The sequence below is a fragment of the Nonomuraea sp. NPDC059194 genome, from assembly GCF_042754765.1.
Taxonomy (GTDB): Bacteria; Actinomycetota; Actinomycetes; order Streptosporangiales; family Streptosporangiaceae; genus Nonomuraea.
The window spans coordinates 56,549-171,078 of the sequence record NZ_JBHZBH010000015.1 but is presented as its reverse complement, the minus strand read 5'-3'; the positions used below and the strand labels follow the sequence as shown (position 1 = coordinate 171,078).

The window sequence follows — 114,530 nt, the reverse complement described above, 5'->3', positions numbered from 1 at the left end:
CGGGGGAATCTTCGTCCTGATCGGTGGCGCGTTCGTGGTGGGGTCGCTCGGCTACGAGCTGGGCACCCCATTGCGGATGGGCCCCGGCGCCTTCCCGCTGCTGGTGGGCGCGATCGTGGCGGCTCTGGGCCTGGCTATCGTCATCAAGGGACTCGTCGCCGGCGAGGTGGTCTCGTTCGGGCCGATCCCCTGGCGTGCGGTCGTCTTCATCGTGCTCGCGCTCCTGTTCTTCGGATTCACCGTCCGGGGCCTCGGATTCGTACCGACGTCGGCGGTGACCGCCCTGCTCACCACACTGGCCAGCTCGCGCGTACGGCCGCTCGCGGCCGTGGCCGTGGCCGCCGGGCTGACCGCGGCCAGCACGCTCATCTTCGTCGTCGGACTTCAACTGCGGATCCCACTCTGGGGCCCGTGGCTGGGGTTCTGACATGGACCTTCTCGACAACCTCGCGCTGGGCTTCTCGACGGCCTTCCTCGTCCAGAACGTCCTCTACTGCTTCGTGGGAGTGCTGCTCGGGACGGCGGTCGGCGTGCTGCCCGGCATCGGGCCGACGGCGACGGTGGCGATGCTGCTGCCGATCACGTTCAACTTCGAGCCGGTGACGGCGCTGATCATGCTGGCCGGCATCTATTACGGCGCGCAGTACGGCGGCTCCACGACCGCCATCCTGATCAACCTGCCCGGTGAGTCGTCGGCGGCGGTCACCGCGCTGGACGGGCACGAGATGGCCCGGCAGGGCCGGGCCGGCGCGGCGCTGGCAGTCGCCGCGGTCGGGTCCTTCATCGGGGGTACGGTGGCCACCGTCGCACTGGCCGTCGCGGCTCCACCGCTGGCCCGCATCGCGTTGAAGTTCGGCCCGGCCGAATACTTCTCGCTGGTACTGCTCGGCCTGATCGTGTCGATCGCGCTGGCGCGTGGCTCGGCGCTCAAGGCGCTGGCGATGATCGCGCTCGGCGTTCTGCTCGGCACGGTCGGCCAGGACATCTACACCGGCACGCCCCGGTTCGTGTTCGACCAGCGCGAGCTGTACGGCGGCTTCGACTTCGTGTCGGTCGCCGTCGGCATGTTCGGGGTGGCCGAGATCCTGCGCAACCTGGAGAACGAGCAGACCCGCACGGCGGTCGTCAGCAAGGTGAAGAACCTCTGGCCGACTCGCGAGGACCGGCGCCGGATCGTCGGCCCGATCCTGCGGGGTACCGGTCTCGGCGCGGCGCTCGGCGTCCTGCCCGGCGGTGGCCACGTGCTGGCCGCGTTCACCTCGTACGCCGTCGAGAAGCGGACCTCGAAGCGGCCGCAGGAGTTCGGGCGCGGCGCGATCGAGGGCGTCGCGGGCCCCGAGTCGGCGAACAACGCCGCCGCACAGACGTCGTTCATCCCGCTGCTCACCCTGGGACTGCCCGCCCACCCGGTCATGGCACTGATGGTCGGCGCGTTCATCGTCCACGGCATAACCCCTGGCCCGAACGTCATCACCGACGAACCGGCGCTGTTCTGGGGCCTGATCGCGTCGATGTGGATCGGCAACGTGCTGCTCGTGCTGTTGAACCTGCCGCTGATCGGCGTCTGGGTGCGCATGCTGCGCATCCCGTACCAGGTGCTGTTCCCGATGATCATCCTGTTCGCCGCGATCGGCACCTACTCCCTGGGGTTCAACGCGTACGACGTCTACGCGATCGTCTTCTTCGGGATCCTGGGCTACATCCTGATCAAGTGCGGCTGCGAGCCGGCGCCGCTGCTGCTCGGTTTCGTCCTCGGGCCTTTGCTTGAGGAGAACCTGCGGCGGGCGCTCATCATCTCCCGCGGCGACGCTTCGGTCTTCCTGACCCGGCCGATCTCCGCGGTGCTCCTGACCCTGGCCGTGGCAGCGCTCGTCGTCGCTGCACTCCCCACGATCCGCAAGCGGCGCGAGATCGTGTTCACGGAGGAGGAGTAGAGATACTCCAACCATGGATACGAGTGCGAGGACGGACCGGATGCGACCGGGCCAGGCGGCGCCGGGCGTCGAGTCAGGCCGTCCCATGGAATGGGCGCTGCGTTCCGCAGAGCCGGCGGATGTCGAGGCGATCGCCGAGCTGCGAGCAACGGTGTTGCGTCCGGATCTGGAGCGGTTGGGACGGTTCGACGAGCATCGGGTCCGGCAGCGGCTGCGGGATTCCTTCTCCCCGCAGCACACATCGGTCATCGTGGCCGATGGCGCCTTCGCGGGCTGCGTCACAGTACGGCCGGCCGAGGACGGGCGGTGGCTGGAGCATTTCTACCTCGCTCCGGGCCTCCAGGGCCGGGGGATCGGATCGGCTGTCCTACGGACACTGCTGAAGCGGATCGATGCCGACGGCGAGCTCGTCCGCCTGAACGTCCTGCAGGGCAGCGCCGCCCGGCGGCTGTACGAGCGTCACGGGTTCACCGTGGAGGCTCAGGATCCGATCGACGTCTACATGGTGCGACGGCCGAGTGCGGGCACCCTCGGAACGTGAAGAAACTGCGGGTGTTCATGGCTCTAGCACCCGGTAGCCGGTTGGGGCGGTGAGCGGGACGCCGTCGAGCGCGCGCCGCCCTCAGCGGGCAGCGCGTCACTCGCACCGCGCCCAGCGTGTCACTCCCCGGCGGGCCCGCCCAATTCCAGGAGTCGGCCTCCGGACAGCTCCAGCCAGCGGTTCACCTTGATCTCCGCGAGGAACCGTTCGTCGTGGCTGACCACCACGAACGCCCCCTCGTACGCGCCGAGCGCGCTCTCCAACTGTCCCACGCTCACCAGGTCGAGGTTGTTCGTGGGCTCGTCGAGCAGCAGGAGCTGGGGTGCGGGTTCCGCGCACAGCACGCAGGCCAGCGTGGCGCGCAGCCGTTCGCCGCCCGAGAGCACCCCGACCGGCAGGTGGGCGCGGGCGCCCCGGAACAGGAAGCGGGCCAGCAGGTTCATCCGCTCCGCCTCCGGCATGGCGGGGGCGAACGCGGCCAGGTTCTCGGCCACGGTGCGCTCGACGTCGAGCAGGTCCAGCCGCTGCGACAGGTAGGCGATCCGCCCGTCGGCCCGCCTGGCGATGCCGCCAGCCCGCCCGGTATCGCCATCGCCCCGCCCGGTATCGCCATCGCCCCGCCCGGTGCCACCGTCTCCCCGCCCGGCACTACCGTCGTCGCCCCGCCCAGAGCCGCCATCGCCGCCGTCGGGTTCCAGGTCGCCGCTGATCAGGCGTAGCAGGGTGGATTTGCCCACGCCGTTGGGCCCGGTCAGCGCGATGCGCTCGGGCCCGCGGATGGTCAGGTCGATGCCCGGCTCGGCGAACAGGCCGCGGGCCTGCAGGTGTTCGCCGTGGAAGACCGTGCGTCCGGCGGGGACGTTGGTGCCCGGCAGGTGCAGCGTGATCTTCTGGTCGTCACGCAGGGCGCGTCCGGCCTCGTCGAGCCGGGCCTTGGCGTCGTTGACGCGCGCGGCGTGCGTCTGGCCCGCCCGTCCGGCCGCCTCCTGCGCGCCGCGCTTCATGTTCCCCGCGAAGATCCGCGGCAGGCCGGCGTTCTTGAGGTTGCGGGCGGCGTTGCTCGCCCGGCGCTCGGCCCGCTCGCGGGCCTGCTGCATCTCCCGCTTCTCGCGCTTGAGCTCCTGCTCGGCGCTGCGCACGGTGCGTTCGGCGGCCTCCTGCTCGGTGCGTACGGCTTCCTCATAGGCGGTGAAGTCGCCGCCGTAGTAGCGGACCTCGCCCCGGTCGAGCTCGGCGATGCGGTCCATGCGGTCGAGCAGGGCCCGGTCGTGGCTGACCACGAGCAGGCTGCCGTTCCAGTCGCCGAGCACGGTGTTGAGCCTGCGGCGGGCGTCGAGATCGAGGTTGTTGGTCGGCTCGTCGAGCAGCAGGACGTCGGGCCGTTTGAGCAGCTGCGCGGCCAGGCCGAGCGACACGATCTGGCCGCCGCTGAGCGTGCGCAGCGTGCGCGCGAACTCGAGGTCGCCGAGCCCGAGCCGGTCGAGCTGGGCGCGAGTACGTTCCTCGATGTCCCAGTCGTTGCCGATCGTGGTGAAGTGTTCCTCGCTCGCGTCGCCTGACTCGATGGCGTCGAGCGCGGCGATCACGGGGGCGATGCCAAGGACCTCGGCCACGGTCAGGTCGCCGGCGAGCGGCAGGCTCTGCGGGAGGTAGCCGAGCACGCCGTTGACGGACACGCTGCCGCCGCCGGGCCGGTACTCGCCGGCGATCAGCTTGAGCAGTGTGCTCTTGCCCGCGCCGTTCGGGGCGACGAGGCCGGTACGGCCGCCGCCCACGGTGAAGGAGAGGTCGCTGAAGACGGGGGTGTCGTCAGGCCAGGAAAAGGACAGGTTGGAGCAGATGATGAACGCATCGGACATGCGAGAGACCTCGTACGTGATGCCGGACAGCGCCGAAGCCGCCCGGCGATGGGACAGGTATCGGGGAACGACGACAACGGCCTCGTCGGCGGCGGTCATGTGCGCCTGCCGGGGCCGATCGACCTCCGGTATCACCCGGAGATGTCGTCGTCACCTGCCACGTCTGGTCTCCTAGCTCCGAATACAAACGTTTACACGCTACCAGCCGACTGCGCTTCCTTCTTACGCGCCCGGTAGGCCGCCGCCTTGATCTTGTTGCCGCAGGACTCCATGCCGCACCATTCCCTGCGCCCGCCACGCGACCGGTCGATGAAGACCTTGGTGCACTCGGGATTGGCGCACTCCTTCATCAGCGGCACCTCGGGCCCGCTGAGCAGTTCGACGGCGTGCCTGGCCACGGTGGACAGCGCCTGCGCCGGGGACGCCTCGACCCACCGCCCCTCGGCCGCGAGCTGGGGCGCCACGGGGGGCTTGCGTGCCGTCTCGTTCACCAGGGCGAGCGCCTCGTCGTCGTATCGGGCACCGGCCAGTCGGGCGGTGACCAGCGCGTAGATGGCCTCCCGTACGGCCACCGCCTCCACCAGATCCGCCTCCTGGCAGGGAGAGACGGCGTCGACGATGCCGGACTCCAGGTACCAGGCGTCGAGCCGGTCGGGGACGTCGAGCGTCTCGAAACGCTCCGTACGGCGGGCACGGAGCGTGCAGGCGAGGTCGAGCGCGGGGTTTCCGCACAGAAACACATGCTTCACATCACCAGCTTGACAGGTGACGCCACGCCGGGCAATCGTCGTCACCATTCAAGGAACACCAAACGTCCGCCCACAGTTCTTCGTCCAGGTGGCGATCGCGCCATCGCTCCGGCGGGTCGGCCAGCCAGTCGTGGCCGAAGATCGTGTACGGCTGGTCCGCGCGGACACGCGCCACCTCGTGCTGCCCCAGGTACTCCATCCACGGCCGCCAGAACGGCCCGTTCGCGACCACCAGGTACGAGGCCGCCAGCCCCGGTTCGTGCAGCCAGCCCCGCATCATCCGCGCCTGGAACACGTCCGTGACGGGCGACGGTTCGGCCTCGGCGGCGGGCCAGACCAGATGCCGCGCGATCGCGACGTGCGCGTCGGGAGGCAGCGCCGTCCGCAGGCGTACGTCGTCCCAGATGTCCTCGACGACAGGGTCCTCCCGCTCCGGCTCGCGCAGGGTCAGCCAGCTCATGAAGGCACGCAGGCGCCCGGTGTTGCGGCACCTGAGCAGGGAGAACGCTCCCGGCTGACGGTCCAGCCAGAACCGGACGGACGCGGCGTCGCCCTGGTGCTCGCGCGCCATGGCGATCAGTTCGTCGTGGTCGGCGGGAGTCGCCACCGACGCCCGCATGTCCCCCTCACCCAAGATCGAGACGTACCGCTGCGCGAGCCCGCCCCGCCTGCGCAGATGGCTGATCGTCCGCATGACCGCCACGGTTGCCTGCGGTGCGCGGGCGTCGCGCAGCAGGTCGCCCATGACGTAACGGCGGATCCGCCGGTGCATCCGTTCGTAGCCGACGGGGTCCCGCCACCGCAGGTGGAGGTCGAGGGCTTCGCGCAGCACTCCGTTGATCTCCAGGCCGTGGGCGGCCGTTTCGACGCAGGAGTGTGCCTGGAGCCAGTCGAACAGCTCCGCGGCCTGGCCGTCCGGCAGCACCACCCTGAGGAGGTCTTCGGTGGTGTGGCGGGCGTGCGCGCACACGTGCAGGGCCCACCGGTGCAAGGGTGTCGGCGCGCTGCCCGCCAGCCGGGCGAGCACGGCGTCGACCACATGCCGTACGGCGTCGCGCCGCGACGGCTGTCCCGTGGCCGACCTGCTCCTGGCGACCTCGGCGGCGAGCGACAGGGCGAAGGGGTGCCCGGCGGCGAAGTCCAGAATGGACGGCTGGAGGTCGGGGTCGACGCCGCGGGCGTCGAGCAGCGCGGCGGACTCCGCGGTGGTGAGGGCGTCGAGGTGCCTGATCACGATCGTCCCCGACCAGGCCGGGTCGGTGAGCCAGGCGGCGCTCGGCCCGTTCCGGCCCGCCACCACGACGACCATGTCGCCGGGCAACCGCCGCAGATACTCCTCGCGCAGCCACGTTTCGAGCTCGCCCGCCTCCTCGAAGGAGTCGACGAGCAGTACCGCGCCGGAGGAGAACTCGTCGGCGCATTCCTCGAAGCGCGCCCGCGCCGCCGAGCCATGGAGCTGCCATACCCGCCGGCCCGCTGCTGCGGCGTCGGCGGCGAACGTGCGCAGCAGCGTCGACTTTCCGATGCCCGCGGACCCGCGGACGAACAGAAGGCTGTCGCCACCGCCGTTCAGCAGGTCGTGGAAGGCGGCGCGCTCCGCGCCCCTGCCGACGAACTGCCGATCGGGACGCCGCTCCGGCTCCTCGGCGGGGAGCTCGTCCAGGTCGGCCCGCAGGATCTTCTCGTGGATCGCCCGCAGCCGGGGTCCCGGGCTGACTCCCAGCTCCTTGCCCAGCAGGTCGTAGACCGTCCGGTAGACCTCGAGCGCCTCGGCCCGCCTGCCACTGCGGTACAGGGCCAGGAGGTAGATCTCGTAGAGCGGCTCTTCGAGCCGGTTCTGCTGGATGAGCAGCGGGACCTCGGCCACCACCTCGGCGTGCTGCCCCAGCTCCAGGCGCAGCCGCAGCAACTCCTGGTGGGCGATCAGCCTCAGTCGTTCCAGCCGGAACCGCTCCCGCTCGGCGGCCTCACCAGGAACGCCGGCCAGCGCCGTGCCCGTCCAGAGGCCGAGCGCCTCCTCCAGCCGCTTGGCGGCCGCGGCGAGCTGACCATTCCTGCGCTCCTGCCGGGCGGCTTCCACCAGCTCGTCGAACTCGACTGCGTCCAGCGCGAACAGCGAGGGGTCGAGCATGTAGCCGCCGGACCGGGATCTGATCGCCGAGCCCAGTCCGTGCCGCGACAGCAGCCGCCGGATGCGGGAGATGTAGGTCCTGATGACGGCTTCACCGGTCGCCGGCGCCTGCTCACCCCACAGGCCGTCGATCAGCTCCCCGGTCCGCACGAAGCTGCCGCTGTTGGCCAGCAGCAGCATCAGGACGGCCTGCTGCTGCGGCGCGCCGAGGTCAAGCCTGGTGTCACCGCCACCCAGGCCGGGCGGCCCGAGCACGGTGAACCTGACCTGTCCGATCACGCCTGAAAGGTAGGTTCGCGCGGGCCGCCCTCGCGAGCGTCACGTGACGCTGTGGGTGTACGTCATGGACGGCCGGCGCCTCACCGGTCTGAGCCGCTCGGCGGGGCGAGGATCCCCGCGAGCTCGGCCCGGGAGCTCACCCCCAGCTTGGGGAAGATCCGGTGCAGGTGGGTGCCGACGGTCCGGTGCGACAGGTACAGCCGCTGCCCGATCTCCCTGTTCGTCAGCCCCTCGGCGGCCAGCAGCGCGATGCCGAGCTCGTGCGGGGTCAGCTTCTCCCGCGCGTCCGGCCCCCGGTTCGGGCTCGACTCCCCCGCGCCGCGCAACTCCCGCCGTGCCCGCTCGCCCCACGCGGCCATGCCGAGCGCGTCGAACGTCTCCCTGGCCGTGCGCAGGTGCGTGCGGGACTCCACCGCCCTGCGATGCCGCCGCAGCCACTCGCCGAACGCCAGATGGACGCGCCCGCGTTCCGCGGGCCACCCGGTCAGATCCGCCTGCAGCGCGGCCGTGAACAGCTTCTCCGCCTCCTCTTTCGGCGCGAGTACGGCACGCGCGTAACGCAACCCGATGTGCAACGCCGGCGACGGTGTCGAGGCGGCCAACGGCTCCAGGTCGCGCAGGACGTCCCGCATCGCGTCGGCCTGCCCGGCGCGCACCGCGGCCTCGGTGAGCTCGGCGAGGAAGTAGGCGCGCAGGGCCAGCTGGTAGGCGGGGTCCGCGGGATCGAGCACCCTGCTCAGGGCGCCGAACGCGTCGTCGAAACGCCCCTCGCTCAGCGCCGTGAGCCCGCGCGTGAGCTGGACGGTGGCCAGGACCGGCCGGGCACCCGCGGCGAGCCCGACCCGTTCGGCCTCGTCGGCGAGTGTTTCGGCGGCCTCGTGGTCGCCTCTCAGCGCGGCGATCTCCGCCTGTACGGCCACGGCCAGCCCGTGGACGAACGGCTGGCCGGTCTCCAGGGCGAACGCGGCGGCCTCGGCCGCGACCGGCACGGCCGCGGCCAGGTCGCCGAGCCGGGTCAGGCTCCATGCCTGAACGGCCAGCGCCCTGGGCAGCAGCCCGAGCCTGCCCTGGGCACGCAGTCCTGGCGCGGCCGCCGCGGAGAGGCGGGCGGCCAGGTCGAACGCCCCGACCTGCAGCGCGGCGCTGCCCAGATAACGATCGACCTCCGGGTCGGCTCCCGCGCTGCCGACCAGGCCGCGCAGCCCGTCGATCACGACGGTCCCGCGCTCGAACGGCGCGACATAGGCGGCGACCGCGACCCTGTGCGGATCGTCGTCCCGAAGAGGCAGCCGGTCGGCCACGCCCAGCAGCGAACGGCGGGCGTCCTGGCCGGGTTCGGACCAGAAGCAGCGCATGGCCGCGCCCCACACGATGCGGACGGCCTGCTCCACGTGCCCGTCGGCGGCGACCGACGCGGCCAGCTCGGCCAGCTCCGCGACGCGAGAGACGTCCTCGCGCACGCCGTCCTCGAAGCCGCTGAGCAACCAGCCGGCGGTGGCGCGCCGGCGCGGCGAGAGGTCGAGGGCCCGCGCGTCGCGCACCAGCCGCTCGGCCGTGTCGCGGCGGCCTGATTCGACCGCAAGCTCGGCCGCTCGCAGCAGCCTGACCGCCTTCCGGTCCTGCCCGTCGCTCAGCCGGGCCGCCTGCTCCAGCGCCGCGACCGCGGCGGCGACCCCGCCCCGGCGCAGGGCCCGCTCCGCCGCGCGATCCAGTTCGGCCGCCACGTCCTCGTCGGCCCCGACCGTCGCGGCGGCCCGATGCCAGGCCCGCCGTTCCGGCTGGTCGGGCAGCGTCTCGACGAGAGCCAGGTGGGCCTGCCGGCGTTCGGCGAGCGTCGAGGCCCCCGGGATGGCCGAGCGCATCAGGGGGTGGCGGAAGGTCACCGCGTCGATGGCGAGCTCGATCAGCCGGGCCTCGACGGCCGGTTCGAGGATCTCCGGCTCGGCCGTCGATCCCAGGACCAGGCCGGTGGCCGCGAGCGTTTCGGCGAGCGCGTCGCTCTGGTTGAGCGCCGCGACCAGCAGCGCCGTGCGGGCCTGCGCCGGCAGCGCGGCCACCCGGGCCGTGAACGCGCGCTCAAGGCGATCGCTCATCGGCAGTTCACCCGGATCGAGGTCGCCCATGGCGGTCGGCAGCTCGGTCAGCGCCAGCGGGTTGCCCGCCGCCTGCTGGAGCAGCCGCGCCCGGACCTGCGGGGTGAGATGGGGTGCGATCGAGTCCAGGAGCTCGGCGGCGACCTCGTCGGAGAGCCGATCGACGGGCAACGGGGACAGCCCGGCGTCCTGCACGGGCGAGCACTCGCCCTCCCTGAGGGTCGCGATCACGACGATGGGCTCGGACTCGATCCGGCGCGCCACGAAGGCCAGGACGTCCGCGCTGGCGCGGTCGAGCCAGTGCACGTCCTCGGCGACGACCAGCAGCGGCCGGGCGGCGGCCTCCGCTGCCAGCTCGGCCAGCAGGGTCAGTACGGCCAGGCCAACGAGGTAGGCGCTGGGCTCGGTCGCGTCGGCGAGGCCCAGCGCGCTCCGCAGGGCCGCTCGCTGCGGTGCCGGCAGCGCGTCCACCCCTGCCCTGACCGGGTACAGCAGCTGGTGCAGCCCGGCGTAGGCGAGGTTCCGCTCGGCCTCCACGCCCGTCGTCGTCAGCACGCGCAGGCCCGCGGCCGACGCCGCGCTGACGGCCTCCGCCACGAGCGCGGACTTCCCGATGCCGATCTCGCCGTGGATGAGAACGCCGCCGCGCTCCCCCGGTCCGTCGACGAGCTCGGCCAGGGCCTTCAGCTCGGCTTCCCGTCCGACAAGCGGCATGATGCGGCACTCCTCCCTCCGTGCGGGCCTGACCGACCGGTGTATACCGGGCCGTCAATGCTTTGTCCATCAGATGAATGCGCGCCGGAGCTAGGTTTTTCGCGATCTGGAGGGCGGACTTCGCGCCACGGCGGCGCGCCATGCCTTCGCGCCCGCATCCCCCGCGCGAAGAGGACCCCTCACGAGCTCAACGGGGCTCGAATGCGGAAAATAACCAAGAGGACATCGATGAGACGCATTGCCATGCTGATAGCGGCGGCGGCCGTACCGCTCGCCGCGCTGATCCCACAGGCGGCGACCGCCGCGGTCGGCGCCGACAAGCCCACGTGTGCGTCGATACCCGTCGCCGCTCCGGCGGGCGCGACGATCGAGTCGGTGAAGGCCGAGCATCACGCGGGCGGAACCGTGACCTTCCCGCCCACGCCGTTCTCGGCTCCGGCTCCCATCACCGACGTGCCACCGTACTGCGAGATCACCGTCACCCTCACCCACGTCGGCGCGAACGACCGCGTCAAGGTGGCGGTGGCGCTGCCGGAGACCGGGTGGACGGGCCGGCTGCAGGCCGTCGGCGGGAGCGCCTACACCGCCGGTGACTTCGGCGCGCCGCTGGTCCAGGCCGTCAAGGACGGCTACAGCGGCGTGACGACCGACGCCGGGGTGCCGCTGACCTTCCTCGACACCAGTTGGGCGCTGACCGCCGACGGCACGGTCGACAAGCCGCTGGTGACCAACTTCGCGACCCGTTCCGTGCACGAGGCGGCGCTGATCGGCAAGGAGGTGACCAGGAAGTTCTACGACCGGGCGGTCTCGTACGCGTACTGGAACGGCTGCTCGACCGGAGGGCGCCAGGGCTACGCCGAGGCCCAGAACCACCCCGGCGACTTCGACGGCATCCTGGCCAACGCCCCGGCCGTCCAGTGGGCGCAGTTCGCGGTCGCGACCCTCTGGCCGCAGATCGTGATGAACCAGGAGCGCGACTTCCCCAGCGCCTGCGTCTTCAACGCCTTCCGGCAGGCCGCGATCAAGGCCTGCGACCCGCACGACGGCGTCACCAACGGCATCGTCGACCGCCCCGACAGGTGCGGCTACGACCCGCGCACCCTCGTGGGCAAGAAGGTGGTCTGCGACGGCGAGGAGATCACCGTGACCGCCGCGAACGCCAAGGTCATGCGCAAGATCTGGGCCGGTCCGACCGATGAGCGCGGCCGGAGGCTGTGGGCGGGCCTGCCGAAGGGGGCCGATCCCGGGTGGCTGGCCGGAACGAAGGCCGACGAGAACGGCGAGTTGTCCGCGCCCGGCTTCCCGGTGGCCGTGGGCTGGGTGCAGACGTTCCTGAAGAAGCAGCCGGGGTTCGACACCTCGACGATCACCTACAGCGAGTTCGCCGAGCTGTTCCGCCAGTCGGTGAAGGAGTACGACGACGTCATCGGCACGTCGGACCCTGACCTCTCGGAGTTCCGGCGCTCCGGCGGGAAGCTGCTCACCTATGTGGGCACCGACGACCAGCTGATCCCGCCGGGCGGCACGCTGTCCTACCGCCAGCGGGTGGAACGCGAGATGGGCGGCGCGAAGCGGGTCGACGACTTCTACCGCCTGTTCCTCGCCCCCGGCGTGGAGCACTGCGGCGGCGGCTCGGGCCCGGCTCCGAAGGACCCGCTGGGCGCGCTGGTCGACTGGGTCGAGCGCGGCAAGGCCCCGGCCACCCTCGCGGCCACGGCGACCGACGCCTCCGGCAGGACCCTGACGCGCGACCTGTGCCCGTACCCGCAGGTCTCGCGGTACCGGGGACACGGTGACCCCTCGGTGGCCGCGAGCTACCGCTGCGCACACCGCTAGACATATATGCCCGGTATAGGCAGCTGCCGATCGTTCGTAGACACGGCCCCTTTCCGCCGCTCCTACGCTCCCGGGCATGTCCGACACTGAGGCCGTGGCCGTCACCGAGACCCGCCTCATCCACGAGTTCCACCGCCGTGCCACGACCTTGCTGTGCGAGGCCGTGGCACGGCCGTCCGTGCTCGCCGTCCTGTCCGGCGCCACGGAGGGCCGAGCGGTGACACTCCGACTCGCAGTGCCCTTCGTCGATCCCGCCGCGCTGCTGGCGTAGGCGCGGCGCGCGGATGCCGGGCCGTACGGCAGGATCGGCGAGCCGGACCGGATCGTGTACGACAACCCCGAGCCCATGGTCATGCTCGCCGCGATGGCGGCGCTTCCCCCGGGGAACGCGGCGGCGCTGCTGCGCTACTACGCGTTCGCGCCCGAGCTCGCCGCGCAGGCCCTTGCAGGGGATGGCGACCACGGCCACGCGGATCAGGGAGGCCGTCGCCGCGTATCGGGAGATCGGCGCGAACGAGGTGATGCTCAGCTGCTGGTCCCGATGACATCGAGCAGGTCGACCGGCTGGCGGACCTGCTGGCGTGACCGTCTCCGTCGTGGGGCGCCCTGGCCGGAACGCGGCCAGGGCACCCGCCGTCCTCAGTCGAGCGCCTTGAGGGTTCGCGTGACCTCGTCGAGGGTGTCAGCGAGCTCGACCGGCCGGGACAGGAAGGGGGAATGGCCGCCGGGAAGGTGCCGGACCTCGTCGGCTATCGACAGCTGCCGCTTCACGAACAGCTCGGGCAGGCTTCTGTCGTCGTCGCAGACGATCAGGGCCGAAGGGATGGTCCGCCACGACGCCCGTGTCTGCTCGTCGGTGAAGGCCCGAGCGCTCTGTGGCCTGATCTGCGCGACGGCCTGGTCGGCCCACTCCGCGGGAACATCGTGGTAGAAGGCCTCCCGCACCGGTTCCGGGGGCGGCACGATGGTCGTTTCCGGCTGGAACCACGGGCCTCCGAGGGGCGTGATCACCGCCTCGCCGACCTCCAGCATGTGCGCCGCGAGGTAGACGAGCCGCTTGACGTTCGGAAGGGTCTCGGCGACCTCGGTGACCGGGACACCACCGTAGGAGTGCGCGAGCACCGTGACGGGGCTGTCGATGGTCTCGAGATGCTCCCGCACCGCCCGCGCGTCGTCGTACATCCCCATGTCCGGATCGCCCGACGTGCTCGGCAGGTCGACCGTCGACGTGGTCCAACCGCGGCTCTCCAGCTCGGGTACGAGCCGGTCCCAGCACCAGGGCCCGTGCCAGGCACCGTGCACGAGCACCAGCGTCGTGGTGTCTTTCTTCTCCATACCTGGTCAGGTTGCCAGGGTGACCTATACGAACCGCAGACAGGGTTAATATGGACTGACAGGTCCAATTGAAGGGGTTGTCATGCGGTCGCTGACGCGCAAGGGAGCCGCGACGCGGCAGCGCATTCTCGAGGGCGCGGCCACCCACATTCGCGAGTACGGCGTGGCCGCCACGACCCTCGACGACATCCTGGCCAGGACGGCGACGAGCAAGAGCCAGCTGTTCCACTACTTTCCCGGCGGGCGGGAGGAACTGCTGCTGGCCGTGGCCCGCCACGAGGCCGACCGGGTGCTGGAGGACCAGCAACCCCAGCTCGGCGACCTCACCTCCTGGCCCGCCTGGCGGCTGTGGCGCGACACGGTCGTCGACCGCTATCGCCGCCAGGGCCGCCTGTGCCCGCTCAACTCCGTCATGTCACAGCTGGGCGGCAGCACCCCCGCCGCCCAGGCCGTGGTCACCGAGCTGATGCGCCGCTGGCAGGCCGAGATCGCCGCCGGCGTACGGCACATGCAGGACGCCGGCGAGATCGACCCAGGCCTCGACGCAGACCGCGCGGCGGCGGCCCTGCTCGCCGGCATCCAGGGCGGCGTGGTGATCCAGATGTCCACCGGACAGACCACGCATCTGGAGGCCGCCCTGGACCTGGGTATCGCCCACCTGCGCGACAGCGCTGTTCAGACTCATAACACCTGACCGAAGCAGGCGAGAGCGACGGCCAGCACGAGGACGGCCACCGACAACGCCCTCAGCAGATTCGAGATGTGCGACACGTCGGCGGGATCTCAGGCGGCGACGGTCGCCCGGATGGTGACCGGGATGTTGCCGCGGGTGGCCTTGGAGTAGGGGCAGATCTGGTGGGCGGCCGCGCCGAGCTCCTCGGCGGTCTGCTCGTCGACGCCGCCCAGCTCGAGGTTGAGGACGGCGCCGAGGCCGAACTCGCCGTCGTCGCCGTGGTTCAGGGTCACCTCGGCCGTGATGCTCGTGCTCTTCAGCGTCACCTTGCGCTGCGCCGCCGCCCTCCTGACCGCGCCGAGGAAGCAGGCGGCCCAACCGGCGGCGAACAGCTGCTCGGGGTTCGTGGCTCCACCGGCTCCGCCCAGCTCCTTGGGAATGGCGAGGGCGGTGTCGAGGAGACCGTCGTCGGCCGCGACGCGGCCTCCGTTGCGGCCCTCTCCTGTCACGGTGACGACGGCGGTGTAGCTGGCAGCCATGGCGGTTCCTTCCTGATGGGCTCGAACGGGCGTCACCCGTCTAACTGGTGACGATATTTGCCCATCAATCGTCACCTGTCAAGGTGGTGACTTTGGACTTGACAGTCCATTTTTGGCCACGCAAGGTGAAGGGACCGCATGACGAACGGAGTGACACCCTCATGTCTCTTGACCACTACTACCTGCTCGGACGTTCCGGCCTGCGCGTCAGCCGACTTGCCCTGGGCACGATGAACTTCGGAACCGGCGGCTTCCACGCCGCGTACGGCAAGACCGAGGACGAGGCTCGGCCCATCTTCCGTCGCTACCTCGAAGCCGGCGGGAACTTCATCGACACCGCCGACTTCTACACCGCCGGCGAGAGCGAGACCATCCTCGGCAACCTCATCGCGGAAGCCAAGGTGCGCGACAGGGTGGTGCTCACCACCAAGTTCACCAACAGCGTCGACCCCGGAGACCCGAACGCGGGCGGCAACGGCCGCAAGCACATGATCCGAGCGGTCGAGGCATCACTGCGCCGCCTGCGCACCGACTACATCGACCTGTTCCTGCTGCACACCTGGGACCGGATCACTCCCGTCGAGGAGGTCATGCGAACCTTCGACGACCTCACCAGGGCCGGGAAGATCCGCTACGCGGGCCTGTCCGACGTGCCCAGCTGGTACGCGGCGCGAGCCCAGACCTACGCCGAGGCGCACTCCCTCGAACCGGTGGTCAGCCTGCAACTGCCGTACTCCCTCATCGACCGGACGATCGAACTGGAGCACGTCGCGATGGGGCAGACGCTGGGGCTCGGCATCACCGCGTGGAGCCCGCTCGGCGGCGGCTTCCTGACCGGCAAGTACCGGTCTGCCGACCAGGGCCTGGCAGGGGACGGCAGGCTCAGCGGCGCGGGCTCGCCCGGACGCTCATGGACGGAGCGGGAGTGGCGGCTGCTGGCGACCCTCGAGAGCGTCGCCGACCAGCTCGGAGTGACGATGGCGCAGGTAGCGGTCAACTGGGTCGCCACCCAGCCCGGGGTCGCCTCGGCGATCATCGGGGCGAGCAGCACCGACCAGCTCGACGCCAACCTGTCCGCACTCGACGTCGAACTGCCGGCCGACCTACGCGCCCGGCTCGACGAGGCGAGCGCCGTGCCGCCCCAGTCGGTCTACCAGATGTTCACGCCCGCCTATCAGAGCTGGCTGGTCAGTCCTGGCGTCAAGGTCGGCGACAAGCCGATCGAGTACGCCCCGGCCGTGCAGAACTGGACACCTGAGCAAATCTGACGGAAGTCTTACGGCCACCCGTCTCCGCTCGCTGATCTCGAATCATGGTGTGCCTGATTTATGAGAAAGCGGCCCGCCCATCGCGCGACGGGTGTGGCGGGCCTGGCCGCCGCGCCGTACGCGCGGGACGGCTGGGAGAAGGCCCTCGGGGTCGCGGGTCGTCGGCGACGTGCATGACGTGACGTGGCGATCGGGGTCGTGGTGCTGAGCCGGTTCACCCGGTGCCGGTCCACCGCATGAGGTTCTGCAGCAGCTCGGCCTGCTCGATGGCGTCGTCCAGGGCATTGTGCGTGTGGGGTTTGGCGGACAGCAGGTGGCTCGGCATGTTGCGCTTCGTCGAACGGGTGATGGGGGTGGACGCCCTGGCCGCGTACAGGGTCTTCATGTCCAGACACCGCGAGTGGCCGAACGGCGAGCCCTTGTCCGCGAACCGCATGAAATACCAGTACATCCACATCCAGTCGTAACCCAATGGGTAGGCCACGAACACCGGTGTCGCGTTGGCTTCGGCGGCGAGGCCGGTGATCCAGGCGGCGGCGGCGTTCATCGCGTCCGCCGGGTCCTGTCCGTGGCGGGTCAGCGAGGCCCGGTCCAGGCCGCTGACGGCCAGCGCCTCCGGATCGAAGGTCTCGCTGATCGGCTGAAGTTCGGCGTAGAAGGTGTCCTTGGTCGGGTCCGCGGCCTCGAAGGCGGTGCCGTCGAAGGCGCCGGCGACGGCCAGCCCGAAGCTCAGCATCGAATACGGGCCGGGGATCGGCCCGTCGGCTTCGACGTCAGCGGAGAAGTACAGGTCAGGCTTGGCCATGGTCTCGTTTCGTGGTCGGGGCGGGGTGTGCGCATCACCCCCGCACACACCTAATTTTCACGATCTTGACACCTTTGTCACGCCGATGCCTAACATGTATGTATAGAGGCGATCGACCCCCGTCGCAGTGGAGGCACCCCCATGCCGCCGTGGTACGCACGCGAGCCGTCCCCCGAGTGGCCGGGTCCGCAGATCGACGTCGAAGTCGACCGCGCTCGGCTGAAGGCGATCGGCGCCGCGATGCAGGCGGAACCGGACGCGGAGGCCCAGCAGTATCTGGAGCTCGGCGGCGAGGGCGGGCTCGGCGGGCTTCCGGCCCGCTTCGGCTGGCTCCTGCTGGACGACTTCACCGAATGGTCGTGGTGGGCGTCGCTGCAGGCCGTACGGACGGCGCTCATCACGATCGACGGAGCGCTCAAGCGGGGCGCCATGGACATCCGCCACAGTTACAGTGACCTCGGCGGCCTGCTGTTCGCCACCGGAGTGAACTACGACAGGGCCGTCGAACTGCTCGACGTGAACAGCGCGCTGCTGGACCGGTCGGTCAACGGCATGGGGCTGCGCCACACGATCGTCGAGACCAAGCAGCCGTGGCAGGACGAGGACGTCTCCGGATACGACGTGTCGTACGTCAAGCAGTGCCTCGAATCCGTCGATCCGATGCGGCTCGCCGCCCAGGGAACGCTCTGCGCCGACCTCGCGGCATGGTTCACCGAGTTCCAGGGAACCGTCGAGGGCCAGGCCCGCGAGCTGGCGAGTGCCTGGACGGGACAGACCTCCGAGCACGCCCTCGAAGGCATGCGCAAGGTCCACGCCGCCGGTGGAGCCCTGGCCCACGCGAGCGGGCAGACCGGCGAGACGATCACCTGGCTCGCCGGGATGCTCCAGCAGTACCAGCTGGATTTCGAGAGCGCCGTCGGGCTCGGCGACTGGGAGTTCGACGACGTGCTGCTGCCCTCGGGGGGCGTGCACGACCGGGCCCGCGACTTCCTGCGGGAGCTGAACGGCCGGCTCGCCACCGCGCACAGCATGCTGCCCTCGGAGATCGAGACCCTGCTGCCCGGCATCGTCGGCGGCTCGGGGGCGCTGGGCCGGCACGGGGAGGACGGGCTCGGCGACGACAGCGCCTACTGGGGGTTCCTGGAGCTCGACTTCGAGCAGCAGCGCGCGGAGGCCGCGCACGACGGCGAGCGGGCGGCCACCGGGGGTTTCGGCTACTTCATGCCGCCGGTCGGCATGCCCATGGGCGCGCCTACGGCCGGCGGTGCGGCGGCGTCCTCCCCCGGGGGTCGCCGGGCGAGCCCGCCCAGCCGCCCGGCGGGCCCGTTCACGATCGAGGCGACGTACGGCCATCAGCCGGGCCGGGATCGTGATCGGCCACTTCCGCCCCGAGAGCCACGAGAGCCACGCGAACACGGCGAGGGCTATCGGCGCGGCCACCACGATGACCTCATCGCCCGCGTGCCGGGGAGCCGAGGCGGGCCGGAAGACAACCGCGAGCCGGAAGGCGAGCGCAAGCCGGGGCGCTCGGATGCCGGAGAAGCGGGCCCGGACCTCACGCCTGGGCAGCCCGATGCAGCGGAGACGCCGACCGAACAGGTCGCGGACGCGGGGAACGCACAGCAGGCCCCACCGGCCACCGGACCAACGGAGCCCCAGGACGCGTACGCGGGGAACGCGCAGGAGATCCCACCGGCCACCGGACCAACGGAGCCCCAGGGCACGGACGCGGGGAACGCGCAGGAGATCCCACCGGCCACCGGGTCCGGGGAGCCCCAGGGCACGGACGCGGGGAACGCGCAGGAGATCCCACCGGCCACCGGACCAACGGAGCCCCAGGGCACGGACGCGGGGAACGCGCAGGAGATCCCACCGGCCGCCGGGTCCGGGGAGCCCCAGGGCGCAGGCCGTGTGCCGGGTCAGGGGGTGGCCGGTGACCAGGACGCGGGAGCCGCCCCCGGTGCCCAGGACGCGGGGGTCGCCCCTGGTGGCGAAGACGCCGGGGCCGCCCATCGTTCCTGAGCCGGGGATGATGTCTGAAACCCGCCAGACGGCCTGACATCCAGCCTGGTTGACTCTCCCCATGACGACACTTCATGACAAGGCGCTGTTGTTCCGTTCGCTACACGTCCCCGGCAGCCCGCTGCTGCTCGCCAACGCGTGGGACGCGGCCAGCGCGCGCATCGTCGAGGCCGCGGGCGCGCCCGCCGTCGCCACCACCAGCGCCGGGGTGGCCTGGAGCCTGGGCGCCGCCGACGGGGACCGGCTGGGAGCCGACCTCGCCCTCGGCCTGATCGCCCGGGTGGCGGCGGCCGTGGACGTTCCGGTCACCGCCGACATCGAGAGCGGCTTCGCCGACGATCCCGAGGGCGTCGGGCGGACGGTGCGCGGCGTGCTGGAGGCGGGCGCCGTGGGGGTCAACCTGGAGGACGCCCACCACGGCGGCCCCTCTCCGCTGCGGCCGGTCGAGGACCAGGTGGTACGGCTGGCGGCCGCCCGCGCGGCGGCGGACGAGGCGGGGATCCCGCTGTTCGTCAACGCCCGCGTCGACACCTACCTGGGCGGCTCGGCCGACCTGGGCGAGACGCTGGAGCGCGTCGCCGCGTACGTCGAGGCGGGGGCCGACGGCGTCTTCGTGCCGGGGCTGCTCGACCTGCGAGCGATCACGACGGTGGTGGAGAAGGCGGGCGTGCCGGTGAACGTGCTCGTGGGTCCCGGCGCACCCGACGTGGCGGCGCTGGCCGGGTGCGGGGTGGCCAGGATCAGCCTGGGTTCCGCCGTCGCCCAGGCGGCCTATGCCGTGGCCAGGCGGGCGGCGGTCGAGCTGTACAGCACGGGCACCTATGCGGCGGTGGCCGACGAGCTGGCCTATTCCGAGGTGAACGCCCTGCTGAGCGGCCGCCCATAGGGAGCGAACCCGGGGGCCGGGCGCATCACGGGTGGGCGGTGAAGCGGCCGAAGCCGCCCTGGTGGTACAGCAGCGGCCGCCCCGGATGGTGGACCTCGGCCTCCGCCACCAGGCCCACGACCAGGACGTGGTCGCCCACGTCCACCCTCTCGTACGGCAGGCAGATCAGGTGCGCGGAGACGTCCGACAGCAACGGCGCCCCCAGCTCTCCCGGCCGCCACCTGGTCGGTTCGGCGAACTTGTCGATGCCCTTGCGGGCGAACCGTACCGCGAGCTCCGACTGGTCGCTGGTCAGCACGTTGACCGCGAAGTGGTCGGCCGTCGCCAGCCACGGCCAGGTGGTGGAGGCCCTGTCCACGTAGAACGACACGAGCGGCGGGTCGAGGCTCACCGACGTGAACGAGGTGGCCGTCAGCCCGACCGGCACTCCCCCGTTCTGCGCGGTGATCACCACGACGCCCGAGGCGTGGACGGCCAGCGCCCGCCTGAACCGGTCGCCGTCCACGGAGCGGTCGGGCAGGGAGCGGTCGGGCAGGGAGCGGTCGGGCACCGAGCGGTCGGGCAGGGTGGCGGTCACGAGGCCACCACCGAGGCGGCGGTGCCGTACGACAAAACGTTGGTCATGGGTTGTGTCCTCACGAAAGCTGGAACGATCGGCTTCGTGATCAGCGACACTGCGCGCTGGCGACGTGTCCGTGGTCCACGTGCGGGCGCCTGGTCAGGTGGTGGCCCTGCCTCATACCCGCGAACCTACGCGATGACGCGCCACAAGTAAATACCCATTGACCTTGTAGGCATTTAGGGGAAGTCTGGGGCGGCCAGCTGGTGGCCGCCCCAGACATCACGTCACGCGGCCTCGACCCACACCGGACGCCAGTCGGGCAGCTCGTGGTAGCGGCGCAGCTCCGCCAGCCCCGACAGCCAGCCGCCCCAGCCCGCGTGCGGCGGGCGAGCCTCGTCGAAGCCCGACTGGACGAACGTGAGCGTGGTCTTGCCGTCCGACTCGGCCAGCTCCCAGCTGGCGATCCCGATCCCGCCCCAGTCGACCGTCATCGCGCGGCCCTCGACCAGGTCGACGACCTTGGCGGGCTCGGGGTTGTTGTCGAAGCCGCCCATGGCCCAGCGGCCGCCGACGAAGGGCTCGATCTCGATGAGGTAGCCGAACCAGCGGGTGGCCTCCTCGCCGTTGATCAGCGAGCGGTAGACGTCGGACATGGGGGCGTCGATGACGATCTCCTCCCGCATCGTGGCGGAGGTGTAGTCGACCTTGGACGTGAGCTCGCGGCCCTCGACGTGGTCGACGAGGTTGGCCAGCGACAGGCACCAGTACGTCTGCAGGACGCCCCTGATGCTGGCCCCGGTGATGACGTCCTGGAAGTCGAAGTGGCTCTGCTTCAGGGTGACGATCGTTGAGTCGGCGCTCTCCTCCTCGACGGAGAGCTCGGTGGTGGTGGCCTCGCCGTCGAGCGTCCACTCCAGACGCAGGCTGTGGTCGTCGGCGTGCAGCACGCGCTGGTGCGGCGCGTCGCCCTCGGGGGTGTAGCGGCCCCAGAACTCGAAGCGGTGCGGCAGATCGACCTCGGCGCGCTCGGCCAGCCACGTGCGCAGCGACTCGGGGTCGGTCAGCGCGTGCCACACGCGCTTGGCGGGGGCGGCGACGCGGACACGGAGGATCATCGGCTCAGTCATCGGTCTCTCCCTTGGGGTAGCAGGCCACGGCCAGTTTGAAGGCGTCGCCCTCGGCGCCGCCGTATCGGGTGAAGAGCTCCTGCAATGCGTCACGCAGGTCGTTCATGAACTCCTGGCGCTGCTCGGGCGGCACCCTGATCTCGCCGGAGACGCCGACGGAGGGCAGCTCGGGCCGGTTGCGGCCCAGCGCGGCGATGTCCGCCTGGACCGTCTCCATCAGGTCGAGCAGGTAGCCGAGCGACAGCTCGTCCTGCGTCTTCCTCAGGCCGATCCGCCCGACGAGGCGGGGTGAGAGCCAGTAAGAGCGGGCAGTGGCCTGATAGATGCCTTCGCTGATGCCGCGCACCTTGCGCTCGGACACCTGCTCGACCAGGCCCGCCTCCACCAGCTTCTTGACGTGGTAGTAGACGCGTTGCGGGGTCTGGGAGAGCTGGGCGGCGACCTCGGTGCAGGTGCGCGGCTCGGCCAGGTGCCGCAGCACCTCGATGCGCTGCGGCTTGAGCAGGGCCTCGGCCTGCTCGATCTGTTCCAGGTACAGGACGTCTCTCATCGCAAAAACAGTATTGTACGTAAAAACTGAGTTTGTCAATGGCCGCGCTGGCAGACTCCCTGGCATGGACACCGTGGTACTGACAGGAGCGGCGGGACTGGTGGGCGCGGCGGTGCGCGGGGCGCTGCGGGAGGTGGCGGCCAGGCTGGTGCTGGTCGACCGGAGGCCGCTGACCCCGCAGGCGCCCGGCGAGGAGGTACGGCAGGCCGACCTGGACAGCCCCGAGACGGTGATCGACATCGCCAGGGGCGCCGACGCGATCGTCCACCTGGCGGGCGTGCCCGACGAGGCGCCGCTGCCCGACCTGCTGGAAGGCAACGTGCTGGGCACGCACCACGTACTCGAGGCCGCCAGACGCTCGGGCGTGCCACGGGTCGTGCTGGCCAGCAGCAACCGGCTGACCGGCTGCTATCCCTCCAGCGTGACCGTCTCCCCCGAACTGCCGCCCCGCCCCGACGGCCTGTACGGCGTGAGCAAGGTCGCCGTCGAGGCCCTCGGCAGGCTGTACGCCGACAAGTTCGGCCTGGAGGTGGTGTGCCTGCGCATCGGCAGCCTCGAACCCGAGCCCGCCGACGAGCGCCAGCTGTCGACCTGGCTCAGCCCCCGAGACTGCGCGGGCTTCTTCGTCGACGCGCTGACCAGGAAGGACGTCGGCTTCCGCACGCTCTACGCGGTCTCGGCCAACACCCGCCGCTTCTGGGAGCTGAGCGACGGCTACCAGCCGCAGGACGACGCCGAGGCGTACGCGGGCCGTCTGCCTGACGAGGGCGGCCCCGCCCTCCAGGGCGGCGCCTACGCCGACCCCGCATACACCCTCCGCCACCTGGCCTGAGTACGCAAACCCGCGTATTTCCCCTGCTGTCGCGGCCCGCAATACTTCGGCAGGTGGCAAAACTCGGGAGGAACTTCAACACGCTGTGGGCGGCCGCCACCGTCTCCAACATCGGCGACGGCATCGCGGCCGCCGCCGCGCCGCTGCTCGTGGCCTCGATCACCGACGATCCCGTCCTGGTCGGGATGGCGGTCTTCGTCCAGCAGTTGCCGTGGCTGTTCTTCTCGCTGATCAGCGGCGTCTTCGTGGACCGCCTCGACCGCAGGCGGCTGACCGTCGTCGTCAACGTCGTGCGCTGCCTGGTCGTCGGCCTGCTGGCCCTCGCCGTGGCGCAGGACCTGGCGACGATCCCCGTCGTCTACGCCGCCGGATTCCTGCTCGGCACCTGCGAGACCCTTGGCGACAACGCGTTCGGCGCGCTCGTCCCGACGGTCGTGGCGCCCGACGACCTCCCCCGCGCCAACGCCCGCATGGGGACCGTCTTCTTCGCCGTCAACCGCTTCGCCGCGCCACCCGTGGGCGCGGCCCTGTTCGTGGCCGCCGCGGCGCTGCCGTTCGGCGTCAACGCCGTCACCTTCGCGCTGGCCGCCGTCCTGCTGTCCACGATGCGAGGCGTACGGCACGCCGCTCCCGCGGTCCGCCGCAGCGTGCGCGCCGACATCGCCGAAGGCGTGCGCTGGCTCTGGCGCAACGGCGCGATCAGGATGCTCGCCATCGCGCTGTGCCTGATGAACATCACGCTCATGGCCGGCTTCTCGATCCTCGTGCTCTACAGCCGCGACAGGCTCGGGCTCGACGAGTACGGCTACGGCGCCCTCATCACGGCCTCGGCGGTCGGTTCGCTCGCGGGCGCCGCCCTCGCCCCTCGCCTCCAGTCGCGACTGTCCGACTCCCTCCTGCTCCGCGTGGGCCTGGTCATCGAGACGCTGACGCACGTCGGGCTGGCGCTGGCCACGACGGTGTGGGTGGCCGGGCCCGTCCTGGTGGCCTTCGGCGTCCACGGTTCGGTGCTCGGCGCGGTCATCACGACGCTGCGCCAGCGGACCGTGCCCGACGAACTGCGCGGCAGGGTCCAGAGCGTGTACCTGATGTTCGCCATCGGCGGCTCGGCGGTCGGCTCGCTGGTGGGCGGGCCTGTCGCCCGATGGCTCGGCATCACCGGACCCTTCTGGCTGTCGGCGGTGGCGATGACCGTCCTCACCGCCGTGGCATGGCGACCCTTCGGCCGCCGTCTCGTGGGGCGCGAGCCCGTGACTCAGCTCCTCGCGGGGGATTCCCGGTAAATTCTTTGCGTGTTCGCGACGTAACGCTCTGTAGCCATTAGGGTCGGGGGCATGCTTGCCCTCATCGCCGCAGTGGCGGCTGCCGTCGCCGTGGTCGCGCTCGCCGCGTTCCTGTTCAGGAAGCTCGGCACCGAGGACCGCGACCCCGGCGGCCCGTCCTCCGGTCATGCGGGCGCGATGCTGTCGGCGCTGTTCCTCCTGGTGTTCGCGATCGCCATCATCGTGCCGTGGACGACGGCCGACGCCGCCCGCCAGAACACCTTCGCCGAGGGCCAGGCCGCGGTCGAGACCTACTGGGCCGCAGGCGACCTGCCCGAAACCGACAAGGTGTGGGTACGGCAGAGCCTGCGCGACTACGTCCGGTTCGTCGTGCGCGACGAATGGCCGCTGATGGCGGAGGGCCGGATGTCGCCCGAGGGCGGGGCCCGGCTCGACGCGCTGCGGACCAGGGTCGACGCCGCCAAGCTCGACGACGACACCAAGGCTCTCGTGCAGGACAAGGTCGAGGAGCTGTCGGCGGCGCGCAGCCGCAGGGCCGCCGACGCGGGCACCACGCCCCCGGCCGGGCTGCTCCAACTGACCGTGCTGACGGGCGTCGTCGTCATCGTCTTCCCGTTCCTTGCGGGGGCCAGGCCCCGCGGGCTGACGCTGGTGCCGCTGATGACGATGGCGGCGATGCTCGGCGTCGGCATCTACCTGACCTGGGACATCTCACACGCCTTCGCGGGGGCGCTGGCGGTGGGGCCTGACGCGTTGCAGGCCGTGCTGCAGGAGTTCCAGCGGATCGCGGGGAGCGCGTGAGGGCGGCGGCGCTGCTGGCGGGAGCGGTCCTCTGCCTCGGCGCGGCCCTTCCCGCCGACCCCGGGCCGGGGCATTCCGAGGTGGAGGTGGGCGTCCAGGTGAAGGCGCAGGATCCCGATGACGGCGCGGTCGAGGTGAACGTGTCGGTCGGGGTGTGCCTCAGCGTGGCCGGCCTGGTGGTCGAGGTGGGCGAGTGCGGTCCGCCACCACCGGAGCCGCCCGCACCCCCCAAGCCCACGCCGGAACCCAAGCCCACGCCGAAACCTCAGCCACCCCCCGCGCCCAGCCCGCCGACCAGGCCCGCACCACGGCCGCAACCGGTGCAGCCCGCACGGGCGCAACCGGCGGTCACGACGCCCGAGGCCACGCCGACGCCCTCGAAGCCGCCCGTCCCGAAGCGCGCCCAGGCGCGGCAGGAGGAGCCGAAGCCGCAGCGCCGCAACCCGATGCGTTCGGTGCTGTTCCTGGTCGTGCTGACCACCGTCATCGCCTCCACCACCGCGGTCGCGTTCGGCTCGATCAGATGACAGGCCGTCAGATGACAGGCGGCCTCTCCCTGGCAGGCGGTCGGACGACGGGCAACCCCGAGACGGCGTGATCCCGGGATCGGCAGGCGAGTCCCGGATCCCGCGGGTCCCGAGGTCCGCGGATGATCTCGGGGATCCGCGGGCGGTCAGATGACCAGCAGTGTCTTGCCCGTGGTCTGGCGGGTCTCGATCGCGCGGTGGGCCGAGGCCGCCTCCTCCAGCGGGTAGGTCTGGCCGATCGTCGGCACCAGCCGACCCTGCGCGGCCAGCTCCAGCGCCCTGCTCACCAGCCTGCGCAGCTCCTGTGGGCTGGGCGGGCCGCCGCCTTCGATGACGGTGATCGGCAGGCCGTCCGTCCGCGACCACGATCCGCTCGCCATGCCGTACAGGCTGGCCCGGCCGCCGGGGCGGAGCGCGGTCAGGGCCTCGCTGCCGATGTCGCCGCCGACCCCGTCGAAGACCACGTCCACCTCCAGGGGCCGCGCCCAGCCAGGGACCGAGTAGTCGACGTAGGCGCCGTGGCGCTCCACGAGCGCGCGCTTGCCGCGCGCGGCCCCGGTCACCTCAGCCCCTGAGGCGGCGGCGAATTGCAGCAGCAGGCCGCCGAGCCCGCCGCCTGCCGCCAGCACCAGCACCCGCTCGCCGGGCTTGAGCTCCGCCTGTTCGTGGAGCATCACGGCGGTGCGGCCGTCGGCGAGCAGCGCCACCGCGTCCTGCAGGGCCACGCCTTCCGGCACCGGCACGGCGTCGGCGGCCGAGGCCACGGCCAGCGAGGCGTATCCGCCCACGCCGCCGGTCGTGGTCACCACCGTGGTCCCGACCAGGCCCGCGTCCACGCCGTCGCCCACGGCCACGATCCTGCCGCCGACGCCGTTGCCGGGCGTGCGCGGCAGCGCGGGCGGCGCGAACGGCCCCGTCCCCGCCCGCACCTGGGTCTCCACGAACGTGATGCTCGCGAACGCCACCTCCACCAGCACCTGGCCCTCGCCGGGCACCGGGTCGTCAACCGTGCGCACCCGCAACACCTCGGGCCCGCCGAACTCGTCCATCACGATCGCTCTCATAACTGGCCACTATACGAAGCCAATGCGGAACGAAACGTGCCGCGATCGTTCCTACGCTGGGGCCATGAACTGGAACGCCCGCCGTCTCGAACGCCACTTCCCCCAGCAGGGCACGCCCGCCGACATCGTGGCCGCCATGTGCGGCGCCCACGCGCAGATCCTGTCGGCGGCCGAGCTGTCGGTCAGCCTCCGCCTGCCCGGCACCACCAGGGTGGACGTCCGCGAGGCGCTGTGGACCAAGCGCAGCCTGACCAAGACGTACGGCCCGCGCGGCACCGTCCACCTGCTCCCCACCGCCGACCTGCCCAGGTGGACGGGCGCGCTCGCGTCGCTACCCGCCGGACGCATCGACCTGCTCACCTCCGACCAGATCGAGAAGGTCGTCGAGGCGGTGGGCATCGCGCTCAAGGACCAGGCGCTCACGATCGACGAGCTGGACGAGGCCGTCACCGCCATCGCGGGCCCGTGGGCGGGCGACCGGGTCATGGACGCGTTCCAGACCAAGTGGCCGCGCTGGCGTCAGGCAGTGCACCTGGCCGCGCACAGGGGCGTGCTCGCGTTCGGGCCCAACCGCGGCCGCAAGGTCACCTACACCAACCCCGGTGTCCGGCCCGCCGACACCGAGACCGCACAGGACGAGCTGCTCAGGGCCTACCTCCACTCCTACGGCCCGTCCACGCCGCAGTTCTTCGCCAGATGGCTGTCCGCGCCCGTCACCTGGGCGGCCAAGCTGTTCCAACGGGCGGCGCTGGACCAGGTCGAGGGCGGGTGGGTGAACGAGGGCGACACCGAAGCGCCCGACGAACCTGCCAGGGGCGTGCGGCTCCTGCCGTACTTCGACGCCTTCCTGGTCGGCTCGCACCCGCGCGAGCAGCTCTTCCCCGGCAGGGCGTGGGAGCGCGCGCTGGGTGGCGGGCAGGCGGGCAACTACCCCGTGCTGCTGGTCGACGGGATCGTGGCCGGTGTGTGGCACCAGCGGCGCTCCGGCAGGAAGCTCGACGTCACCGTCGAACCGCTCGACGAGCTGACCGCCAAGCAGCTGGCCGAGCTCGACGAGCAGGTCGGCAGGGTCGGCGAGATCCTGGAGGCAACCCCGCGGCTGACGATCGGCAAGATCTCGGTGGGGCCGCACGCGTAGTGTCAGGGAAGCCTCAGCCGCACCCATCGGCTCCATCCTCCGGCGATCTCGGCCTCGGAAGAAGCCGACGAGAATGGCAGCCGATGGTGCTGCGGGGCGTAGCCACAGGATCCTTCCTCCCTGCGGCAACCGATCCGGCGATCAGCCGCAGTGCCTCCAGCCGGTCAACGTGGCGACCAGGCCGAGCGCCGCGAAAACCGACTTCTTGATCTTGCCCATGCCAGGTGTGATCCTCTCGTCGAACCAGGCGATGCCGATCGAGAATTGATCAACATGCCAAAGAGGTAGATTCCGGAAGCGGCCGTTATGTTGCGTGGCATGGATCACATCGAGCCAGCTTCATCCTGAGCAACGGCCGCACCCCAGGCGGCCTGACGATCTATGCTCACGACGCTGACCAGCGCGAACCTGCACCGTCCAGCGCACAGGTCGGGCACCTGGTGTGCGAGAGATGCCCCTCGCACACCGCCAGCCCTCAAAACCCGGAGCGCCGGGGTGCCGCGATCTGGCGGCGCGCCGGGTAGGCGCGCCCTGTCGAGTGCGCGTGGCGCTGCGACTTCCGGTCCTGCCGTCCGGGAACGTCCCTTCCGGCCTGACCGACGGCCTTCGCCACCTCGCCTGCCCTGAACTGGACGACGGGCGGGGCTGCGATGATCCCGAGCTCGTTAACCGCGTTTCGCATCTGGTTCCTCTCAGCCCTCAACTTCGTTGCAACCCAAGATTAGGCCGAACCTAAGAATCGTGTCAAGAGAAATTTGTGTCAGACATAAAATTGAGGTTCCGTACGAACTGACGATCTATTGCTCAGGCACCGGGTGGCACGTCAGTGTTGGGCCATTGTCCGACGCTCATGAGGAGCCCCGTGACCGACGTAACCGTCGAAGCCCGAGGCAGTGACTTCGCCCGACTGGCACGCAAGATCAACGAAGCCGGCCTGCTCGACAGGCGGCCCTTCTACTACACCGTCCGCCTCACCCTCGTGGGCCTCGCCTTCGTCGGCGGGTGGGTGGCGTTCGTCCTGGTGGGCGACTCCTGGTGGCAGCTGCTCGTCGCCTTCGTGCTGGCCGTGGCCTTCGCCCAGGTCGCGCTGGCCGCGCACGACCTGGCCCACCGGCAGGTCTTTCGCAACCGCAAGCCGAGCGAGTTCGCGGGCCGCCTCGTCGGCAACCTGCTCATCGGCATGAGCTACGGATGGTGGACCGACAAGCACACCCGCCACCACGCCAACCCCAACCACGAGGACCACGATCCCGACGTCTCCCCTGCGGTGATCGTCTGGTCGACCGACCAGGTGGAGCGCGTCACCGGCCTGCCGAGGTTCGTGGCGCGCCGGCAGGCGTTCCTGTTCTTCCCGCTGCTCACCTTCGAGGGCTGGCACCTGCACGTGGCCAGCTTCAAGGCGCTGCGCAACAGGTCGATGCGCCGGCGCGGGCTGGAGGCGACGCTGCTGGTGCTGCACGTCGTGTGCTACTTCGGGCTGCTCTTCACCGTGCTGCCGTTCGGCAAGGCCGTGGTGTTCGCGCTGGTGCACCAGGCGGTGTTCGGGGTGTATCTGGGCTGCACGTTCGCGCCCAACCACAAGGGCATGCCCATGATCACCGCGGAGGACGAGCTCGACTTCCTCCGCAAGCAGGTGCTGACCTCGCGCAACGTGCGGGGCGGCTGGATGGTGGACGTGGCCCTCGGCGGGCTCAACTACCAGATCGAGCACCACCTGTTCCCGAACATGCCCACGCCCAATCTCCGCAAGGCGCAGCCGATCGTGCGGGCGCACTGCGCGGAGCTGGGGGTGGAGTACCTGGAATCGGGTCTGATCAGTTCGTACGGCCAGGCACTCCGCCACCTCCACGAGGTCGGCGCACCCCTCAGGAAAGCCAACGCCTAAGGGGAATCAAGGCGGGAGCGCAGCTCGTCGCGCCTTGCCTCGAGCTCGGCGATCAAACCGTCCTGCTCGTCGGCCATGCCCAGCATCGCCGCCCGCTCGACGGCGTCCGTCGCGCCCATGTCGCTGACCTGGCTGCGGAGGTCGGCGTTCGAGGCTTTCAGCTTCGCCAGGTCCTCTTCGAGCTGGCGAAGCTCTTCCTGTGTGCTCATCCCGATCCCCTACCCGAGGGAAATGCCTTCAATGTGTAGACCCATGCGGCCAGCGCGGTGAGCGCGAGCAGCAGGAAGCCGATCGTGTAGGCGCCGGTGGCGGTGTAGACGGCGCCCATGACCAGCGGGGGGAAGTAGCCGCCGAGGCCGCCGGCCGCGCCGACCAGCCCCGTCACGGTGCCGACCCTGGTGGGGTCGACGAGCTTGGCGACCAGCGCGAAGACGCCGCCGGTGCCGAGTCCGAGGAAGAAGGCGATGGCGACGAAGCAGGTGCCCGCCGGTACCTCGAGCGGTGGTTCGAAGGCCAGGACGACGGCGAGCACCGCCGTACCGGCGAAGGAGGCCAGCAGCACGCGCTCCGGGCCGGTCTTGTCGGACAGGGCGCCGCCTAGCGGCCTGGCGATCACTGCCGCGATGGAGAAGCCGGCCGTGCGCAGTCCGGCGTCGGTCTGGGTGAAGTCGTAGACGTTCCGCAGCAGGGTCGGCAGGTAGGTGGAGAAGGCGACGAAGCCGCCGAAGGCCACGGCGTAGAGGACCGCGCACTGCCAGGTCGCCTTGATCTTCGTCGCGTCGCGCATGCGGGGCAGGGGCGGCTCGGTCGAGGGTTTCCACCCGGGCGAGTTCCTGCTGGCCACCAGCATGATCACGCCCATCAGCGCCAGCATGGCGGCCATGAGCAGGTGGGTCTGGGCCCGGCCGAGGCCCTCGACCAGGCGCGGGGTGAGGAACGCCGACAGCGCGGTGCCGCCCATGCCCGCGCCGAACAGCCCGGTGGCGAAGCCGCGCCTGGCGGGCTCGTACCAGGCGTTGACGAACGGGATGCCGACCGCGAAGGACGTGCCGCCGACGCCCAGCAGGAACCCCCAGAACAGCAGCGCGCCGTAGGAGTTCGACCAGCCGACGAACAGCACGGGCACGATCGTGAGGAAGCAGATGGCGGCGAACATCAGCCGCCCGCCGAGCTTGTCGGTCAACACGCCTACGGGGATCCGGCCGAGGGAGCCCACCAGCACGGGGATGGCCACCAGCATCGAGGTCTGCGTCGGCGACAGCCCGAGCTGTTCGCTGTAGGTGCCCGACAGCGGTGCGATCAAATTCCACGCCCAGAACGTGACAGCGAAGGCGATCGTGGCCAGAACCAGATTGACCATTTGACCTTTATACATACACCCTGTGTAGCAGATCGTTACGCTATGTGATGAAGTTGGGGCATGACCCAGGCGGAAGATCTCCTACTGCGGACCGGCAGGTTCTTCCGCAGGTCGGCCACCGGCGACGATCTGCGGACGGTCTACGTCAAGGGAGGGCGCCAGGGCGACGCGTTCTACCGCGACAGGTGGAGCCACGACAAGGTCGTCCGCTCCACCCACGGCGTCAACTGCACCGGCTCCTGCTCGTGGAAGGTCTACGTCAAGAACGGCATCATCACCTGGGAGACCCAGCAGACCGACTACCCGAGCGTGGGTCCCGACCGTCCCGAGTACGAGCCGCGCGGCTGCCCGCGCGGCGCCGCCTTCTCCTGGTACACCTACTCCCCGACCAGGATCCGCTACCCGTACGCCAGAGGCGTCCTCGTCGAGATGTACGGCCAGGCCCGCGCAAGGGGCCTCGACCCGGTGGAGGCCTGGGCCCAGATCACCACGGATCCCGAGACGAGGGCGAGATACCAGCAGGCCCGCGGCAGGGGCGGCCTGGTGCGGATCACCTGGCACCTGGCGACCGAGATGATCGCCGCCGCCCACGTCCACACCATCAAGGCCTACGGCCCCGACCGGATCGCGGGCTTCTCCCCGATCCCGGCGATGTCGATGGTCTCCCACGCGATCGGCTCGCGGTTCGTCTCGCTGATCGGCGGGACCATGCTGTCCTTCTACGACTGGTACGCCGACCTGCCCGTCGCCTCGCCCCAGGTGTTCGGCGACCAGACCGACGTGCCCGAGTCGGCCGACTGGTGGGATGCCGCCTACCTGGTGCTGTGGGGCGCGAACGTGCCGGTGACCCGCACGCCCGACGCCCACTGGATGGCCGAGGCCCGCTACCGGGGCCAGAAGGTCGTCGTGGTGAGCCCCGACTACAACGACGCGGCCAAGTTCGCCGACGAGTTCCTGGCGATCAACCCCGGCACCGACGGCGCGCTGGCCATGGCGATGGGGCACGTGCTGCTCAAGGAGTTCTTCGTCGACCGGCAGGTGCCGTACTTCGTCGACTACGTCAGCCGCTTCACCGACCTGCCGTTCCTGGTCCGGCTGACCGAGCGTGACGGCGCCTATGTGCCCGACAAGTTCCTCACCGCCGCCGACCTGGGCTCGGCCGAGGAGGCCGCCGAGTGGAAGACCGTCTTCCTCGACGCGGCGGGCGAGCCGGTCGTGCCCAACGGCTCGGTCGGCTTCCGCTGGACCGACTCGGGCAAGGGCAGGTGGAACCTGAGGCTGGAGACCACGCCGCTGCTCACCCTTCTCGGCGGGGAGCCGGTCGAGGTCCTGCTGCCCCGCTTCGACCAGGAGGGTGTGCTGCGCAGGGGGGTCCCGGCGCGCCGGGTGGACGGGCAGCTCGTCACGACCGTGTTCGACCTGATGCTCGCGCAGCACGGGGTCGGGCGGCCGGGGCTGCCGGGGAGCTGGCCCGAGGGCTACGACGACGACGGCGAGCCGTACACGCCTGCCTGGCAGGAGCCGATCACGGGGGTGCCCCCGCGGCGGGCCGTGAAGATCGTCAGGGAGTTCGCGCAGACCGCGGAGGCGACCCGCGGGCGCTGCATGATCGTGCTGGGCGCGGGCACCACGCAGTGGTTCCACGGCGACACGATCTACCGGTCGTTCCTGACGCTGCTGCTGCTCACCGGCTGCCAGGGCGTCAACGGCGGTGGATGGGCGCACTACGTCGGCCAGGAGAAGTGCCGCACGCTGGCGGGGTGGGCGCAGCTGGCGGGGGCGCTGGACTGGTCGAGGCCGCCGCGGCAGACGCCCGCGACGCCGTACTGGTATCTGCACACCGACCAGTGGCGCTACGACAGGTTCGACGCGGGCGAGCTGTGCTCGCCGCTGGGGCCGGGCAGGTTCAGGGGGCTGCACACCGCCGACCTGGTGGTGCAGGCGGTCCGCAACGGGTGGATGCCGATGGCGCCCGCGTTCGACCGCAACCCGCTCGACCTGGGCGCGGCCGACGATCCCGTGGCCTTCACGCTGGCCGAGCTGAAGGCGGGCAGGCTGCGGTACGCGGCCGAGGATCCCGACGATCCGCGCAACTGGCCGCGCGTGGTGACGATCTGGCGGTCCAACCTGCTGGGCTCCTCCGCCAAGGGCAACGAGTACTTCCTGCACCACCTGCTCGGCGCGGCCTCGAACCTGCCCGAGCCCGACCAGGAGGCGGCCAGGGGCAAGCTCGACCTGCTGCTGTCGCTCGACTTCAGGATGACCTCGACCACGTTGTTCTCCGACATCGTGCTGCCGGCCGCGACCTGGTACGAGAAGCACGACCTGTCCTCGACCGACATGCACCCGTTCGTGCATGCCTTCAACCCGGCGATCAGCCCGCCGTGGGAGACGAAGACCGACTTCTCGGCCTTCCACGCGATCGCCGCGACCTTCAGCGACCTGGCCGCCGCGCATCTCGGGGTGCGCAAGGACGTGGTCGCGGTGCCGTACCAGCACGACACGCCCGGAGAGACGGCCCAGCCGGGCGGTCGCGCGCCCGCGGAGGTGACGCCCACGCTGGTCGTGGTGGAGCGCGACTACGGCGCGGTCGCGGCCAAGCTCGGCGCGCTGGGCCCGCTGGCGGAGAAGGCGGGGCTGCCGGTGAAGGGGCTGTCCTTCCGGCCCGACAAGGAGATGGACTGGCTCGGGCAGCGCAACGGGCTGGTCGCCCACGGTGTGGCCAAGGGGCGGCCGCTGCTCGACACCGACGCCAAGGCGTGCGAAGCGATCCTGGCGCTGTCGGGCACGTCGAACGGCAGGCTGGCCGCCCAGGGCTTCGCGCAACTGGCCGAGCGGACCGGCACCGACCTGTCGGAGCTCGCGCACCGTGACCACCGGATCGTCTTCTCCGACACCCAGAGCAGGCCGCAGCACGTGGCCGCCAGCCCCGAATGGTCGGGCAAGGAGTCGCACGAGCGGCGCTACTCCCCGTTCACGATCAACGTGGAGCACGACAAGCCGTGGCACACGCTGACCGGGCGGATGCACTTCTTCCTCGACCACGACTGGATGCACGAGTACGGCGAGGCCCTGCCCGTCTACCGGCCACCGCTCGACATGGCCGCGTTGTTCGGAGAGCGCCAGCAGAGCGACACCGACCTGCTGGTGGTGCGCTACCTGACGCCGCACTCCAAGTGGTCGATCCACTCGGAGTACCAGGACAACCTGATCATGCTGACGCTGTCGCGCGGCGGCCCGACGATCTGGATGTCGGTCGAGGACGCCGCCAGGATCGGAGTCGCCGACAACGACTGGGTCGAGGCGGTCAACCGCAACGGCGTGGTCGTCGCCAGGGCCGTCGTCTCCCTGCGGATGCCGAAGGGGACGGTGTTCATGTACCACGCGCAGGAGCGCGTCATCGACGTGCCCAAGAGCGAGGCCACCGGGCGCAGGGGCGGCATCCACAACTCGCTGACCAGGGTGCTGATCAAGCCCACCCACATGATCGGCGGCTACGCGCAGCTGTCCTACGGCTTCAACTATCTCGGCCCGACCGGCAACCAGCGCGACGAGATCACCGTGATCCGCCGCCGCTCCCAGGAGGTGACGTACTGATGCGCGTCATGGCTCAGCTCGCCATGGTCATGAACCTGGACAAGTGCATCGGGTGCCACACCTGCTCGGTCACCTGCAAGCAGACCTGGACCAACAGGGCGGGCGTCGAGTACGTCTGGTTCAACAACGTCGAGACCCGTCCTGGGCAGGGCTATCCCCGCAGGTACGAGGACCAGGAGCGCTGGCGCGGCGGCTGGGTGATCGACGCCAAGGGCAGGCTCAAGCCGCGGGCGGGCGGCAGGCTGCGCAAGCTGCTCGGCATCTTCGCCAACCCGCTCATGCCCTCGATCGAGGACTACTACGAGCCGTGGACCTACGACTACGAGAACCTCGTCAGGGCGCCTCTGTCGGACGACGTGCCGGTGGCCGCCCCGCGCTCGCTGATCAGCGGCGAGCCGACCACCGTGCGGTGGAGCGCCAACTGGGACGACGACCTCGGCGGCGACCCTTCGCCCGATCCGGTCCTGCAGCGGCTCGACCGGCTCCAGCAGAAGGTGAAGCTCGACTTCGAGAACGCGTTCATGTTCTACCTGCCGCGCATCTGCGAGCACTGCCTCAACCCGTCCTGCGTCGCCTCCTGCCCGTCAGGGGCGCTGTACAAGCGGTCCGAGGACGGGATCGTGCTGGTCGACCAGGACAGGTGCAGGGGCTGGCGGATGTGCGTGACCGGCTGCCCGTACAAGAAGGTGTACTTCAACCACAAGACCGGCAAGGCCGAGAAGTGCACGTTCTGCTATCCGCGCGTCGAGGTGGGGCTGCCCACGGTCTGCTCGGAGACGTGCGTGGGACGGCTGCGCTACCTCGGGGTGATGCTCTACGACGCCGACCGCGTGTCGGAGGTGGCCGCGACGGCCGACGAGAAGGGTCTCTACGAGGCGCACCTGTCGCTGTTCGTCGACCCCGACGACCCGGCCGTCGCGGGGTCGGGCCTGCCGGACGACTGGATCGAGGCGGCCCGCAGGTCGCCGGTCCGCGACCTGATCGTGAAGTACCGGCTGGCGCTGCCGCTGCATCCGGAGTACCGGACGCTGCCGATGGTCTGGTACGTCCCGCCGCTGTCGCCGGTCGTGGACGCGCTGTCGGGCACGGGGCACGACGGCGAGGACGCGGGCAACCTGTTCGCCGCCATCGAGTCGCTGCGCATCCCGATCGGCTACCTGGCCGAGCTGTTCACCGCGGGCGACCCCGCCCCGGTGACGGCGGCGCTGCGCCGCCTGGCGGGAATGCGCTCGCACATGCGCGCGGTCAACCTCGGCGCGGACCCGCCCGCCGGGGACCTGTCCAGTGAGGATGTGCAGGCCATGTACCGGCTGCTGGCGCTGGCCAAGTACGAGGATCGCTACGTCATCCCCACGGCGTACGGCACGACACCCGGCGCGGTGGAGGAGATCGGCTGCAGCCTCGACTACGACGGAGGGCCGGGCGAACAGGGCCCCTTCGGCGAGGCGTCCGGGGGTCCCGTCCCGGTGTCGATCGAAAGCTTCCACAGCCTCAAGCACCGCCAGACCAGCGAGAAGATCAGCCACGACCGCCCGAACCTCCTCAACTGGGACGGCAAGGGCACCCCACCGGAGCACCTATGAAGCACGCCGTCGTGCGGCAGGCAGCCGCGCACCTGCTGGCCTACCCCGACGAGCGGTTCCTGGAGCGGCTGCCGCTGGTGCGCGAGGCCGCCGGAGCGTGCTTTCCCGCGTTCCTGCGCGAGGTCGACCGGATGGGCGCGGGCGAGCTGGCCGCCCACTACGTGGAGACGTTCGACCTGAAGCGGCGCTGCTGCCTCTACCTGACCTACTACGCCGACGGCGACACGCGGCGGCGCGGCGAGTCGCTGGCCCGGCTGAAGGCGCGCTACCGGGCGGCGGGGTGGGAGCTGTGCGAGGACGAGTTGCCCGACTTCCTGCCCGTGGTGCTGGAGTTCGCGGCGCTCGACGCGGTGGGCGAGGAGGTGCTGAAGGAGCACCGGGCGGCGCTGGAGCTGCTGCGGACGGCGCTGCGTGAGGTCGGCTCGCCGTACGAGTCGGTGATCTCGGTGGTGTGCGGCACGCTGCCCGCCGCCACCCCCGGCGAGTTGCTGCGGGCCGAACGGCTGGCGGCGCAGGGCCCGCCCGCCGAGTCCGTGGGGGTGTACCGATGAGCTGGGGCGAGACCGCGCTGTGGATCGTCGGCCCCTACCTGACACTGGTGGTGCTGATCGGCGGGCTGATCTGGCGGCACAGGTACGACAAGTTCGGCTGGACGACCCGCTCGTCGCAGCTGTACGAGAGCAGGCTGCTGCGGATCGGCAGCCCCCTGTTCCACTTCGGCCTGCTCTTCGTCATCCTCGGCCACGTGATCGGCCTGCTGATCCCCGAGTCGTGGACCGACGCGGTGGGCGTCTCCGAAACCCTCTACCACGCGAGCGCGCTGGTCGTCGGGGCCATCGCGGGCTTCTGCACGCTGGCGGGCATCGCGCTGCTGATCTACCGGCGGCGCCGGACCGGGCCCGTCTTCATGGTGACGACCAAGAACGACAAGACGATGTACGTGGTGCTGGTGGCCGCGATCGTGGCGGGGCTGCTCACCACCGTGCTCAGCGTGTTCGAGCACGAGAGCGACTATCGGACCACGGTCTCGCCGTGGTTCAGGAGCGTCTTCGTCCTGCAGCCCGACGCCGCCGCGATGGCCGGGGCGAGCTGGACCTACAAGCTGCACGCGCTGATCGGGATGCTGCTGTTCGCGCTGTTTCCCTTCACCAGGCTGGTGCACGCCTTCTCCGCGCCGATCGGCTACCTGTTCCGCCCGTACATCGTCTACCGGAGCCGCGACAGAATGGATGCATGAGAGTGACGATCGGCGTGGTCGCGGTCATCCTGCTGGGCACCGTGGCGACCGCGCTGTTCAAGCCGGACGTCACCCCCAAGGCGCTCGACATCGTCCTGCCACTGGCGGTCTGCGGCGCGCTGCTGCTCCGGCAGCGCTATCCCGTCGCCGTGCTGCTGGTCGTGATGGTCGGCGTCGGGCTCTACTACCCGTTCGCCCGGCTCGACGGGCCGCTGATCATCGCTCCCATGCTCGCCCTCTACACCGCGGCCGAGCTGGGCCGCCTGGTGGCCGCGGGCACCGCTGCCGCCGCCTCGCTGCTGGCCATGGGGGTGGCCGAGAGCGGCAGCGTCAGGCACGTCGACGACAGCCTGTTCCTCATGATCGCGGGCTGGACGGTGGCCGCGGTGGCGGCGGGCGGCGTGACCCGCAACAGACGCGCCTACCTCCACGAGGTCGAGCAACGGGCCGCCGAGGCCGAGCACAGCAAGGAGGAGGAGGCCAGGCGCAGGGAGACCGAGGAGCGGCTGCGCATCGCGCGCGAGCTGCACGACGTGCTCGGCCACAACATCTCGCTGATCAACGTGCAGGCGGGGGCGGCGCTCCACGGCATCAGGAAGCGTCCCGAGGACGCCGAGGAGGCACTGCGGACGATCAAGGAGACCAGCAAGGAGACGCTGCGCGAGCTGCGCGCCACCCTGGGCGTGCTGCGCCAGGTGGACGAGGACGCGCCGACCGCCCCCACCGGCAGCCTCCGCCGCCTCGACGAGCTGGTGCGGCGCACCGGCCTCGACGTCTCCACCGAGGTGTCGTACGGTGACCCGCCCGTAGAGGTGGATCTGGCCGCCGCGCGGATCGTCTCCGAGGCGCTGACCAACGTCTCCCGTCATTCGGCCGCGGGAAGCGCCCGGCTCACCATCACCATCGAAGAATCAGGCACCGAAAAATCCGGAAAGATGGTCATCACGGTAGAAGACGACGGCCCCTCCGTCGTCTTCACGGGAGGAAGCGGGTACGGCGTGCGGGGAATGAAGGAGCGGGCGGCCGCGCTGGGCGGCACGCTGGAAGCGGGGCCGCGCCCCGAAGGCGGATACCGCGTCGTCGCCGAGCTGCCGCTGTGATCCGCGTCCTGCTGGCCGACGACCAGACGCTGGTGCGGGCCGGATTCCGGTCGATCCTGTCCGGCGAGGACGACCTCGAGGTGGTCGGCGAGGCCGCCAACGGCGTCGAGGCCGTGGCCAAAACCCTCGATCTGCGGCCCGACGTGGTGCTGATGGACATCAGGATGCCCGAGCTCGACGGCCTGGAGGCCGGCCGCCGGATCGTCACAGAACCACGCCTGGCCGACACCAAGGTGATCATCCTGACCACCTTCGACCTCGACGACTACGTGTACGGCGCGCTCAAGGCGGGCGCGAGCGGCTTCCTGGTGAAGGACACCGAGCCCGCCGAGCTCATCCACGCGGTCAGGGTCGTGGCCAGAGGAGACGCGCTCATCAGCCCCTCGGTCACCCGCAGGCTCATCGCCGAGTTCGCCGGCAGGGTCAAGCGGCCCGCCCCCGGCCCCGAGCTCAACTCGCTGACCGAACGCGAGCGCGAGGTGCTCGAACTGGTCGCCCACGGCCTGTCGAACGACGAGATCGCCACCCGCCTCGTGCTCAGCCCCGCGACCGTGAAGACGCACGTCAGCCGTATCATGACCAAGCTGAACGTGCGCGACAGGGCGCAACTGGTCGTCATGTCCTACGAGGCCGGTCTCATCACTCCCGGATGGCTTACACCCTAGGGAGTACGCACGTCACAACCACGGGCTGACGCCGCGACGCATGCCGTACCGGGATGGTCATGGCATGGAGACGGTAGACCTGGCCCGCCTGCAGTTCGCGCTGACCGCGGGGGCGCACTTCCTGTTCGTCGCGTTGACCCTCGGCCTGGCCACGCTGGTGGCGGTCCTGCAGACGAGGGCGACGCTGACCCGCAGCCCCGTGCACCTGCGGATGGTGCGGTTCTGGGGCCAGCTCTACATCATCAACTACGCCATGGGCATCGTGACGGGGCTGGTGATGGAGTTCCAGTTCGGGATGTCGTGGAGCGGGCTGACGCACTTCGCGGGCAACGTGTTCGGCGGCGCCCTGGCGATCGAGACGCTCGTCGCCTTCTTCGTCGAGTCCACGTTCCTCGGCATGTGGATCTTCGGTTGGGACCGGCTCAACAGGTGGGCGCACCTGACACTGATCTGGATCGTGACGCTGACCGCCTACGCCAGCGCCTTCTGGATCCTGGTCGCCAACGGCTTCCTGCAGAACCCCGTCGGCTACGAGGTCGTCGACGGCGTCCTGCGGCTCACCGACTTCGGCGCGCTGCTGGCCAACCCGGCCTCGCTGGTCGCCTTCGGCCACGTCCTGGCCGGCGCGATGGTCGTCGGCGGCTTCTTCATGGCCGGAGTGAGCGCCTACCACCTGCGTAGGCGCACCCACGAGCAGGACTTCTTCCGCAAGTCGCTCAGGATCGGCATCGCCCTGGCCCTGCCCGCCACGCTGGTCACCGCGACCTTCGGCGGCATGGGCTTCGACACCCTGCAGCCGGGCAAGGCCGCCGCCTGGTCGGGCGGCGCGGACGACCTGGCCAAGGTGCAGGCCGAGATGGTGGCGCGCTTCGGCCCCGGCGACTACCTGCCGCCCGTCGACCTGGTGCGGACCGCGGGCACCGCGATGATGGTGCTGTTCGCGGTCATGTTCTTCTTCTCCGCGGTCAGTTTCGTGCTGATGTTCTTCCGGCCCGCCGTGCGCGGGCTGCGGGTCTGGCACTGGCTGCTGACCGCGATGATCCCGGTCCCGTTCGTCACCATGCTGGCCGGATGGGTCTTCCGCGAGGTGGGCCGCCAACCGTGGGTCGTGTACGGCCTGCTGACCACGGCCGAGGCGATGTCCCCGGTCAGCGACACCCAGATGCGCGTCTCCCTCATCGCCTTCAGCGCGGTGTTCGGGGTGCTGATCGTCGTCAACTACTGGCTGCTGGCCAGGACCGCCAGGCGAGGGCCCGACGCCGTCGCCCTCGGCGGCCGCCCCATCGAGACCCCCGCTCCCGCCCTGACCTTCTGAGGAACCACCATGGAGATCTTCATCCTGGCCTTCTTCGCCATCGGGTACTTCGTGCTCGCCGGAGCCGACATCGGGGTGGGCATGCTGCTGCCGTACCTCGGGAAGAACGCCGCCGAGCGCCGGACCGTCATCGCCGCGATCGCGCCCTTCTTCCTGGGCAACGAGGTGTGGCTGGTGGCACTGGCGGGAGTGCTCGCCGGGCTGTTCCCGTCGCTGGAGGGGGAGTTGCTGGCAGGCAACTATCTGGCGCTGGTGGCGCTGCTCGTCGGCTGGATCGTGCGCGACATGGGGCTGTGGCTGCGCGGCCGGGTGCCGGGGGCGTGGTGGCAGGCGTTCTGGGACGGGGCGATCGTGGCCGGCTCGTGGGCTCTGGCGCTGGCGTGGGGGGTGATCTTCACGCAGATCCTGCCGGTGCCGATCGTGGCGGCTGCCGTGGTGGCGCTGCTGTTCGCGACGCACGGGCTGGCGTTCGCGGGGGTGCGGCTGTCGGGCGAACTGCGGGAGCGGGCCGTACGGCTGACCGGAGGGTCGGGCGAGGGGCGCACCTACGCGCTGACGGCGGCGGCGCTGACCGGGATCGTGCTGCTGGCCGGGGCCGACCTGGAACTGGCGGCCTCGGCCGCGGACTCCGCCACGCTGGCACTGCTGGTGCCGGTGATCCTGGTCCTGATGCCGCTGCTGGTGGCGGCGCAGGGCTGGGTCTGGTGGACCTTCCGCGCCCGGGTGACGGGCCCGTCCTACTTGTGACCCGTCACCCGAGAGACCGAACGACTACCCCGCTACCGGGCGGTGATCGAGGCGTCCTCCGGCGGCATGTCTTCGCGGGGGACCGCGCGCAGCCAGCGGCAGCCGTGCGGCGACATCGGCAGCCGCACCCTGCCGTCGGCGACCTCCATCGTCTCGTCGGCGAGCAGGTCGACCAGCACGCGGTCGGCCAGATCCGCCAGCGTCAGCTCGATCTCCGTCGCGGTGTCGCCCAGGTTGTGGACGGCCACCACGGTCGCGCCGTCGGCGTCGCAGCGGTGCGCGAAGACCGCCGGATGGCCGGTCTTCAGCACCGTGTTGTCGCCCCACGCCAGCTCGGGGCACTCCCGGTAGCGCTCGATCAGCAGCTGGAACCAGCGCAGCAGCGAGTCGGGGTCGCGCTTCTGGTCGGCGACGTTGACCCGGTCGGGCCCGAAGGTGCCCTCCGGGTGCTCCCGCTCGGGGGTGGCGTCGCTGAAGCCGCCGCCCCGCGACCACTGCATCGGGGTCCTGACCGCCATCCGGCCCTCGGCCTTGAGGTTCTCCCCCATGCCGATCTCCTCCCCGTAGAAGATCACCGGGGTGCCGGGCATGGAGAACAGCAGGCTGTAGGCCATCTTGATGCGGCGCAGGTCGCCGCCGAGCATCGGGGGCAGCCTGCGGCGCAGCCCCCTGCCGAAGATCTGCATGTCCTTGTCGGGGCCGAAGGCGTCGAAGACCTCCTGCCGTTCCTCGTCGCTGAGCTTGTCGAGGGTCAGCTCGTCGTGGTTGCGCAGGAAGCTCGACCACTGGGAGTCCTTGGGCGGCCTGGGGCGCGAGCCCAGCGCCTCGTTGATCGGCTCGGCCTCGCTCCTGGCCAGCGCCAGCCAGGTGCGCTGCATGCCGATGAAGTCGAAGCACATCGTGAGCTGGTCGCCGTTGCCGTCGCCGAAGTAGCTGAGCAGGTCCTTGTACGGCAGGTTGACCTCGCCGAGCAGGATCGCCCCGCCCTCGCGCCTGGACATGAAGGCCCGCAGGTCGGCCAGGAAGGCATGCGGGTCGGGCAGCTTGTCGCCCACGTTCTCGATGAGGAACGGCACCGCGTCCACCCTGAACCCCGACAGGCCCAGCTCCATCCAGAAGCCGAGGATGCGCGCGATCTCGTCGCGCACCTCGGGATTGGCGACGTTGAGGTCCGGCTGATGACGGTAGAAGCTGTGCAGGTAGTACTGACCAGTACGCTTGTCGAGCTGCCAGAGCGAGTCCTCCTTGTCGGGGAAGACGATCGCGCTCGGGTCGTCGGGCTCCGGCGTGTCGCTCCAGACGTACCAGTCGCGGTACGGCGACTCCTTGCTCGACCGTGACTCCTTGAACCAGGGATGCTGGTCGGAGGTGTGGTTGACGACCAGGTCGGCGATCACCCGCATCCCCCTGTCCTTCGCGGTGCGCATGAACTCCACGAAGTCGCCGAGCGTGCCCAGGCGCGGGTCGACGCTGTAGAAGTCGGTGATGTCGTAGCCGTCGTCCTTGTTGGGCGTGGGGAAGAAGGGCATGAGCCACAGGCACGTGACGCCGAGGCTGTTCAGATAGTCGATCTGCTGGGTGAGCCCGCGGAAGTCGCCGATGCCGTCGCCGTCGCCGTCCTTGTACGTCTCGACGTCGAGGCAGTAGATCACCGCGTTCTTCCACCAGAGATCGCTGGTATAGGTGAGCCGCATCCGGCTCCGCTACCCGATCGGGCGTATGGTGAACGCGTGCGGACCAGGTTGCCCGCTGCGCTGCTGCTCCTGCTGTCCACACTGTTCCTGGCCGGCGGGACGACGCCGCCTGCCTCCGCCACGGCCGCCGTCCATGCTCAGACCTTCAGGGCGCAGACCGTCAGGGCGGCCGACCACCAGCAGATCCTGCCCGACCCCACCAGGCCACAGGCGCACACCGGCAAGGGTGTCCACGCCGTGGGCGCGGGCGGCCTGGCCGTACTCGCGGCAGGGCTCGCGTACGGCGGGCGCGTCCGCCGCACCGCCGTCGCCGCCGCCCCCCAGGCGTTCGGCACCGAGCACCACAGGAGTGCGCCCGCCCGCGCGCCTCCGTCCTCCACACCGCTCACCTGATCCCTTAAAAGAGCCTTGTGGAGGACCCATGTCCCGTGCGCCGTTGTGGCGCGCGGTGGCGGCGCTTGCCGTCATCGCGACTTCGTTGTTCCTAGCCTTGACCATGCCGCCGCGTCTCGGCCTCGACCTGCGCGGCGGCACCCAACTCGTCTTCGAGACCAAAGACTCGCCCACCGTGAAGGCCGACGCCGCGGCCACCGACCGAACCCTTGAGGTGCTCCAGCGCCGGGCGGACGCGCTGGGCGTGGTCGACCCGACCCTCGTCCGCTCGGGCGAGAAACGCATCATCGTCGAGCTGCCCGGCGTGCTCGATCCGCGCAAAGCCGCCGAGGTGATCGGCAAGACCGCGCAGCTGTCCTTCCACGCCGTCCTCGGTGACGACGGCCAGATGCGCGACGAGTCCGGTCAGCCGATCCGCATCGGCCCGGCTGTGATCAGCGGTGACGGCGTGACCGACGCGGCTGCCCGCACCGATCCGCAGCGCGGCGCCGCCTGGTTCGTCACGGTCGACTTCCGCGAGGCGGGGCCGTGGCAGAAGCTGACCGGCGCCGCCGCCTGCGAGCCCGTCGGCGATCCCAAACGCAGGGTCGCCATCGTGCTCGACAACAAGATCATCTCCTCGCCGCAGGTGGCCGAGGGGACGCCGTGCCGTGGCGGCATTCCCGGCGGATCCACCGAGATCACCGGCTCCTTCACCCCCGAGGAGGCGCAGAACCTCGCAGTGCTGATCAAGGGCGGCTCGCTGCCGGTGCCGCTGGAGATCGTCGAGCAGCGGACGGTCGGCCCGACGCTCGGCGCCGAGGCCATCGAGGCCAGCGCCAAGGCCGCCGTCGTCGGCGTGATCCTGACGGGCGCGTTCATCATCCTGGTCTACCGGGTGGTCGGCCTGCTCGCCGCGATCGCGCTGGTGTGCTACGGCCTCATCTCCTACGCCGCGCTGGTCGCCCTCGGCGCGACGCTCACCCTTCCCGGCCTGGCGGGCTTCGTGCTGGCGATCGGCATGGCCGTCGACGCCAACGTGCTGGTCTTCGAGCGGGCCAGGGAGGAGTACGGCAAGGCGGGCCTGAGAAGCGCCCTCGACCTGGGGTTCAAGAAGGCGTGGAGCGCGATCGCCGACTCCAACATCACCACGCTCCTGGCCGCCGGCCTGCTGTTCTGGCTGGCCTCGGGGCCGGTGAAGGGGTTCGGCGTGACGCTGTCGATCGGCGTGATCGCCTCCCTGATCTCGGCCATGCTCATCACGCGGGCGCTCACCCAGTGGATCATCGGCAGGGTTTCGCCGCGCGCCTCGGGCATCGGCTCGGTCGGCAGGGTGCGCACCTGGCTGACCGCCCGCAACCCCTTCGTCATGCGGCACGCCCGGCGCTGGCTGATCGGCGCGGGAGTCGTGGTCGTGATCGCGTTCGCCGGGATCGTCTTGCGCGGGCTGAACTTCGGCGTCGAGTTCACCGGAGGACGGCTCGTCGAGTTCACCCCTGCCACGCCGATGAGCGTGGACACGGCCAGGTCGGCTGTCTCCGGCGCCGGCTTCCCGACGGCCGTCGTGCAGAGCTCGGACGCGGGAATCTCGGTGCGGACCGGGCAGATCACCGCCGACGACGTCGACCGGATCCAGCGGGCGCTCGGCGGCCAGGTCACGAAGGTGCGCGACGAGCTCATCGGGCCGTCGCTCGGCGAGGAGCTGAAGCGCAACGCGCTCATCGCGCTCGGTGTGGCGCTGGCGGCGCAGCTGGTCTACCTGGCGGTGCGGTTCAGGTGGACGTTCGGGGCCGCGGCGGTGCTGGCGCTGTTCGTGGACACGGCGGCGGTCGTGGGGACGTTCGCGTGGCTCGGCAAGCCGATCGACGGGGTGTTCCTCGCCGCGATGCTGACGATCGTCGGCTACTCGGTCAACGACAAGGTGGTGGTCTTCGACCGGGTGCGCGAGCTGTGGACGGCCCGGCGGAAGGCGCCGTTCGCCGAGGTGGTCAACGGCGCGATCCTGCAGACCGTGCCGCGAACGGTGAACACCGGTCTGGGCGCGCTGTTCATCCTGGCGGCGCTGGCGGTCTTCGGCGGCGACTCGCTGCGGGACTTCGCGATCGCGTTGCTGATCGGGATCGTGGTGGGGACGCTGTCGTCCTCGCTGGTGGCCGGGCCGCTGGCGATCGAGTTCGAGCGGTTCAGCAAGCAGCCGCCGCCCTCTCCGCCCGCCCGCCGTACCCGCGCACCGCGTGAAGGCTCGGGCGCGGTGGTCTGACGGAACCCGGTAGACCCCGGCCCTCGCGGGCCGGGGTCTGCTCAGGGCTCCCCGTAAGGCAGCGCAGGCACCCAGAACTCCACCGTCACCCCCTGGCCCGGCGCGCCCCTGATGCTCCACCAGCCCCCGGCGGTCTCCGCGCGTTCGCGCATCTCCAGCAGCCCGAAGTGGTCGCGGCCGGCCAATACCTCCACCGGCTCGGGCAGGCCGACGCCGTCGTCGGCCACCCTGACGAGCACGCCGTGATCGACGGAGACCAGCGACATCTTCACGCTCTCGGCCCGCGCGTGCTTGCGGACGTTCGTCAGCGCCTCCTGCACGATGCGGAAGATCGTGATCCCGGCTTCGGGCGGCGGCTCACGGACGAGGTCGTGGGTGATGGCGACGGTGAGCCCGGTTCCCGGCACCGCCTGCTCGACGTAACCGTTGAGCGCCTCGACCAGGCCCTCGCCGTCCAGCCCTGGCGGGCGCAGGCGGAAGGTGAGGCCGCGCAGGCGGTCGATGGCCGCGCCGACCGCCTCGTCGAGCCGCGCGACGGCGTCGGCGTGCTCGGGCGGCAGCCGTCCGGCCAGCAGTTGCAGCCGCATCCCGACGGCGACCATCGACTGGATGGTGTCGTCGTGGACGTCCCACGCGATGCGCCGCCGTTCGAGCTCCTGGGCCCGGACCAGGTGCGAGAGCAGGCGTCCGCGCTCGTCGAGCGCGCGCTCGGCCGTACGGCGTTCGGTCATGTCGCGGGTGACCTTGCCGAACCCGCGCAGCCGCCCCTCCTTGTCGAACAGCGCGGTGATGACGACGTTCGCCCAGAAGCGGGTGCCGTCCTTGCGGACCCGCCACCCCTCGTCCTCCAGCCGCCCGTCCACGATCGCGGTCTCCAGCTCCCGCTGGGGCTTGCCCGCGGCGACGTCCTCGGGCGGATAGAAGATCGAGAAATGGCTGCCGATGATCTCCTCGGCGGCGTACCCCTTGATCCGCTGGGCGCCGGCGTTCCAGCTGGCGATCCGGCCCGTCGGGTCGAGCATGAAGATCGCGTAGTCGACGACGCTCTGCACCAGGAGCCGGAAGAGTTCCTCGCTCTCTCGCAGCGCCTCATGGGCGACGCCGCGTTCGCTCATCTCACGGGCCATTACCGCAGCTTCGCACGCCCGGCCTTGCTCGCGGTACGGCAGGCGGTCAACCCGCCGCCACGAGCTCGCACCACACCACCTTGCCGTCGTCGCGCGGCGAGGTGCCCCAGCGGGCGCACACCCGCTCGACCACCTGCAGTCCCCAGCCGTCGCGCGGCCCCGGCTCGCGCGGCTCGGGCAGCAGTTCGGCGGCCGAGTCGCCCACCTCGACGCGGATCCTCGACGCGCCGCCCGAAAGGCGCAGCAGCGGCGGGCCGTCGCCGTGCAGCAGCGCGTTGGTCACCAGCTCGGAGACGACGATCAGCACGTCCTCGTGCGCGCCCCGGTAGCCCGCCTCGGTCAGGAACCCTTCGGCGAGCTCACGCGCGACCGTGATGCTCGGCAGCTCCTCTTTCAGCCGCTCCTCGATCTGGTGCGCCATGCACCCCACTGTCCACAGGGTGGGCCGCGCTCACGAGACGCAACTACGCCAGTCGCGTCTAGTGCAAACGCATCAGTCGAGCAGGCCGTCCCTGCGGGCGATGACCACGGCCTCCAGCTTGGAGCGCGCGCCCAGCTTCTCCAGCACCCGCTGCACGTGGTTGCGGGCGGTGTTGCGGGCCACGCCGAGCTGCCGGCTGATCTCGACGGTGCTCGCCCCTTCGCCCAGCAGCGTGAGCGTCTCGCGTTCCCTCGCGGTCAGCTCGCCGGGCTGCCCCGCCCGTCCTGTCAGCCGGTCGAGCACCTCGGCCAGCAGGTCGGGGGCGAACACCACGCCGCCCGCGGCCACCTCGCGGACCGCCGACTCCAGCTCCTTCAGCCCCGACGACTTGGTCACCAGGCCCGCGCCGCCCGCCTCCGCCACCCTGGTGGCCACCGACGCGCTCGCCTCCGCCGTGAGGATCAGCACGCGCCCTCCGCGGGCCGCGGCGGTGAGCGAGGCGATCGCGTCGACCCCGTCGCCGTCGGGCAGGCGCCGGTCGAGCAGCACCACGTCGGGCCGGCATCGTCCCGTCTCGGCCGCCGCCTCCGCCAGCGAGACCGCCCTGCCCACCACCTGGATGCCGGAGGCCAGGTCGAGGGCCATGCCGAGCGCCTCGGCGACCATGTCGTGGTCCTCCACCAGCAGCACCCGGATCGACATGGGGATCATTCTCCTTCAACCCCGCGCCAGCCCGGCCGCCAGGGCGCTGTGCTCTCCTCCATCGCCAGGCTCATGACCGGGTAGCGGGGCGCCAAACCCTCGGCCGGCTCCACCTGCTGGTCCTCGCCCGCCCGTCCCCTACGAGATCGTGCGCCCCGACGGGCGGGTCAGTCCAGGTACAGGTCCTTGAGAGCGGCCACGTCGCGATCCGTGAGGCCGAGGGCTTCACGAATGTAGCCGTCCACATCACCGTGAACAGCGGCGATGGTGTCGAAGGCGGTGTTCAGGTACGGCTCGCGCACCTCCAGCAGTGGCCGCACGACCTCGACGGCGATCCCCGTGCCTTCGAGCATCCCGTAGATCTTGCTTGCCGCCTCCGCCAGGTGCTCGTTGCTGAGCAGGTAGTCGGCCATGACCGTCCGCCGGTCGACCCCCAGGACGGTGAGCAGGAGCGCGACGCCCCATCCGGTACGGTCCTTGCCCGCCGTGCAGTGCATGAGGGTGCCCGGACTGGCCAGCGCGCGCATCAGGTCGGCGAAGGCGGCGTGCGCGTCGGGCGTGGTCACCAGGGCGCGGTAGACCTCGACGAGGAAGCCCTCGGACATCTCAGGCGAGGTCAACGAGGCCACCAGCGACGGGTCCTCGAACAGGGCGGCGATGTCGGCGCCGTGGCCGCCCTGCCGCTGCACGTCGAGCACGAGATAGTCGACACCGTCAGGGATCCGGTCGGGCTGGGCGGCGCGCTCGCTCTCTGTGCGTAGATCACACACCAGGCGCACCCCACGCGCGGCCAGCGCCTCCTGATCGGCGGGGGTGAGCTGGTCGAGCGCGCCGGAGCGGAAGGCGAGCCCGGTGCGGACCTTCCTTCCGTCGGCGGTGATGTGGCCGCCGATATCCCGAAGATTGGGCGCGGACGCGATGAAATCCATGAAACCCGACGATAGCTCTGTGGCGGTCGCTTCAGGACAGCTAACCTCTCGCCCATGAGCGACTACGCGATCACATTCGACCTCGTCGACGGCAACAACGACGGCCTGATCTCCGCCGAGGAACTGGTCCGGCTGATGGAGGTGCTCGGCCAGCCCATCACGCTCGACGCCGCGCGGGCCGGGGTCGCCAGGCTGGACCGCGACGGCGACGGCCTCATCTCGCTGGAGGAGTTCGGGACCTTCATCCAATAGATATTGCTCCCGGGAACCACTCCAAGTTAAGTAGCAAGTGGCGACGGGAGGGGTTATGGGGATGAAGGGTGACTGCGGCGACGGGCGCCGGCTCTGGGAGTCCGCTCCCCCCGGCATTGTCCACGCGTTACGGCCCGGCATCGGCAGGCTCTCCGACGAGGTGATCGAGGAGATCCAGGCCCGCATCCCCGAGTACGCGAGGCCGTCGGACGAGACCTACATCAAGGTCGTGCGGATGGCGGTCGAGGAGGCCATCGGCCGCTTCCTCGACCGCATCGAGAATCCCGACGCCCCGTGGGACCCCGAACCGTTCCGCATGATCGGCAGAGGCGAGGCCGCCGAGGGCCGCAACCTCGAACCGCTCCAGACCGCGATGCGCCTGGGCGCCAGGGTCGGCTGGCGGCGGCTGACGGAGCTGGCCGAGCCGCTCGGCCTGTCTCCCCAGTCGCTCTACGACCTCGGCGAGGCGATCTTCGTCTACCTCGACCAGCTCGCCGACGCCGCCGCCGAGGGCTTCGACGAGGCCAGGGCGCACGCCGCGGGCGAGATGGAACGCCGCCGCCACCGCCTGCTCGACCTGCTGCTGTCCCAGCCGTCCGCCGGTGTGGAGGCGATCGCCGACCTGGCCAAGGCGGCGGGCTGGCGGCTGCCGCGTACCGTGGCGGGCGTCGCGCTCGACGACCAGAACGGCACCCCCTCCCTCCCGCCCGACGTCCTCACCGGTCTCGAACGGCCGCAACCGTGCCTGCTCGTCCCCGACCCCAACGGGCCGGGCCGACCCCAGATGCTCGACAAGAGCCTGCGCGGGTGGCGGGCCGCGGTCGGCCCCGCCGTACCACTGGAGCGGGCCGCCGTCTCGCTGCGGTGGGCGGCCGAGGCTCTCGACCTGGCCCGCAGAGGGGTGCTGCCCGGCGTGCCTGGGCCGCTGCGCTGCGCCGACCACATGGCGACACTGATCGTCTTCAAGGACGAGGACCTGGTCGGCGCGCTGGCGCAGACCAGGCTCGCGCCGCTGGCGCATCTGCGCAAGTCGCAGCAGGACCGGCTGGCCGAGACCCTGCTGGCCTGGCTGCGGTACGGCAGGGGCGCCGGAGAGGTGGCCGCCAGGCTGCACGTCCACCCGCAGACCGTCCGCTACCGGCTGCGCCAGTTGGAGGAGCTGTACGGCGAGCAGCTCGGCGACCCCGACATCCGCTTCGAGCTGGAGATCGTCCTCAGGGCGAGGCAGGCCAGGAGCGGAACAGCCTGAGATTCTGCTCGCCGACGCGCTCGCGCAGCGCGTGGTCCTCGACGCCCAGGTCCTCGCCCGGCGCCAGGCAGAGCACGCCCACCTTGCCGACGTGCTCGTTCACCTGTACGGCACGCGCGGCGTCGGCCGCCTTTAACAGCGGGTAGACCCGCGACAGCGTCGGATGGATCATGCCGAGCGAGATCAGCCGGTTGATCTCGGCGCATTCCAGGTAGTTCGCGCCGTGCGAGCCGATGATCCGCTTGAGCTTCATCCACAGGTGCCTGTTGTCGTAGGCGTGCTCGAACCCGCTGGACGAGCCGCACGTCACCACCGAGCCGCCCTTCCTGGCGACGTAGACCGACGCGCCGAACGTCTCCTTGCCGGTGTGCTCGAACACGATCGCCGGGTCCTCGCCGACCAGCCTGCGCACCTCCGCCCCCAGCCTGCGCCAAGCCTTCTCGTCGTCCAGGTGCTCGAACTGCGTGCGGTCCAGGATGTGCTCGCAGCCCATCCTGCGCAGCAGCTCCGCCTTGTCCCGCGAGCTGACCACGCCGACGGGGATGCCGCCGCCGTTCTTGACCAGCTGCACGCCGTACGCGCCGAGGCCGCCGGTCGCGCCCCACACCAGCACCACGTCGCCCTGCTTCATCCGCGAGCCGTGCTCGCCGACCAGCATGCGGTAGGCGGTGGACGCGCACAGCATGTTGCACGCGGCCTCCTCCCAGCTCAGGTGGCGCGGCTTGGGCAGCAGCTGGGTCGCCTTCACCACCGCGAACTCCGCCAGGCCACCGAAGTTCGTCTCGAACCCCCACGCCCGCAGGTCGCCGCCCAGCATGGAGTCGTGGTGGGTGATCGGGTCCTCGCTGTCCACGTACGCGGGGCTCGTCACCACCCGGTCGCCGATCCGCCAGTGCCGTACCGCCGGGCCCTTCCTGACGATCACACCGGAGGCGTCGGAGCCGAGCACGTGCGTGTCGAGGTCGTGGCGCGGATCGGTCCTGCCGAAGCGTTCGAGGAAGGCGAACGTCGGGATCGGCTCGAACATCGCCGACCAGACGGTGTTGAAGTTGATCGCGCTGGCCATCACCGCGACGAGCACCTCGTCAGGGGCCAGCTCCGGCATCGGCACCTCGCCGACGTGCAGCGACCTGCGCACGTCCTTGTCCACCCCGTTCACCCCGTGCGGCGTCCTGCCGAACATGCCGACCTCGTCCTTGCGGATGTAGGCGGCGGTGTAGGTCGGGGGGACCGGCGCGCGCTCGAGCTCTTCGGGATCCGCGCCCTCGATCACTGCCTGTGCCAGTGTCATAGGAGACCTCTCAGGTGTGCGGCGACGATCTCTACATGTGGGGGGTCGAGCAGGTTCAGATGGTGGGACCCGTGGATGGGGACGATCTCCAGATTCTTCGCGTACGGCGCGAAACCCCTGGCGGGATCGCCCGTGTGCGCGTAGCGGACGTCCTCCACGGCCCACGGCGTCGGCTCGGTGGAGCGGTAGAGGACGACCCTTCCCTCGTACGGCTCGCAGCGGTAGCGCTCGATCGCCAGCGTGTCCTCGTGGGAGGTGCGCTGGTGGTGCAGGATGGCGGGGCTCAGGTTCGCCAGGACGCCCGACTCCTCGATCCGCGCCTCGGTGAGTTCCAGTTGGCGGCGCTCGTCGAGGTCCTTCAGGTCGTCGTAGGTGAGGGCGACGGCGGCGCCGTAGGTGTCGCGGAGGTAGGCGGCGAAGTCGGCGTACCTGCGGGCGTGCGCCTGGGTTCGCTTCGCTGGGTCGAGCCGGTCGGGAAGGCCCGAGTCGATCATTGCGACCAGCTCGACGGCGTCGCCGAGCTGCCTGGCGATCTCGAAGGACATGATCCCGCCGAACGACCAGCCGCCGAGGCGGTAGGGGGCGGGGCAGGTGGCGGTGATGGCCTCCACGTAGGCGGCGGCGCGTTCGGGGATGTCGCGTCCGCCGTCGACCCGCTCCAGCCCGAACACCGGGGCCGCCAGCAGGGAGGCCAGCCTGAGGTAGACGCCGGTCGTCCCGCCCGCGGGATGCACGAGAAACAACGGCCGGGCATGGCGGGGCGCATTGTGGGGCAGCGACACCCTGCCGGGGTCGGGCGCTTTGTGGAACAGCGACGGCCTGGCGGGGTCGGGTCCGGGCGTCAGCGGTCTGACGATCCCCCGCTCGGCCTCCCGCTCGTCCAGCGCCCGCACCCCGTCGGCCACCTCGGCCAGGGTCGCGCCGTCCACCCGGCAGCCGACCTCACGTTCCAGAGCGGGCAGAACCCCGGCCGGGACCGCCTCGGTCACGCCGAGCTCCCGCCCCACCACCTCCGACGCCACCCTGACGACCAGCCGTTCGGCCGCATCCCGCGGCCCCACCTCCCCCGAGCCGCCCATCCTGCCCCCCACCCCCGCCGACCGGACCCCCTGCTTCACGGCCCGGCCCCCCACAGGCCCCGCGTCCACCGGCCGGATCCCCTCGATGCCCAGTTCCGCCGCCAGCGCCCGCACAACGTCGCCTAGAGTGCCGCCCCTGAGCAGCAACCCGGCAGGCAGCGCCACCCCGAAGTCATGCTCGAACACCCCCCGCAACCGCGTCGCCGCCAGCGAGTCCAGCCCCAGCTCCGTCAGCACCGCGCCCTCGCCCAGCCACCCCGACCACACGCTCCCCTCACCCCGCCATCCCGGACCGTCACCCGGCCGCCCCCGACCCCCGCCCGGCCACCGCCGACCCTCGCCCAAGGCTGTCGGGCCCTCGCGCGAAGTCGTCGGGCCCTCGCCCGGCCACGCCGCGTCGAGTCCGAGCACCCCCGCCACCCGCTCCCGCACCCGCGCGCCGATCACCCGCAGCGCCTCTTCGGGCGGCAGGTCCCCCAGATCCGTCCGCCGCTCCCCCGCCCCCTCCACCACCATGGAGAAGTACGGCATGCGCCCCACCCCGGGAAACGCCGCCACCGCCGCCGCCGGATCGAGCCTGACCACCCCCGCCGACAGCTTCCGCTGCAGGAGCGCCTCCAGCGCCTCGATCCCCTCCTCAGGCGTGAGCGGCGTGACGGCGGGCAACGGGTTCGCCCCGGCCCACGTGCCCCAGCTGATCGACACCGCCGCTAGCCCCTCCGACCTCCGGAGATCGCACAACGCGTCGAGGTAGGCGTTCGCCATCGCGTAGGCGGCCTGCCCTGGCGAACCCAGCAGGGACGCGGCCGACGAGAACGCCACCCACCAGTCGAGGTCGAGGTCCCGCGTCGCCTCGTGCAGCCGCCGCCCGCCGGTCGCCTTGGCCGCCCACACCCGTTCGACCGATGGTTGCGTCAGGTCGGCGACCAGACGATCGTCCAGCACGCCCGCCGCGTGAACGACCCCGCACAGCCGTACCCCACCCTCGGTCACCGCGGCCACCAGCCGCTCCGCCGTACCCTCCTCGGCGAGATCCCCCGTGACCACCTCAACGACCCCGGCAACCTCGGTCGACTTCCCCGCCCCGTTGATCAGCGCCCGTCCGGCTACGTCGGCCGAAGTCCGCGACCGCAGGACCCGCCCGGAAAGGAGCTCGGCAACATCAGCCGAAGTCCCTGACCGCACCACCCGCCCGGAGAGCTCGGCGACCTCGGTCGACCTCCCCGCACCGTTGATCACTGCCCGTCCGGCAACATCAGCCGAAGTCGCTGACCGCACCACCCGTCCGGAAAGGAGCTCGGCGACCTCCGTCGACGGCCCAGAACGGCCGTTGAGGACTACCCGCCCGGCTCCCCGCTCGATCAGCCAGCGGGCGACCAGGAGACCGAGCGAGCCGTACCCACCGGTGATCAGATAGCCGCCCCCTTCCCGCACCACAGGGGGCGTCTGGGCGGGAGGTTCGGGGAGCTCGGCGCGGCGGAGGCGGGCGGCGTACCGGACACCGTCACGCCACGCCACCTCATCGTCGGCGGCGTCGTGGGCCAGCTCCCGCGCCAGCACCGAAAGATCATCGACATCGATCAGGGACGCCCTGAGCTCAGGATGTTCCAGGGCCAACACCCTGACCACGCCACGCAACGACGCGGCCGCCGGTTCGCCGCGCTCTCCGTCGACGACGGCCTGCGCCCGTTCGGTGACGATCGTCAGCCGCCTGCCGTCCCGCACCAACCGCGCCAGAAGCAGCAGGACGGTCGACGGGTCCGGGTTGTCCGGAACGAGCACCAGCGGTTCGCCGTCTGGCCCCGCAGGCAGGAACGAGGCCAGGCGGTCGGCCCGCGGATCCCCCTCATCGGCCAGGATGAGCCATTCGCGGGCCGCCGCCTGGTCGTCCGCCAGCGGGGCCGGTGTCCAGATCCGTTCGACGAGCTTGTCCGCCAGCCGTACCGGGATGCTCGTCTCCTGGATCTCTGGCGTCTCGATTCCCTCCGCTGTCCCATCTACACGGAATCGCCCGATTCTTTCCAGCGCGTTTACCGAGGACCCTCCACCCGCCGAGCCGTACAGCTTCCACACGCCGGCCGCATCCTTCGCATGCACCTCCACGCGCCCACCCACCCGCGTGACGCTGACCCGCGCCGGCAACGGCAACAGCCCATACAACGCAACATCCTCGACCACCGCCATCGCACCCAGCCCCGCCCCGCTCGGCCCCGCGACCCCGCCCGGAACCACGCCTCCCACCGCCACCCCTGCAAGCCCCGCCGTGCTCGACCCCGCCGCCCCACCGCGCACTGCCCCGGTCCGCCCGGCCGCCCCGCACGGCGCTGCTGCCTTGCCGGGTGCCGCCCCGTCGCCCAGCGCCGCCAGCGCCAGCCGCGCGACGGCCTCCACGGGCAGCACGGCATGCCCCTGCCTGTGCCACGTCGCGTACTCCAGGTGCCATGGTGCCTCGGACAGATCGTCGAGCACAGTCGACCAGCTGTGCCCGGCAGGCGTCTCCACATGCACGCCGAGCAACGGGTGCCCACCCTCCGGCCGCGCCCGCTCCGCCACCCAGTGGCGCTCCCGTCGCCACCGCGCCCGCGGCACGTCCACCACCGCGCCGTCCAGCCGCGGCGGTACGGCCACCGCCACCCTGGCCACCTGCTCCTCGAACCCCCGCACCACCGCCCCCCGCCCACCGGACAGCGGTTCAGCGACCGTCCGCCCACGGTCGACGACCGCGTGTGCACCGGACGAGCCCTCGCCACACCTCTCGCCCACCCCCGGCCCACCCTCGTGGCGACCACCGACACCCCCGAAAGGCGCCCCTGACGAGCCCTCGATGACCGCGTCGTTACGGCCTGCCGGGTCGGAGGGGCGCGGTTTGGTGAGGGAGTGGGTCACCAGCACGCCCCGGGGAAGGCTGTCCCGAAGCGCGGCGGCCAGCACGGGATGCGGCCCGATCTCGGTGAATACGGTGTATCCATCGTCCGCCGCCGCCCGCACCGCCTGCATGAGCCGCACGGGACGCCTGATCCCCGCCGCCCAGTAGGCGGGCACGAACGTCGGCGTCTCCCGCGGATCGTCGAGCACCGTCGAATAGAACGGCACCGCGGGCCTGCCAGGCACGATCGCCTCCAGCTCCGCCCTCAACCGGGGTTGCAGGGGCTTGACCTGCGGCGAATGCCCCGCGCCCTCCGCCGTCAACACCTTCGCGTACCGCCCGCTGGCCTCGACCTCCGCCGCGAATCGGGCCACGCCCTCCTCGTCCCCCGTGACCACGGTCTGCGTCGGCGAGGAGTAGACCGCGATATGGAGGTCGGACGGGACCTCCTCGGCGGCGACCTCCAGCACGGCCATCGACCCGCCACCGCCGAGCGAGCCCAGCAGCCGCGCCCTCCTGCAGATCACCCGAACCCCGTCGTGCAGCCCGAGCCCACCCGCGACGACGGCGGCCGCGACCTCGCCCATGGAGTGTCCAATGACAGCAGTAGGCCGGATACCGTATGCAGTCCACAGCCTACTGAGAGCAATCTGCACCGCGAAGATCACGGGTTGCAGGTGAGCGACCCCCTGCGCCGCCCAGTCGCGCAACTCGACGTCGCACTCCACCCGCACGAGTGGGGCCACCTCGTCGATGGCGTCCCTGAAGACGGGCTCGGCGGCGTAGAGGTCACGGCCCATACCCGGCCACTGCGCGCCGTACCCGCTGAAGACCCACACCGGGCCCTTGCCGCCGGTGGGCACGGGTTCGACGTTCCGGAGCGCATGGGCCAGCTCACCGGCGCTCCTCCCCACGACGGCCGCTCCCACCCTGCCCCTGCCCGCCCGCCTCGCCAGCGTGTACGCGACATCCCCCAGCCAGCCGCCACCCTGAGGTCCGCTCCCTCGGTCGCCGTGCTCCGCCGCGCCTCCGGGTTCCTCGCCGCCGGTGAGCCAGGCGGCGAGGTCGGTGGCTTGAGCCCGCACGCGATCGGCCGAGACATCGCTCAGCACGAGGAGATGGGAAGCGGACCTGCCGTGATCCGGCATGACGTCGCTCGGCGCGAGCGGCCCGGGAGAGGACACCCCGCGATCCGACGCGACGTCCCCTACAAAGACAGGCCCGGCAGGAGATGCGCCATGATCCGGCGAGACCGCGCTCGTGACGAGGACCCCCGCCGAAGGCCAACCGTGACCCAGCATGTCGTCGCTTGGGGCGGGGAGTCGCGTGGCGGGTGTGCTGGTCGTTCGGCGAGGGGGCGCGAAGGCGTCCAGAGCCAGGTGGGCGTTGGTGCCGCCGAAGCCGAACGACGACACCCCGGCGCGGGCGTCAGGACGGGGCCAGGGGGTCGGTTCGGTGACCAGGGTGAGTGCGTGCCAGGGGATGTGGGGGTTGGGGGTGTGGAAGTGCAGGCTGGGCGGGATGAGGCCGTGGTGGAGTGACAGCACCGTTTTGATGAAGCCCGTCACCCCGGCCGCCGCCTCCAAGTGGCCGAGGTTGGTCTTCACCGAGCCGACCAGGACAGGTCCGGGGAGGGCGGCGGCGATGGCTCCGGCCTCGATGGGGTCGCCGAGGAAGGTGCCGGTGCCGTGGGCCTCGATGTAGTCGGGCCCTCTGTCGAGTCCGGAGTAGACGGTGCGGAGCAGGTCCTGCTGGGCGTCGGGGTTGGGGGCGACGAGTCCGTTCGAGCGCCCGTCCTGGTTGACGGCGGACGCGACGACCACCGCGAGAACCCTGTCGTTGTCACGGAGTGCGTCGGAGAGGCGTTTGAGCACGACGACGCCGCAGCCCTCCGCCCGCACCATGCCGTCGGCCGACGCGTCGAACGCCTTGCATCTGCCGTCGGGTGCGGTGCCGCCCGCCTGGTCGAAGGCCATGGTGACGACGGGTGAGAGCAGCAGGTTCACGCCGGCCGCGAGGGCAAGGTCGCTCTCGCCCGCGCGGAGGCTGTTCACCGCCAGGTGGATGGCGACGAGGGAGGACGAGCACGCGGTGTCGACGGCCATCGAGGGTCCGCGCAGGTCGAGCAGGTAGGACAGCCGGTTCGCGGCGATGCTGAAGGCGGCGCCGGTGGCCGTCCAGGCGTCCACGGAGGCTGGGTCGGCGGTGGTGAGGTGGGCGTACTCATTGCCGGAGATGCCGACGAATGCTGCGGTACGGCTGCCGCGTAACGAACGCGGGGCGATGCCGCCGTGTTCGAGCGCGTCCCATGCGGTTTCGAGGAGCAGGCGCTGCTGGGGGTCCATCGTGGCGGCCTCGCCCGGCGGGATGCCGAAGAACTCCGCGTCGAAGCCCTCGATGTCGTCGAGGAAGCCGCCGTGCCTGGTGGTGCGGTCGAGGGCTTCGGCGGTGCGGGCCGTACCGTCGCCGAACCGTTCCCACCTGCCTTCGGGCACCGTCCGTACGGCGTCGCGGCCCTGGACGAGGAGGTCCCAGAACGCCTCGGGCCCTTCGGCGCCCGGCAGCCGGCACCCGACCCCGACCACAGCGATCGGCTCGAAAGAGCGCCCCCCGATGGGCTCAGAAGGGCGCTCCGCTATCCCGGCGACCCGCGCGGTGCGGCTTCCCTCCGCCCCGACGACCGGCGCGGAGGAGGGTCCTTCCGCCGGGCCGAAGTGAGGGCCTGCAGGGCCGGAGTGAGGGCCTGGGCCGGAGTGAAGACGTGGGTCGGAGTGAAGATCTGGGGCGGAGTGGGGGTGTGGGGCGGGTGGGGACAGGGCGGTGGCGAGGCGGTTGATCGTCGGGTGCTCCCAGACCAGGGTGGGCGGCAGCTCGCGTCCGACCAGTTCGGCCAGCTCTCCCGCGATCCCCATGGCGTCTCTGGACGACAGCCCGAACTCCTGCAGCGGCCGGTCGGGATCCACCTCCACCGTGCCACACCGGGCGGAGATCCGCTCCGTGAGGAAGCGTCGGATCTCGCCTTCACCGAGTACGTCCATGGGCGCTCCCATGCTGCCGGGGGTGATCGGCCAACTTACCGATACGAACCGTTCAGGAGCAGCCCGTAGCGGAACATTCCTCCAGTCCGTTTTTGTCACGCCCGTGATAATTGTCCGGAGAGCGCAAGCCGTACCGGCTTTTCGTTGCCTCCGGTGATAGCTGCCACCCGCCGCCACCCCCTAGCCTCGCCTGCACGCTGAGGACGGCTGAGGACGGTGATGGGCATCATGCGATCCAGGGGCTTGCTGGCGGTCGCGCTGGCGTCGGTGCTGGTCGTGGGCTCGGCCGCCGCTCCCGCGCTGGCCGATCCGAACTGGTCACTGGTCCCCGAGAGCGGGACCCAGCCCAACGGGGACCAGCCCAACGGGACCCAGCCCAGTGGGAACCAGCCCAGCAAGAACGAGCCCCACGCGAACGAGCCCCGACCGAACGAGCCCGTCGAGCCCGTCGAGCCCGACGCGGCCAGGCAACCCGCCGACCCCGGCACAGCGGAGCAGCCCGGCCAGCCGGGAGAGGTGCCCCCTCAAGGCGACCCGAACGACCAGAAACCGGCCAACGGCCAGGATCAGCCGCCATCCCAGCAGGCCAAGCCCGACGACACCGGCGACCCCCGCTACTCCCCCGGCCAACAGGCGCTGAAGGGCCCGGCCAGGGTGGTCAGGGAGCGCCGGCTCAGCCCGCGCATGATGGACATCCTCATCTCGTCACCGTCCACCGGCCAGATGACGCCCGTCCGCCTGCTGCTGCCCCGCGGCTGGTCCAGGTCCGCCAAACGCACCTGGCCCGTCCTCTACCTCCTGCACGGCGGCGCCGACAACTACACCGCGTGGACCCGCATGACCGACGTCGTCTCCTTCACCGAGAACGTCGACGCGATCATCGTCATGCCCGAGGCGGGACGGGCTGGCAACTACTCCGACTGGTACAACGGCCCGGCGTGGGCGAGGTTCCACACGCAGGAGGTGCGGCGGCTCCTGGAGATCGGCTACCGCGCCGGAACGCGCAGAGCGATCGCGGGCCTGTCGATGGGCGCCTACGGAGCGGTGAAGTACGCCGCGCAGAACCCCGGCATGTTCGGGTTCGTCGGCGCGTTCAGCGGCATCATGGCGACGGAGCTGCCCGGCATCCCGCAGATCATCCAGAACGCCCAGCTCAGCGAGGGCCACGACCCGAACGCGCTATGGGGCGACCCGTCCAGGAACAAGGACGTCTGGGCCGCCAACGACCCGCTCGTGCTCGCCCCGAGCCTCAAGGGCACCGCCATCTACATGTCCAGCGGCACCAACAGCTTCCTGGGCACGCTGGACCCGCCGGGCTCGCCGTGGCACCCGGCCCACCTGGGCGAGCCCATCTCCGCCTACACCGCCAAGGCCCTGAGCAGGCGGCTCGACGCGCTCGGCATCAAGCACACAATGAACATGTACGGCAACGGCACCCATACATGGCCATACTGGAATAGGGAGTTCAAGAACTCCTTCCCCATGGCTCTGCGCGCGCTGGGCCTGAGGGGCGGCGGCGACCCGACGGTGGCGACGATGAGAGACGAGCGCGAGTGGGAGTACGACACCCCGCTGCCGCCGATCACGCCGCCCGACGCGGTCCAGCCCGGCCCGCTCCCGCTCGGCGTCATGAACTGGACCCTGCAGCAATGACACTTGGACCATGAACCTGCGCGACCGCAAGAAGGAACGAACGCGGCAACTGCTGTCCGACACCGCGATCGCGATGTTCCTCGCCGAGGGTTTCGACCGGGTGGCGGTCGCGGACATCGCGGCGGCGGCGGAGGTGTCGAAGCCGACCCTGTTCAGGTACTTCCCGGCCAAGGAGGACCTGGTCCTGCACCGCTTCGCCGACCACCAGGGCGAGCTGGCCAGGGTGGTCGCCGCCCGCGACCCGCGCGAGACGCCGCTACGGGCCCTGCACCGGCACCTCCGCGCGGGCCTGGAGGCGCGCGATCCCGTCACGGGGCTGTGCGACCTGCCCGAGGTGCTGTCCTTCCACCGGCTGGTGTTCGGCACGCCCAGCCTGGCCGCCCGGCTGGTCGAGTACGGCACGGCCGACGCCGCCGCGCTGGCCGACGCGCTCGGCGGGCCCACGCCGCGCCTGGTGGCCGCCCAGGTGGTCGCGGTCGTCAGAGTGCTCGCGCAGGACAACGTGGCGGCCGTCTCCGCCGGCCGTACCGCCGACGAGGTCTTCCCCGAGGCGGCGGCGGCCGCCGACACCGCCTTCGACCTGCTCAGCCACGGCGCTACCAGCCGCGGCTACTGACCAGCCCGCCTGCGGCGGCGCGGCGCGCGACCACCCGCGAGCACGGTCAGCCGCGGCGGCGCAGGGCGCGCTCACCGATCTCGGTCAGGTCCGTGACGCCGATGGTCTCGTTCCTGAGCGGATAGGGCAGCGCGTCGAGGGCGGCGATCTGCGCCTCTGCGTCGTCGTCGGCGTCGACCTGGAAGCGGAAGGTGAACCAGGTCAGGGACGCGTCGTAGGCGAGCGACCCCTTCTCGTTGAACCCAAGCTCACAGGTGTCGACCTGGGCGCCCAACGTCTGGCGCTGGGCGTCGGTGAGCCCGTCGAACCGCGCTCTGATGATCACTCGGTAGGTGTCCATGTCGCATCTCTCGTCGCGTAACTGAGCACTGGGGCGCCGAGCAGGCCCTCGATGACGTCGAGCCGCTCCAGCATCGCCGTGGCGATCGCGGTCGGCGCCCGCCCCTCGGCCGTGAGCTTGCCGATCTCGCGTAGGACGTGCTCGTGGACCCAGCCGAGCTGCTCGGCGACGAGCGCGGGTATCGGGTCGCCTGGCTGCGCGCCGGTCTCCGCTGCCAGCTCGTGCGCGAGCCGGCCGACCATCTGCTCGGCCAGCTCGACGAACCTCGCGGTCAGGGTCGGCGCGGCCCGCGTCATCTCCAGGAAACGGCCGAAGCCCTCGGTCAGCCCGATGGCGCTGTCGTGGCGGCGCAGCTCGTCGCGGAGCAGGGCCAGCACGGCGTCGGCCGCCGACCGGCCCGCCGCCCGCCCGCGTACGGCGGCGGCCAGCCTGTCCTGTGAGACAGGCGGGACGACCAGGTCCTCTTTGACCTTGAAGTAGTTGTAGACGGTGTTGACCGACACGTCGGCCGCCCCCGCCACTTCGGCGATCGTGACGTTGTCGAAGCCGCGCTCGACGAAGAGCCGCAGCGCCACCTCGCAGATGTGGCGCCGGGTCGCCAATTTCTTGCGTTCGCGCAGGCTCACGTCATGGAGCCTACTCCAAACTTGTAGTCGACTCCAAAATTACGCCGCGGCCAGATACACCTGGCCGAACGCCTCGGCGTACTTCTTCAGGTCGGTCGCCACGTCCACCTCGGGCGTCGCGGGGTTGTAGAGAGTGGCCAGACGCGGCTTGACCTCGCTCAGCCTGGCGAGCTGCTCCCAGGTGGGGTTTCCGGCCAGCTTCTCGCCGAGCACCCGGTTGACCGCGCCCTTCGAGTCCTGCCAGCGCGTCCACAGCGTCACGGTCTCGGCCGCGTCCGACTGCAGCGGAGTCGCCACCCGCTCGGTGATCGTCTTGAGCGCCTGCTCGGCGGTCAGCTGCGAGGAGCCGGGAGCGGCGAAGACCGCGTCCTCGGCGCCGATCGTGGCGTAGGCGTCCCACGCGCGGGCCCTGACCTGGATCCACTGGTTGCGCTGGGCGGTGACGGCGTCGATCTTCCAGGCGGCGTACTCGGTGGCCAGGTGGCCGTTGTCGAGGGAGAGCTGGTCGACCAGGCCCTTGGACAGCCACGCGCCGACGCGCTCGGGGTCGAGCAGCGGGTACTTCTTGCCGATCTCGGTCCTGCACGCCTCGTTCGCCCCGCAGCCCAGCACCGGCACCACCGTGTGGACGGCCAGCTTCCTGCCGGGTACGGCGTCACGCAGCGCGGCGGCGCTCTCCGTCACGAACTTGTCGATCTCGTCGGCGGAGGTGAACGTCTGGTTGTAGCCGAGCTGGGAGCCGAACCTGATGCCCACGACGCCCTGCTGCATCGCCAGCGCGCCGACGCGCTTCACGGCCTCGGCGAGCTTGCCCGCCTTCCAGTCGTCGGCCAGGTCGGTGTCGATCCAGACCCGCAGCCCCGCCTCGGTCGCCGCCTTGACCGCCTGTCCCTCGGCGGTCTCGGCGGCGGTCTTCACCTCGGCCGCCGACAGCTCGGAAGGATCGACGTAGCAGTCCTTGGTACCGCCCTCACACTCTGGCGGGCCGCCGCCGTCGTCGTCGCCTGCGGGGTCGGGGTCGCCCACGTTGCCCGAGGTGCTGTCGTCCGGCACCTCGGGGCAGGTGTTGCCCGGCTCGGTGCAGTCGATGGAGGGGCTGTCGACGGGCACGGTGTTCCGCATGTTCTCGCCGTCGTTGTCCAGCCAGAACCTGGCGATGTCGGCGGCCTCCTCCGGCGTCGCCATCCACCTGCAGACGACGTACGCGGGGGTGTCGCTCGACATCAGGTCGTTGCAGCTCCTGGGGTCGTTGTCCGACCAGGCGGGGACGCCGATGCCCAGCAGCGAGAGCGCCAGGCCGATGACGAAGATCTTCCGGAAACGCATGTCGCCTACTTCGCGGGGGGATCAAAGGTGGGCAAGTAGCACACTATCCGGACAGATCAAGGAGATCCACCGCTTGCCGTACTCCGTCTTCCACCCGTAGTCGAGCGGCCAGTCGAGGATTCGGTACGGCCCGCGCCAGCCTCGCCGCCAGCCGCTCGGCGGTCAGACGCCTGACGGGCAGCGGCGCGGGGCCCGCCCGGAGCGCGGCGACGCGCGCGCCCCAGAAGTGCTGGTCGGCGAAGAACGGGCAGACGATGTTCGGCACGCCCGCCGTGAGGCCGGTCGCCGTGGTCCCGGCCCCGCCGTGGTGGACGACGGCGGACACGAGCGGGAAGAGCGCGGCGTGATCGACGTCCTCGACCGGCAGGACCGTCTCCGATCGCTCCACGTCCAGCCTCTGGACCACGGCCCGCACGCCCGCCAGCCTGAGCGCCTGGAGCACCCGCATGGCCAGCCCCTTCGGCGGCCGCATGCTGCCGAACCCGACGAACACCGGCCGGGGCCCTTCGCCGACGAACGCCGCAACCTCCTCCGTCAACGACCCGGGCGGGAGCCGCCAGTAACCGGTGAGGTGGACCCTGGCGGGCCAGTCCCGCGGCCTCGGCACGACCAGCGGGCTCACCGCGCAGAGCACGGGTGCCTCGGGCCGTCCGCGCGCGGGCCCGAGCCCGAGCACCGAACGCCTGAGCCGGTCGACCATCCGGTCGAGCACCAGCGAGCTCAGTTTCTCGATCAGCGCGTAGCTGGCCCTGTTGCCCCACCCGCCGAGCGTGCGCACGGGCACGAGCGGGTTCGGGAAGGCGGCCGTCGGGTGGCTGGGCTGGAAGTGCATGAGCCGGTACGGCATGCCGTACCGCTCCGAGAGGTGCGCGCCCATGCCGCCGAGCGCGGGCGCGAGGACCAGGTCGGCGTCGCGGACGGCGGCGTCGACCTCGGCCACGAGCCGTTCCGCGAGCGGCTCGACGACCCGTTTGAAGCCGGAGACGAACCCGAACGGGCCGCTGCGCAGCCACGCCTGGCCCTCGTCCGAGTCGAGGACGGCCACGGGATCCACGCTGAGCGGCGCGAGCGTGAGCCCGCCCATCAGCGGGGCGTAGCGCGGCGCGGCGACCACGGTGACGTCGTGCCCGCGTGCCCGCACGCCGTGGCCGAGCGCGACGCACGGCTGGGTGTCGCCCCTCGACCCGAACGCCAGAATCGCGACCTTCACCGCACCGCCAGCAGACTCACCACCGCGCCGACCAGGACCAGCGCCGCCGCCACCAGCAGCCCCGCCGCGTACCCCGAGGCGAACGTCTGCGCGCTCTGCACGATCACCCCGATCGCCGCGATCCCGAACAGCCCCGAGATCTCCCTGCCCACGGTGAAGACGCCGCCCGCGACCCCCGCCCGCGACTCGGGGACCGCCCCCAGCACCGCCGACCCGAGCGGCATCGTCAGCGCCGACCCGATCCCGATCGCGCACACGGCGGGCAGCAGTTCGCCCCACCCGTCGCCGGGCCCGAGGAAGGCGACCACCGCCATCCCCGCGGCCACGAGCACCAGGCCGGCCGCGACGGTCCTGCCCGCGCCCAGCCGCCGTTCCACCATCGGCACCAGCGGCGTCACCGCCACCACCAGGACGGCCAGCGGCACGAACGCCGCCCCCGAGGCGGTCGGCGAGAAGCCCAGCACCCCCTGCAGGAAGATCGCCGTGTAGAAGAAGACGCCGTTCACGCCGAGGCCCCACAACACCTGCGCGACCACGCCGCCGGTGAAGGACCGGGCCGCGAACAGCGCCAGGTCCACCATCGGCTCGGCCGCCCGCCGTTCGACCACCACGAACGCCACGGCCCCCGCCGCGGACGCCATCGCCGCCGCGACGATCAGGGGCGACGTCCAGCCGTACTCGGAGCCGTGGATGAGCGCGAACGTCCCTGCCGACAGCACCACCGCGGAGGCCGCCACCCCCGGCAGGTCGACGCGCGCCGCGCCCTGCCGCCTGCCCTCGGGCACGACCGCGAGGGCCAGCGCGATCACCGCCGCCCCGAGCGGCACGTTGATCAGGAACACCCAACTCCAGTGCGCGTGCTGGCTGAGGTAGCCGCCGACCACCGGCCCGAGCGCCAGCGCGCCCGCTCCCGACGCCATCCACACCGCCACGCCCGCCGACCGTTGCCGATCGTCTTTTCCGGCGAGTACGGCAAGCGTCGCGGGCAGGATCAGCGCCGCGCCCACCCCCTGGACCAGCCGTGCGGCGATCAGCAGCTGGATCGTCGTCGCCAGTCCCGCCCCCAGAGACGCTCCCGTGAATGTCACCAGGCCCGCGACGAGCACCTTCCTGCGCCCGTAGACGTCGGCGAGCCTGCCGCCAGCGAGCATCAGCCCCGCGAAGGTCATGATGTAGCCGGTCGCCACCCACTCCAGCGCGGCGAGGCTCGCGCCGAGGTCCGCCCTGATGGTGGGGAGGGCGACGGTGACGACCGTGTTGTCCAGCGTCGTTACGAACCCGGCGAGCGCGACGACCAGCAGGAGCGGCCACGCCCTGGTGGCCGGGGCCTGGCGGAGGGCGGTCTGGGTCATCCGTCCACCTCCTGCCAGCGCCAGCCGTCTGGACCCGTCCTGACCACCCTGGTTCGCGGCTGGACCTTCACCCAGGTCAGCCGGGGTTCGGGGGGCTCGTCGGCGGGCTGTACCTTCGGTTCCTGGCGGGGCCTTCGGGGAGCGGTGGTGCCGGGGTAGGGGTTGAGCCCGCGCTTGCGCCTCACGGCCTGCGGCGGGGGCAGGCAGGGCGACAGGATGGGATCGGTGTCCGCCCCGAACCGGAGCACCGGCCCTGGACCGGCGTCGGAGGAGCTGCCGGGCGCAGGCCGGAACGACCCCGGGATGGCGGGGCCAGGGGCAGGCGACCTCGGGACAGCGGGGCCGGGTCCGCGAGAGACCGGGGCGGCGGGGCCGGGATCGGGCGACCTCGGGAGGACGGCAGCCGGCCGGGCGGGAGAAGCAGGTGCGGGCCGGGTGGGAGGAGCGGGCCTTATGGCGGCAGCGGGCCGGGTGGGAGGAGCCAGAGCGCGGGCGGAGGCGGGGGCGGGGGCGGCTGCAGGTCCGGAGGCGGGGTGGTCGGTGATGTGCTCGCGTAGCTCGATCCTGCGGTGGAGGCCGCGTAACGGCCCCGGCAGCCACCAGTTCGCCGCCCCCATCAGCCGCATCGTCGCGGGCACCAACAGCGCCCGCACCAGCGTCGCGTCGACCACGATCGCCACGAACATCCCCACCCCGAGCAGCTTCACGATCGTGATCCCCGCCGTCGAGAACGCCCCGATGACCACCAGCAGCAGCAGCGCGGCGCTGGTGATGATCCCGCCGGTCTTCTGCAGCCCGGCGGCGACGGCGGCCGTGTTGTCGCCGGTACGCAGCCACTCGGCCCGCACCCGGGACAGCAGGAACAGCTCGTAGTCCATCGATAGCCCGAACACCACCGCGAGGATCAGCACCGTGACCGTCGCCTCGACGGTGCCCGTGGGCGTGAAGCCGAGGAAGGAGGCCAGGTTCCCGTACTGGAACGCCCACACGATCACCCCGAACGAGGCGCCGATCGACAGGACGTTCATCAGCAGTGCCTTGACCGGCAGTAGCAGCGACCCGAACGCCGCGAACAGCAGGACGAACGTGGCCCCGCACACCACGAGCGCCATCCACGGCAGGGTCGCGGCGAGGCTGGCGATGAGGTCCAGTTGCGCGGCGGTGGGCCCGCCGACGACCACCGACCTGACGTTGGGCTCGGGCTCCATGGATCGGATCAGCGTGACCAGCGACCGCGCCGGCGACGACATCGGGTCGCCCTCGTAGCGGACGGCCAGCCGTACCGCGCCGTTGGCCTGGGAGAAGCCGGTGACGTCGACGCCCGTGACTCCGGGAAGGCGGCGCAGCCGGTCTCTGAAGGGTTTGACGTCCGCGGGCTGCACCGGCGTGACGGGGCTGACGACCGTGTGGCCCTGGCCGAGCGGGCCGGGCGCCAGCGGATCGCCTTCCTGGAAGTCGCGTTCGACCAGCACGTGGACGTCGATGGCGGCCATGGAGTTCCTGGCGAAGGAGGTGTCGATCGTCTCGGCGACCTGGCGGCTCTCGACCCGCGAGGGCAGCACCCTGTGGTCGACGTTGCCGAACTTCACGTCGACGAACGGCATCGCAAGAGAGATCAGCACGGCGGTGACGCCGACGAGGTACAGCATCGGTGTACGCATCACGCTGGAGGCGACGGCGTGCCACGCACCGCCGTTCCCCCGCCCGCCGAAGGACGGGGTGAGGCGCAGCGCGTCCACCCGCCGCCCGAGGATCCCGAGGACGGCGGGCAGCACGACCAGCGCAGCCGCCATTGCGACGAGCACGACCGCGGCGGCGCCGAGCCCGATCGAGCGCAGGAACATCTGCGGGAACAGCAGCAGCCCGAGCAGCGCGGTCGCCACCGTCAGCCCCGAGAAGGCCACGGTCCTTCCGGCGGTGGCCATGGTCGCCACGACGGCCGCCTCGGTGGACACCCCTCGCCTGATCTCCTCGCGGAAGGCGCTGAGCACGAACAGGGAGTAGTCGATCGCCAGGCCGAGCCCGAGCATGGTGACGACGTTCAGCGAGAACACCGACACGTCGGTGACCTCGGTCAGCAGCCGCAGCAGCACCAGCGCGCCGAGCACCGACAGCAGCCCGACCAGCAGCGGCAGGCCCGCGGCGACGAGGCTGCCGAAGACCAGCACGAGCAGCACGAGCAGGACCGGCATGGAGATCGCCTCGGCCCTGGCCAGGTCGGCGCCCGTCTGCGTGTTGAGGTCGTCGAGCAGCGGCACGGATCCGCCGATCTTGACGGTGAGCCCCTGGACGGTCCGCAGCTTCTGCTCGATGGCGGCGTAGGCGCGCTGCTTGTCGCCCTTGAGGGTGATCAGCGCGTAGGTGGAGCGCGAGTCCCGCGAGATCATCGTGTCGGCGTGGGTGGTCCAGTAGGTCGCCATCCGCCGCACGTGGGTGGACGGCAGGCGGCGCAGCGAGTCGTGGACGGCCTTCTTGTACCGCTTGTCGCGGACCGTCACCGTGGGATGGGCGTAGAGCACCACCACGTCGGGCGAGTCGCCGCTGTACCAGTCGTCGTTCCAGGTCGCCGCCGTGGTCGACTCGGCCGCGGGGTCCTCGAACCCGCCGTCGGCCATCCGCCCGAACAGCTCCATGCCGAAGGGCGCGACGGCCGCCGCGACGGCCACGCTCAGGACGAGGAGCGTCCAGCGGCCGCGGTAGACGAACCGGCCCAGCGACTCAAACAAACGCGCCCTCCAGGTAGGCCCGCTGGCAGGCCCGCCGGGCGATCTTCCCGCTGGAGGTGCGCGGCACGGCGCCCGCCGCCACCAGCACGACCTGCGCCGCCACCTTGTGCTCGCGGGAGATCGCGGCACGGATCTCACTGATCACGCTGTCCTCGTCGCGGGCGAGCCGCGACCACTCGGCCACGACGACGAGCCGCTCGGTCTCGGCGCCCGCCACCGCGAACGCGGCCACGTGCCCCTTGCGCACGCCGTCGGAGGCCTCCTGGACGGTCGCCTCGATGTCCTGCGGGTAGTGGTTGCGCCCGTCCACGATCACCAGGTCCTTGATCCGCCCGGTGATGTAGAGCTCGCCGTCGTGGATCACCCCGAGGTCGCCGGTGCGCAGCCATCCGTCGGCGAAGACCTCGGCGGTGCGCTCGGGGTCGCGCCAGTAGGCGCGGGCCACGTTCGGTCCCCGCACCTGGATCTCCCCCACCTGGCCGTCACCGGGCGAGTCGATCCGCAGTTGCTGCCCTGTCGGCCTGCCGCAGGAGACGAGCGTGCTGACGTGTCCCTCTCCTCGGTACGGCACGGCCCGCCCCTGCGCCAGCGCGTCCCTGTCGAAGTCGGTGACCAGCGGAGGAGCGTCGGTCGAGCCCGCCGCGACGAAGACCGTCGCCTCGGCCAGGCCGTAGCCGGGGGTGTGGGCCTCGGGGCGCAGGCCGTATGGACCGAAGACGGACGCGAAGTGGGAGATCGTCGACGGCCGTACCGGCTCGGCCCCGTTGAGCATGACCCTGACCCCCGACAGGTCGAGCCCTTCGAGGTCGGCCGGGTCGGTGGCCCTGGCGGCGGTGTACTCGAAGGCGAAGTTCGGCCCGCCGGTGTAGACGTCCGGGTGCCCTGACAGCAGCCGCATCCACCGCGTCGGCTTCATGACGAACGCCACCGGGTCCATGAACACCGCGCGGTTCCCACCGACGATCGGGCACGCCATGATCGCGATCAGCCCCATGTCGTGGAAGAGCGGCAGCCACAGCGCGGCCACCGAGGTGCGCGGCCTGGCGCCGAATGCCTCCCACAGCTGGGCGGCGTTGGCGCCGACGTTGCCGTGCGAGATCTCCACGCCCGCGGGCGACCTGGTCGAGCCCGAGGTGTACTGCAGGTAGGCGAGGTCGTCGGGGCCGATCGGCTCGTCCTCCCACTCGTCGGCGAGCAGGTCGGAGACGGTGTCCACGGCGATGACGGCCTTGGCGGGCGGCAGGTCGGCCATGGCGGCGCTGGTGCTGGTCGTCAGCACGACCACCGGGTCGGCGTCGGCGTAGGCGAGGGCCAGCCGCTCGGCGTGGCCGGGCAGCCCTGGCGAGAACAGCGGCACCGCCACGACGCGGGCGTACATGGCGCCGAGCAGCGCCACCACGTACTCCAGGCTCTGCGGCGCGAGGATCGCCGCCCGGTCGCCGGGCGCGCAGACCTCGCGCAGCCGTACGGCCAGCGCCCGCGCCTTGAGGTCGACCTGCCGCCACGTCAGCGTGTGCTCGCGCCCGCCACCCTGGGAGTCGGCGCCCAGGTAATCGACGAAGGTGTAGGCGGGCGCGTCGGGGATCTCCCGCGCCCATCGCGCGACCCGGCCGATCAGAACGTCCACGCCGAAAGTCCCCTCGCCGCTGACAGGGACCTAGCAAATTACGGCAGAAAGCCCTGTGATTCTTGCCAAAGGCCTGCACATTCCGCATCCGGTCTTGTCACCAGCGTGACAACCGGCGCTAGGCGATGATGATGCGGATGGCCACGCCCGAGCAGTCGTTGGCCACGCACACCCGCACCGGCACGTCGTAGGCGCCCGCCCGCTTCGGCACCCCGCCGACGTGCCCGTCGGGCCCGATCGAGACGCCCGGCGGGAGCTGGCGGGGGTCGATGACGGTGAAGGTCGGCAGCACTCCTGGTGGGCCGCCCTCGATCTCGATCTGGCCCTCGATCATCTCGTCGACCCTGCCGGGGAAGGTGAGCTGGCTGGGCCACCACGATGTCCGCTCGTGCACGATGACGGTGATCGGTTCGGCCGTGCACTTGTCTGCTTGGCACATGGTGACCATGGCGGTGTAGGTGCCGGGCCTGGTCGGCCTGCCGTACAGGAAGCCGAGCTCGGAGACGCCGACGCCGGGGGCGACCTGGGCGCGCTCGAAACGCTGCACGTGGTCGGTGGTCAGCAGCCGCTCGTCGACCACGACCCCCTCGGTGAGGTTGAAGACGTTGTCGACGAGCAGGTCGGGCTGGTTGACGTTCCTGACCACCGGGGTGTCGCGGATCATGGAGATGGAGTGCGTGCCTATGGTGGGAAGCAGTGGCATGGCCGCGCACAGGGCGACGATGGCCGCGAGCGCCAGCCATTTCAACTGCATGACCGATTACTACCCCTTTGCCGCTCAGCGTCACACTCGTCGCACACGGACATAATCAGGACATGGCTGAATCCGCCCAGACGCTCGAACGCGGGCTCCATCTCCTCAGACTGCTCGCCGACGGCCATGGCGGGCGCACGCCGACCGAGCTCGCGGCCCAGCTCTCGCTGAGCCGTCCCGTGGTCTACCGGTTGCTGACCTCGCTGCAGAACGAGGGGTTCGTCCGGCGCGACCGTGAGGGCAGGGTCCACCTCGGGTACGGCGTGCTGGTGCTGGCCCAGGCCGTACAGCCGCTGCTGAGGGCGGCGGCGCTGCCGACGCTGCGCAGGCTGGCCGAGCACGTCGGCGCGACCGCGCACCTCACGGTGGCCGAGGGCGACGACGGCCTGGCCGTGGCCGTGGTGGAGCCCTCGTGGACGAACATGCACGTCGCCTACCGGGAGGGCGCGCGGCATCCGCTCAGCAAGGGCGCGGCGGGGCAGGCGATCCTGGCGATGCGTTCGGGCGAGAGCGGTTATCTCGTCACGGAGGGGCAGTTGCAGGAGGGCGCGCGCGGCGTCGCCGCCCCGGTCACAGGGCTGCCGTGGCTGGAGGCGTCGGTGGGCGTGGTGACGTTCGGGCCGCTGGAGGAGGAGGTAGGACCCCAGGTGGTGCAGGCCGCCCAGGAGCTCACCGTCGCGCTTGGTTGACATCCGGCGTCCGATAAAGCACCTTGAATACGGATAGAGGACACAATTGTCCGATTAACGGACGGAGTTGCGATGCCGTACTACCGCCAGGTGGGCGAGATCCCGCGCAAGCGCCACGTGCAGTTCAAGCGCCCAGACGGCGGACTGTACGCCGAGGAGTTGATGGGCGAGGAGGGCTTCTCCTCCGACTCCTCACTGCTGTACCACCGCTACCTGCCGACGGCGATCATCAAGGCCGAGGCGGTCGAGTCGCCGCTCCCCCTGACCACCTCTCCCAACCTGCCGCTCTCCCCGCGCCACTTCCGCACCCAGGACCTGACGAGCGCGGGCGACCTGGTCAACGGGCGGATCCTGCTGTCGGCCAACAACGACGTCCGATTGTCGTACGCCACGACCGACCAGCCCAGCGAGCTGTACCGCAACTCCAAGGGCGACGAGTGCGTCTACATCCAGCGGGGCAACGTCCGCTTCGAGTCGACGTACGGCGCCATCGAGGCCGGAGAGGGCGACTACGTCGTGATCCCCACCGGCACGATCCACCGCTGGGTGCCGTCGGGCCAGGTGAACGCGTTGGTCATCGAGGCGTCCGGGCACATCAGGCCGCCCAAGCGCTACCTGTCGAAGGACGGCCAGTTCCTCGAGCACGCCCCCTACTGCGAGCGTGACCTGCGGACGCCGCAGGAGCCGCTGATCGAGGAGGGCGAGGAGGTCCCCGTCCTGGTGCGCACCCGCGGCGGGCTCACCAGGCTGACCTACCGCAACCACCCCTTCGACGTCGTCGGATGGGACGGATACCTCTACCCTTACGCCTTCAACATCGAGGACTTCGAGCCGGTGGTGAAGAAGACGCACGCGCCGCCGCCGGTCCACCAGACCTTCGAGGGTCCCGGCTTCGTGGTCTGCTCGTTCATGCCGCGCCCGCTCGACTTCCACCCCGAGGCGGTGCCGATCCCCTACAACCACCACAACGTCGACTCCGACGAGTTCATGTTCTACGTGGGCGGCGACTACTCCGCGAGGGCGGGTTCGGGCATCGATGTCGGCTCCATCTCCCTGCATCCCGCGGGCTTCACCCATGGGCCGCAGCCCGGCGCGGTCGAGGCGGTGATCGCCGCGGGCGCCACCCACACCAGCGAGATGGCCGTCATGGTCGACACCTTCCGCCCGCTCGACCTCGGCGACGGCGCGCTGGCCTGCGAGGACCCCGGCTACGCCTGGACCTGGGCCCGATGAGCGCCCTCGAGTGCGGCACCCCGCCGCTGAAGACGACGCTCTTCTTCGCGCTGATCGACGACGCGGGGCTGTTCCCGCCCACCTCCCTGCACATGGACGAGGCGGTGGCCCGCCACCAGCGCGATCTGGACTCGGGCAGCACCGTGCTGACCCACCGCTTCCTCTGCCCGGCCAGCCGCCTCGACGGCCTGCGCAGGCAGGCCCAGCAGCCGCGGCTGATCGGGCTGATCGTCGACACCGAGACCGTTCCCGACTTCTCCGACCTGCCGGTCGACTTCGTCGAGAGCCGCGAGATCGTGCCGGTGCCCGAGCACGTCAGGCTGTTCGTCGAGGTCCACCCCAAGCACATCCCGCACGTGCCGCACGGGGTGAGTCTCAAAGTCCGATGCGGCGGCATGACCGCCGACGCCTTCCCCTCGGTCGCCGAACTGGCCGAGTTCATCACCCACTGCGTCGAGCGCGACCAGCCGTTCAAGGCCACCGCCGGGCTCCACCACGCCGTCCGCCACTTCGACCCGTCGCTCGGCGTCGACCGGCACGGCTTCCTCAACCTCGTCCTGGCCGTCTGCGCGGCCATCGAGAAGCGCGACCCGATGCGGGTGCTCGCCTCCACCGACGTGGGCGATCTCGTACGGCAGGCGCAGGCCATACCCGAGGAGACCGCGGTGAAGGCCAGGAACATCCTGGTCAGCTACGGCTCGTGCAGCACCACCGCGCCACTCGACGACCTGAAGACCCTCGGATTGGACGCTTGATGAGCTGGGGACTCGACAACCTGCCCTACGGGGTCTTCTCGCAGTCGGGCCGGCCGCCCCGCGTCGGCGTGCGGTACGGCGACGCCGTCCTCGACCTGGCCGCCGCCCTGCACGACGAGGTGTTCGCCACCGGGTCGCTGAACGCCTTCATGGCGCGCGGCCACCGGGCCTGGCGGGACACCCGCGCGTTGATCGTCAACAAGCTGTCGACCGACAGGTCCGTCGCCGAGGCCCACCTGGTGCCCCTCGACCAGGTGACGCTCCACCTGCCGTTCGAGGTGGCCGACTACGTCGACTTCTACTGCTCGATCGAGCACGCGTCGAACCTGGGCAGGATGTTCCGCCCCGACGAGGAGCCGCTGAAGCCGAACTGGCGGCACCTGCCCGTCGGCTACCACGGCCGCGCGGGCACCGTCGTCGTGTCCGGCACCCCCGTCGCCCGCCCGAACGGCCAGCTCGGCGCGGGCAGGTTCGGGCCGACCGCGAAGCTGGACATCGAGGCCGAGCTGGGCTTCGTCGTGGGCTCGCCTGACGGGGCCTCCTTCGAGGAGCGGGTCTTCGGAGTGACGCTGGTCAACGACTGGAGCGCGCGCGACATCCAGGCGTGGGAGTACGTACCGCTCGGCCCCTTCCTCGGCAAGTCGTTCGCGACCTCGATCTCGCCGTGGGTGACGCCGCTGGAGGCGCTGCCCAGGGTCCCGGGACGGGCGCAGGAGCCCGCGCCGCTGCCGTACCTGTCGCGGGAGGGCGACTGGGGGCTGGACATCGCGCTGGAGGTCGAGCTGAACGGCGAGGTCGTCTCGCGGCCGCCGTACCGGAACATGTACTGGACGCCCGACCAGATGCTCTCCCACATGACGGTGAACGGCGCGACGCTGAGGACGGGCGATCTGTTCGCCAGCGGCACAATCTCCGGGGACAGCCCTGACACGCGGGGGTCGTTCATCGAGCTCACGTGGAACGGGACGGAACCCCTCAAGCTGGGCGAAGGACAGATCAGGACGTTCTTGGAGGACGGGGACACCGTCACGATCCGCGCCACGGCGGGAGACATCAGTTTGGGCGAAGTGTCAGGCACCATCACCCAACGTGCTTGACCGTATACTCCTCGCTACACTTCTGGGGCTTCCCCCGGAGTGAAGGAGTCAGATGCGGCACGCCCTCCCGCTGCTCGTCGGCCCGCCGCTCGGCGGGCAGCGGCTTGCCGGACTACGGCTTGGCGGCTTGGCGCTGTGGCTCGGCGGCCTGCTGGTCTGCGGGCTGCTGGTCGGTGGCTGCGCCCCGGTGACGGCGCAGGCACCCCCGCCTCCCGCGCCGGTGATCGCCGTCTCGCCCGCCTTCGACGATCTCGACGCCAGGCCCGACAAGGGTCTGGTCGTCAGGGCCAGGGGCGGCAAACTCGGCAGGGTCTCGGTCCACGCCGGCGGCACCCCGATCCCCGGCACACTCGACGCGACGGGCACCGTCTGGCGCTCGACCTGGACCCTTCCGCCCGGCGTCGAACACGCCGTGACCGCCAGCGCGACGGTGCCCGGCGGTCCCACCACGCGGGCCGTGGGACGCTTCCGCACCCGGGCGGCCCAGCACACGTTCAAGGTGCGCTCCGTCTCACCGACGCCCGGCGAGACCGTCGGCGTCGGCATGCCCATCGTCGTCACCTTCGACACCCCCATCAGGGACAAGGCCGCCGTCGAGCGTGCCCTGGAGGTGCGCGCCACCAAACCGCTCCAGGGGGCGTGGCGGTGGGTGAGCGATACCGAGGCCGTCTACCGCACCAGGCACTACTGGCCGGCCAGGCAGCAGGTCGCGGTCACCGCCCACCTCGCGGGCGTCAGATCCGCCCCCGGCGTGTACGGCACCGCCGACCACGCGCTCGCCTTCACCGTCGGGCGTAAGCAGTCGAGCACCGTCGACACCGTCAGCCACCAGATGGTCGTGCGCCGCGACGGCCAGGTCGTGCAGCGGATGGCCATCAGCGCGGGCAACGCCACGACCCGCGAGTACACCACGACCAGCGGCGTCCACCTGACCATGGAGAAGGGCAACCCGGTCAGGATGGTCTCTCCAGGACGGGAGAAGGGCGACCCTGGCTTCTACGACCTGCTGATCGACCACGCGGTGCGGATCTCCAACAGCGGCGAGTACGTCCACGCCAAGGACAACGTCTGGGCCCAGGGGCGGTTCAACGTCAGCCACGGATGCGTCAACGCCCGGCCCGACCAGGCGGCCTGGTTCTACGCGACGTCACTGCGCGGCGACCCCGTCACGATCGTCGGGACGTCCCGCGAGCTGGAGTGGCACAACGGGTGGGGCTACTGGCAACTGCCCTGGGAACGGTGGATCAAGGGCAGCGCCCTCCACGACCCCTGACGACCGGGCCGGACCACCCCGCATCCCGCGTCCACCCGGCAAGTCCCCTATCTCGGGGCTTGTGGAGGCTGCCATGCCGGTAATCGGGGGATTACGGTAGAGGGGGAAACCTCGTCGGGACACGGGCCCGTTCTCCTTCCAGGAGGGCCGGAGTATGGATGATTGGGTCATCTGGATAATCCTCGCCGTCGTGCTCGGCGTGGCCGAGATCTTCTCCCTCACCGCGGCGCTCGGCCTGCTGGGCGCCGCCGCTCTGCTCACCTCGCTGGTGGCGGCCCTCGGGCTGCCGATACCCCTCCAGCTCCTCGTGTTCACCCTCGCCTCGGCCGCGGGCCTGCTGGTGGTCAGGCCGATCGCCATGCGAAGCATCCGCCAGCCCCCGCACCAGCGCTTCGGCGTCGAGGCGCTGGTGGGCAAGTCCGCCTACGTCGTCAGCGAGGTGACCGGCCGTTCGGGCCTGGTCCGCATCGGCGGGGAGGAGTGGACGGCGCGGGCCTACGACGACACGGTGGTGATCCCGGCCGGAGCGACCGTCGACGTCATCGAGATCGAGGGGGCAACCGCCCTCGTCTACCCTCGGGAGTGATCATATGGCGCTACTCATCGCGGGACTGGTCGTCGCGTTGTTCGCGGTGTTCACCGTGCTGCGTGCCGTTCGGATTGTGCCCCAGGCCCGCGCGCGCAACGTGGAGCGTCTGGGCCGCTACCACCGCACGCTGAAGCCTGGCCTGAACTTCGTGATCCCCTACATCGACCGCGTCTACCCGATGATCGACCTGCGTGAGCAGGTCGTCTCGTTCCGGCCGCAGCCCGTCATCACCGAGGACAACCTGGTCGTCGAGATCGACACCGTCCTCTACTTCCAGGTCACCGACCCGCGCGCGGCCGCCTACGAGATCGCCAACTACATCCAGGCGGTGGAGCAGCTCACCGTCACCACGCTGCGCAACGTCGTCGGCTCCATGGACCTGGAGAAGACGCTCACCTCCCGCGACACCATCAACAGCCAGCTGCGCGGCGTCCTCGACGAGGCCACGGGCAAGTGGGGGCTGCGCGTCAACCGGGTGGAGATCAAGGCGATCGACCCGCCCAAGACGATCAAGGACGCGATGGAGAAGCAGATGCGCGCCGAGCGGGACAAGCGCGCCGCCATCCTGAGCGCCGAGGGGCAGCGGCAGTCGCAGATCCTGACGGCCGAGGGCGACAAGCAGGGCGCGATCCTACGCGCCGAGGGCGAGCGCACCGCCGCCATCCTCAAGGCCGAGGGTCAGTCGCGGGCGATCGACCAGGTGTTCCAGGCCGTCCACCGTAACGACCCCGACCCCAAGCTGCTCGCCTACCAGTACCTCCAGGTGCTGCCGCAGCTCGCCCAGGGTGAGGGCAACACGTTCTGGGTCATTCCCAGCGAGGTGACCTCGGCCCTGCAAGGCGTCTCGAAGGCGTTCACCGAGGCCCTGCCGCCGTCCGCGGCCACGCGCATGCCGTCCGCCGACATCTCAGAGGCGGAGGCGGAGATCGCGCGCGCGTCCGAGGCGGCCGCCGAGGCCGTCGCCGACGCCCGCGAGGCGGAGACCACCTCGGGTCCGCGCCAGCTACCGCCCCACATCCCCGAGCCCTCTCCCTTCCCCGACCTGGAGAAGAACCGTCAGGAGGCCTGAACGAGGACAGGGGCCGCACCGGCGGCCCCTGCTCCGGTCAGCCCTTGCCCTGCAGGAAGACGTCGTGCCCCGCGTCGACGTCAGGTCCGAGGAAGCCGTTCGGGTCGTCGACCAGCGCGCACTCAGCGACCGGCCCGGCGGAGACACCCGTCCAGATCCCGGCGACCGTCATGTCGGTGTCCTCGCGGACGCTGAACTCCAGCACCGCCGTCTGCCCCTCCTTCACCCGCGAAGGATCGATCGTGAAGCCGGGGACGGCGCTCTCCACGGATAGCTGCCCGATCAGCCCCACGCCTGTATGAGGTCATCAGGCCCGTAGTGAGCCGCCAGGCCCCCGACGGTCACGCCCGATCTGGATACCGCGACCATGGGCAGAGCCTCGGCTCCCGCGATGGCTCCCTGCGCACGAGCGAGCGCGACAAGGTCATGGTTGTCGAAGGGCCGATCTTCGAGCCATTTGATGGACCCGGCGAACGACAGTCGCTTGGCGATCGGCCCCCGGTCCGCGCCCACCAGGTCGATCTCCACGTCGTTCGCCCGAGTCCAGTACGCACCCACCTCCGCGACGTGCGGAAACCGGTCGTCAGGCAGCAACCTGGCCAGCGCCTCGCGAACGACCGGCTCCACGGCCCGCCCGCGCCATGAGGTCCAGCCGTCCCGTATCCGGCGGACCACCACGTCCGACCTGTCGCGTTCCAGCAAGGGAAGCGCGGGCTCCAGAAAGCGCGCCCAGAAACGCAGGTAGGGGTCGGCGACCCGATACCTCTTCTCCTTGGGCGGGCGCAGCCCAAGCGGAAGCTCCGCGACCACCATGCGCTTCCTCGTGAGCAGCTCAAGAGAACGGGTGGCGGTTGCCGCCGACAGACCGCCCGACGCGCGCGAAATGTTGGTGAAGGTCCTTTCGCCCGACCCGATGACTCCGAGGACCTCCTTGGCGATGGCCTGCCTGGGGAATTCCGCTGCCAGAGCTCGTTCCGCGGACACGAGCAAGGGCGAGGTGGGATCGCGCAGTTCACGCTCGATGAATGTCCACAAGTCCTCCCCAGGCAGCCAGCAGGCGCAGATCAGGGGCAGGCCCCCGGTCACCAGCCAGGCGTCGAAAGCCTGCGCCGCTGGAAGCTCGGTCATCCACCCAACCTCCCTTGGGGTCAGGGGGCCGACCTTCATCTCCCTGCCTCGCTGGTAGAACGGCCGGCCATAGGTGGTGAGGGCTTCCATCACCGACAGGTCCGAACCGATGAGGATCAGCAGGACAGGTTTGCGTTCTAGGTAGCGGTCCCATGCTCGCTGCAGCGTCCCCTCGAACCCGGAATCCGCCTGTGCGAGGTAGGGAAGCTCATCGATCACCACGATGGTCGCCCTGTCGTCGGGCAGGATCTGGCTCAAAAGATGAAACGCGCCATCCCACGTGTCCAGTGGCGTCTTGGAAACCAGGTCGCGGCCAGGGAGCGTGGAAGCTGCCACGTCACGGCGGAACTGGGCCAGTTCCTGATCTACCTGGACGCCAGTGGCGGTGTAGTAGAGGACCGGCGCATCCGCGGTCAGGGTGAACTGCTCGACCAATCGCGATTTGCCCACGCGGCGCCGTCCGCGCATGATCAAGCACTGCCCGGGATGCTCACCACCGACCTGGACGCGCTCAAGGTGACGACGCAGGAGAGCCAGCTCCTGCGTTCGACCGATGAATTCCACCATCACATACTCTCATCGATGTTACTAACATGAATGATAGTTTCATGGATGAGTGTAAGAGCGCGGGCGGAGGTGCCCGCGCTCTCGCCGAACCGTCAGGGTCAGACCTGGCCGCGGTCGAAGTAGGCGATCAGCTCCGGGTCGAGCGGCGGCACGTCGTACGGCATGCCGCCGTCCCGCAGCGACATCGTGGCCATGTAGCCGGCGGCCACGCTCATGCGGGCGGCCACCGGTGAGGTGTCGGTGACGCCGCCCTCCCGCACGAACCTGTTGAACTCGCCGATGATCCCGGTGTCGGCGCCGCCGTGCGAGCCCTTCGCGTCAGGCACCTGGTAGGCGATGTCGCAGTCGTCGCGGTAGGACGACGGGCCGGTGTTCCACACCTTCACCGTGTCGCCGGGGCCGTCGCCGAAGTTCTCCAGCCTGCCCTCGGTCCCGATGACCGTGTAGTTGCGCACGTAGTCGGGGCTGAAGTGGCACTGCTGGTAGGCGGCGATGATCCCGTTGTCGAGCCGCATGTTCATGACCGACACGTCCTCCACGTCGACGACGTGGTGGAGGTTCTTCCGCTCGGTGGGCGGCCACTCGTACTCCTTCAGCCAGTTGTCGGGCCGGGGAGTGCCGGGCGCGCGCCGCGGCAGGTCGCCGTAGAGCATCAGGTCGCCGAACGCGTTGACCCTGGTGGTGTAGCCGTCGGCGAGCCAGTGGATGACGTCCAGGTCGTGCGCGGCCTTCTGCAGCAGCAGGCCGGTGGTGCGGGTGCGGTCGGCGTGCCAGTCCTTGAAGTAGTAGTCGCCGCCGTAGGACACGAAGTGACGCACCCAGATGGTCTTCGGCTCGCCGATGACGCCCTTCTGGATGATGTCGCGCATCAGGCGGACCACGCCCATGTGGCGCATGTTGTGCCCCACGTACAGCCTGGTCCCTGTCCGCTTCGCGGTGCGCAGGATGTTGTCGCAGCCTTCGACCGTGATGTGCAGCGGCTTTTCCAGGTAGACGGCCTTGCCCGCCTCCAGGGCCTCGACGGCGATGCGCTCGTGGGTGTCGTCGGGCGTCATCACGATGACGGCGTCGAGGTCCTTCCTGTCCAGCAGCTCGCGGTAGTCCTCGGTGAGGATCTCCGCCTCGAAGCGCCCCGCCTGACGCTTGAGCACTGCCGGGTCGGAGTCGCACAGCGCGGCCACGACCGACCCCTTGCCGGGCCGGTGCGCCGACAGCGCCAGGCTGGTTCGCAGCCCGAGGCCGATGACTCCGATGCGCAGGTCTTCCACTTCTGTCCTTTCCTAGGTGTACGGCGAGGGCTCAGCCCTTGGCGAGAGAGGCCTCATACTCGGCCTTCATCGCACTGCCGCCCTTGTCCATGTACTTCTTGACGAAGCTCTTCCACTCCGACAGCGGCTTACGGCCGGTGACAAGGTCGTCGATCATGTCCTTGCTCATCAGATGCAGCTCGCCGCTCTTCTGCGTGTAGGTGTCGGAGAAGTGGCCCGTCGTGATGCGCGGCTGGAGCATCGGCGCGACCTTGGTCTGGAAGTCGTGGATGAGCTTGGTGCGCTCGGGCTGTCCGGGCAGGAACAGCGCGGAGGGAGCGTTCATCACGAAGGAGAGCGGCTGCCAGGTGGTGGGCACCTCGGCCGCGCCCTTGTCGGTGAAGGTGAGGTCGCCGTCCTTCTTGGTGAAGTGCGTGCCCTCGACGCCGAAGTTGACGAGCTGGTACTCCTCGGTGCCGAACGGCGCGGCCAGGTAGTTGAGCACGCCGAGCAGCGTCTCGATGCGCGCCTTGTCGACCTTGTTGCTGATCGCGGTGAAACCGACGGAGCCGAGGGCCGCGTTGAAGACCGGCTTGGAGGAGGGGGTCGCGGCGAACGGCGCGACCGCGCCGAGGTTGTACTTCTGGCTCCTGGCGTCGTTGAGGAAGCCGGGGAAGGACTCGACGTAGGCGCCGATCTGGCCGTTGGCCACCTTGTCCTTGATGGTGGGCAGCGCGGGGTCGGGCCAGAACAGGTTGGCCTGGAAGCACTTGACGGCCAGTTCGATCGCGGCGAAGTACTCGTCCGTCTCGAACCAGTTGGTCAGCTTGCCGCCGTCGAGCTTCCACAAGTTCGGCGCGCCGTACCACTGGCTGAACATGTGCACGTGGTTGTAGTAGGACGGCTCGAGCGGGTACTTGTTCTTCTTGATGTCGAGCAGCTGCTTGGTCTTGGCGATGAAGTCGTCGGCGCTGGTGAAGGTGGCGCCACCGACCGGCTGCCAGTAGTCCTGGTTGACGCAGAAGACCTGGCCGAACTTGCTGTACGTCACGGCCACGCCGTACAGCTTGCCGTCGGTGACGGCCGACTTCCACGCCACGTCGCCGAGGTTGGCCAGGTTCGGATACTTCTTGATCGCGTCGCCGCTCAGGTAGGGCGTCAGGTCGTGGAACTTGGCGGCCAGCAGCTCGGGCACCCGCTGAAGGCCCTGGTTCGGCGGGAACCAGACGAGGTCGGGCAGGTCGTCGCTGGCGATGATCGCGTTGAACTTGTCGGGGTAGCCGTCACCGACCACGATGTTCATGGCCCACTCCGAGCCCAGCGCCTTGTTGAGCTCCTGCAGGTAGGCGTTCTGGCCAGGAGCGGGCGGCGCCACGTCCCACGTCTGGGTGAGCGAGGTGATCTTCTTGCCGTCGCCGGGCGGGGCGGTGACCGACTTGACCAGCTCGGTCGGGTACTTCAGGTAGGCCGGGTCCTGACCCGCGTCGATGGGCAGGTCGGGCGTGGGGATCTTCGCGGCGGTGAAGGTCGGGAGCGCGAGCTTCTTCGACAGCTCGGCGCCGCCCTTCTTGACACCGGCTGCGCCGCCACCCTCGCCCCCGCAGGCGGCGAGCCCTGCGACGGTGACGCCGGCGAGCGCGAGTCCGAGGAAGCCGCGGCGGGACATGGTTGTGGACATGGTTTCTCCTGGAAAGGGGTGCGGTTCAGCCCTTGATGGCGCCCGTGAGGACGCCCTTGGTGAAGTACTTCTGGAGGAAGGGGTAGACGAGCAGGATCGGCACCAGCGCGATGACCAGCACGGCCATCTGCACGGAGGCGGCGGGCAGGTCGCGCACGATCGCGACATCGGAGCCCGTGGCGGAGGTGCCGCGGAAGATGAACTGGCGCAGCACGACCTGGATGGGGTGCATGGACTGGTCGTTGAGGTAGAGGATCGCGTTGAAGAAGGTGTTCCAGTAGGAGACCGCGTAGAACAGGCCGACGACGGCGATCACGGCCTTCGACAGCGGGAGCGCGATCCGCCACATCATGCGCCACTCGGTGCAGCCGTCCATGCGGGCCGCCTCGAACAGCTCCTCCGGCAGGTTCTGGAAGAAGGCCCTGACCACGACCACGTTGAACGCGTTGACCAGGACGGGCACGATCAGCGACTGGTAGGTGTCGATCATGCCGAGCTCCTTGACCATGAGGTAGCTCGGGATCATGCCGGGGGTGAACAGGAACGTGGCCAGCACCATCAGCAGGATCGGCTTGCCGCCGAGCATGCCCCTGCGCGAGAGCGCGTAGCCGAGGAAGACCGTGCAGAGCAGGCTCAGCGCGGTGCCGGCGAGCGTGATGCCGATGCTGATCAGCACGGATCTGGTGACCGCGCCGCCCGACAGGATCAGGCTGTAGGCCTCGAACGTCGGCTGGGAGGGGAAGAGCACGTAGGCGCCGCCGTTGGCGATGCTCTCCTCACGCCCCATCAGGCTGGTGCCGAGCGCGAGCCCGAACGGATACAGCACGGCGATCACGATGGCCGTGAGGACGACGAACTTCAGCGCGCGCCCCGCGAACGTCGGGCGCTCCATCCATGGCGGCCTCACCGGTAGATCCCCTGCTCTCCGAAGCGGTGTGCGAGCTTGTTGGCCGCGTAGATCAGCGCGGCGCCGATGACACCCTTCATGAGGCCGGCCGCGGTGCTCATGCCCCAGTCGCCGTCGCGGATGCCGTGGTAGTAGACGTAGGTGTCGATGACCTCGGCGGCTCCGGCGCCGACCGCTTCCCGCTGCAGGACCATCTGCTCGAAGCCGACGGACAGGATGTCGCCGAGGCGCAGGATCAGCATCATGAGGATGACCGAGCGGATGCCGGGCAGCGTCACGTGCCACAGGCGGCGCTTCCAGTCGGCGCCGTCGAGGGCGGCCGCCTCGTACTGGTTAACGTCGATGGCGGTGATCGCCGCCAGGAAGATGATCGTGCCCCAGCCGCAGTCCTTCCAGATCACCTGGGCGGTGACGAGCAGCGTGAAGGTGTCGGCGTCGGACATCAGGTTGCCGATGGTGATGCCGTGGGAGTTCAGGAACCCGCTGACGGTGCCCGCGCCCCCGATGACCTGCTGGAACATCGCGACCACGACGACCCATGACAGGAAGTGCGGCAGGTAGACGACCGACTGGATGAAGCGCTTGATCCGGTGGCCGACCAGGGAGTTCAGCAGCAGGGCGAGCGCGATCGGCGCGGGGAAGTACAGCAGGAGCTGCAGCGCGGTGATCTGCAGCGTGTTGTTGACGGCGGACCAGAACTCGGGCTCCGACAGGAGCATCGTGAAGTTCTCCAGGCCCACCCACGGGCTGCCCGAGATGCCGAGGAACGGCGCGTAGTCCTTGAACGCGATCACGTTGCCCAGCAGGGGGACGTAGAAGAAGACGATGAAGTACAGGACGCCAGGCACGCACAGCGCCAGCAGCGTCCCGTCGCGTTTCAGCCGGTCGCGGATGGTCCGCCGCTGAGGGCGGACGTCCGCCGGGACATCCACCACGGGGGTTGCCGTGGATGCGACCACGTCTCACCTCCAAGTCAGAACGGGTTCGCCGTGAGGCTAGCGCCCATTAATGAAAGTTTCTAGGGTAAACATCGCTGAAACGGGCACCAAGATCCCGCTTAAGGAGGGCAGGCGGCCTGGAATTCGGCGCTGGATGCACAACCTGGGACGTAAAAGATCTACGTTCGACACATCATGTGTCGCCTCCATCCATCGAGTGACTGGAGGCTAGCTCGCAAATATGCAAACAACCAGGGTTAAATAAGCAGGAAGCAGCAGAAGATGCACGGTAGCTATCGCTTCGTGACAGCCCCGTGACCAATTTACGAAGATCGTCTATGAAAAGAGCACGGTGTCGGCGTGGTTGAGCGCCATCCGCAGCGCGCCGAGCGTGATCGACTCGCTGCTCAGCTCCGACGCCACGACCCTGGGCGGGTAGAGGCAGGCCTCGTCCAGGTAGCTCTGGATGGGCCCGACCAGCAGGTCACCCGCGGTGGACAGGCTCCCGCCGATCACCACCATCTCGGGGTCGAGCGGGTTGACGATGCTGACCAGGCCTCCGGCCAGGTGGCGGGCGAACCTCGACACCGCCTCCATGGCCTGCGCGTCACCGGCGCGCGCCCTGGCGATGGCGAACTCCGCGCTCTCCCGCGTCGAGCGCAGCTCGCCCGGCTCGGCGGCCATCGCGTAGTCGAGCACATGCCTGAACGCCGACCAGTGGTCGCCCGCCTGCACGCCGATCTCGCCGGAGGCCGCGTTCGCCCCTCTGTACGGCACGCCGCCGATGAGGAAGCCCAGCCCGAGCCGGTCACCGGTGAACAGGTAGACCACGTTGTCGCGGCCCTGGGCGGCGCCACGCCAGTGTTCGGCCAGCACGGCCAGCCGCATGTCGTTCTCGACGAGGATCGGCGCGGGCAGCCGCCGTTCCAGCTCCGCCCGCAGTTCCAGCCCCGACCAGCCGGGCAGCACGATGCTCTTGACGACCCTGCCCTCGCCGTCGACCACGCCGGTGGTGCCGACACCCACCGCGACAAGCTCGGACACCTCGCGCCCCGCCTGCGCGGCGGCCCTGACGACCAGGTCGCGCACCATGGCCAACCGGTCGGCCACCGGGGCGTCACGCGGCAGCGGCTCCCTGCAGGAGGCCAGGATGGCGCCGCCGAGATCGGCGGCCATCGTGCGGACGCTGGACGAGCCGATGCCCACGCCGACCACATGCCCGGCCGACGCGCGGAACCTGTAGCGGCGGGCGGGACGGCCGCGCTGCCTGTCGCCCTGCTCCTCCTCGCACTCCTCCGCCCAGCCCTCGGCGAGCAGATCCTCGACGATGCCCTCGGCCGTCGGCCTCGACACCCTCGCCGCCCTGGCCAGCTCGGTCAGCGTCGCGTCTCCCGACCCGCGCATGACGCGCAGGAGCGCGGCGGAGTTCAGCTTCCGCAGGAGGGACGCGTCACCGCTGACCTGTCTCATGGAGGTCATCCTACTTTGACAACCTTCTTTCGATAAATCATGTAGCGACGCTGACAGAGGCGTTAAGAAAACCTCGATGGACACAGGGGGTGATCACCGGCACAGTGCGTAAGGTTGTCAGGAGGGGGAAACGACCGTCATGAAAGCGCTGGTCAAGCAGAATGCCGAGCCTGGTCTCTGGCTCGTGGACGTGCCCGAGCCCGAGGTGGGCCCCGGCGAGGTCAAGATCAGGGTGCTGCGCACCGGGATCTGCGGCACCGACCTCCACATCCGCAAATACGACGACTGGGCGAAGAGCACGCTGAAGCTTCCCCTCGTCGTCGGGCACGAGTTCTCCGGCGAGGTCGTCGAGGTCGCGCCTGGCATCGACGACATCAAGGTCGGCGACCTGGTCAGCGGCGAGGGCCACATCGTGTGCGGCAAGTGCCGCAACTGCATGGCGGGCCGCCGCCACCTGTGCATCAACACCGTCGGGCTCGGCGTCAACCGCGACGGCGCGTTCGCCGAATACGTGACCCTCCCGGCGTCGAACGTCTGGGTCCACCGCATCCCCGTCGACCCCGACATCGCGGCGATCTTCGACCCGTTCGGCAACGCCGTCCACACCGCGCTGTCGTTCCCCCTGGTCGGTGAAGACGTGCTGGTGACCGGCGCGGGCCCGATCGGCCTGATGGCCGCGGCCGTCGCCACCCACGTCGGGGCGCGCAACGTCGTGATCACCGACGTCAGCCCCGAGCGGCTGGAGCTGGCGGAGAAGCTGGGCGTCAGCCTCGCGCTGAACGTCGCGCGGAGCTCCATCGCCGACGGCTGGAAGCGGCTCGGCATGCGCGAGGGCTTCGACGTGGGCCTGGAGATGTCCGGACACCCGCAGGCGATGCGCGACATGATCGCGAACATGACCCACGGCGGCCGGATCGCCATGCTGGGCCTGCCAGCCGAGGAGTTCGCCATCGACTGGGCCACGGTCGTCACCTCGATGATCACCATCAAGGGCATCTACGGCCGCGAGATGTATGAGACCTGGTACAACATGTCGGTCCTGCTGGAGAAGGGGCTCGACCTCTCCCCCGTGATCACCGACAGGTTCTCCTACCGCGACTTCGACGCCGCCTTCGACACGGCGGCCAGCGGCAGAACCGGCAAGGTCATCCTCGACTGGAGCGCCGCCTCAGCCCACGCATGACCGCCCCGCCGTACGCACCGATCGGCCCCGGGTGGCGACCACGGCCCGGGGCGGATCGACCCGGACCGCGCCGTGCCCTGGGCGGCCCCGAAGCACCCGCAAACCCCGGCCGAGCTGGGCGCCCCCCGAAGAACCCATAAAGCCCCAGCCCACGACCACGGAGGGGGCCGTGCGAGTTTCGGGGCAAGACTTCCCTCAAGACGAGACTTAGGAGCGTGCGATGTTCGGAACGACGCGGGATGACCTGCGTGCCACGCTGGACGAGATCACCTCGGCAGGGCTGCTCAAGCCCGAACGCGTCATCACCACCCCGCAGAACGCCATGGTCGGCGTCGCGGGCCGCGAGGTGCTGAACTTCTGCGCCAACAACTACCTCGGCCTGGCCGACAACACCGAGGTGATCGAGGCCGCCAAGGAGGCGCTCGACCGGTGGGGCTTCGGCATGGCCTCCGTGCGGTTCATCTGCGGCACCCAGGAAGTGCACAAGGAGCTCGAATCGCGTCTTTCCGACTTCCTCGGCATGGAGGACACCGTCCTCTACAGCTCCTGCTTCGACGCCAACGGCGGCGTGTTCGAGACGCTGCTCGACGCGCAGGACGCGGTGATCTCCGACGCGCTCAACCACGCCAGCATCATCGACGGCATCAGGCTGTCCAAGGCCCGCCGCTACCGCTACGCCAACCGCGACATGGCCGAGCTCGAGGCCAGGCTCAAGGAGGCGTCCGACGCGCGGCGCAAGCTGATCGTGACCGACGGCGTGTTCTCCATGGACGGCTACCTCGCTCCGCTGCGGGAGATCTGCGACCTCGCCGACCAGTACGGCGCGATGGTCATGGTCGACGACTCCCACGCGGTCGGCTTCGTCGGCCCGACCGGGCGCGGCACCCCCGAACTGCACGGGGTCACCGACCGGATCGACATCATCACCGGCACGCTCGGCAAGGCCCTCGGCGGGGCGAGCGGCGGCTACGTGTCGGCCCGCACGGAGATCTGCGAGCTGCTGCGGCAGCGCTCACGCCCCTACCTGTTCTCCAACTCGCTCGCGCCGGTCATCGCGTCGGCGTCGCTGCGCATCCTCGACCTGCTGGAGAGCTCCAGCGAGGCGCGGGAGCGGCTGCGCGACAACACGCAGCGGTTCCGGTCGAAGATGACCGAGGCGGGGTTCGACGTGCTGCCGGGCGAGCACCCGATCGCGCCCGTCATGATCGGCGACGCCGCCGAGGCGTCCGCCATGGCCGAACGCCTGCTCGACCAGGGCATCTACGTGATCGGCTTCTCGTATCCGGTGGTCCCGCACGGCCAGGCCCGCATCCGCGTCCAACTGTCGGCCGCCCACTCGCCCGCCGACGTCGACCGCGCGGTGTCCGCGTTCATCGCGGCCCGATCCGCTTAATTCATCTGTTACGGCAGGCCGGGTCAAGGCCACCGTGGTCACCGCTGACCGCCCGTCCACCACGCCGCTCCAGCAGGACTCCGGCTGATCGCCGTCACGTCAAGGTCGTCGGCGTGACGGCTCCGGCAAACCCGTGGGTCCGTCAGGCCGGTTGACGAGCGTCGTTGCCTGGCCCGGCCACGCGCTCCCGAGGAGCGTCCCCTGGACGGGCGGGACCACGGGCAGACGGAGGCGCACTCCCGTGCTTGCCGTACAGACCGCAAACCGGCCGGGGCCGAGACCAGAGGAGCCGCAGCCCGGCTGCACAATGGGGTGCGTGATTGACACACGCCGGTTGCGGACGTTGCGCGCGGTGGCGGATCACGGCACGGTGACCGCGGCGGCCGCCGCGCTGCACCTCACGCCGTCCGCCGTCTCCCAGCAGCTCGGCGCGCTCGAACACGAGGTGGGCCACCGCCTGTTCGCCCGCGACGGCCGCGGCATCAGGCTCACCGCCGTGGGCCGCATCATGCTCGCCCACGCCGACGAGGTCCTGGCCCAGCTCGAACGCGCGGAGGCCGAGGTCGCCGCCTACACGACGGGCTCGGCGGGCGAGGTGACCGTCGCCTCGTTCGCCACCGCGATCAGCGCCGTGCTCGCCCCCGCCATCAGCGCGCTGCGCGTGTCCGCTCCCGCGTTGCAGATCCGCGTCCTGGACGCCGAGGGCGATCGCGCCCTCACCATGCTGCTCGACGACGAGGCGGACCTGGCGATCGCGGTGGAGTATCGCGGGGCGCCCGACGACCAGCGCCTGACCCGCCTGCCGCTCTACGCCGAGCCCTTCGACCTGCTGCTCCCCGTGGACCACGCGCCCGCCTCGTCGCTGTCGGAGGTGGCGGACGAGCCGTGGATCGGTCCCTATCCCGGCAACCCGGTCCATGACGTGATCGCGTTCGCGTGTGAGCGGGAGGGGTTCACGCCGGGGTTCGCGCACTCCTCCGACGACTTCCGCGCCGTCGTCGCGCTGGTCGGCGCGGGTGCGGGCGTCGCGCTCGTGCCCCGCCTGGCGTTGCGCGACCTCGACCTGTCCAGCGTGATCGTCCGGCAGATCCCCGGACCTGAACGCCGTGTCTTCGCGGCCGTCCGCCGCGGTGCCGACCTCCACCCGCTCCTGCGCCCGCTGCTCACCACCCTCACCTCCGGCAGCCCGCTGAGCTGATTGAACGATCTTTCGCGGACTCCCGAGTAGCATGGCGACGCACAGGTTTGCGGCGAAGGAGGCCGGGTGGCCGAGTTAGAGCGTGTTCCTCCGGGTATCGACCCCACAGTGCCGAGTTCGGCACGCGTCTACGACTACCTGCTCGGCGGCAAGGACCACCTCGCCATCGACCGCGCCGTGGCGGAGATGCTGCTCTCCGTCGCGCCGGACACGAAGCTGGTGGCCCGCGCCAACCGGATCTTCCTGGCCAGGGCGGTGCGACACCTGGCCGAGCAGGGCGTGCGGCAGTTCATCGACCTGGGCACCGGCATCCCGACCTCGCCCAGCGTCCATGAGATCGCCCGCGAGGTCAGCCCCGCCTGCCGGGTGATCTACGTCGACTACGACCCCGTCGTACGGCTGCACGCCCAGGTGCTGCTGGCGGACGTCCCCGGCGTCGCGAGCATCCAGGCCGACCTGCGCCGCCCGAAGGACATCCTCGGCGACCCGCACGTCACCGGCCTCATCGACTTCGACCAGCCCGTCGCGGTGCTGATGGTCGGGGTGCTGCACTTCGTCATGGACGAGGAGGACCCCGCCGGGATCGTGGCCGCGTTCAGGGAGCGCATGGCGCCCGGCAGCCACCTGGTGATCTCCCACACGATGGCGGAGAGCGCGCCCGAGGCGATCGCGCAGCTGAAGATGGCGACGGCCAAGTCTCCCGCGCAGTCCGTCTTCCGCGATCACGCCCAGGTCACACGGCTGTTCGACGGGTTCGAGCTGATCGGTCCCGGCCTCGTTCCCGTGCAGGACTGGCGGCTCGGCGACGACGAGCCCCACATCAGCCTGCTGGACGGCACGCCCGCCCTGCGCGTCGACGGCGGCGTGGCCCGCCTGACCTGACCAGGGGCTCAGCCCTCGCCGCCCAGCCTGAAGACGCGTTGGGCGGCGTCCCCGAGGAAGTCGGCCCGCGCCTCGGCCGTCAGGTCCAGCTCGTCGACCTGGGCGAGAGCACGGTCGTGGGAGAGCTGCGGCCAGTTCGTCCCGAACATCACCTTGCCGCGCCCGTAGGTGTTCATGAAGTGCACCAGCTGCGGCGGGTAGTAGCGCGGCAGGTAGGCGGAGGTGTCGATGTAGACGTTGTCGTGCTTCCACGCGACGCCGATCATCTCGTCGGTCCACGGGTAGCCGATGTGCCCACCGACGATCACCAACTCGGGCAGGTCCAGCGCGATCCGGTCCAGGTATGGCACCGGCCGTCCCGTCTCGGACGGCTTCAGCGGCCCCGTGTGCCCCACCTGCGTGCAGAACGGCACGCCGAGCTCCACGCACGTGGTGTAGAGCGGGTAGTAGAGCCGGTGGTCGGGCGGCAGCTCCCACAGCCACGGCACCATCCGCAGCCCGACGAACCCCAGCTCCTCCACCGCGCGGCGCAGCTCCGCCACGGCCGCGACGGGATGGGCCAGGTTCACCGCCGCCAGGCCCGCGAACCGGTCGGGGTAGGCGGCGGTGAAGGTCGCGATGTCGTCGTTGCTGATCACCCACCCGCCGGGCCGGTGCCACGCCGACAGCAGGAGCATGTCGATCCGGGCCACGTCCATGAGCGCGACGAGCTCGCCGGGGGTGACGGGCGTGTCGATCAGGTCGGCGCTCCCCGACTTCTCGAACAGCCGCCTGATCTCCGGCATGGGCAGCCTGCCGGGCCGTTCTCCCAGGGAGGGCTGCGCCCAGACATCGATAATCACCAGCTCACCATCTCCCGCGGCGGCTGGACGATCAACGTTGGACAGGCGAAGGAACGTGCAGGACCGCTCAACGATGCCGCCAAAATCGGGGCAGGATGGAAGCGCACTCCGAACATCGACACAGGGGGCGATCATCGACCTCGTCTTACTCCTCACGTCCTGCGGTCTCGCGCTGGTCTCCCTCGTCGGCGCGCTGTGGGTACGGCCGGCACGCTACCCGGCCGCCGCCGACGTCGGCAGGGACCGGCTCGCCTACCTGGCGGGCGGCCACACCCGCGTGATCAACGCCGCGCTCGCCGAGCTGGTCGCCAGGGGCACTGTCACGATCTCCTCCGCCCGGCGCATCCAGGTCGTCCCTTCGGGCCCCGAGGCGCGGGGACCGGTCGAGAGCACCATCGTCGAGGCGGCCCGCGACTCCCCCGACGGGCTGGAAGTCCATCTGCCGCACGAGGTCGTCACGGCCGACGACATCGAACGGCTCGTCGGCAAGGGCTGGGTGACCGAACAGGCCACGCGCCGATCCCGCCGCCTGCTGGCCGTCACCGCCGGTGTCGCCTCGCTCGGCTTGGCCGGGACGCTCGTGCTGCTGGGCCTGCGCCTCGTCCCCGCGGAGGTTCTGGCGTGGTCGGCGACGGGGGTGTTCGCGCTGACGGCCGCCGTGAGCCTGGCCGGTCGCAGGTTCGCGGGACGAGTCTCGCGCCTGCTGGACGAGGCGCGGCTCGCGTACTCACCGGGCGAGCCTCCCGCCCGCCCGTCGCCCGAGACCATCGGCTGGGGCGTGGCACTGCACGGTCTGCGCGAGCTGCCCGACCGCAGAGCCAGGGCCGCGCTCGGCCACCGGCCCCGCCCCACCCCGCCACCCGTCCGGCACAGCCGCCGCAGGACCAGGAGCGGCGGCCGCTACCCCTGGGACAGCATGAGCGGAGACACAACCGGCGGCTGGGGCGACAGCGGCGGCGGGGGCGGCGACGGAGGTGGCGGGGGCGGAGGCGGGGGCGACTGAGGCGGCACCGCCCCAGGCACCCCGCCTCACGCCATGGCGCCGCCTCAGGCATCCCACCTACGCCCTGGCGATCCGCAGCGCCTCGGTGAAGCGGGCGTACCGGTCGAGCTCCTCCTTCACCGGTTCCAGCACCAGCTCATCGCCCACGCGCGCCACACCCGACCGCAGCGCCTTGGCCACGCGCCTGGCCCTGCGCCGTCCGCCCAGCGCCGCGGCGATCCTGGAGAGCAGCGCGATCAACAACCCCGCGACCGCCCCGCCGATCAGCAGCACGGTCGGCCACGGCAGCTCGCCGGCCGTCGGCAGGGGCGGCTCGGGCAACCTCAGGTAGGTCAGCACGAACAGCACGCCGAGCCAGATCCCGCCGAGCACCGTGGCCGCGAACACCAGCCACTGCAGCCCTCCGACCGCAGCCCACCAGCGCGGCCTGCGCGCCTCACCGGCCGAGGCGGTCGCCACCACCTTGTCGAGCGCCGCCGCCAGCTCGCCTTCGCGGGAGCGGGCGGCATGCCGTACGGCAGCGGCCCACGGCGCGGGCAGGTCGCGCGCGGACGCCTCGCCCACGTCCCTGATCGCGGTCTCCATGCGCGCCCGCTGCACGGCCGACGCCTCGGGCAGCGAGGACCGGCCCACCACCTCGCCCTTCGCGCCGCTCCCGAGCCCCAGCCTGCGCAGCGGGTCGGGCCTGAACCTGCGCATCCACCTGGTCACCGGCCAGCCCGTCGCGGCCACCGCCCGGTGCGTGTGAGCCCTGCCCACCGCCTCCACCACCAGCGGCACCCCCGCCGCCCCGGCCAGCGCCTTCGTGAGCCGCCGCCTATCCGATACGGCCAAGCCCCCCGCACCCGCCGCTCCCACCGAACCCGCCGCACGCGAGGAGCCCGCCACGCCCGAGGAGCCTGCCGATCCCGCCAAACCCCCCGAGCCCGCCGCAGCCGTCGAGCCCGCCGTACCCACCGCGACCGCCGTGCCCGCTGTGCCTGCCGTGCCCGCTGTGCCTGCCGTGCCCGCTGTGCCCGAGGTGGCGAGGTGGGCGGCGGCGGTGGACACGTCGGCCGACAGGCGGGCCGCCCACGACGCGCGTTCGGTCACCCGTTCCTCCAGCAGCCCGCGCAGCTCGGCCAAACCCGCGCCGGTCCGCGCCGAGGCGCCCATCACGGGCACGCCGTGCAGGCCGTCCTCGTCGAGCAGGCGACGCAGGTCGGCCAGGCAGCGTTCGACGGCACCGGACGGCAGCCGGTCGATCTGGTTGAGCACGACCACCATCACCTCGCCGTGCTCGGCCAGCGGACGCAGATAACGCTCGTGCAGGGCCGCGTCGGCGTACTTCTGCGGGTCCACCACCCACACCAGCAGGTCGACCAGCTCGACCAGCCGGTCCACCTCCAGCCGGTGGCTCAGCTCGATGGAGTCGTGGTCGGGCAGGTCGAGCAGGACCAGCCCCTGGGGGTCACCGGTCACCTCGTGCCGGTGCGGCACCTCCAGCCAGTCGAGCAGCGGGCCTGCGCCCGTGCCGTCCCACAGCGCGGCCTGGGCGGTCGAGGTGGTCGGCCTGGTGACGCCGACCCTGGCCCACGCGCTCCTGGCCAGCGCGTTGAACAGCGACGACTTGCCGCTGCCCGTCGCCCCGGCGAGCGCGACGACCGTGTGGTCGACCGAGAGGCTGCGCCGTACCCCTGCCCGCTCGGCCACCTCCACGGCCGACGCGACCAGCGAAGGCGGGAGCCTGCCCTCCGCCAGCTCGGCCGCTTCCAGCAGGCAAGCCAGCCGGTCGTCCAGCGACGGGCCCTCCTTACGCCGCAACAGCTTCAAGACCCCTCCCCCGCAGCGCCCTGCTCCGGCCGCCCCGAACCAGGCCACTCCGAACCAGGCCGTCCCGAACCAGGCCGTCCCTGATCCGGCCGTCCCGAATCCGGCTGCCCCTGAACCGGCGGCTCCAGACCAGGCGGCTCCTGACCCGGCCGCTCCAGATCGCCGTCGCCGCCGGATTGCTCGGAAGCACGACCCTCGGAAGCGCGGCCCTCGGAAGCGCGGCCCTCGGAAGCGCGGCCCTCGGAAGCGCGGCCCTCGGAAGCGCGGCCCTCGGAAGCGCGGCCCTCGGAAGCACGACCCGATGTGAGCCCCACGGTCTCCCCAGATGGAAGCCCTGCGGTCTCACCAGTCGGAAGCTCGGCGGTCTCGTCCGAGGGGAGTCCGGTGGTCTCGCCAGCGGGAAGCTCGGAAGCGGGCACCCGTGGCAGGGAGGCGGTCTCATCCGCGGGAAGCCAGGCCGTCTCGCCCGGGGGCAGCTCCATCTTGTGGGCGCGGACCACCTCCGCCGCCCCGACCAGCTCGGCCGCCATCCCCTCCGGCACCGCCACCTGCTCCAACAGCTCCATGAACCGGGCCGCCTCCGCGTCCAGCAGCGCCTTCACCCGACCCCGCAGGTCTTCCCGCGCCTTGGCGGTCAGCGTCCGCACCGCCTGGTCTCCGAAGATCGCCTCCAGGACCTTCTGGGAGAGCACCGACGTGCCGCCCGCGATGCCGATCTCCACTCCCGTCAGCCCGCCTGTGGAGGCGAAGACGGCGAGCATCAGCAGCAGCCCCGCCCCGTTGATCCCGAACGACGCCACCCTCGCCGTGGTGCGCTTCTCCTCGCCTTCCGCCCTGACCAGGTCGAGGACGTAGCCCTGCCAGCCGCGCACCACGTCGTCGTAGTCGATCCCGGACGAGGCCCGCCCCAGCTTGGCCGCCACGACCGCCCCCGCCTGGTTCAGCAGGTCCATGCCGCCGGGCGCCGCCGTCCAGCCGTCGAGTGCCCGTTCGGCGGAGCCGTCGACCGATCCCCTGATGAGCGAGGCGACCCCGCTCTCCAGCGCCACCCGCAGCCTGGCCTGTGGCGCCTGCCGTCCGGTGAACAGCGCCGACACCCGGTCGCGCAGCCAGCCGATGCGTGATTCGAGCGAGCGCATGAGGTCGCCGGTGCCGATGAAGTCCTGCCATCTGGCCATCACCTCGCCGCGCAGCAGCGAGCCGTCCCGCATGCCCTCGTCGAAGTCGGCCATCCCGCCCGAGTAGGCGGCGGAGACTATCTCGGCCAGCCGTTCGGCGCCCTTGCGCTGCTGGGCGACGGCCGAGGCCAGCGCGGGGACTCTGCTCGCGAGGCTGTCCAGCGCGCCCGCGAGCGTCTGCCGTACGACGCGCGCCCTGGCGGCCGAGGAGGCGGCGAGCCCGGCGAGCCACTCGCTGATCGGCCGGACGGCGGCGGGGTGCAGCCGCCCCTTCTCGGTCAGCAGCACCGCCTCCTGCACGGTGAACAGCGGCGTGCCCGCCAGGCCGTTGACCTCCAGCAGGCGGGCCAGGTCGGCGGAGACGGGCTCGACGGCGTCGGGCGGCACCCGGTCGAGGATGATCGCGAGCGCGGTGCTCCGTTCGCGTGCCGACCGCAGGAAGCTCCACGGGACCTCGTCGGCGTAGCGGGCGGCGGTGGTGACGAACAGCCACAGGTCGGCCGCGGCGAGCAGTTGCGCCGCGAGCTCCCTGTTCGCCGTCACGACCGAGTCGATGTCGGGCGCGTCGAGCAGCGCGAGTCCCTGGGGCATGGACGGTACGGTCACCACGCGCAGCGTGCCGGGGTCGCCCGAGGACCCCGTCACCCGCGGCAGTCCCGGCAGGACCTCCAGGGACATGAACCACGGCGTGTCGGCGGGGCTGGCCACCAGCGTCGGCGCCAGCGTGGTGGGCCGCAGCACGCCCGGCTCGGAGACGTCGGCCCCCATCAGCGAGTTGACCAGCGTCGACTTTCCGGCCCCGGTGGACCCGCCCACCACGGCCAGCAGCGGCGCGTCGATCGCCAGCAGCCTGGGCAGCAGGTAGTCGTCCAGCTGTCCCCTCAGCTCGCGCAGCGCCCGCCGGTCGGCCTCCACCTCACCGATGGCAAGAGGGAACAGGTCGGTGGAGAGCAGGCGCCGCAGCGAACGCAACGCCTCGAGGAGGTCCATGGATCCACGCTAGTCACTGGAATCGTCCGCGTCGGACCGCCACGACGGATATTTAGGGCACGTCTTGCTCACGAGTCGGGTGGTGGCTCCCTGAGCACGTAGCCGACGCTGCGCAGCGTGTGGATGAGCCGCGGCTCCACGTCGTCGACCTTGCGCCGCAGGTACGACACGTAGGACTCGACCACGCCCGCGTCGCCGCCGAAGTCGTAGTTCCACACGTGGTCGAGGATCTGCGCCTTGGACAGCACCCTGCCCGCGTTGGCCATGAAGTAGTGCAGCAGCTTGTACTCCGTGGGCGACAGGTGCACCTGCCGGCCGCCGCGCCACACCTCGCGCTCCGTCTCGTCCAGCACCAGGTCGGCCACCCGCAGGCGCGCGTCGCCGACCTCCCCTCTGGTACGGCGGAGCACCGCCTGCACCCTGGCCAGCACCTCCTCCAGGCTGAACGGCTTGGTGACGTAGTCGGAGCCGAGCCCGAGCCCGGTCAGCTTGTCGTCGGCCGCGTCCCGCGCGGTCAGGAACAGCACGGGCGCGTCCAGCCGCTTGGCCACCTCGAACCCGTCGAGGTCGGGCAGCATCACGTCGAGCACCACCAGGTCGGGCCTGGCCCGCTCGGCGATCTCCACGGCCTCCAGCCCGTCGGCCGCGGTCAGCACCTCGAAGCCGGAGAAGCGCAGGCTGGCGGAGAGCAGGTCGCGGATGCTCGGCTCGTCGTCCACCACCAGGATCAACGCCTCAGGTGTGTTCACATCCGCCAGCGTGCCGCAGCAGGCTGAGGAGAAGCTGAAGGGTTACTCAGGGGCGAGTGGGAGTTCCACTCTGAACGTCGCGCCCTCGCCCGGCACGCTGTGCACGACCACGTTGCCGCCGTGCGCCTCGACCAGCGCCTCGACGATCGCCAGGCCGAGGCCGCTGCCCCTGTCGTCGCCCGATCTGCGGGCGCGGGCCGAGTCGGCGCGGTAGAAGCGCTCGAAGACCCTCTCGGCCTGCTCGGGGGTGAGGCCGGGCCCCTTGTCGACCACTTCGAGGAACACGGTGTCGCCGGTGGCGCCGACCCTGATCGTGACGGGCGTGTCGGGGGGCGTGTGGGTGAGCGCGTTGGACATGAGGTTGCCGACGACCTGGCGCAGCCGTACCTCGTCGCCGGAGACGATGAGGGCGGCGCCGCCGACGACCTCCAGCGAGATGCCGCGCTCGGGGGCCAGGATGCGGGCGTCGTGGACGGCGTCGGCGGCCAGCGCGAGCATGTCGACGGGCCGCATCTGCAGCGGACGCTGCTGGTCCACCCTGGCCAGCAGCAGCAGGTCGTCGACCAGCAGGCTCATCCTGCCCGCCGCGCGCTCGACGCGGCCGAGCATCTCGGCGGGGTCGGCCTCGGGGTTCTGCCTGGCGTACTCGGCGAAGCCGCGGATCGTGGTCAGCGGCGTGCGCAGCTCGTGGGCGGCGTCGGCGACGAAGCGCCGCATCCGCTCCTCCGACCTGCCTGCCGCGTCCTCCGAGGCGGTCCGCGCCGCGAACGCCGCCTCGATCTGGGCAAGCATGACGTTGAGTGCGCGGGCCAGCCGTCCCACCTCGGTGCGCGGGTTGCCGTCCGGCACCCTTCTGCCGAGCTGGCCGCCCGCGATGGCCTCCGCCGTACGCTCGATCTGGGCCAGCGGGCGCATGCTCTTGCGCACGGTCGTGACGCCGACAACGGTCAGGATCAGCATGATGCCGCCGCCGCCGAGCAGCTCGATGAGCGCCAGCCTGCGGGTGATCTGCGTGACCTCGTCCAGGTCGAGGGCGATCAGCACGACGGCGTTCTGCGCTCCGCGCACCTCCTGCACCCGCCACTCGCCGTCGCCCGCGATCGCGGGCACCGTCGTGGGCACGGCGGGCGGCGGGGTGGGTACGGCAGGCGGCGGCCGGTGGTCGGCGTCGAGGCCGCTGACCCACGGACCGCCCGCCTTGACGATCGCGTCGGGCTCCAGGACCAGGCTCTTCAGCCCGGGAGCGCCCTTGTGCTGGACCCTGATGAGCGCCCGCGCCGCCACCACCGAGATCTGGGTGTCGACCCGGTCGATGAGGTAGTTGTGCAGGACGGAGACGCTCAGCACGCCGATGAACGTGAGCCCGAAGGCCAGCAGCAGCAGCGTCGCGGCGATGAGCTTGAGCCGGAGGGTCATGGGTCGGGAGGGGTGCGCAGCACGTAGCCCACGCCGCGCAGGGTGTGGATGAGCCGCGGTTCCCTGTTGTCGATCTTGCGGCGGAGCACGGAGACGTACGACTCGACGATGCCCACCTCGCCCCTGAAGTCGTAGTCCCAGACGTGGTCGAGGATCTGCGGCTTGGACAGCACCCTGCCCGCGTTGGCCATGAGGTAGTGCAGCAGCTTGAACTCCGTCGGCGACAGTGCCACGGGCCTGCCGCCCCGCCACACCTCGTGGCTCTCCTCGTCCAGCTCGATGTCGGCGAACGTGAGCCGGGGCGGCGGCGCCTGCGGATCTCCCGAGGTACGGCGCAGCACCGCGCGGATCCTGGCCACCACCTCCTCCAGGCTGAACGGCTTGGTGACGTAGTCGTCGCCGCCGATCGTGAGCCCGCGAATCTTGTCCTCTGTCTCGTCACGCGCTGTGAGGAACACCACCGGCGTGCCCTGCCCGCTGCCGCGCAGCCTGCGCACGACCTCGAACCCGTCCAGGTCGGGCAGCATCACGTCGAGCACGATGAGGTCGGGGCGGTGCCGCTGCACGGCGGTGACCGCGTCGAGCCCGTTCTTGGCGGTGGACACGTCGAAACCCGCGAACCTGAGGCTCGCGGCGAGTAGTTCGAGGATGTTGGGCTCATCCTCGACGATCAGCAGGCGTGCTTCCACGGCGTCCATAGTGGCCATCACATCTAAGAATGCCCTTAACGGGCGAGTGCTGGGACAATTCCCGCGATATGCCGAGCGATCGCGAGGCTGGAAGTGGCGGCGGGAGAAGGGGCGTTGCGCACCAGCGCGATCCGTCCGTGAAGGTCGATCACGAAGTCGTCGACCATGGCGCCGTCGCGGGCCACCGCCTGGGCGCGCACGCCGCCCTCCGTGGGTTCGAGGTCGGCTGCGGTGATCGCGGGGACGTAGCGTCTGGCGGCGCGGGCGAACGCGCCCTTGACCGCCGAGCCGTACAGCTCCCTGAGGCCGGTGCGCCAGTGCCTGCGCGCGAGATTGCGGGTGCCCTCCCAGGTCAGCAGGGCGCGTACGTCGCCGAGGACCGCGTTGGGCCCGACCAGCACCTCGCCGTCGATCCGCCTGGTCAGATGGACGCCGAGGAACGGGTAGCGCGGGTCGGGCACCGGGTAGATCAGGCCGCGCACGAAGTCCTTCGCCGATCCGGACAGCGCGTAGTACTCGCCCTTGAACGGCACGATCCGCACCTCGCCAGGCTCGCCCGCCATCCTGGCGACCGCGTCGGTGCCGAGCCCCGCGCAGGCCACGACGGTGTCGAAGGCGAACTTCCGGCGTCCGGCCAGGACCTCCACCTTGCTCGCGCTCTCGCGGATCGCCCTGACCTGGTGGGCCAGCCGTACCGAACCGCCCAGCTCGGCCACGTCCCGCGCGAGCCTGCGCGCGACGGCGGGGAAGTCGCAGATCGCGGTCCGCGGCGAGTGGACGGCGGCGACGCCGACCGCGTGCGGCTCGACCTCGCGCAGTGCCAGCGCGTCGAGCTCGGCGAGCCCCGGCACCCCGTTGGCCCTCGCGCGCTCGGCGAGCGCGCGCAGCGCGGGCCGCTCGGCGGCGGTGGAGGCGATCACCAGCTTGCCCACCTCCTCGTACGGCAGGCCGTGCTCGGCGCAGTAGGCCCGCAGCAGCGCCACGCCCTCCCTGCACAGGGTCGCCTTGAGCGAGCCGGGCGGGTAGTAGAGGCCCGCGTGCACGACACCGCTGTTGTGCCCGGTCTGGTGGGCTCCGACCCTGTTCTCCCCTTCGAGGACGGTCACCTCGGCGCCTCTGGTGCGCGCCAACTCCCGGGCGACGGCCAAGCCGACGATGCCCGCTCCGATGACGCCGATCCGCTCTGTCATGAGGTCAAGTGTCCTTCAGCGACGAGCCATCGCACCGTGTCCGCCACGGTGTTCTCCACGGGTCTCAGTGTGATGCCCAGCTCGCGCAGTGTCGGGACGTCGTCGGTGGGGACGAGCGTCAGCATGTAGTCGGCGGCGTCGCGGGCCAGCGGGTGGTCGACCGGGACGACGCGTCTGAGCCCGTCGAGCGTGGCGCCCAGCGTCCTGAGCAGCGCGCCCGGCATCCTGAACCGCCGCACCCGCCGTCCCGTGACGTCCTCACAGAGCGTCGCCACCTGCTCCCAGGTCAGGAAATGTCCGCCCAGAAGATAACGGCGGGCGCCCCTGCCGGGGGTGAAACACCGGGCGAGCGCGACGGCCAGGTCGCGGACGTCGAGCACGCTCACCCCGCCGGGCACGATCGGCCAGCCCCGGCGCAGCCCTGCCCTGAATCCCTCGTTGAGCCCGTCGAGCGTCGGCTGGCCAGGGCCGACGACGCCGCCGGGGTAGACGATCGTCACGCCTTCCAGGTCTCTGGCGTAGCGCTCGCCGTACAGCTTGGTCATGCCGTACGCGTTGCGCGGCCTGGCCAGCGGGCTGTCCACGGTGATGACGGGCTCGCCTGGCGGCACGAACACCGCGACCGTGGACAGGTGCACGACCGGATCGAGGCCGAGGTCCACGGCCTGCCCGAGGACGTTCTTCAGCCCGCGGACGTTCGCGCCGTGCAGGTCGACGTCGCGTCCGGTGAGACCCATGTCCGCGGCGGCGTGCAGGACGGCGTCACACTGCTCCAGCGCATGGCGTACGGCTTCCGCGTCCCTGATGTCCGCCTCGTAGAGGACGCCGGGGACCTTGAACACCGCCCGCGCCTTTTCCGGATTTCTCACCATAAGGAGGCATTCGTGGCCCGCCTCCCGCAACGCGGCGACCGCGTGGGAACCGATGAAGCCCGACGCACCCGTCACCAACACGCGCATGATCAGGAAGCTAGCGCCTGGAGATTTCCCCCCTCCATCGAACGTGTGACGAAAAGATCGCGCATCATTCGGCCGGTTTGCGAGCCAGGAGGAAGGCCGGTTGGATCCGCTCGTTCTTCTCGTCGCGCTCGCGCACCAGCCGGGCGACCTCGACAAATCCCGCCCGGCTCAAGAACTCGGCGACCCGGTCCGGTGGCCGCAGGTAGTGGTCGAGCGAGATGGCGTGACCGAACGCCTCCGTCCTGCGCACCCGCTCATCACCGACCTGGAACGACAGCAGCACGTGACCGCCCGGAGCCAGCACCCGGTAGAACTCGGCGAACACCTCCGGCAGCCGCTCCTGCGGGAGGTGGATGATCGAGTGCAGGGCCACGATACCGCCGGGGGCTCCCTCGGGCAGGTCCAGCGCCGTCATCGAGCCCTGCTCGAAGCGCAGGCCCGGATGCGCTTGCCGGGCCAGCGCGACCATCCGCGGCGACAGGTCGACTCCGAACACGCTCAGCCCCAACGCGTGCAGGCGTGCCGTCACGTGACCGTGACCGCACCCGAGGTCGGCGACCGGCCCCTGGACGAGTTCGGCGAAGGCGGCGAGCAGCGCCCGGTCCAGGGGCTTGTTCGCCAGCTCGTCATGGTTGCGCTCGGCGTAGTCCGCGGCGATGGCGTCATAGGCGGCGCGGGTGTCGCGCAGGAAGTCCGGCTCGATCATGGCGCAGCACCCTAGCCTCCTGAACGTCGAGATCCCGTCCGATCGCGCGAGATCGGACGGGGACCCCGTCGCCGCTCAGTGGCCGGTCATCACGGGCCTGGCTTCGTCGCTCGACCCGCTCGTCTCCGTCTGCCCGGAGCGTCCGCCAAGGGCCTGGCCTTCTCCCGCGTGGCAGTGGAGGTGTCCGCGAATCGAACTTGAGTACGATTAGCGTATGACGTATCTCCCGCCGGAGTGGCCGCCCGAGGTCCGTCCGCCCAGCGTTCCGGACTGGGAGACCTCTGCCGTGGCTTTCCTTCTGGACTGCATGCCGCCCGACTACCGTGCGCACGACGTTCTCAGGCGTTATCCCCTTGCCCTGGCGAGGATGGCGCTTCGCCATCTCGACTCGGCCATTGCGGCGGCCAGGGCCGGGTATCGGAACGCGGCGGTGGATCTCAAGGGTCACCTGCCACCGCACGCCGTCGAGGCCGTCCTGGACGTCTACCGCCAAGAGGGCCCGCGCCTGGTCCGCCTGGCCCGATCGGTCGACGTGGTGGAGCGAGCGTTGCGCGGTGAGGGTTTCACGGCGAAGCTACGCGGCACGCGGTGACCGCCGAGGTAGGCGACGGGGGTCACCGCAACCTCCCGACAGCACCCGATTCACCGCAGCCTCCCGACATCGTCCCTGGTTCACCGCAGCCTCGCGACGGCGTCCCTGAGCCTGCGCATGTCGCGCTTGCGCGCCTCGTAGGTCGCGCCCACCACCACGAGCAGCAGGCCACCGAGCGCCATCGGCACCCACCTCGGCACGACGCCGAACAGCTCGGCCACCCACGGCGCCAACTCCCGCACCGCCACCACCGCCACGGTGATCCCGCCCATGACGGTCGGCGCCTGCAACCGCCACCGCGCGCCCGCCAACGTCACGACCAGCGCCGCCCCGCCGAGCAGCAGGGCTCTGAGCGGTGTGGCCTCCTGCACCAGACTCGGCCCGAACGCCAGCGCGAGACCGGGCGCGTACACCGGCCACGAGGACATCTCCCCGCCCCGCGCCCGCCACCACCCGACGACCAGCAGCAGCACCGCGAACGGCAGCGTGTACGCCTCCACGACCCGCACCCCGAACGACGCCGCCACCGCGACCACCTCGCCCGCCACGAGCACCCCGGCCAACACCATCCACCAGAACCGCGCACCCAGCGTCAGCGCACCCGCGCCTTCAACCCGCCCCGCACTGTCGGAATGGCCCGGACCCTGGAGCCGACCCGCACCGCCGGGATGACCCAACCCTTCGGAATGGCCCGGACCCCGCCGACCCGCAGCATCGGGATGGCCCGCACCCATGCCTCCTGGCCGACCGCCTGTGCCGCCGCCCGCGACCCCCGGACCCGCAGTCCTGGGGTGCGCTTCCCAGAGAAGACCCGTCAGCGCCGCGATGGCCGCCAAGGCGGGCAACACCGCCAGCGTCGCAGTCTCCACCGCCAGCCCCCACCCGAGCGCCACCGACCCGAGCCACAACGCGGCCCCCGTACTCGTCCACCGGGCCACCGCTCCCCCACGCCCACCGGCCGCCACCGCCGCCGCGAGCCCCACCGCCACGACCATCACAACCAGCACCACCGGGTACGGCACCGCCACCGCCACCGGCACCGCGGCCACCACGACCGCCCCCACCAACACCCCGAAGGCCGGTCTGGTCGCCAACGCGAGCACCGCCCCCGCCACACCCACCACGACCAGCGCCCACGTCCTGCCGCCCGCGAACACCGGCGCACCACTCCACGCCTCGAACACCCCCAGGTACGCCCCCAGCGTCCCCACCACCACGTCACCGACGACCAGCAGCGCCACGGCAGCCATCACCCGCCCGACCAGCCCCGCCCACGAATCAGCGAGCCCCCCGAACCCACTCCCCGCCGCCCCCGCAACGCCACCACCCGGCATCCCCGCATCCGTCGACCCAACAGCCTCGGCGCCGCCAGGTCCCGCGAAGGGGCCCGCCGGGACGGCTGGGCAGCGCGTGCCGTACCAGCCGAGCAGCGCCAGCGCCGCACCCACCGCGAGTCCGGTCGCCGCCGCATCCCGAGGAAGAACCCCGAGGCCGTCCAGCGCCACCCACACCAGCCCCGCCCCCGACAGCGCCGCCCCCACCAGCGCCGCCGGCCTCCGGTACAGCGCACCCCACGCCACCAGCAGAGCACCCAACACCATGTACGCCACGGCCCGCTGATCCAGCGACCACAGCACCGCGAACCCGCCCGCGAACCCCGCGAGCCACGCCCAAGGCGCGGGCGCGAACCGCACCGCCGCGAACGTGCATCCCAAGGCCACGAGCAGCTGTACGCCAACCACTACGGTGTACGGCAGGCCGTACACCACCGGCGCCACCAACACCGCCGCCACCGCGAACACCGGCACCGCCCACCGCGCCTTGCCCACGATCAGCGGCAGGGACGCCAGCAGCGCGAAGATGACGGGCGCCGCGCGCAGCATGACGAGCGGCCCGTGGATCCAGAGTTCGTCGGCCATCACGGGCGCGTCCATCATGACGATCAACGTCTGCGGCGTCACGGCGAACCCGCTGACCAGCGCGAGACCCGCCCCGGAGTAGACGTAGGGGGCGCGCAGCCGTACCGGAAGCAGCCTGGCGAGCGCCGTCACCGCCAGCGCCGCCAGCGTGTACGGCACCACCCGCCATTCCTCGGGCAGCGGCCGGAAAGCGAACGCCCCCACCGCGCCGACCAGCGCCATAGCCGAGCCGAGCGCCGCGACGCCCCTGCCGATCATGTCCGCCGACCTGAACGCGACGTACCCGCCGACCGCGGCCAGCATGACCAGCCCCACCGCGTGCCACGCCCCGTCGAACCCGAACGAGGCGACCCCCGCCCATAGCAACGCGATCGTCCCGGTGAACGCCAGGCACACCGTCGCCGTCACGCGAACACTCCGGGTGGCGAAGGTCCAGATGGCGGCGTCCAGCGCGACCGTGGCGGCCAGCGCGGCGCTCGACCAGCCGTACCCGTGACCGAGGGACAGCAGGGGCAACGGCACCTGCAGCAGCACCACCGCCAGCGGCTGCGGCACCTTCAACGGCAGCACCCTGCCGTAGACCGCGGCCGTCGCCGCCACCACCACGAGCGTGGCCGCCGTGTAATCCAATCCGTCCAGGCCGCTAACCAGGCCGACCCTGCGCGCCGCGTACCCGTCGAGCAGCATCAACGCCAGCCCGAGCACGCCGATGGTCTCCGCGGTCGCGTTGAGGCCGCGTCTGAGCAGCACCGCCGGTACGGCGAGCGTCACCCCCGTCAGTCCCGCCAGGATCGCTGCCCTGCCGCCGATGCCAAGGTGGCCCCAGCTGACGACCGTGAACACGATCGCGGCCACGGCCAGCATCAGGCCGCCGAGGATGAGCAGCGTGTTCTGCGCCGTTCTCCGCGACACCTCCCCCCGCCCGGCTCCACCAGCTCCCACACCGGCACCGCCACCGGCGCGACCGCCAACCCCGGCGCCTGCCCCCGCCCAACCACCGACGGTCCCACGACCGGCCGAGCCACCAGCAGCCCAGCTGGGCTCCACACCTACAGGACCACCAGCGTCGACACCCGCCGGACCTCCGGCAGCCGCAGGAGAGCCGACACCCGCGGGGCTTGCGGCGCCCTCTGGCATCCCCACGCCTGAAGGAACTCCAGCGACCCCCCGAATCCCCGCGTCGGCAGGAACCCCGGCATCCCCAGGAACCCCAACATCGCCATCGGCTCCGGTGTCCACTGGGACAGCAGCACCGGCGCCCGCGCCCGTGGAAGCGCCCGGCCCCGGCGCTGTCACCGCAAGATCGGAAGTGCCCGCCGCCGTGCCGGGGGTCGGCGGACCGTCCTGCCGTCCCAGGAGGCGGGCACGGTCGCCGCGAAGGAGCGCGAGCAGGTGCTCCCGCCGTCCCCGCAGCTCGGCCTCACGGGTCCTGAGCCCCGCCAACGCCCCGTCGACCTGCCAGAGCTCCACCGCCACCGGTCCCGCCAACGGCAACGCGCACCGAGGGCAAGCGGCCACGGGACCAGCGATGAGAAGCTCACAATCAGGACAGTTCACCTGCATGCCGAGAACAATGCCGCATCCCCTTGATGATCGCTTGCGACTTGCTACTCAGGTACGGCTGAGCATCCCGACTCAGCGGGCCTTCCTCGCGATGAGCGTGATGACCCCGATGGCTACTACCGCCACGGCCAGCCACAACAGGATGTCCCAGGTGTCGATCCCGCCCGAAGCATCCGCGTTCGCCGCATCCGGCGCGCGCGTGGCCTCGTCGTCAGCCGACGTCTTCCCGAAGGACGACCCCTTCTCCTCGGAGGACTCGGAGGATGCCCCCTTCTCCTCGGACGCGGACGTCTCCTCCTGCCGCGCCGGCGAGGTGGGCAGCGCCTTGGCAGGCAGCGGCACCCGGTAGACCGGACTGTTCGCCCCCTCGCTCCCCGTCAGCAACGCCTTGCCGTCCCTGGTGTACGCGATCGACTCCGCCTGGTCCAGCGCCGGCATCGAGACCTTCGCCACCTGCTCATCCAGTGCGCTGAACACCGTCGCCGAGAAATAGGTACGGATGACGAAGCTCGACCCGTCAGGCGCGTAGGCGGCATCCGTCGCCATGATCGGCGCGGAGCCCACCCTGCGCAGGATGTTGGCCCTGTTCGCCCGCAACCGCTCGGGCGCCTCGTAGATCGCCCCCGCGAACTGCTTGGTCACCACGAACAGCTGACCGGTCTTCGGGTTGACCATGATGCCCTCGGCGTTGTGGCCGCCGTCCTCGTAGGTGAACCGGTAACGCACCGCGGGCAGCGTGGCGTCCCGCAGCGTGGCGGGCTCGGCCACCTTGTAGATCGAGATGTCGGGCCAGGCGCCGTCGAAGTTGTCGCCGATGTCGGCGAGCCACAACACCCCTCGTCCCGTCGCGGGGTCCTTGACGGCGGCCATCGCCTCCCAGTCGCGTGCCTGCGCGCCGCGCAGGGTGAAGGTGGCCTTGGTCTTCCCGTCGTCGCCGAGCGCGTAGAAGATCGGTCCCGCGTCGCTGTCGTTGTGGGTGTAGACGACGCCGTCCCGGGTCGGCGAGAGCGCCAGCCCGCTCGACTCGGTGATGCGCGGGTCGGAGATGGTGAACTCGACCTTCTCCCGATCCCCCTCCGCGGGCGTCGACGAGGGACCGCCCGTGGCAGGCCGCACTCCGCCCGCCGACGGGACACTCCCGACGAACCCGACACCAGCCCCCACCGCACCGGCCGACAGCGACGCACCAGGCGTGGAAGCGGCATACGTCGAAGCGGCCCCCGGCGAGGCGGGAGCCCGCATCGGCGTGTCAGGTGCCGAGACGGCGAAGGCAGGAGCCACCGGTAGCACGATCGCCACCACGAGCCCAGCAAGCGTGCGAACCAGGAGATCCCCCATCCGCCCATCATGCCGCTGCTTGAGTCTCAGCGCTTCTCGCACCGAGGCTCTTCCTGCTTCATCGACCGCCGCCAACTCCGGAGAGTGAGGTCTTACGTGGTCTCCACGAGGCGTTCTTCTCTCCGGGGCAGCGTTTCGGGTGCTCGTCGCGGCGGCGTAGGTGACGACGAACTTCACCAGCGTCGTCGCCGACATCGGCAGCCCGACCTGCGCCAGCACGGTGATCAGCGCCACCTCGACCGCCGTGGCCGCCAGCGCCGATCACAGCACCTGGCGGCTGCGGCCCATGAGAACGGAGTTGGCCCCGCCACCAGCCGCTTCAGCATCAGAGCGCGCCGCACAGCGCGAGCAGCCACGTTGACTTCTCCCCGCCATAAATGACGGGGATTCTCCCGCCTCACGGCGGGGTGTTTACTGCTGCTTCTACGCCGCTTGCGCGGTGCAGGTTTCGGGCGGTGCCAGGCTCGGGATTGCCTCGCGTGGTCTTACCTGCCCTTCACAGTCGTTTCGGGTGTCCGCCAGCCCGGCGGCCACGTCGTACAGGTGCCTCAGGCGGACGCCCTCAGCGAGGATGTTGAGCGCGGCAGCGATGTCACGGTCGTGGTGCTCGCCACACGATGGACAGTCCCACTCACGGACATCCAGAGCGAGCTTCCCGATCTTCCACCCACAGCAGGGACACAGCTGCGAGGACGGATACCAGCGGTCGATGGTGACGTACTCCCGCCCGTACCGGGCGGCCTTGCCTTCCAGCAGCCGCAGAAACGCACCCCAGGAGGCATCGTTGACGCCCTTGGCGAGCATGCCCCGCGCCAGGCCCAGCACCGCCAGCCCTTCGACCACTACCGTTTGGTTCTCGCGGAGCAGTGCGGTGCTGGTTTGGTGCAGGAAGTCTCGGCGGGCGTCGGCGACCCTGGCGTGCTGACGGGCGACTCTGACCCGGGCCTTGGCCCGGTTGGCGCTGCCCTTCTTCTTGCGTGACAGGGCCCGCTGCAGCTTCTTGAGCTTGCGTTCCCGGCGACGCAACCACTTCGGGTTCGCGATCTTCTCGCCGTCGGACGTGACCGCGTAGTGGGTCAGCCCGAGATCGATCCCGGCCTCGGCGTCTGCTTGCGGGAGCTGGTGGGCGTCGTCGTCGAGTTCGACGACGAAGGAGGCGAAGTATCTGCCCGCCGCGTCCTTGATGACCGTCACGCTGGAGGGCGGAGCGGGCAGCTCGCGTGACCACCGGACCTCGATTTCGCCGATCTTCGCGAGGTAAAGGGTCCCGCCTGCTCGCAGCTTGAAGGCGTTGGTGTTGAACCGGGCCGACTGCCGGTGATCGTGGCGGGACTTGACGACGGGCAGACCGACCTTGGGGCCTTTCCGCCTGCCCGACACCGAGTCGAAGAAGTTCGTGTACGCCACGTCCAGGTCCCGCAACGACTGCTGCAACGGCACCGGGGAGACCTGCCCAAGCCATTCCCGCTCGGGCGTCCGCTTCGCGGCGGTGATGCAGATCTTCTGCAGCTCCGGGCCGCTGATCCGCGTCCGGTCGGCCTTCCACGCGGCTTTGCGCCGCGCGAGCGCGTCGTTCCACACCGCGCGGACACACCCGAACGTCCGGGCCAGCAGCTCCCGCTGGGGCGCGTCCGGGTACAGCCGGTAGTTGTAGCGCAGCTTCACCGATTCACGAAACCAAAGACCTATCAGCCGTGGCCGACAGAAAACCGAAGCCCTGAAGGACCATCAGGAGGACGTTGTTGGCCAGCATGGCGGTCCACAGCCCCGCCAGCCCCCACGCTCCCACGACGGGACCCGCGGCGACGGCCAGCAGGCCCCACCCGATCGCGAGGAAGCGCAAGCTGAGGCCGGAGCGTTTGACCGCGGTCAGCCCGAAGCCCATCACCGCCGACGCCCCCTCCGCCAGGGTGGAGACGAGCATGATCACCAGGACGGCGGACACCTGCGCGCGGACGGCCTCGTCGCCGGTGAACGCCCTGACCAGCGGGCCGTCGAAGGCCAGCACCAGGACCGCGCCCGCCAGCGCCCCACAGGCGGCCAGCGTGAGAGCCACGCCCGCGACGCGCCGCCGCGCGAAACCCACGCCACCTCGCGCGCCATCCATACCGACGTGGGCCTGACCAGCGCTACCTCCGGCGGGATCCACTCCCGCGTGGGCCTGACCGGCGCCACCTCCGGCGGGATCCACCCCCGCGGGGGCCTGACCAGCGCCACCTCCGGCGGAACCCAGAGCCCCTCGGACGGAACCAGCGCCACCTCCAGCGGAACCCGCGCCACCTCGGGCGGAAGCGGCACCTCGGGCGGAAGCGGGTCGGGCGGAAGCGCCACCTCGGGCGGAAGCGCCACCTCGGACAGAACCCACATCGGCGCGGGCGATTTCCGGGACCGCCGCCTGGGCCACGGCGAGTGCGGGCAGCATGAGGAAGCCCGCCAGCGAGTAGAGGATCGCATGGGCCGCCGACCCCGTGACGCCGGTTCTGGCCGCCGCGTAAGCCATCACCCCCAGCCCCGCGAACTTGATCAGCATGGTCCCCGACAACGGCAGACTTACCTTGGCGAGCGCCCTGATCTCCTGGACGCGCGGCCGTCCCCTGCCGACCGGCCGTCCGAGCACGCGGCGCAGGGCGTGGTTCGCCACGGCCGCGCCGGCCAGTGACGAGCAGAGGAAGGCCAGCCCCGCGCCGGTCAACCCCCACCACGGCACCAGCAGCGGCACCAGGACCACGACCGCCACGGTGCCGGCGATGGTGGCCCAGAGCACCTTCCCGCTGTGGCCGAGCGCGACGAGCACGGTGTTCACGCCGCCGTTGGCGGCGGTGACGAGCAAAGAACAGGCCAGTGTGTACGGCAGAGCGCCGAACCCCGACACCCCCGCCCCGCTCACGACGGCGAGAAGGGGAGCGCACGCCACGACCGCGGCGCCTGCCGTACCGATGAGAAGGGCCAGCCAGCGGGCGTCGCGCAGCACGGGGAGCGCGGCGACGGGATCGTCGCGGTGCGGGGCGACGAAGGGCCCCAGGCCACGCAGACCGCCGATGACGGCCATCGAGGCGGGCTGGTAGACGGCCATGGTCAGCGCGAACGCGGCCAGCGCGGCGGTGCCGTGGCGGCCCAGCACGGAGGTGACTACGAGGGATCCGGCCAGTCCGGTGATGGAGGACAGCAGGAGAGGGAGGGCGGCGGTCGCGAGGGTTCGGTGCATAAAAGCACAATCCCGAGGCGATCAGCACCCCAGGATTCCTTGATCATTATAGCCGAAGGGCTGGCCTGGAGTGGACTCCAGGTTCTTAGGGTGGATGCCATGGACTACGTGAACCTTGGACGAAGTGGCCTCAAGGTCAGCCCGCTCTGCCTCGGCACGATGAACTTCGGCCCGCACACCACGGAGGAAGACTCCTTCGCGATCATGGACAGGGCCCACGAGCTCGGCATCAACTTCTTCGACACCGCCGATGTGTACGGCTGGAAGACCGGCGAAGGCGTCACCGAGAACATCGTCGGCCGGTGGTTCGCCCAGGGCGGCGGCCGCAGGGAGCGCACGGTCATCGCCACGAAGTTCCACGGCAAGATGGGCGAGTGGCCGAACGAGAGCCTGCAGTCCGCCCTGCACATCCGCAGGGCCTGCGACGCCTCGCTCAAGCGCCTCCAGACCGACTACATCGACATCTTCCAGGCGCACCACATCGGCAGGGAGACCCCGTTCGACGAGTTCTGGGAGGCGATGGAGGTCCTCCGCCAGCAAGGCAAGATCATCTACGTGGGCTCGTCGAACTACGCCGGTTGGCACATCGCCAAGGCGCAGGAGACGGCGGCGCGGCGCAACACGTTCGGCCTGGTCAGCGAGCAGAGCCACTACAACCTGCTCACCCGCGCGGTCGAGCTGGAGGTGCTGCCCGCGTGCGAGGAGTACGGCCTCGGCGTCATCCCGTGGAGCCCGCTGGCCGGCGGGCTGCTCGGCGGCGTGCTCCGTAAGATCGACAAGGGTCGCTCGACCTCCGAGCACATGGTCAAGGAGCTGGACAAGCACCGCGACAAGATCGAGCAGTACGAGACGTTCTGCGACGAGCTCGGCGAGGACCCCGCGCACGTCGGGCTCGCCTGGCTGCTGACCAGGCCCGCGGTGGTCGCGCCGATCATCGGCCCGCGCACGATGGAGCAGCTCGAAGGCACGCTGCGAACCCTGGAGATCACGCTCGACGACAAGGCCCTGGCCCGTCTCGACGAGATCTTCCCCGGCCACCAGCCCGCGCCCGAGGACTACGCCTGGTAAATCCCAAAAGCCCAGGCCTACCGCAAAGGGTGGCGCCCAAAAGCCTGGGCCTGCCCCAAGGGCGACGCCCGAGAGCCCGCCGATCCAAGCCCAGTTGCTAGATCGGCGGCTCGAGGGGCGCCTCGTCGGCCGGAAGCCGCCTGCGGCTCCTCCGGCTGACGAACCAGTACCCGAACCCGCCGAACGCGATCCCCGTCACGCAGGTCCAGATCCACCACGCGTGCTCAGGCCCCGGCCGTACGATCAGCAGCACGACCAGCCCGAGCGCCCACAGCGCGGTGCCGCCGAGCACCGCCGCCCGGTCGTTGGTCTCGAGCGGCTCCGGATCCGGACGCCATGCCTGCTTCACGTCAACCAGCGTAGTCGCCAATCCAGTCGACGTGGCGTTTCACGCGATATGGCGGCAAATCCATCTCGATCAGGTCGCAAGGTCTTTTCGCAGGTGAAAACCCCTGCCACTCTTCGCGCGTGAAAGCCACCACTACTCCCCCAATTTCCGGGCTTGACCGATTCTTCGCGATCACCGAGCGGGGCTCGACCCTGTCCCGTGAGGTGCGCGGCGGTTTGGCCACCTTCTTCACGATGGCCTACATCGTCGTCCTCAACCCGATCATCATCGGCACCGCCAAGGACGTCGAGGGCCAGTTCATCGGCGATGGCCTGGCCGCGAACCTGCCGCTGGTCGCCTCCGGCACCGCGTTCGTCGCGGGCCTGCTGTCGATCCTCATGGGCGTGGTCGGCAGGGTCCCGTTCGCGATGGCGGCGGGCCTCGGCCTCAACGCGTTCGTGACGTACGGCATCGCCTCCAAGATGTCGTGGGAGGCGGCGATGGGCCTGGTCTTCCTCGAGGGCGTCATCATCGCGATCCTCGTGCTGACCGGGTTCCGCGTGGCCGTGTTCAACGCCATCCCCGCCCCGTTGAAGACCGCGATCAGTGTCGGCATCGGCCTGTTCATCGCGCTGATCGGCTTCGTGGACGCCGGTTTCGTCCGCCGCGTGGCCGCCGGTCCCCCGCTGGAGATGGGCATCTCGGGCGCGCTGTCGTCGTGGCCGCTGTTCGTGTTCATCGTCGGTCTGCTGGCCACGGCGGTGCTCGTGGCCCGCAAGGTGAAGGGCGCGATCCTCATCGGCATCGTCGGCACCACCGTGCTGGCGATGATCGTCGAGGCGCTGACCAAGACGGGCCAGGCCACCAAGGACAACCAGGACGGCTGGCAGCTGAACACGCCCTCCATCCCCGACCAGATCTTCGGTTTCAACAACCCGCTCACGCTGTTCACGGAGTTCGACCCGCTCGGCGCCTTCAGCCAGGTCTCGGTGATCCTGGCGGTTCTGTTCATCTTCACGCTGCTCGTCACGGACTTCTTCGACACGATGGGCACCGTCGTGGGCGTCGGCCGCCAGGCGGGCCTGGTCGACGAGGAGGGGCGGCTGCCCCGTACCCGCGAGATCCTGCTCGTCGACTCGATCGGCGCGGCGGCCGGTGGCGCGGGCTCGGTCTCGTCCAACACGACCTACATCGAGTCGGCCTCCGGCGTGGCGGAGGGCGCGAGGACCGGCCTGGCCAGCGTGGTCACCGGCGTGCTGTTCCTGCTGTCGATCCTGGTGGCGCCGCTGGTCGTCGTCGTGCCGTACGAGGCGGCGGCGCCCGCGCTGGTCGTCGTCGGCTTCATGATGATGACGGCGGTCCGCGAGATCGACTGGCACGACTTCGACATCGCGATCCCGGCGTTCCTGACGATCGTGCTCATGCCGTTCACCTATTCCATCTCGAACGGCATCGGCGCCGGGTTCGTCAGCTACGTGCTGATCCAGGCGTTCAGGGGCCGGAGCCGCAACGTCCATCCGCTGCTGTGGGTGGTCGCGGGTCTGTTCGTGGTGTACTTCGCGCTCGGCCCGATCAGGAGTCTGCTGGGGGTGTGACGTTCGTGCCCGGCTCGGCCACCGGTCGGCCGATCACGGGCGCGAGATGTTCGGGCGCGGCTCGGCCACCGGGCCGAGCCGGTCCCCGCTGGGACGCCACCGACCCGCGGCCAGCACCAGCGCGGCGGTGGCGAGGTAGGCGCCGGTGTACCAGAACGGCGACAGGCGGGGCTCTGCCTCGTAGACCTCCAGCGGTGCCAGGCTGGGGCCGCCGGGGAAGGCCATGACGAGCCCGCCGCTCTTTCCCCGGTAGATCCAGGTCTCGTCAGGCGGGATGTCGCCCTCACCCGACTTCTTGACCACGAGACGCGTCTCGGGGATCGCCGCCTCGCGCTCCGCGTAGCCGTACGAGAGCGGGACCAGTCCCGCGGCGACGCCGACGAGAGCGGCCGCGACCAGCGTGTAGACGGTGACCACGCGCAGCAAGAGCCGGCGGGTGGCGACGGCGGCCAGCACCAGCACGCTCAGCGCACCCGAGCTGAGCAGCACCTTGATCGCGAGCCAGTCCGGCAGCGAGAACCACCCCAGGTTGCCCATCCGCAGGTCGGCCTCGGCGACGAGGAAGGGAACGGCCACCGCGATTGTTGGCACCAGGTACGGCATCGCAGGCCTGCGCCCCGCGACCAGGTCGGCCGCCGCAATGAGGGCCACGCACGCCACCGTCGCCACCGCCCCTGAGGCCGCTCCCTCGAAAAGCAACGGCCACGCGTAGGCCAGGGCGGGAACCGTCAGCGTTCCGCCGATGCCCACCAGCGCCAGCGTCCGATGCCGCGCCTCGTCGGCGCGCAGGGCGAGCAGCGCGAGCACCAGAAGAAGGGCGGTCGGGAGCGGGTACGGGATCCGCTCCGCCGAGAGGGCGTAGTCGACGGGCTCCCATGCTGAAACAGCGACGGCCGCCACCCAGAATAAGAAGTGCACGGCGGACTGTACCAACGAGTGAGACGAGGGAATAGCGTGGCGAAGCATATAGTTAGCAAGGGTAATGAGACGTGCTAACGAATCCCCCTCGCAAGACGGACCTGCGCAGCGACGCAGGCCTCGCCTCAGCCCTGCGCGTGTCGCTGGCGCGGCTGACCAGGCGACTTCGACGACAGGCGGCGGCACACACCCTGACACCCACGCAGTTCGCGACGCTCGCAACCGTGGAACGGCACTCAGGGATAACCCCCGGCGAATTGGCCGAGCACGAGAAGGTGCAACCGCCCTCGATGACTCGGGTGATCGCCGCACTCGAGGAGCGCGGGTTGGTCGCGCGCTCACCGCACCCGACCGACCGGCGGCAGGTGACCGTGGCGGTGACCGACTCCGCCAAGGCGCTGTTGAAGGAAGAACGCCGGCTGAAGGAGGCGTGGCTGACGCAGCGCTTGAAGGAGCTGACACCCGAGGAGCGGGCAGTGCTCCGGCAGGCGGCGCCGATTCTGGAGAAGCTCAGCAAGATATAGAGCCTGACGAACCCAGGACCGGGATGTTCCGGTCTCTCAAGGTTCACAACTACCGGCTGTTCGCGGCCGGAGGCATCGTCTCCAACCTCGGCACCTGGATGCA

The 114,530-nt window shown here is 70.7% G+C and carries 98 protein-coding genes (2 of these 98 running past the window's edge); 46 read left to right on the top strand and 52 right to left on the bottom strand.

What is annotated here, in order from left to right; genetic code table 11:
• The 3 genes from ACFXJ8_RS20285 to ACFXJ8_RS20275 form a co-directional block, all read left to right on the top strand.
• Positions 1-427 carry the 3' portion of a tripartite tricarboxylate transporter TctB family protein gene (locus tag ACFXJ8_RS20285; RefSeq protein WP_379645457.1) on the top strand. The gene continues 35 nt to the left of window position 1, outside the view, so the window shows 427 of its 462 coding nt (coding positions 36-462); the start codon falls outside the window, past its left edge; the stop codon is at positions 425-427.
• Between the two features lies 1 nt (position 428).
• The gene (locus ACFXJ8_RS20280) at positions 429-1,934 is read left to right on the top strand and encodes a tripartite tricarboxylate transporter permease (RefSeq protein WP_379645456.1); all 1,506 of its coding nucleotides are present in this window, start codon (positions 429-431) and stop codon (positions 1,932-1,934) included.
• 85 nt (positions 1,935-2,019) lie between these two features.
• Positions 2,020-2,475, top strand: coding sequence for a GNAT family N-acetyltransferase (locus ACFXJ8_RS20275; protein ID WP_379645455.1), 456 nt, complete (start codon positions 2,020-2,022; stop codon positions 2,473-2,475).
• A gap of 119 nt (positions 2,476-2,594) precedes the next feature.
• On the opposite strand, the gene ACFXJ8_RS20270 is transcribed toward ACFXJ8_RS20275, so the two are convergent.
• From ACFXJ8_RS20270 to ACFXJ8_RS20255, 4 genes are all read right to left on the bottom strand, one after another.
• Positions 2,595-4,334 carry an ABC-F family ATP-binding cassette domain-containing protein gene (locus ACFXJ8_RS20270; protein ID WP_379645454.1) on the bottom strand — a complete coding sequence of 580 codons (1,740 nt, stop codon included), beginning with the start codon at positions 4,332-4,334 and terminating at the stop codon, positions 2,595-2,597.
• Between the two features lie 191 nt (positions 4,335-4,525).
• Entirely contained in the window at positions 4,526-5,083 is a 558-nt protein-coding gene (locus tag ACFXJ8_RS20265; RefSeq protein WP_379645453.1) for a CGNR zinc finger domain-containing protein, read from the bottom strand.
• Position 5,084: 1 nt separating this feature from the next.
• Positions 5,085-7,493 (bottom strand): BTAD domain-containing putative transcriptional regulator, encoded by a 2,409-nt coding sequence (locus ACFXJ8_RS20260; protein ID WP_379645452.1) that lies wholly within the window; start codon positions 7,491-7,493, stop codon positions 5,085-5,087.
• 80 nt (positions 7,494-7,573) lie between these two features.
• Complete coding sequence (locus ACFXJ8_RS20255; RefSeq protein ID WP_379645451.1) at positions 7,574-10,300, bottom strand: ATP-binding protein; 2,727 nt, start codon at positions 10,298-10,300, stop codon at positions 7,574-7,576.
• 228 nt (positions 10,301-10,528) lie between these two features.
• Between ACFXJ8_RS20255 and ACFXJ8_RS20250 the strand changes: the two genes are divergently transcribed.
• Both ACFXJ8_RS20250 and ACFXJ8_RS20245 read left to right on the top strand, forming a co-directional pair.
• Complete coding sequence (locus ACFXJ8_RS20250) at positions 10,529-12,136, top strand: tannase/feruloyl esterase family alpha/beta hydrolase (RefSeq protein ID WP_379645450.1); 1,608 nt, start codon at positions 10,529-10,531, stop codon at positions 12,134-12,136.
• Between the two features lie 76 nt (positions 12,137-12,212).
• Positions 12,213-12,407, top strand: coding sequence for a hypothetical protein (locus ACFXJ8_RS20245; RefSeq protein ID WP_379645449.1), 195 nt, complete (start codon positions 12,213-12,215; stop codon positions 12,405-12,407).
• 368 nt (positions 12,408-12,775) lie between these two features.
• On the opposite strand, the gene ACFXJ8_RS20240 is transcribed toward ACFXJ8_RS20245, so the two are convergent.
• Positions 12,776-13,471 carry an alpha/beta hydrolase gene (locus tag ACFXJ8_RS20240; protein ID WP_379645448.1) on the bottom strand — a complete coding sequence of 232 codons (696 nt, stop codon included), beginning with the start codon at positions 13,469-13,471 and terminating at the stop codon, positions 12,776-12,778.
• Positions 13,472-13,553: 82 nt separating this feature from the next.
• On the opposite strand from ACFXJ8_RS20240, the gene ACFXJ8_RS20235 reads away from it, so the two are divergent.
• Positions 13,554-14,165 (top strand): TetR/AcrR family transcriptional regulator, encoded by a 612-nt coding sequence (locus ACFXJ8_RS20235; protein WP_379645447.1) that lies wholly within the window; start codon positions 13,554-13,556, stop codon positions 14,163-14,165.
• A gap of 89 nt (positions 14,166-14,254) precedes the next feature.
• On the opposite strand, the gene ACFXJ8_RS20230 is transcribed toward ACFXJ8_RS20235, so the two are convergent.
• Entirely contained in the window at positions 14,255-14,683 is a 429-nt protein-coding gene (locus tag ACFXJ8_RS20230) for an organic hydroperoxide resistance protein (protein ID WP_379645446.1), read from the bottom strand.
• Positions 14,684-14,844: 161 nt separating this feature from the next.
• Between ACFXJ8_RS20230 and ACFXJ8_RS20225 the strand changes: the two genes are divergently transcribed.
• Complete coding sequence (locus ACFXJ8_RS20225) at positions 14,845-15,951, top strand: aldo/keto reductase (RefSeq protein WP_379645445.1); 1,107 nt, start codon at positions 14,845-14,847, stop codon at positions 15,949-15,951.
• Positions 15,952-16,165: 214 nt separating this feature from the next.
• Here the strand turns inward: ACFXJ8_RS20225 and ACFXJ8_RS20220 are convergent, their stop codons facing one another.
• Positions 16,166-16,756: an exonuclease gene (locus ACFXJ8_RS20220; protein ID WP_379645444.1), complete on the bottom strand. Its 591-nt coding sequence runs from the start codon at positions 16,754-16,756 to the stop codon at positions 16,166-16,168.
• A gap of 141 nt (positions 16,757-16,897) precedes the next feature.
• Between ACFXJ8_RS20220 and ACFXJ8_RS20215 the strand changes: the two genes are divergently transcribed.
• Positions 16,898-18,778, top strand: coding sequence for a hypothetical protein (locus ACFXJ8_RS20215; protein WP_379645443.1), 1,881 nt, complete (start codon positions 16,898-16,900; stop codon positions 18,776-18,778).
• Between the two features lie 61 nt (positions 18,779-18,839).
• Positions 18,840-19,664 carry an isocitrate lyase/phosphoenolpyruvate mutase family protein gene (locus ACFXJ8_RS20210; protein WP_379645442.1) on the top strand — a complete coding sequence of 275 codons (825 nt, stop codon included), beginning with the start codon at positions 18,840-18,842 and terminating at the stop codon, positions 19,662-19,664.
• Positions 19,665-19,689: 25 nt separating this feature from the next.
• Here the strand turns inward: ACFXJ8_RS20210 and ACFXJ8_RS20205 are convergent, their stop codons facing one another.
• The 3 genes from ACFXJ8_RS20205 to ACFXJ8_RS20195 form a co-directional block, all read right to left on the bottom strand.
• Positions 19,690-20,199: a flavin reductase family protein gene (locus tag ACFXJ8_RS20205; RefSeq protein WP_379645468.1), complete on the bottom strand. Its 510-nt coding sequence runs from the start codon at positions 20,197-20,199 to the stop codon at positions 19,690-19,692.
• 311 nt (positions 20,200-20,510) lie between these two features.
• Positions 20,511-21,353 (bottom strand): SRPBCC family protein, encoded by an 843-nt coding sequence (locus ACFXJ8_RS20200; RefSeq protein ID WP_379645441.1) that lies wholly within the window; start codon positions 21,351-21,353, stop codon positions 20,511-20,513.
• The gene (locus ACFXJ8_RS20195; RefSeq protein ID WP_379645440.1) at positions 21,346-21,903 is read right to left on the bottom strand and encodes a helix-turn-helix domain-containing protein; all 558 of its coding nucleotides are present in this window, start codon (positions 21,901-21,903) and stop codon (positions 21,346-21,348) included. Before ACFXJ8_RS20195 ends, ACFXJ8_RS20200 begins: the two co-directional genes overlap by 8 nt.
• Before the next feature lie 64 nt (positions 21,904-21,967).
• Here ACFXJ8_RS20195 and ACFXJ8_RS20190 point away from each other — a divergent pair, with 64 nt between their 5' ends.
• Genes ACFXJ8_RS20190 through ACFXJ8_RS20175 form a run of 4 tightly spaced genes read left to right on the top strand, consistent with a single transcriptional unit; the run spans position 21,968 to position 25,346 of the window.
• Entirely contained in the window at positions 21,968-22,735 is a 768-nt protein-coding gene (locus tag ACFXJ8_RS20190; protein WP_379645439.1) for an NAD-dependent epimerase/dehydratase family protein, read from the top strand.
• A gap of 53 nt (positions 22,736-22,788) precedes the next feature.
• Positions 22,789-24,018, top strand: coding sequence for an MFS transporter (locus ACFXJ8_RS20185; protein WP_379645438.1), 1,230 nt, complete (start codon positions 22,789-22,791; stop codon positions 24,016-24,018).
• 51 nt (positions 24,019-24,069) lie between these two features.
• Positions 24,070-24,819, top strand: coding sequence for a hypothetical protein (locus tag ACFXJ8_RS20180; protein WP_379645437.1), 750 nt, complete (start codon positions 24,070-24,072; stop codon positions 24,817-24,819).
• Positions 24,816-25,346 carry a hypothetical protein gene (locus ACFXJ8_RS20175; protein WP_379645436.1) on the top strand — a complete coding sequence of 177 codons (531 nt, stop codon included), beginning with the start codon at positions 24,816-24,818 and terminating at the stop codon, positions 25,344-25,346. The genes ACFXJ8_RS20180 and ACFXJ8_RS20175 overlap by 4 nt, the downstream gene beginning before the upstream one ends.
• A 146-nt stretch (positions 25,347-25,492) precedes the next feature.
• Here ACFXJ8_RS20175 and ACFXJ8_RS20170 read toward each other — a convergent pair whose 3' ends face one another.
• Positions 25,493-26,410: a zinc-binding dehydrogenase gene (locus ACFXJ8_RS20170; protein WP_379645435.1), complete on the bottom strand. Its 918-nt coding sequence runs from the start codon at positions 26,408-26,410 to the stop codon at positions 25,493-25,495.
• Between the two features lie 64 nt (positions 26,411-26,474).
• Between ACFXJ8_RS20170 and ACFXJ8_RS20165 the strand changes: the two genes are divergently transcribed.
• Positions 26,475-27,548 carry a winged helix DNA-binding domain-containing protein gene (locus ACFXJ8_RS20165; RefSeq protein ID WP_379645434.1) on the top strand — a complete coding sequence of 358 codons (1,074 nt, stop codon included), beginning with the start codon at positions 26,475-26,477 and terminating at the stop codon, positions 27,546-27,548.
• A gap of 141 nt (positions 27,549-27,689) precedes the next feature.
• Here the strand turns inward: ACFXJ8_RS20165 and ACFXJ8_RS20160 are convergent, their stop codons facing one another.
• Positions 27,690-27,875 carry a hypothetical protein gene (locus tag ACFXJ8_RS20160; protein WP_379645433.1) on the bottom strand — a complete coding sequence of 62 codons (186 nt, stop codon included), beginning with the start codon at positions 27,873-27,875 and terminating at the stop codon, positions 27,690-27,692.
• A gap of 148 nt (positions 27,876-28,023) precedes the next feature.
• A complete protein-coding gene (locus ACFXJ8_RS20155; protein ID WP_379645432.1) occupies positions 28,024-28,230 on the bottom strand; it encodes a hypothetical protein in 207 nt (68 codons plus the stop codon).
• Between the two features lie 168 nt (positions 28,231-28,398).
• Between ACFXJ8_RS20155 and ACFXJ8_RS20150 the strand changes: the two genes are divergently transcribed.
• The gene (locus ACFXJ8_RS20150; RefSeq protein ID WP_379645431.1) at positions 28,399-29,433 is read left to right on the top strand and encodes a fatty acid desaturase family protein; all 1,035 of its coding nucleotides are present in this window, start codon (positions 28,399-28,401) and stop codon (positions 29,431-29,433) included.
• On the opposite strand, the gene ACFXJ8_RS20145 is transcribed toward ACFXJ8_RS20150, so the two are convergent.
• Both ACFXJ8_RS20145 and ACFXJ8_RS20140 read right to left on the bottom strand, forming a co-directional pair.
• Positions 29,430-29,642, bottom strand: coding sequence for a hypothetical protein (locus ACFXJ8_RS20145; RefSeq protein WP_379645430.1), 213 nt, complete (start codon positions 29,640-29,642; stop codon positions 29,430-29,432). The genes ACFXJ8_RS20150 and ACFXJ8_RS20145 overlap by 4 nt on opposite strands.
• Entirely contained in the window at positions 29,639-30,793 is a 1,155-nt protein-coding gene (locus ACFXJ8_RS20140; RefSeq protein WP_379645429.1) for a nitrate/nitrite transporter, read from the bottom strand. The genes ACFXJ8_RS20145 and ACFXJ8_RS20140 overlap by 4 nt, the downstream gene beginning before the upstream one ends.
• A gap of 60 nt (positions 30,794-30,853) precedes the next feature.
• On the opposite strand from ACFXJ8_RS20140, the gene ACFXJ8_RS20135 reads away from it, so the two are divergent.
• From ACFXJ8_RS20135 to ACFXJ8_RS20100, 8 genes are all read left to right on the top strand, one after another.
• Entirely contained in the window at positions 30,854-34,390 is a 3,537-nt protein-coding gene (locus ACFXJ8_RS20135; protein ID WP_379645428.1) for a nitrate reductase subunit alpha, read from the top strand.
• Positions 34,390-35,973 carry a nitrate reductase subunit beta gene (gene narH / locus ACFXJ8_RS20130; protein WP_379645427.1) on the top strand — a complete coding sequence of 528 codons (1,584 nt, stop codon included), beginning with the start codon at positions 34,390-34,392 and terminating at the stop codon, positions 35,971-35,973. Before ACFXJ8_RS20135 ends, narH begins: the two co-directional genes overlap by 1 nt.
• The gene (gene narJ / locus ACFXJ8_RS20125; protein WP_379645426.1) at positions 35,970-36,524 is read left to right on the top strand and encodes a nitrate reductase molybdenum cofactor assembly chaperone; all 555 of its coding nucleotides are present in this window, start codon (positions 35,970-35,972) and stop codon (positions 36,522-36,524) included. Before narH ends, narJ begins: the two co-directional genes overlap by 4 nt.
• On the top strand, positions 36,521-37,210 hold the full coding sequence (gene narI / locus ACFXJ8_RS20120) for a respiratory nitrate reductase subunit gamma (protein ID WP_379645425.1): 690 nt from the start codon (positions 36,521-36,523) through the stop codon (positions 37,208-37,210). Before narJ ends, narI begins: the two co-directional genes overlap by 4 nt.
• Positions 37,207-38,310 carry a sensor histidine kinase gene (locus tag ACFXJ8_RS20115; RefSeq protein ID WP_379645424.1) on the top strand — a complete coding sequence of 368 codons (1,104 nt, stop codon included), beginning with the start codon at positions 37,207-37,209 and terminating at the stop codon, positions 38,308-38,310. Before narI ends, ACFXJ8_RS20115 begins: the two co-directional genes overlap by 4 nt.
• On the top strand, positions 38,307-38,975 hold the full coding sequence (locus ACFXJ8_RS20110) for a response regulator (protein WP_379645423.1): 669 nt from the start codon (positions 38,307-38,309) through the stop codon (positions 38,973-38,975). Before ACFXJ8_RS20115 ends, ACFXJ8_RS20110 begins: the two co-directional genes overlap by 4 nt.
• 64 nt (positions 38,976-39,039) lie before the next feature.
• Complete coding sequence (locus ACFXJ8_RS20105; protein ID WP_379645422.1) at positions 39,040-40,290, top strand: cytochrome ubiquinol oxidase subunit I; 1,251 nt, start codon at positions 39,040-39,042, stop codon at positions 40,288-40,290.
• Positions 40,291-40,299: 9 nt separating this feature from the next.
• On the top strand, positions 40,300-41,037 hold the full coding sequence (locus ACFXJ8_RS20100) for a cytochrome d ubiquinol oxidase subunit II (RefSeq protein ID WP_379645421.1): 738 nt from the start codon (positions 40,300-40,302) through the stop codon (positions 41,035-41,037).
• A gap of 32 nt (positions 41,038-41,069) precedes the next feature.
• Here ACFXJ8_RS20100 and ACFXJ8_RS20095 read toward each other — a convergent pair whose 3' ends face one another.
• Complete coding sequence (locus ACFXJ8_RS20095) at positions 41,070-42,731, bottom strand: alpha-amylase family protein (RefSeq protein ID WP_379645420.1); 1,662 nt, start codon at positions 42,729-42,731, stop codon at positions 41,070-41,072.
• Positions 42,732-42,767: 36 nt separating this feature from the next.
• Here ACFXJ8_RS20095 and ACFXJ8_RS20090 point away from each other — a divergent pair, with 36 nt between their 5' ends.
• Complete coding sequence (locus ACFXJ8_RS20090) at positions 42,768-43,124, top strand: hypothetical protein (RefSeq protein WP_379645419.1); 357 nt, start codon at positions 42,768-42,770, stop codon at positions 43,122-43,124.
• Positions 43,125-43,152: 28 nt separating this feature from the next.
• A complete protein-coding gene (secD, locus tag ACFXJ8_RS20085; RefSeq protein ID WP_379645418.1) occupies positions 43,153-45,363 on the top strand; it encodes a protein translocase subunit SecD in 2,211 nt (736 codons plus the stop codon).
• Between the two features lie 41 nt (positions 45,364-45,404).
• Here the strand turns inward: secD and ACFXJ8_RS20080 are convergent, their stop codons facing one another.
• The 4 genes from ACFXJ8_RS20080 to ACFXJ8_RS20065 all read right to left on the bottom strand — a co-directional run bounded on the left by ACFXJ8_RS20080 (position 45,405) and on the right by ACFXJ8_RS20065 (position 48,542).
• Positions 45,405-46,490: a PAS domain S-box protein gene (locus tag ACFXJ8_RS20080; RefSeq protein ID WP_379645417.1), complete on the bottom strand. Its 1,086-nt coding sequence runs from the start codon at positions 46,488-46,490 to the stop codon at positions 45,405-45,407.
• 46 nt (positions 46,491-46,536) lie between these two features.
• Positions 46,537-46,911, bottom strand: a complete 375-nt coding sequence (locus ACFXJ8_RS20075) for an ATP-binding protein (RefSeq protein WP_379645416.1) — start codon at positions 46,909-46,911, stop codon at positions 46,537-46,539.
• A gap of 72 nt (positions 46,912-46,983) precedes the next feature.
• Positions 46,984-47,613, bottom strand: a complete 630-nt coding sequence (locus ACFXJ8_RS20070; RefSeq protein ID WP_379645415.1) for a response regulator — start codon at positions 47,611-47,613, stop codon at positions 46,984-46,986.
• A 167-nt stretch (positions 47,614-47,780) separates the two neighbouring features.
• The gene (locus ACFXJ8_RS20065) at positions 47,781-48,542 is read right to left on the bottom strand and encodes a tyrosine-protein phosphatase (protein WP_379645414.1); all 762 of its coding nucleotides are present in this window, start codon (positions 48,540-48,542) and stop codon (positions 47,781-47,783) included.
• Between the two features lie 54 nt (positions 48,543-48,596).
• Here ACFXJ8_RS20065 and ACFXJ8_RS20060 point away from each other — a divergent pair, with 54 nt between their 5' ends.
• Positions 48,597-48,794, top strand: a complete 198-nt coding sequence (locus ACFXJ8_RS20060; RefSeq protein WP_379645413.1) for an EF-hand domain-containing protein — start codon at positions 48,597-48,599, stop codon at positions 48,792-48,794.
• A 55-nt stretch (positions 48,795-48,849) separates the two neighbouring features.
• Positions 48,850-50,043 (top strand): helix-turn-helix domain-containing protein, encoded by a 1,194-nt coding sequence (locus ACFXJ8_RS20055; protein ID WP_379645412.1) that lies wholly within the window; start codon positions 48,850-48,852, stop codon positions 50,041-50,043.
• On the opposite strand, the gene ccrA is transcribed toward ACFXJ8_RS20055, so the two are convergent.
• Together ccrA and ACFXJ8_RS20045 are read right to left on the bottom strand one after the other, a co-directional pair.
• Entirely contained in the window at positions 50,009-51,334 is a 1,326-nt protein-coding gene (ccrA, locus tag ACFXJ8_RS20050) for a crotonyl-CoA carboxylase/reductase (RefSeq protein ID WP_379645411.1), read from the bottom strand. The genes ACFXJ8_RS20055 and ccrA overlap by 35 nt on opposite strands.
• Complete coding sequence (locus ACFXJ8_RS20045; protein WP_379645410.1) at positions 51,331-58,317, bottom strand: beta-ketoacyl synthase N-terminal-like domain-containing protein; 6,987 nt, start codon at positions 58,315-58,317, stop codon at positions 51,331-51,333. Before ACFXJ8_RS20045 ends, ccrA begins: the two co-directional genes overlap by 4 nt.
• A gap of 228 nt (positions 58,318-58,545) precedes the next feature.
• Between ACFXJ8_RS20045 and ACFXJ8_RS20040 the strand changes: the two genes are divergently transcribed.
• Both ACFXJ8_RS20040 and ACFXJ8_RS20035 read left to right on the top strand, forming a co-directional pair.
• Entirely contained in the window at positions 58,546-59,970 is a 1,425-nt protein-coding gene (locus ACFXJ8_RS20040; protein WP_379645409.1) for an alpha/beta hydrolase-fold protein, read from the top strand.
• A 10-nt stretch (positions 59,971-59,980) separates the two neighbouring features.
• Positions 59,981-60,586 (top strand): TetR/AcrR family transcriptional regulator, encoded by a 606-nt coding sequence (locus ACFXJ8_RS20035; RefSeq protein ID WP_379645408.1) that lies wholly within the window; start codon positions 59,981-59,983, stop codon positions 60,584-60,586.
• A gap of 46 nt (positions 60,587-60,632) precedes the next feature.
• Here ACFXJ8_RS20035 and ACFXJ8_RS20030 read toward each other — a convergent pair whose 3' ends face one another.
• From ACFXJ8_RS20030 to ACFXJ8_RS19995, 8 genes are all read right to left on the bottom strand, one after another.
• Positions 60,633-60,926: a DUF6204 family protein gene (locus ACFXJ8_RS20030; RefSeq protein WP_379645407.1), complete on the bottom strand. Its 294-nt coding sequence runs from the start codon at positions 60,924-60,926 to the stop codon at positions 60,633-60,635.
• Positions 60,908-61,552 (bottom strand): TetR/AcrR family transcriptional regulator, encoded by a 645-nt coding sequence (locus ACFXJ8_RS20025; RefSeq protein WP_379645406.1) that lies wholly within the window; start codon positions 61,550-61,552, stop codon positions 60,908-60,910. Before ACFXJ8_RS20025 ends, ACFXJ8_RS20030 begins: the two co-directional genes overlap by 19 nt.
• Before the next feature lie 39 nt (positions 61,553-61,591).
• On the bottom strand, positions 61,592-62,878 hold the full coding sequence (locus ACFXJ8_RS20020; protein WP_379645405.1) for a hypothetical protein: 1,287 nt from the start codon (positions 62,876-62,878) through the stop codon (positions 61,592-61,594).
• Between the two features lie 43 nt (positions 62,879-62,921).
• Entirely contained in the window at positions 62,922-64,088 is a 1,167-nt protein-coding gene (locus tag ACFXJ8_RS20015) for a glycosyltransferase (protein ID WP_379645404.1), read from the bottom strand.
• Positions 64,085-65,440 (bottom strand): MFS transporter, encoded by a 1,356-nt coding sequence (locus tag ACFXJ8_RS20010; protein ID WP_379645403.1) that lies wholly within the window; start codon positions 65,438-65,440, stop codon positions 64,085-64,087. Before ACFXJ8_RS20010 ends, ACFXJ8_RS20015 begins: the two co-directional genes overlap by 4 nt.
• On the bottom strand, positions 65,437-68,166 hold the full coding sequence (locus ACFXJ8_RS20005) for an MMPL family transporter (RefSeq protein ID WP_379645402.1): 2,730 nt from the start codon (positions 68,164-68,166) through the stop codon (positions 65,437-65,439). The genes ACFXJ8_RS20010 and ACFXJ8_RS20005 overlap by 4 nt, the downstream gene beginning before the upstream one ends.
• On the bottom strand, positions 68,159-69,793 hold the full coding sequence (locus ACFXJ8_RS20000) for a fatty acyl-AMP ligase (protein ID WP_379645401.1): 1,635 nt from the start codon (positions 69,791-69,793) through the stop codon (positions 68,159-68,161). Before ACFXJ8_RS20000 ends, ACFXJ8_RS20005 begins: the two co-directional genes overlap by 8 nt.
• Before the next feature lie 118 nt (positions 69,794-69,911).
• Positions 69,912-70,547 carry a hypothetical protein gene (locus tag ACFXJ8_RS19995; protein WP_379645400.1) on the bottom strand — a complete coding sequence of 212 codons (636 nt, stop codon included), beginning with the start codon at positions 70,545-70,547 and terminating at the stop codon, positions 69,912-69,914.
• Between the two features lie 62 nt (positions 70,548-70,609).
• Between ACFXJ8_RS19995 and ACFXJ8_RS19990 the strand changes: the two genes are divergently transcribed.
• From ACFXJ8_RS19990 to ACFXJ8_RS19960, 7 genes are all read left to right on the top strand, one after another.
• Positions 70,610-71,236 (top strand): IclR family transcriptional regulator, encoded by a 627-nt coding sequence (locus tag ACFXJ8_RS19990; protein ID WP_379645399.1) that lies wholly within the window; start codon positions 70,610-70,612, stop codon positions 71,234-71,236.
• Between the two features lie 72 nt (positions 71,237-71,308).
• A complete protein-coding gene (locus ACFXJ8_RS19985) occupies positions 71,309-72,469 on the top strand; it encodes a homogentisate 1,2-dioxygenase (protein ID WP_379645398.1) in 1,161 nt (386 codons plus the stop codon).
• Positions 72,466-73,224 carry a hypothetical protein gene (locus ACFXJ8_RS19980; protein ID WP_379645397.1) on the top strand — a complete coding sequence of 253 codons (759 nt, stop codon included), beginning with the start codon at positions 72,466-72,468 and terminating at the stop codon, positions 73,222-73,224. The genes ACFXJ8_RS19985 and ACFXJ8_RS19980 overlap by 4 nt, the downstream gene beginning before the upstream one ends.
• The gene (fahA, locus tag ACFXJ8_RS19975; protein ID WP_379645396.1) at positions 73,224-74,321 is read left to right on the top strand and encodes a fumarylacetoacetase; all 1,098 of its coding nucleotides are present in this window, start codon (positions 73,224-73,226) and stop codon (positions 74,319-74,321) included. The genes ACFXJ8_RS19980 and fahA overlap by 1 nt, the downstream gene beginning before the upstream one ends.
• Positions 74,322-74,373: 52 nt before the next feature.
• The gene (locus ACFXJ8_RS19970) at positions 74,374-75,594 is read left to right on the top strand and encodes an Ig-like domain-containing protein (protein ID WP_379645395.1); all 1,221 of its coding nucleotides are present in this window, start codon (positions 74,374-74,376) and stop codon (positions 75,592-75,594) included.
• A gap of 154 nt (positions 75,595-75,748) precedes the next feature.
• Positions 75,749-76,180: an NfeD family protein gene (locus tag ACFXJ8_RS19965; RefSeq protein WP_379645394.1), complete on the top strand. Its 432-nt coding sequence runs from the start codon at positions 75,749-75,751 to the stop codon at positions 76,178-76,180.
• A 4-nt stretch (positions 76,181-76,184) separates the two neighbouring features.
• Positions 76,185-77,252: an SPFH domain-containing protein gene (locus ACFXJ8_RS19960; RefSeq protein WP_379645393.1), complete on the top strand. Its 1,068-nt coding sequence runs from the start codon at positions 76,185-76,187 to the stop codon at positions 77,250-77,252.
• A 37-nt stretch (positions 77,253-77,289) separates the two neighbouring features.
• Here the strand turns inward: ACFXJ8_RS19960 and ACFXJ8_RS19955 are convergent, their stop codons facing one another.
• The 7 genes from ACFXJ8_RS19955 to ACFXJ8_RS19925 form a co-directional block, all read right to left on the bottom strand.
• Positions 77,290-77,520: a hypothetical protein gene (locus ACFXJ8_RS19955; RefSeq protein WP_379645392.1), complete on the bottom strand. Its 231-nt coding sequence runs from the start codon at positions 77,518-77,520 to the stop codon at positions 77,290-77,292.
• A gap of 14 nt (positions 77,521-77,534) precedes the next feature.
• Positions 77,535-78,947 (bottom strand): ATP-binding protein, encoded by a 1,413-nt coding sequence (locus ACFXJ8_RS19950; RefSeq protein ID WP_379645391.1) that lies wholly within the window; start codon positions 78,945-78,947, stop codon positions 77,535-77,537.
• Between the two features lie 98 nt (positions 78,948-79,045).
• Positions 79,046-80,215: a Gfo/Idh/MocA family protein gene (locus tag ACFXJ8_RS19945; protein WP_379645390.1), complete on the bottom strand. Its 1,170-nt coding sequence runs from the start codon at positions 80,213-80,215 to the stop codon at positions 79,046-79,048.
• 31 nt (positions 80,216-80,246) lie between these two features.
• Positions 80,247-81,872, bottom strand: coding sequence for a hypothetical protein (locus ACFXJ8_RS19940; RefSeq protein WP_379645389.1), 1,626 nt, complete (start codon positions 81,870-81,872; stop codon positions 80,247-80,249).
• A gap of 25 nt (positions 81,873-81,897) precedes the next feature.
• On the bottom strand, positions 81,898-82,779 hold the full coding sequence (locus ACFXJ8_RS19935) for a carbohydrate ABC transporter permease (RefSeq protein WP_379645388.1): 882 nt from the start codon (positions 82,777-82,779) through the stop codon (positions 81,898-81,900).
• Positions 82,776-83,738 carry an ABC transporter permease gene (locus ACFXJ8_RS19930; RefSeq protein ID WP_379645387.1) on the bottom strand — a complete coding sequence of 321 codons (963 nt, stop codon included), beginning with the start codon at positions 83,736-83,738 and terminating at the stop codon, positions 82,776-82,778. Before ACFXJ8_RS19930 ends, ACFXJ8_RS19935 begins: the two co-directional genes overlap by 4 nt.
• Positions 83,739-84,053: 315 nt before the next feature.
• Complete coding sequence (locus ACFXJ8_RS19925; RefSeq protein ID WP_379645386.1) at positions 84,054-85,187, bottom strand: ROK family protein; 1,134 nt, start codon at positions 85,185-85,187, stop codon at positions 84,054-84,056.
• A 139-nt stretch (positions 85,188-85,326) separates the two neighbouring features.
• On the opposite strand from ACFXJ8_RS19925, the gene tdh reads away from it, so the two are divergent.
• From tdh to ACFXJ8_RS19905, 4 genes are all read left to right on the top strand, one after another.
• Entirely contained in the window at positions 85,327-86,370 is a 1,044-nt protein-coding gene (gene tdh / locus ACFXJ8_RS19920; RefSeq protein ID WP_379645385.1) for an L-threonine 3-dehydrogenase, read from the top strand.
• Positions 86,371-86,590: 220 nt separating this feature from the next.
• Positions 86,591-87,763 (top strand): glycine C-acetyltransferase, encoded by a 1,173-nt coding sequence (locus ACFXJ8_RS19915; protein ID WP_379645384.1) that lies wholly within the window; start codon positions 86,591-86,593, stop codon positions 87,761-87,763.
• A gap of 316 nt (positions 87,764-88,079) precedes the next feature.
• Positions 88,080-88,961, top strand: coding sequence for a LysR family transcriptional regulator (locus ACFXJ8_RS19910; protein WP_379645383.1), 882 nt, complete (start codon positions 88,080-88,082; stop codon positions 88,959-88,961).
• A 66-nt stretch (positions 88,962-89,027) separates the two neighbouring features.
• Positions 89,028-89,843 carry an SAM-dependent methyltransferase gene (locus ACFXJ8_RS19905; protein WP_379645382.1) on the top strand — a complete coding sequence of 272 codons (816 nt, stop codon included), beginning with the start codon at positions 89,028-89,030 and terminating at the stop codon, positions 89,841-89,843.
• Positions 89,844-89,851: 8 nt separating this feature from the next.
• On the opposite strand, the gene ACFXJ8_RS19900 is transcribed toward ACFXJ8_RS19905, so the two are convergent.
• On the bottom strand, positions 89,852-90,685 hold the full coding sequence (locus ACFXJ8_RS19900) for an amidohydrolase family protein (RefSeq protein WP_379645381.1): 834 nt from the start codon (positions 90,683-90,685) through the stop codon (positions 89,852-89,854).
• Between the two features lie 73 nt (positions 90,686-90,758).
• On the opposite strand from ACFXJ8_RS19900, the gene ACFXJ8_RS19895 reads away from it, so the two are divergent.
• Positions 90,759-91,688, top strand: coding sequence for a TIGR04222 domain-containing membrane protein (locus ACFXJ8_RS19895; RefSeq protein WP_379645380.1), 930 nt, complete (start codon positions 90,759-90,761; stop codon positions 91,686-91,688).
• 57 nt (positions 91,689-91,745) lie between these two features.
• Here ACFXJ8_RS19895 and ACFXJ8_RS19890 read toward each other — a convergent pair whose 3' ends face one another.
• From ACFXJ8_RS19890 to ACFXJ8_RS19855, 8 genes are all read right to left on the bottom strand, one after another.
• Positions 91,746-93,500: a GTPase gene (locus tag ACFXJ8_RS19890; protein WP_379645379.1), complete on the bottom strand. Its 1,755-nt coding sequence runs from the start codon at positions 93,498-93,500 to the stop codon at positions 91,746-91,748.
• Entirely contained in the window at positions 93,497-95,668 is a 2,172-nt protein-coding gene (locus ACFXJ8_RS19885) for an ABC transporter (protein WP_379645378.1), read from the bottom strand. The genes ACFXJ8_RS19890 and ACFXJ8_RS19885 overlap by 4 nt, the downstream gene beginning before the upstream one ends.
• Positions 95,669-95,736: 68 nt before the next feature.
• Positions 95,737-96,426 carry a response regulator transcription factor gene (locus ACFXJ8_RS19880; RefSeq protein ID WP_379645467.1) on the bottom strand — a complete coding sequence of 230 codons (690 nt, stop codon included), beginning with the start codon at positions 96,424-96,426 and terminating at the stop codon, positions 95,737-95,739.
• Positions 96,427-96,459: 33 nt separating this feature from the next.
• Entirely contained in the window at positions 96,460-97,833 is a 1,374-nt protein-coding gene (locus ACFXJ8_RS19875) for a sensor histidine kinase (RefSeq protein WP_379645377.1), read from the bottom strand.
• The gene (locus ACFXJ8_RS19870) at positions 97,830-98,531 is read right to left on the bottom strand and encodes a response regulator transcription factor (RefSeq protein WP_379645376.1); all 702 of its coding nucleotides are present in this window, start codon (positions 98,529-98,531) and stop codon (positions 97,830-97,832) included. The genes ACFXJ8_RS19875 and ACFXJ8_RS19870 overlap by 4 nt, the downstream gene beginning before the upstream one ends.
• A gap of 26 nt (positions 98,532-98,557) precedes the next feature.
• On the bottom strand, positions 98,558-99,712 hold the full coding sequence (gene lhgO / locus ACFXJ8_RS19865; protein ID WP_379645375.1) for an L-2-hydroxyglutarate oxidase: 1,155 nt from the start codon (positions 99,710-99,712) through the stop codon (positions 98,558-98,560).
• On the bottom strand, positions 99,709-100,671 hold the full coding sequence (locus ACFXJ8_RS19860; RefSeq protein WP_379645374.1) for an NAD-dependent epimerase/dehydratase family protein: 963 nt from the start codon (positions 100,669-100,671) through the stop codon (positions 99,709-99,711). The genes lhgO and ACFXJ8_RS19860 overlap by 4 nt, the downstream gene beginning before the upstream one ends.
• A gap of 64 nt (positions 100,672-100,735) precedes the next feature.
• Entirely contained in the window at positions 100,736-101,377 is a 642-nt protein-coding gene (locus tag ACFXJ8_RS19855; RefSeq protein ID WP_379645373.1) for a class I SAM-dependent DNA methyltransferase, read from the bottom strand.
• Positions 101,378-101,591: 214 nt separating this feature from the next.
• On the opposite strand from ACFXJ8_RS19855, the gene ACFXJ8_RS19850 reads away from it, so the two are divergent.
• Entirely contained in the window at positions 101,592-101,969 is a 378-nt protein-coding gene (locus ACFXJ8_RS19850) for a hypothetical protein (RefSeq protein WP_379645372.1), read from the top strand.
• Positions 101,970-102,049: 80 nt separating this feature from the next.
• Here ACFXJ8_RS19850 and ACFXJ8_RS19845 read toward each other — a convergent pair whose 3' ends face one another.
• From ACFXJ8_RS19845 to ACFXJ8_RS19830, 4 genes are all read right to left on the bottom strand, one after another.
• On the bottom strand, positions 102,050-104,800 hold the full coding sequence (locus tag ACFXJ8_RS19845; RefSeq protein ID WP_379645371.1) for an SCO7613 C-terminal domain-containing membrane protein: 2,751 nt from the start codon (positions 104,798-104,800) through the stop codon (positions 102,050-102,052).
• Positions 104,801-105,523: 723 nt separating this feature from the next.
• Positions 105,524-106,789, bottom strand: a complete 1,266-nt coding sequence (locus ACFXJ8_RS19840; protein WP_379645370.1) for a hypothetical protein — start codon at positions 106,787-106,789, stop codon at positions 105,524-105,526.
• Between the two features lie 423 nt (positions 106,790-107,212).
• On the bottom strand, positions 107,213-108,454 hold the full coding sequence (locus ACFXJ8_RS19835; protein WP_379645369.1) for an RNA-guided endonuclease InsQ/TnpB family protein: 1,242 nt from the start codon (positions 108,452-108,454) through the stop codon (positions 107,213-107,215).
• Positions 108,455-108,458: 4 nt separating this feature from the next.
• Positions 108,459-109,994, bottom strand: a complete 1,536-nt coding sequence (locus tag ACFXJ8_RS19830; RefSeq protein WP_379645368.1) for a polysaccharide biosynthesis C-terminal domain-containing protein — start codon at positions 109,992-109,994, stop codon at positions 108,459-108,461.
• A gap of 99 nt (positions 109,995-110,093) precedes the next feature.
• Here ACFXJ8_RS19830 and ACFXJ8_RS19825 point away from each other — a divergent pair, with 99 nt between their 5' ends.
• Complete coding sequence (locus ACFXJ8_RS19825) at positions 110,094-111,062, top strand: aldo/keto reductase (RefSeq protein ID WP_379645367.1); 969 nt, start codon at positions 110,094-110,096, stop codon at positions 111,060-111,062.
• A gap of 97 nt (positions 111,063-111,159) precedes the next feature.
• Here ACFXJ8_RS19825 and ACFXJ8_RS19820 read toward each other — a convergent pair whose 3' ends face one another.
• A complete protein-coding gene (locus ACFXJ8_RS19820; protein ID WP_379645366.1) occupies positions 111,160-111,411 on the bottom strand; it encodes a DUF2530 domain-containing protein in 252 nt (83 codons plus the stop codon).
• 119 nt (positions 111,412-111,530) lie between these two features.
• Here ACFXJ8_RS19820 and ACFXJ8_RS19815 point away from each other — a divergent pair, with 119 nt between their 5' ends.
• Positions 111,531-112,985 carry an NCS2 family permease gene (locus ACFXJ8_RS19815; RefSeq protein ID WP_379645365.1) on the top strand — a complete coding sequence of 485 codons (1,455 nt, stop codon included), beginning with the start codon at positions 111,531-111,533 and terminating at the stop codon, positions 112,983-112,985.
• Positions 112,986-113,018: 33 nt separating this feature from the next.
• Here ACFXJ8_RS19815 and ACFXJ8_RS19810 read toward each other — a convergent pair whose 3' ends face one another.
• Positions 113,019-113,903, bottom strand: a complete 885-nt coding sequence (locus ACFXJ8_RS19810) for a hypothetical protein (protein WP_379645364.1) — start codon at positions 113,901-113,903, stop codon at positions 113,019-113,021.
• Positions 113,904-113,974: 71 nt separating this feature from the next.
• Between ACFXJ8_RS19810 and ACFXJ8_RS19805 the strand changes: the two genes are divergently transcribed.
• Positions 113,975-114,427, top strand: a complete 453-nt coding sequence (locus tag ACFXJ8_RS19805; protein ID WP_379645363.1) for a MarR family winged helix-turn-helix transcriptional regulator — start codon at positions 113,975-113,977, stop codon at positions 114,425-114,427.
• A 23-nt stretch (positions 114,428-114,450) separates the two neighbouring features.
• Positions 114,451-114,530, top strand: the 5' end (the start) of a protein-coding gene (locus ACFXJ8_RS19800) for an MFS transporter (protein WP_379645362.1). It continues 1,138 nt past the right edge of the window; the window shows 80 of its 1,218 coding nt (coding positions 1-80); the start codon lies at positions 114,451-114,453; its stop codon lies beyond the right edge, outside the window.

Excerpts from the sequence above, each read along its gene's own strand:
- ACFXJ8_RS19970 (WP_379645395.1), top strand. The coding sequence starts at position 74,374 with ATGCGGCACGCCCTCCCGCTGCTCGTCGGCCCGCCGCTCGGCGGGCAG.
- ACFXJ8_RS19995 (WP_379645400.1), bottom strand. The coding sequence starts at position 70,547 with ATGCAGTTGAAATGGCTGGCGCTCGCGGCCATCGTCGCCCTGTGCGCG.
- ACFXJ8_RS20135 (WP_379645428.1), top strand. The coding sequence starts at position 30,854 with ATGACCCAGGCGGAAGATCTCCTACTGCGGACCGGCAGGTTCTTCCGC.
- ACFXJ8_RS19940 (WP_379645389.1), bottom strand. The coding sequence starts at position 81,872 with ATGTCCACAACCATGTCCCGCCGCGGCTTCCTCGGACTCGCGCTCGCC.
- ACFXJ8_RS19960 (WP_379645393.1), top strand. The coding sequence starts at position 76,185 with ATGGCGCTACTCATCGCGGGACTGGTCGTCGCGTTGTTCGCGGTGTTC.
- ACFXJ8_RS20215 (WP_379645443.1), top strand. The coding sequence starts at position 16,898 with ATGCCGCCGTGGTACGCACGCGAGCCGTCCCCCGAGTGGCCGGGTCCG.
- ACFXJ8_RS20230 (WP_379645446.1), bottom strand. The coding sequence starts at position 14,683 with ATGGCTGCCAGCTACACCGCCGTCGTCACCGTGACAGGAGAGGGCCGC.
- ACFXJ8_RS19860 (WP_379645374.1), bottom strand. The coding sequence starts at position 100,671 with ATGCGCGTGTTGGTGACGGGTGCGTCGGGCTTCATCGGTTCCCACGCG.
- ACFXJ8_RS19990 (WP_379645399.1), top strand. The coding sequence starts at position 70,610 with ATGGCTGAATCCGCCCAGACGCTCGAACGCGGGCTCCATCTCCTCAGA.
- ACFXJ8_RS19870 (WP_379645376.1), bottom strand. The coding sequence starts at position 98,531 with ATGGACGCCGTGGAAGCACGCCTGCTGATCGTCGAGGATGAGCCCAAC.
- ACFXJ8_RS19965 (WP_379645394.1), top strand. The coding sequence starts at position 75,749 with ATGGATGATTGGGTCATCTGGATAATCCTCGCCGTCGTGCTCGGCGTG.
- ACFXJ8_RS19980 (WP_379645397.1), top strand. The coding sequence starts at position 72,466 with ATGAGCGCCCTCGAGTGCGGCACCCCGCCGCTGAAGACGACGCTCTTC.
- ACFXJ8_RS20060 (WP_379645413.1), top strand. The coding sequence starts at position 48,597 with ATGAGCGACTACGCGATCACATTCGACCTCGTCGACGGCAACAACGAC.
- ACFXJ8_RS19925 (WP_379645386.1), bottom strand. The coding sequence starts at position 85,187 with ATGAGACAGGTCAGCGGTGACGCGTCCCTCCTGCGGAAGCTGAACTCC.
- ACFXJ8_RS20170 (WP_379645435.1), bottom strand. The coding sequence starts at position 26,410 with ATGAGAGCGATCGTGATGGACGAGTTCGGCGGGCCCGAGGTGTTGCGG.
- ACFXJ8_RS19950 (WP_379645391.1), bottom strand. The coding sequence starts at position 78,947 with ATGGTGGAATTCATCGGTCGAACGCAGGAGCTGGCTCTCCTGCGTCGT.
- ACFXJ8_RS20080 (WP_379645417.1), bottom strand. The coding sequence starts at position 46,490 with ATGGCCCGTGAGATGAGCGAACGCGGCGTCGCCCATGAGGCGCTGCGA.
- ACFXJ8_RS20195 (WP_379645440.1), bottom strand. The coding sequence starts at position 21,903 with ATGAGAGACGTCCTGTACCTGGAACAGATCGAGCAGGCCGAGGCCCTG.
- ACFXJ8_RS20070 (WP_379645415.1), bottom strand. The coding sequence starts at position 47,613 with ATGTCGATCCGGGTGCTGCTGGTGGAGGACCACGACATGGTCGCCGAG.
- ACFXJ8_RS19830 (WP_379645368.1), bottom strand. The coding sequence starts at position 109,994 with ATGCACCGAACCCTCGCGACCGCCGCCCTCCCTCTCCTGCTGTCCTCC.
- ACFXJ8_RS19985 (WP_379645398.1), top strand. The coding sequence starts at position 71,309 with ATGCCGTACTACCGCCAGGTGGGCGAGATCCCGCGCAAGCGCCACGTG.
- ACFXJ8_RS20045 (WP_379645410.1), bottom strand. The coding sequence starts at position 58,317 with ATGGACGTACTCGGTGAAGGCGAGATCCGACGCTTCCTCACGGAGCGG.
- ACFXJ8_RS20225 (WP_379645445.1), top strand. The coding sequence starts at position 14,845 with ATGTCTCTTGACCACTACTACCTGCTCGGACGTTCCGGCCTGCGCGTC.
- ACFXJ8_RS20020 (WP_379645405.1), bottom strand. The coding sequence starts at position 62,878 with ATGCGTTTCCGGAAGATCTTCGTCATCGGCCTGGCGCTCTCGCTGCTG.
- ACFXJ8_RS20220 (WP_379645444.1), bottom strand. The coding sequence starts at position 16,756 with ATGGCCAAGCCTGACCTGTACTTCTCCGCTGACGTCGAAGCCGACGGG.
- ACFXJ8_RS20065 (WP_379645414.1), bottom strand. The coding sequence starts at position 48,542 with ATGGATTTCATCGCGTCCGCGCCCAATCTTCGGGATATCGGCGGCCAC.
- ACFXJ8_RS20250 (WP_379645450.1), top strand. The coding sequence starts at position 10,529 with ATGAGACGCATTGCCATGCTGATAGCGGCGGCGGCCGTACCGCTCGCC.
- ACFXJ8_RS20270 (WP_379645454.1), bottom strand. The coding sequence starts at position 4,334 with ATGTCCGATGCGTTCATCATCTGCTCCAACCTGTCCTTTTCCTGGCCT.
- narJ (WP_379645426.1), top strand. The coding sequence starts at position 35,970 with ATGAAGCACGCCGTCGTGCGGCAGGCAGCCGCGCACCTGCTGGCCTAC.
- ACFXJ8_RS20075 (WP_379645416.1), bottom strand. The coding sequence starts at position 46,911 with ATGGCGCACCAGATCGAGGAGCGGCTGAAAGAGGAGCTGCCGAGCATC.
- ACFXJ8_RS20105 (WP_379645422.1), top strand. The coding sequence starts at position 39,040 with ATGGAGACGGTAGACCTGGCCCGCCTGCAGTTCGCGCTGACCGCGGGG.
- ACFXJ8_RS20035 (WP_379645408.1), top strand. The coding sequence starts at position 59,981 with ATGAACCTGCGCGACCGCAAGAAGGAACGAACGCGGCAACTGCTGTCC.
- tdh (WP_379645385.1), top strand. The coding sequence starts at position 85,327 with ATGAAAGCGCTGGTCAAGCAGAATGCCGAGCCTGGTCTCTGGCTCGTG.
- ACFXJ8_RS20115 (WP_379645424.1), top strand. The coding sequence starts at position 37,207 with ATGAGAGTGACGATCGGCGTGGTCGCGGTCATCCTGCTGGGCACCGTG.
- ACFXJ8_RS20255 (WP_379645451.1), bottom strand. The coding sequence starts at position 10,300 with ATGCCGCTTGTCGGACGGGAAGCCGAGCTGAAGGCCCTGGCCGAGCTC.
- ACFXJ8_RS20200 (WP_379645441.1), bottom strand. The coding sequence starts at position 21,353 with ATGACTGAGCCGATGATCCTCCGTGTCCGCGTCGCCGCCCCCGCCAAG.
- lhgO (WP_379645375.1), bottom strand. The coding sequence starts at position 99,712 with ATGACAGAGCGGATCGGCGTCATCGGAGCGGGCATCGTCGGCTTGGCC.
- ACFXJ8_RS20275 (WP_379645455.1), top strand. The coding sequence starts at position 2,020 with ATGGAATGGGCGCTGCGTTCCGCAGAGCCGGCGGATGTCGAGGCGATC.
- ACFXJ8_RS20140 (WP_379645429.1), bottom strand. The coding sequence starts at position 30,793 with ATGGTCAATCTGGTTCTGGCCACGATCGCCTTCGCTGTCACGTTCTGG.
- ACFXJ8_RS20155 (WP_379645432.1), bottom strand. The coding sequence starts at position 28,230 with ATGCGAAACGCGGTTAACGAGCTCGGGATCATCGCAGCCCCGCCCGTC.
- ACFXJ8_RS19850 (WP_379645372.1), top strand. The coding sequence starts at position 101,592 with ATGACGTATCTCCCGCCGGAGTGGCCGCCCGAGGTCCGTCCGCCCAGC.
- ACFXJ8_RS20010 (WP_379645403.1), bottom strand. The coding sequence starts at position 65,440 with ATGACCCAGACCGCCCTCCGCCAGGCCCCGGCCACCAGGGCGTGGCCG.
- ACFXJ8_RS19915 (WP_379645384.1), top strand. The coding sequence starts at position 86,591 with ATGTTCGGAACGACGCGGGATGACCTGCGTGCCACGCTGGACGAGATC.
- ACFXJ8_RS20030 (WP_379645407.1), bottom strand. The coding sequence starts at position 60,926 with ATGGACACCTACCGAGTGATCATCAGAGCGCGGTTCGACGGGCTCACC.
- ACFXJ8_RS20245 (WP_379645449.1), top strand. The coding sequence starts at position 12,213 with ATGTCCGACACTGAGGCCGTGGCCGTCACCGAGACCCGCCTCATCCAC.
- ACFXJ8_RS19855 (WP_379645373.1), bottom strand. The coding sequence starts at position 101,377 with ATGATCGAGCCGGACTTCCTGCGCGACACCCGCGCCGCCTATGACGCC.
- ACFXJ8_RS20235 (WP_379645447.1), top strand. The coding sequence starts at position 13,554 with ATGCGGTCGCTGACGCGCAAGGGAGCCGCGACGCGGCAGCGCATTCTC.
- ACFXJ8_RS20280 (WP_379645456.1), top strand. The coding sequence starts at position 429 with ATGGACCTTCTCGACAACCTCGCGCTGGGCTTCTCGACGGCCTTCCTC.
- ACFXJ8_RS19885 (WP_379645378.1), bottom strand. The coding sequence starts at position 95,668 with ATGGACCTCCTCGAGGCGTTGCGTTCGCTGCGGCGCCTGCTCTCCACC.
- ACFXJ8_RS20100 (WP_379645421.1), top strand. The coding sequence starts at position 40,300 with ATGGAGATCTTCATCCTGGCCTTCTTCGCCATCGGGTACTTCGTGCTC.
- ACFXJ8_RS20240 (WP_379645448.1), bottom strand. The coding sequence starts at position 13,471 with ATGGAGAAGAAAGACACCACGACGCTGGTGCTCGTGCACGGTGCCTGG.
- fahA (WP_379645396.1), top strand. The coding sequence starts at position 73,224 with ATGAGCTGGGGACTCGACAACCTGCCCTACGGGGTCTTCTCGCAGTCG.
- ACFXJ8_RS20190 (WP_379645439.1), top strand. The coding sequence starts at position 21,968 with ATGGACACCGTGGTACTGACAGGAGCGGCGGGACTGGTGGGCGCGGCG.
- ACFXJ8_RS20210 (WP_379645442.1), top strand. The coding sequence starts at position 18,840 with ATGACGACACTTCATGACAAGGCGCTGTTGTTCCGTTCGCTACACGTC.
- ACFXJ8_RS20150 (WP_379645431.1), top strand. The coding sequence starts at position 28,399 with ATGAGGAGCCCCGTGACCGACGTAACCGTCGAAGCCCGAGGCAGTGAC.
- ACFXJ8_RS20180 (WP_379645437.1), top strand. The coding sequence starts at position 24,070 with ATGCTTGCCCTCATCGCCGCAGTGGCGGCTGCCGTCGCCGTGGTCGCG.
- ACFXJ8_RS19825 (WP_379645367.1), top strand. The coding sequence starts at position 110,094 with ATGGACTACGTGAACCTTGGACGAAGTGGCCTCAAGGTCAGCCCGCTC.
- ACFXJ8_RS19895 (WP_379645380.1), top strand. The coding sequence starts at position 90,759 with ATGCCGCCAAAATCGGGGCAGGATGGAAGCGCACTCCGAACATCGACA.
- ACFXJ8_RS20095 (WP_379645420.1), bottom strand. The coding sequence starts at position 42,731 with ATGCGGCTCACCTATACCAGCGATCTCTGGTGGAAGAACGCGGTGATC.
- narI (WP_379645425.1), top strand. The coding sequence starts at position 36,521 with ATGAGCTGGGGCGAGACCGCGCTGTGGATCGTCGGCCCCTACCTGACA.
- ACFXJ8_RS19840 (WP_379645370.1), bottom strand. The coding sequence starts at position 106,789 with ATGGGGGATCTCCTGGTTCGCACGCTTGCTGGGCTCGTGGTGGCGATC.
- ACFXJ8_RS20165 (WP_379645434.1), top strand. The coding sequence starts at position 26,475 with ATGAACTGGAACGCCCGCCGTCTCGAACGCCACTTCCCCCAGCAGGGC.
- ACFXJ8_RS20055 (WP_379645412.1), top strand. The coding sequence starts at position 48,850 with ATGGGGATGAAGGGTGACTGCGGCGACGGGCGCCGGCTCTGGGAGTCC.
- ACFXJ8_RS20040 (WP_379645409.1), top strand. The coding sequence starts at position 58,546 with ATGCGATCCAGGGGCTTGCTGGCGGTCGCGCTGGCGTCGGTGCTGGTC.
- ACFXJ8_RS19875 (WP_379645377.1), bottom strand. The coding sequence starts at position 97,833 with ATGACCCTCCGGCTCAAGCTCATCGCCGCGACGCTGCTGCTGCTGGCC.
- secD (WP_379645418.1), top strand. The coding sequence starts at position 43,153 with ATGTCCCGTGCGCCGTTGTGGCGCGCGGTGGCGGCGCTTGCCGTCATC.
- narH (WP_379645427.1), top strand. The coding sequence starts at position 34,390 with ATGCGCGTCATGGCTCAGCTCGCCATGGTCATGAACCTGGACAAGTGC.
- ccrA (WP_379645411.1), bottom strand. The coding sequence starts at position 51,334 with ATGACACTGGCACAGGCAGTGATCGAGGGCGCGGATCCCGAAGAGCTC.
- ACFXJ8_RS20145 (WP_379645430.1), bottom strand. The coding sequence starts at position 29,642 with ATGAGCACACAGGAAGAGCTTCGCCAGCTCGAAGAGGACCTGGCGAAG.